Origin of the sequence: Ornithinimicrobium sediminis (genome assembly GCF_021272345.1) — a bacterium.
GTDB classification, from domain to species: domain Bacteria; phylum Actinomycetota; class Actinomycetes; order Actinomycetales; family Dermatophilaceae; genus Ornithinicoccus; species Ornithinicoccus sediminis_B.
In genome coordinates, this window is record NZ_JAJSDQ010000003.1 from 285,033 (window position 1) to 395,764 (window position 110,732).

At 72.2% G+C, this 110,732-nt stretch carries 112 protein-coding genes and 1 riboswitch (2 of these 113 cut by a window edge); of the genes, 58 read left to right on the top strand and 54 right to left on the bottom strand.

Going from position 1 to position 110,732, the window contains the following annotated elements:
* A protein-coding gene (locus tag LVO85_RS17030; RefSeq protein ID WP_232747113.1) for an acyltransferase family protein crosses the window boundary here: on the top strand, positions 1-1,410 show its 3' portion. The gene continues 780 nt to the left of window position 1, outside the view; the window shows 1,410 of its 2,190 coding nt (coding positions 781-2,190); the start codon falls outside the window, past its left edge; its stop codon occupies positions 1,408-1,410.
* On the opposite strand, the gene LVO85_RS09130 is transcribed toward LVO85_RS17030, so the two are convergent.
* Both LVO85_RS09130 and LVO85_RS09135 read right to left on the bottom strand, forming a co-directional pair.
* Entirely contained in the window at positions 1,407-3,401 is a 1,995-nt protein-coding gene (locus tag LVO85_RS09130; RefSeq protein ID WP_232747114.1) for a glycosyltransferase family 2 protein, read from the bottom strand. The two genes, LVO85_RS17030 and LVO85_RS09130, sit on opposite strands and share 4 nt — an antisense overlap.
* Positions 3,398-5,326 (bottom strand): glycosyltransferase family 2 protein, encoded by a 1,929-nt coding sequence (locus LVO85_RS09135; RefSeq protein ID WP_232747115.1) that lies wholly within the window; start codon positions 5,324-5,326, stop codon positions 3,398-3,400. Before LVO85_RS09135 ends, LVO85_RS09130 begins: the two co-directional genes overlap by 4 nt.
* Before the next feature lie 191 nt (positions 5,327-5,517).
* Between LVO85_RS09135 and LVO85_RS09140 the strand changes: the two genes are divergently transcribed.
* The 3 genes from LVO85_RS09140 to LVO85_RS09150 are packed head-to-tail and all read left to right on the top strand — an operon-like array spanning position 5,518 to position 10,018.
* Positions 5,518-5,895 (top strand): hypothetical protein, encoded by a 378-nt coding sequence (locus tag LVO85_RS09140; protein WP_232747116.1) that lies wholly within the window; start codon positions 5,518-5,520, stop codon positions 5,893-5,895.
* Complete coding sequence (locus LVO85_RS09145) at positions 5,892-8,858, top strand: glycosyltransferase (protein ID WP_232747117.1); 2,967 nt, start codon at positions 5,892-5,894, stop codon at positions 8,856-8,858. Before LVO85_RS09140 ends, LVO85_RS09145 begins: the two co-directional genes overlap by 4 nt.
* Positions 8,855-10,018: an ATP-grasp fold amidoligase family protein gene (locus LVO85_RS09150; protein ID WP_232747118.1), complete on the top strand. Its 1,164-nt coding sequence runs from the start codon at positions 8,855-8,857 to the stop codon at positions 10,016-10,018. The genes LVO85_RS09145 and LVO85_RS09150 overlap by 4 nt, the downstream gene beginning before the upstream one ends.
* Before the next feature lie 4 nt (positions 10,019-10,022).
* Here LVO85_RS09150 and LVO85_RS09155 read toward each other — a convergent pair whose 3' ends face one another.
* From LVO85_RS09155 to wecB, 3 genes are read right to left on the bottom strand one after another with little or no spacing between them, the layout of a single operon-like run.
* Entirely contained in the window at positions 10,023-11,594 is a 1,572-nt protein-coding gene (locus LVO85_RS09155) for a hypothetical protein (protein WP_232747119.1), read from the bottom strand.
* A gap of 30 nt (positions 11,595-11,624) precedes the next feature.
* The gene (locus tag LVO85_RS09160; RefSeq protein WP_232747120.1) at positions 11,625-13,481 is read right to left on the bottom strand and encodes a glycosyltransferase family protein; all 1,857 of its coding nucleotides are present in this window, start codon (positions 13,479-13,481) and stop codon (positions 11,625-11,627) included.
* Complete coding sequence (gene wecB / locus LVO85_RS09165) at positions 13,478-14,566, bottom strand: non-hydrolyzing UDP-N-acetylglucosamine 2-epimerase (protein WP_232747121.1); 1,089 nt, start codon at positions 14,564-14,566, stop codon at positions 13,478-13,480. Before wecB ends, LVO85_RS09160 begins: the two co-directional genes overlap by 4 nt.
* A gap of 176 nt (positions 14,567-14,742) precedes the next feature.
* Here wecB and LVO85_RS09170 point away from each other — a divergent pair, with 176 nt between their 5' ends.
* The 4 genes from LVO85_RS09170 (at position 14,743) to LVO85_RS09185 (ending at position 19,640) form a co-directional block, all read left to right on the top strand.
* Positions 14,743-16,485, top strand: a complete 1,743-nt coding sequence (locus LVO85_RS09170) for a glycosyltransferase family 4 protein (protein ID WP_232747122.1) — start codon at positions 14,743-14,745, stop codon at positions 16,483-16,485.
* A gap of 65 nt (positions 16,486-16,550) precedes the next feature.
* Positions 16,551-17,813, top strand: coding sequence for a nucleotide sugar dehydrogenase (locus tag LVO85_RS09175; protein WP_232747123.1), 1,263 nt, complete (start codon positions 16,551-16,553; stop codon positions 17,811-17,813).
* Complete coding sequence (locus LVO85_RS09180; protein WP_232747124.1) at positions 17,810-18,706, top strand: ABC transporter permease; 897 nt, start codon at positions 17,810-17,812, stop codon at positions 18,704-18,706. The genes LVO85_RS09175 and LVO85_RS09180 overlap by 4 nt, the downstream gene beginning before the upstream one ends.
* Positions 18,693-19,640: an ABC transporter ATP-binding protein gene (locus LVO85_RS09185; RefSeq protein WP_232747125.1), complete on the top strand. Its 948-nt coding sequence runs from the start codon at positions 18,693-18,695 to the stop codon at positions 19,638-19,640. Before LVO85_RS09180 ends, LVO85_RS09185 begins: the two co-directional genes overlap by 14 nt.
* A gap of 1 nt (position 19,641) precedes the next feature.
* Here LVO85_RS09185 and LVO85_RS09190 read toward each other — a convergent pair whose 3' ends face one another.
* On the bottom strand, positions 19,642-20,949 hold the full coding sequence (locus LVO85_RS09190) for a UDP-glucose dehydrogenase family protein (protein ID WP_232747126.1): 1,308 nt from the start codon (positions 20,947-20,949) through the stop codon (positions 19,642-19,644).
* Positions 20,950-21,067: 118 nt separating this feature from the next.
* Positions 21,068-23,083 carry an acyltransferase family protein gene (locus LVO85_RS17035; RefSeq protein ID WP_232747127.1) on the bottom strand — a complete coding sequence of 672 codons (2,016 nt, stop codon included), beginning with the start codon at positions 23,081-23,083 and terminating at the stop codon, positions 21,068-21,070.
* A 131-nt stretch (positions 23,084-23,214) separates the two neighbouring features.
* Between LVO85_RS17035 and LVO85_RS09200 the strand changes: the two genes are divergently transcribed.
* Positions 23,215-23,430, top strand: coding sequence for a biotin/lipoyl-binding carrier protein (locus LVO85_RS09200; protein WP_232747128.1), 216 nt, complete (start codon positions 23,215-23,217; stop codon positions 23,428-23,430).
* Positions 23,431-23,725: 295 nt separating this feature from the next.
* On the opposite strand, the gene LVO85_RS09205 is transcribed toward LVO85_RS09200, so the two are convergent.
* Positions 23,726-24,622 (bottom strand): alpha/beta fold hydrolase, encoded by an 897-nt coding sequence (locus LVO85_RS09205; RefSeq protein ID WP_232747129.1) that lies wholly within the window; start codon positions 24,620-24,622, stop codon positions 23,726-23,728.
* 227 nt (positions 24,623-24,849) lie between these two features.
* Between LVO85_RS09205 and rpsF the strand changes: the two genes are divergently transcribed.
* The 4 genes from rpsF (at position 24,850) to rplI (ending at position 26,617) form a co-directional block, all read left to right on the top strand.
* Positions 24,850-25,137 carry a 30S ribosomal protein S6 gene (gene rpsF, locus LVO85_RS09210; RefSeq protein ID WP_232747130.1) on the top strand — a complete coding sequence of 96 codons (288 nt, stop codon included), beginning with the start codon at positions 24,850-24,852 and terminating at the stop codon, positions 25,135-25,137.
* A 46-nt stretch (positions 25,138-25,183) separates the two neighbouring features.
* Complete coding sequence (locus tag LVO85_RS09215; protein ID WP_232747131.1) at positions 25,184-25,804, top strand: single-stranded DNA-binding protein; 621 nt, start codon at positions 25,184-25,186, stop codon at positions 25,802-25,804.
* A 98-nt stretch (positions 25,805-25,902) separates the two neighbouring features.
* Positions 25,903-26,139 carry a 30S ribosomal protein S18 gene (gene rpsR / locus LVO85_RS09220; protein WP_232747132.1) on the top strand — a complete coding sequence of 79 codons (237 nt, stop codon included), beginning with the start codon at positions 25,903-25,905 and terminating at the stop codon, positions 26,137-26,139.
* A gap of 31 nt (positions 26,140-26,170) precedes the next feature.
* Positions 26,171-26,617 carry a 50S ribosomal protein L9 gene (rplI, locus tag LVO85_RS09225; RefSeq protein WP_232747133.1) on the top strand — a complete coding sequence of 149 codons (447 nt, stop codon included), beginning with the start codon at positions 26,171-26,173 and terminating at the stop codon, positions 26,615-26,617.
* Positions 26,618-26,864: 247 nt separating this feature from the next.
* Here the strand turns inward: rplI and heR are convergent, their stop codons facing one another.
* The 3 genes from heR to LVO85_RS09240 all read right to left on the bottom strand — a co-directional run bounded on the left by heR (position 26,865) and on the right by LVO85_RS09240 (position 29,456).
* Positions 26,865-27,710, bottom strand: a complete 846-nt coding sequence (gene heR, locus LVO85_RS09230; RefSeq protein ID WP_232747134.1) for a heliorhodopsin HeR — start codon at positions 27,708-27,710, stop codon at positions 26,865-26,867.
* A 91-nt stretch (positions 27,711-27,801) separates the two neighbouring features.
* A complete protein-coding gene (gene sfnG, locus LVO85_RS09235; RefSeq protein ID WP_232747135.1) occupies positions 27,802-28,929 on the bottom strand; it encodes a dimethylsulfone monooxygenase SfnG in 1,128 nt (375 codons plus the stop codon).
* A gap of 2 nt (positions 28,930-28,931) precedes the next feature.
* Positions 28,932-29,456: a flavin reductase family protein gene (locus LVO85_RS09240; protein WP_232747136.1), complete on the bottom strand. Its 525-nt coding sequence runs from the start codon at positions 29,454-29,456 to the stop codon at positions 28,932-28,934.
* Between the two features lie 184 nt (positions 29,457-29,640).
* Positions 29,641-29,729, bottom strand: a riboswitch (SAM riboswitch).
* Positions 29,730-29,942: 213 nt separating this feature from the next.
* Here LVO85_RS09240 and LVO85_RS09245 point away from each other — a divergent pair.
* The 6 genes from LVO85_RS09245 to mnhG are packed head-to-tail and all read left to right on the top strand — an operon-like array spanning position 29,943 to position 36,033.
* Positions 29,943-32,807: a Na+/H+ antiporter subunit A gene (locus tag LVO85_RS09245; RefSeq protein ID WP_232747137.1), complete on the top strand. Its 2,865-nt coding sequence runs from the start codon at positions 29,943-29,945 to the stop codon at positions 32,805-32,807.
* The gene (locus LVO85_RS09250) at positions 32,804-33,256 is read left to right on the top strand and encodes a Na(+)/H(+) antiporter subunit C (protein WP_232747138.1); all 453 of its coding nucleotides are present in this window, start codon (positions 32,804-32,806) and stop codon (positions 33,254-33,256) included. The genes LVO85_RS09245 and LVO85_RS09250 overlap by 4 nt, the downstream gene beginning before the upstream one ends.
* A complete protein-coding gene (locus LVO85_RS09255; protein WP_232747139.1) occupies positions 33,253-34,809 on the top strand; it encodes a Na+/H+ antiporter subunit D in 1,557 nt (518 codons plus the stop codon). Before LVO85_RS09250 ends, LVO85_RS09255 begins: the two co-directional genes overlap by 4 nt.
* On the top strand, positions 34,806-35,378 hold the full coding sequence (locus LVO85_RS09260) for a Na+/H+ antiporter subunit E (RefSeq protein WP_232747140.1): 573 nt from the start codon (positions 34,806-34,808) through the stop codon (positions 35,376-35,378). Before LVO85_RS09255 ends, LVO85_RS09260 begins: the two co-directional genes overlap by 4 nt.
* Positions 35,375-35,671, top strand: coding sequence for a monovalent cation/H+ antiporter complex subunit F (locus tag LVO85_RS09265; protein ID WP_232747141.1), 297 nt, complete (start codon positions 35,375-35,377; stop codon positions 35,669-35,671). Before LVO85_RS09260 ends, LVO85_RS09265 begins: the two co-directional genes overlap by 4 nt.
* A complete protein-coding gene (mnhG, locus tag LVO85_RS09270) occupies positions 35,668-36,033 on the top strand; it encodes a monovalent cation/H(+) antiporter subunit G (RefSeq protein WP_232747142.1) in 366 nt (121 codons plus the stop codon). The genes LVO85_RS09265 and mnhG overlap by 4 nt, the downstream gene beginning before the upstream one ends.
* A gap of 10 nt (positions 36,034-36,043) precedes the next feature.
* Here mnhG and LVO85_RS09275 read toward each other — a convergent pair whose 3' ends face one another.
* The gene (locus LVO85_RS09275; RefSeq protein ID WP_232747143.1) at positions 36,044-37,402 is read right to left on the bottom strand and encodes an MATE family efflux transporter; all 1,359 of its coding nucleotides are present in this window, start codon (positions 37,400-37,402) and stop codon (positions 36,044-36,046) included.
* A gap of 7 nt (positions 37,403-37,409) precedes the next feature.
* Positions 37,410-37,856, bottom strand: a complete 447-nt coding sequence (locus tag LVO85_RS09280; protein ID WP_232747144.1) for an Hsp20/alpha crystallin family protein — start codon at positions 37,854-37,856, stop codon at positions 37,410-37,412.
* Between the two features lie 389 nt (positions 37,857-38,245).
* Here LVO85_RS09280 and dnaB point away from each other — a divergent pair, with 389 nt between their 5' ends.
* Positions 38,246-39,622 carry a replicative DNA helicase gene (gene dnaB, locus LVO85_RS09285; RefSeq protein WP_232747145.1) on the top strand — a complete coding sequence of 459 codons (1,377 nt, stop codon included), beginning with the start codon at positions 38,246-38,248 and terminating at the stop codon, positions 39,620-39,622.
* A gap of 81 nt (positions 39,623-39,703) precedes the next feature.
* On the opposite strand, the gene LVO85_RS09290 is transcribed toward dnaB, so the two are convergent.
* Positions 39,704-40,285, bottom strand: coding sequence for a TetR/AcrR family transcriptional regulator (locus tag LVO85_RS09290; RefSeq protein WP_332875423.1), 582 nt, complete (start codon positions 40,283-40,285; stop codon positions 39,704-39,706).
* 33 nt (positions 40,286-40,318) lie between these two features.
* Between LVO85_RS09290 and LVO85_RS09295 the strand changes: the two genes are divergently transcribed.
* Positions 40,319-40,693: a nitroreductase family deazaflavin-dependent oxidoreductase gene (locus LVO85_RS09295; protein WP_232747147.1), complete on the top strand. Its 375-nt coding sequence runs from the start codon at positions 40,319-40,321 to the stop codon at positions 40,691-40,693.
* A gap of 72 nt (positions 40,694-40,765) precedes the next feature.
* Here the strand turns inward: LVO85_RS09295 and LVO85_RS09300 are convergent, their stop codons facing one another.
* The 3 genes from LVO85_RS09300 to LVO85_RS09310 form a co-directional block, all read right to left on the bottom strand.
* The gene (locus LVO85_RS09300; protein WP_232747148.1) at positions 40,766-41,263 is read right to left on the bottom strand and encodes an LURP-one-related/scramblase family protein; all 498 of its coding nucleotides are present in this window, start codon (positions 41,261-41,263) and stop codon (positions 40,766-40,768) included.
* Between the two features lie 100 nt (positions 41,264-41,363).
* Positions 41,364-42,002, bottom strand: coding sequence for a maleylpyruvate isomerase family mycothiol-dependent enzyme (locus tag LVO85_RS09305; RefSeq protein ID WP_232747149.1), 639 nt, complete (start codon positions 42,000-42,002; stop codon positions 41,364-41,366).
* Complete coding sequence (locus LVO85_RS09310; RefSeq protein WP_232747150.1) at positions 41,999-42,538, bottom strand: flavodoxin domain-containing protein; 540 nt, start codon at positions 42,536-42,538, stop codon at positions 41,999-42,001. Before LVO85_RS09310 ends, LVO85_RS09305 begins: the two co-directional genes overlap by 4 nt.
* Before the next feature lie 755 nt (positions 42,539-43,293).
* Here LVO85_RS09310 and LVO85_RS09315 point away from each other — a divergent pair.
* The 3 genes from LVO85_RS09315 (at position 43,294) to LVO85_RS09325 (ending at position 48,577) form a co-directional block, all read left to right on the top strand.
* Positions 43,294-43,656 carry a hypothetical protein gene (locus tag LVO85_RS09315; protein WP_232747151.1) on the top strand — a complete coding sequence of 121 codons (363 nt, stop codon included), beginning with the start codon at positions 43,294-43,296 and terminating at the stop codon, positions 43,654-43,656.
* Positions 43,653-44,090 (top strand): VOC family protein, encoded by a 438-nt coding sequence (locus LVO85_RS09320; RefSeq protein ID WP_232747152.1) that lies wholly within the window; start codon positions 43,653-43,655, stop codon positions 44,088-44,090. Before LVO85_RS09315 ends, LVO85_RS09320 begins: the two co-directional genes overlap by 4 nt.
* A 1,403-nt stretch (positions 44,091-45,493) precedes the next feature.
* The gene (locus LVO85_RS09325) at positions 45,494-48,577 is read left to right on the top strand and encodes an ExeM/NucH family extracellular endonuclease (protein WP_232747153.1); all 3,084 of its coding nucleotides are present in this window, start codon (positions 45,494-45,496) and stop codon (positions 48,575-48,577) included.
* Here the strand turns inward: LVO85_RS09325 and LVO85_RS09330 are convergent.
* The 3 genes from LVO85_RS09330 to LVO85_RS09340 all read right to left on the bottom strand — a co-directional run bounded on the left by LVO85_RS09330 (position 48,477) and on the right by LVO85_RS09340 (position 50,014).
* Positions 48,477-49,094, bottom strand: coding sequence for a VOC family protein (locus LVO85_RS09330; RefSeq protein ID WP_232747154.1), 618 nt, complete (start codon positions 49,092-49,094; stop codon positions 48,477-48,479). The two genes, LVO85_RS09325 and LVO85_RS09330, sit on opposite strands and share 101 nt — an antisense overlap.
* Before the next feature lie 69 nt (positions 49,095-49,163).
* Positions 49,164-49,667, bottom strand: a complete 504-nt coding sequence (locus LVO85_RS09335) for an SRPBCC family protein (RefSeq protein WP_232747155.1) — start codon at positions 49,665-49,667, stop codon at positions 49,164-49,166.
* Positions 49,664-50,014, bottom strand: a complete 351-nt coding sequence (locus LVO85_RS09340; protein ID WP_232747156.1) for an ArsR/SmtB family transcription factor — start codon at positions 50,012-50,014, stop codon at positions 49,664-49,666. Before LVO85_RS09340 ends, LVO85_RS09335 begins: the two co-directional genes overlap by 4 nt.
* A 173-nt stretch (positions 50,015-50,187) precedes the next feature.
* Here LVO85_RS09340 and LVO85_RS09345 point away from each other — a divergent pair, with 173 nt between their 5' ends.
* On the top strand, positions 50,188-50,529 hold the full coding sequence (locus LVO85_RS09345) for a cupin domain-containing protein (RefSeq protein ID WP_232747157.1): 342 nt from the start codon (positions 50,188-50,190) through the stop codon (positions 50,527-50,529).
* Here LVO85_RS09345 and LVO85_RS09350 read toward each other — a convergent pair.
* Positions 50,516-50,836: a putative quinol monooxygenase gene (locus LVO85_RS09350; protein ID WP_232747158.1), complete on the bottom strand. Its 321-nt coding sequence runs from the start codon at positions 50,834-50,836 to the stop codon at positions 50,516-50,518. The genes LVO85_RS09345 and LVO85_RS09350 overlap by 14 nt on opposite strands.
* A 111-nt stretch (positions 50,837-50,947) precedes the next feature.
* Between LVO85_RS09350 and LVO85_RS09355 the strand changes: the two genes are divergently transcribed.
* The 3 genes from LVO85_RS09355 (at position 50,948) to LVO85_RS09365 (ending at position 53,991) form a co-directional block, all read left to right on the top strand.
* Complete coding sequence (locus tag LVO85_RS09355; protein ID WP_232747159.1) at positions 50,948-51,721, top strand: IclR family transcriptional regulator; 774 nt, start codon at positions 50,948-50,950, stop codon at positions 51,719-51,721.
* A gap of 117 nt (positions 51,722-51,838) precedes the next feature.
* Complete coding sequence (locus LVO85_RS09360) at positions 51,839-52,399, top strand: hypothetical protein (RefSeq protein ID WP_232747160.1); 561 nt, start codon at positions 51,839-51,841, stop codon at positions 52,397-52,399.
* Positions 52,396-53,991, top strand: coding sequence for a GMC family oxidoreductase (locus LVO85_RS09365; RefSeq protein WP_232747161.1), 1,596 nt, complete (start codon positions 52,396-52,398; stop codon positions 53,989-53,991). Before LVO85_RS09360 ends, LVO85_RS09365 begins: the two co-directional genes overlap by 4 nt.
* 15 nt (positions 53,992-54,006) lie before the next feature.
* On the opposite strand, the gene LVO85_RS09370 is transcribed toward LVO85_RS09365, so the two are convergent.
* Positions 54,007-54,570: an NADPH-dependent FMN reductase gene (locus LVO85_RS09370; RefSeq protein WP_232747162.1), complete on the bottom strand. Its 564-nt coding sequence runs from the start codon at positions 54,568-54,570 to the stop codon at positions 54,007-54,009.
* 196 nt (positions 54,571-54,766) lie between these two features.
* Between LVO85_RS09370 and LVO85_RS09375 the strand changes: the two genes are divergently transcribed.
* Entirely contained in the window at positions 54,767-57,139 is a 2,373-nt protein-coding gene (locus tag LVO85_RS09375) for an HNH endonuclease signature motif containing protein (RefSeq protein WP_232747163.1), read from the top strand.
* On the opposite strand, the gene LVO85_RS09380 is transcribed toward LVO85_RS09375, so the two are convergent.
* Positions 57,088-57,429 (bottom strand): spore germination protein GerW family protein, encoded by a 342-nt coding sequence (locus LVO85_RS09380; RefSeq protein ID WP_232747164.1) that lies wholly within the window; start codon positions 57,427-57,429, stop codon positions 57,088-57,090. The genes LVO85_RS09375 and LVO85_RS09380 overlap by 52 nt on opposite strands.
* Before the next feature lie 214 nt (positions 57,430-57,643).
* Between LVO85_RS09380 and LVO85_RS09385 the strand changes: the two genes are divergently transcribed.
* Complete coding sequence (locus LVO85_RS09385) at positions 57,644-58,108, top strand: Hcp family type VI secretion system effector (protein ID WP_232747165.1); 465 nt, start codon at positions 57,644-57,646, stop codon at positions 58,106-58,108.
* Positions 58,109-58,175: 67 nt separating this feature from the next.
* Here the strand turns inward: LVO85_RS09385 and LVO85_RS09390 are convergent, their stop codons facing one another.
* Positions 58,176-59,033 (bottom strand): phosphotransferase, encoded by an 858-nt coding sequence (locus tag LVO85_RS09390; RefSeq protein WP_232747166.1) that lies wholly within the window; start codon positions 59,031-59,033, stop codon positions 58,176-58,178.
* A 1-nt stretch (position 59,034) separates the two neighbouring features.
* Entirely contained in the window at positions 59,035-59,430 is a 396-nt protein-coding gene (locus LVO85_RS09395; RefSeq protein ID WP_232747167.1) for a nuclear transport factor 2 family protein, read from the bottom strand.
* Positions 59,431-59,580: 150 nt separating this feature from the next.
* Between LVO85_RS09395 and LVO85_RS09400 the strand changes: the two genes are divergently transcribed.
* Positions 59,581-60,102 carry a pyridoxamine 5'-phosphate oxidase family protein gene (locus LVO85_RS09400; protein ID WP_232747168.1) on the top strand — a complete coding sequence of 174 codons (522 nt, stop codon included), beginning with the start codon at positions 59,581-59,583 and terminating at the stop codon, positions 60,100-60,102.
* Between the two features lie 9 nt (positions 60,103-60,111).
* Here LVO85_RS09400 and LVO85_RS09405 read toward each other — a convergent pair whose 3' ends face one another.
* Positions 60,112-61,140: a Rossmann-fold NAD(P)-binding domain-containing protein gene (locus tag LVO85_RS09405; protein ID WP_232747169.1), complete on the bottom strand. Its 1,029-nt coding sequence runs from the start codon at positions 61,138-61,140 to the stop codon at positions 60,112-60,114.
* A 157-nt stretch (positions 61,141-61,297) separates the two neighbouring features.
* On the opposite strand from LVO85_RS09405, the gene LVO85_RS09410 reads away from it, so the two are divergent.
* The 3 genes from LVO85_RS09410 (at position 61,298) to LVO85_RS09420 (ending at position 62,721) form a co-directional block, all read left to right on the top strand.
* A complete protein-coding gene (locus tag LVO85_RS09410) occupies positions 61,298-61,657 on the top strand; it encodes an ArsR/SmtB family transcription factor (RefSeq protein ID WP_232747170.1) in 360 nt (119 codons plus the stop codon).
* Positions 61,654-62,148: an SRPBCC family protein gene (locus LVO85_RS09415; protein WP_232747171.1), complete on the top strand. Its 495-nt coding sequence runs from the start codon at positions 61,654-61,656 to the stop codon at positions 62,146-62,148. The genes LVO85_RS09410 and LVO85_RS09415 overlap by 4 nt, the downstream gene beginning before the upstream one ends.
* 198 nt (positions 62,149-62,346) lie before the next feature.
* Positions 62,347-62,721, top strand: a complete 375-nt coding sequence (locus tag LVO85_RS09420; RefSeq protein WP_232747172.1) for an SHOCT domain-containing protein — start codon at positions 62,347-62,349, stop codon at positions 62,719-62,721.
* Between the two features lie 9 nt (positions 62,722-62,730).
* Here the strand turns inward: LVO85_RS09420 and LVO85_RS09425 are convergent, their stop codons facing one another.
* Entirely contained in the window at positions 62,731-63,915 is a 1,185-nt protein-coding gene (locus LVO85_RS09425; RefSeq protein WP_232747173.1) for a zinc-dependent alcohol dehydrogenase, read from the bottom strand.
* Between the two features lie 102 nt (positions 63,916-64,017).
* Here LVO85_RS09425 and LVO85_RS09430 point away from each other — a divergent pair, with 102 nt between their 5' ends.
* Both LVO85_RS09430 and LVO85_RS09435 read left to right on the top strand, forming a co-directional pair.
* Complete coding sequence (locus tag LVO85_RS09430; protein WP_232747174.1) at positions 64,018-64,962, top strand: SDR family NAD(P)-dependent oxidoreductase; 945 nt, start codon at positions 64,018-64,020, stop codon at positions 64,960-64,962.
* Positions 64,963-64,972: 10 nt separating this feature from the next.
* A complete protein-coding gene (locus LVO85_RS09435; RefSeq protein WP_232747175.1) occupies positions 64,973-65,989 on the top strand; it encodes an App1 family protein in 1,017 nt (338 codons plus the stop codon).
* 5 nt (positions 65,990-65,994) lie between these two features.
* Here the strand turns inward: LVO85_RS09435 and LVO85_RS09440 are convergent, their stop codons facing one another.
* From LVO85_RS09440 to LVO85_RS09450, 3 genes are all read right to left on the bottom strand, one after another.
* Positions 65,995-66,330: a YnfA family protein gene (locus LVO85_RS09440; RefSeq protein WP_232747176.1), complete on the bottom strand. Its 336-nt coding sequence runs from the start codon at positions 66,328-66,330 to the stop codon at positions 65,995-65,997.
* 39 nt (positions 66,331-66,369) lie between these two features.
* Positions 66,370-66,942: a DinB family protein gene (locus LVO85_RS09445; RefSeq protein ID WP_232747177.1), complete on the bottom strand. Its 573-nt coding sequence runs from the start codon at positions 66,940-66,942 to the stop codon at positions 66,370-66,372.
* Positions 66,943-67,023: 81 nt separating this feature from the next.
* The gene (locus tag LVO85_RS09450) at positions 67,024-67,968 is read right to left on the bottom strand and encodes a LysR family transcriptional regulator (protein ID WP_232747178.1); all 945 of its coding nucleotides are present in this window, start codon (positions 67,966-67,968) and stop codon (positions 67,024-67,026) included.
* Positions 67,969-68,041: 73 nt separating this feature from the next.
* On the opposite strand from LVO85_RS09450, the gene LVO85_RS09455 reads away from it, so the two are divergent.
* The 5 genes from LVO85_RS09455 to LVO85_RS09475 all read left to right on the top strand — a co-directional run bounded on the left by LVO85_RS09455 (position 68,042) and on the right by LVO85_RS09475 (position 74,757).
* A complete protein-coding gene (locus tag LVO85_RS09455) occupies positions 68,042-68,212 on the top strand; it encodes a hypothetical protein (protein ID WP_232747179.1) in 171 nt (56 codons plus the stop codon).
* Between the two features lie 67 nt (positions 68,213-68,279).
* Complete coding sequence (locus LVO85_RS09460; RefSeq protein ID WP_232747180.1) at positions 68,280-69,977, top strand: ABC-F family ATP-binding cassette domain-containing protein; 1,698 nt, start codon at positions 68,280-68,282, stop codon at positions 69,975-69,977.
* A gap of 60 nt (positions 69,978-70,037) precedes the next feature.
* The gene (locus LVO85_RS09465) at positions 70,038-70,229 is read left to right on the top strand and encodes a PspC domain-containing protein (protein WP_232747181.1); all 192 of its coding nucleotides are present in this window, start codon (positions 70,038-70,040) and stop codon (positions 70,227-70,229) included.
* Between the two features lie 115 nt (positions 70,230-70,344).
* Entirely contained in the window at positions 70,345-72,177 is a 1,833-nt protein-coding gene (locus LVO85_RS09470; RefSeq protein WP_232747182.1) for a cell wall-binding repeat-containing protein, read from the top strand.
* Positions 72,178-72,258: 81 nt separating this feature from the next.
* Positions 72,259-74,757, top strand: coding sequence for a phosphoketolase family protein (locus LVO85_RS09475; RefSeq protein WP_232747183.1), 2,499 nt, complete (start codon positions 72,259-72,261; stop codon positions 74,755-74,757).
* Positions 74,758-74,782: 25 nt separating this feature from the next.
* On the opposite strand, the gene LVO85_RS09480 is transcribed toward LVO85_RS09475, so the two are convergent.
* From LVO85_RS09480 to LVO85_RS09490, 3 genes are all read right to left on the bottom strand, one after another.
* Entirely contained in the window at positions 74,783-75,478 is a 696-nt protein-coding gene (locus LVO85_RS09480) for an MBL fold metallo-hydrolase (RefSeq protein ID WP_232747184.1), read from the bottom strand.
* Between the two features lie 79 nt (positions 75,479-75,557).
* Complete coding sequence (locus tag LVO85_RS09485; RefSeq protein WP_232747185.1) at positions 75,558-76,184, bottom strand: flavodoxin family protein; 627 nt, start codon at positions 76,182-76,184, stop codon at positions 75,558-75,560.
* A 52-nt stretch (positions 76,185-76,236) separates the two neighbouring features.
* Positions 76,237-76,908 (bottom strand): AIM24 family protein, encoded by a 672-nt coding sequence (locus LVO85_RS09490; RefSeq protein ID WP_232747186.1) that lies wholly within the window; start codon positions 76,906-76,908, stop codon positions 76,237-76,239.
* Positions 76,909-76,981: 73 nt separating this feature from the next.
* Between LVO85_RS09490 and LVO85_RS09495 the strand changes: the two genes are divergently transcribed.
* A complete protein-coding gene (locus LVO85_RS09495) occupies positions 76,982-77,329 on the top strand; it encodes a VOC family protein (protein ID WP_232747187.1) in 348 nt (115 codons plus the stop codon).
* 48 nt (positions 77,330-77,377) lie between these two features.
* Here LVO85_RS09495 and LVO85_RS09500 read toward each other — a convergent pair whose 3' ends face one another.
* The 3 genes from LVO85_RS09500 to LVO85_RS09510 form a co-directional block, all read right to left on the bottom strand.
* The gene (locus tag LVO85_RS09500; protein ID WP_232747188.1) at positions 77,378-77,791 is read right to left on the bottom strand and encodes a hypothetical protein; all 414 of its coding nucleotides are present in this window, start codon (positions 77,789-77,791) and stop codon (positions 77,378-77,380) included.
* A gap of 22 nt (positions 77,792-77,813) precedes the next feature.
* The gene (locus tag LVO85_RS09505) at positions 77,814-79,265 is read right to left on the bottom strand and encodes a sodium/glutamate symporter (protein WP_232747189.1); all 1,452 of its coding nucleotides are present in this window, start codon (positions 79,263-79,265) and stop codon (positions 77,814-77,816) included.
* 151 nt (positions 79,266-79,416) lie between these two features.
* Complete coding sequence (locus tag LVO85_RS09510; RefSeq protein WP_269813220.1) at positions 79,417-79,698, bottom strand: GlsB/YeaQ/YmgE family stress response membrane protein; 282 nt, start codon at positions 79,696-79,698, stop codon at positions 79,417-79,419.
* A gap of 133 nt (positions 79,699-79,831) precedes the next feature.
* Between LVO85_RS09510 and LVO85_RS09515 the strand changes: the two genes are divergently transcribed.
* The 5 genes from LVO85_RS09515 to LVO85_RS09535 all read left to right on the top strand — a co-directional run bounded on the left by LVO85_RS09515 (position 79,832) and on the right by LVO85_RS09535 (position 84,471).
* Entirely contained in the window at positions 79,832-81,028 is a 1,197-nt protein-coding gene (locus tag LVO85_RS09515; RefSeq protein ID WP_232747190.1) for a sensor histidine kinase, read from the top strand.
* A gap of 9 nt (positions 81,029-81,037) precedes the next feature.
* Entirely contained in the window at positions 81,038-81,787 is a 750-nt protein-coding gene (locus LVO85_RS09520; RefSeq protein WP_232747191.1) for a LytR/AlgR family response regulator transcription factor, read from the top strand.
* A gap of 3 nt (positions 81,788-81,790) precedes the next feature.
* On the top strand, positions 81,791-82,195 hold the full coding sequence (locus LVO85_RS09525) for a hypothetical protein (protein ID WP_232747193.1): 405 nt from the start codon (positions 81,791-81,793) through the stop codon (positions 82,193-82,195).
* Positions 82,192-83,706, top strand: a complete 1,515-nt coding sequence (locus LVO85_RS09530; protein WP_232747195.1) for a sodium/solute symporter — start codon at positions 82,192-82,194, stop codon at positions 83,704-83,706. The genes LVO85_RS09525 and LVO85_RS09530 overlap by 4 nt, the downstream gene beginning before the upstream one ends.
* A 183-nt stretch (positions 83,707-83,889) precedes the next feature.
* Entirely contained in the window at positions 83,890-84,471 is a 582-nt protein-coding gene (locus tag LVO85_RS09535) for a DUF305 domain-containing protein (protein WP_232747197.1), read from the top strand.
* Between the two features lie 15 nt (positions 84,472-84,486).
* Here the strand turns inward: LVO85_RS09535 and LVO85_RS09540 are convergent, their stop codons facing one another.
* Positions 84,487-84,954, bottom strand: coding sequence for an SgcJ/EcaC family oxidoreductase (locus LVO85_RS09540; protein ID WP_232747198.1), 468 nt, complete (start codon positions 84,952-84,954; stop codon positions 84,487-84,489).
* Between the two features lie 61 nt (positions 84,955-85,015).
* On the opposite strand from LVO85_RS09540, the gene LVO85_RS09545 reads away from it, so the two are divergent.
* On the top strand, positions 85,016-85,207 hold the full coding sequence (locus LVO85_RS09545; protein WP_232747200.1) for a DUF6767 domain-containing protein: 192 nt from the start codon (positions 85,016-85,018) through the stop codon (positions 85,205-85,207).
* Positions 85,208-85,299: 92 nt separating this feature from the next.
* Here LVO85_RS09545 and LVO85_RS09550 read toward each other — a convergent pair whose 3' ends face one another.
* The 3 genes from LVO85_RS09550 to LVO85_RS09560 all read right to left on the bottom strand — a co-directional run bounded on the left by LVO85_RS09550 (position 85,300) and on the right by LVO85_RS09560 (position 88,445).
* A complete protein-coding gene (locus LVO85_RS09550; RefSeq protein WP_232747202.1) occupies positions 85,300-86,607 on the bottom strand; it encodes a choice-of-anchor B family protein in 1,308 nt (435 codons plus the stop codon).
* Between the two features lie 154 nt (positions 86,608-86,761).
* Positions 86,762-87,361: a DUF1294 domain-containing protein gene (locus LVO85_RS09555; RefSeq protein WP_232747204.1), complete on the bottom strand. Its 600-nt coding sequence runs from the start codon at positions 87,359-87,361 to the stop codon at positions 86,762-86,764.
* 298 nt (positions 87,362-87,659) lie between these two features.
* Positions 87,660-88,445, bottom strand: a complete 786-nt coding sequence (locus LVO85_RS09560; RefSeq protein WP_232747206.1) for a nucleotidyltransferase domain-containing protein — start codon at positions 88,443-88,445, stop codon at positions 87,660-87,662.
* A 283-nt stretch (positions 88,446-88,728) separates the two neighbouring features.
* Here LVO85_RS09560 and LVO85_RS09565 point away from each other — a divergent pair, with 283 nt between their 5' ends.
* The 3 genes from LVO85_RS09565 to acs all read left to right on the top strand — a co-directional run bounded on the left by LVO85_RS09565 (position 88,729) and on the right by acs (position 92,759).
* Positions 88,729-89,070, top strand: a complete 342-nt coding sequence (locus LVO85_RS09565) for a DUF485 domain-containing protein (protein WP_232747207.1) — start codon at positions 88,729-88,731, stop codon at positions 89,068-89,070.
* A complete protein-coding gene (locus LVO85_RS09570; RefSeq protein WP_232747209.1) occupies positions 89,067-90,707 on the top strand; it encodes a solute symporter family protein in 1,641 nt (546 codons plus the stop codon). Before LVO85_RS09565 ends, LVO85_RS09570 begins: the two co-directional genes overlap by 4 nt.
* A gap of 72 nt (positions 90,708-90,779) precedes the next feature.
* Positions 90,780-92,759 carry an acetate--CoA ligase gene (gene acs / locus LVO85_RS09575; protein WP_232747211.1) on the top strand — a complete coding sequence of 660 codons (1,980 nt, stop codon included), beginning with the start codon at positions 90,780-90,782 and terminating at the stop codon, positions 92,757-92,759.
* 51 nt (positions 92,760-92,810) lie between these two features.
* Here the strand turns inward: acs and LVO85_RS09580 are convergent, their stop codons facing one another.
* From LVO85_RS09580 to LVO85_RS09600, 5 genes are all read right to left on the bottom strand, one after another.
* Entirely contained in the window at positions 92,811-93,017 is a 207-nt protein-coding gene (locus LVO85_RS09580; protein ID WP_232747212.1) for a hypervirulence associated TUDOR domain-containing protein, read from the bottom strand.
* A gap of 37 nt (positions 93,018-93,054) precedes the next feature.
* Positions 93,055-93,747, bottom strand: coding sequence for an SDR family NAD(P)-dependent oxidoreductase (locus tag LVO85_RS09585; RefSeq protein ID WP_232747214.1), 693 nt, complete (start codon positions 93,745-93,747; stop codon positions 93,055-93,057).
* A 69-nt stretch (positions 93,748-93,816) separates the two neighbouring features.
* Positions 93,817-94,308 carry a rhodanese-like domain-containing protein gene (locus LVO85_RS09590; protein ID WP_232747216.1) on the bottom strand — a complete coding sequence of 164 codons (492 nt, stop codon included), beginning with the start codon at positions 94,306-94,308 and terminating at the stop codon, positions 93,817-93,819.
* Between the two features lie 35 nt (positions 94,309-94,343).
* On the bottom strand, positions 94,344-95,156 hold the full coding sequence (locus LVO85_RS09595; protein WP_232747218.1) for an alpha/beta fold hydrolase: 813 nt from the start codon (positions 95,154-95,156) through the stop codon (positions 94,344-94,346).
* A gap of 53 nt (positions 95,157-95,209) precedes the next feature.
* Positions 95,210-95,620 carry a pyridoxamine 5'-phosphate oxidase family protein gene (locus tag LVO85_RS09600; RefSeq protein WP_232747219.1) on the bottom strand — a complete coding sequence of 137 codons (411 nt, stop codon included), beginning with the start codon at positions 95,618-95,620 and terminating at the stop codon, positions 95,210-95,212.
* Between the two features lie 104 nt (positions 95,621-95,724).
* Here LVO85_RS09600 and LVO85_RS09605 point away from each other — a divergent pair, with 104 nt between their 5' ends.
* Entirely contained in the window at positions 95,725-97,353 is a 1,629-nt protein-coding gene (locus LVO85_RS09605) for an FAD-dependent oxidoreductase (RefSeq protein ID WP_232747221.1), read from the top strand.
* Between the two features lie 31 nt (positions 97,354-97,384).
* Here LVO85_RS09605 and trxA read toward each other — a convergent pair whose 3' ends face one another.
* Both trxA and LVO85_RS09615 read right to left on the bottom strand, forming a co-directional pair.
* A complete protein-coding gene (gene trxA, locus LVO85_RS09610; RefSeq protein WP_232747223.1) occupies positions 97,385-97,753 on the bottom strand; it encodes a thioredoxin in 369 nt (122 codons plus the stop codon).
* Positions 97,754-97,787: 34 nt separating this feature from the next.
* Positions 97,788-98,423, bottom strand: coding sequence for a class I SAM-dependent methyltransferase (locus LVO85_RS09615; RefSeq protein ID WP_232747225.1), 636 nt, complete (start codon positions 98,421-98,423; stop codon positions 97,788-97,790).
* Positions 98,424-98,493: 70 nt separating this feature from the next.
* On the opposite strand from LVO85_RS09615, the gene LVO85_RS09620 reads away from it, so the two are divergent.
* Positions 98,494-99,450, top strand: a complete 957-nt coding sequence (locus LVO85_RS09620) for an SLAC1 anion channel family protein (protein ID WP_232747226.1) — start codon at positions 98,494-98,496, stop codon at positions 99,448-99,450.
* A gap of 35 nt (positions 99,451-99,485) precedes the next feature.
* Here LVO85_RS09620 and LVO85_RS09625 read toward each other — a convergent pair whose 3' ends face one another.
* The 5 genes from LVO85_RS09625 to LVO85_RS09645 are packed head-to-tail and all read right to left on the bottom strand — an operon-like array spanning position 99,486 to position 103,136.
* The gene (locus tag LVO85_RS09625) at positions 99,486-100,055 is read right to left on the bottom strand and encodes a GNAT family N-acetyltransferase (RefSeq protein WP_232747228.1); all 570 of its coding nucleotides are present in this window, start codon (positions 100,053-100,055) and stop codon (positions 99,486-99,488) included.
* Positions 100,052-100,747, bottom strand: a complete 696-nt coding sequence (yczE, locus tag LVO85_RS09630) for a membrane protein YczE (RefSeq protein WP_232747230.1) — start codon at positions 100,745-100,747, stop codon at positions 100,052-100,054. The genes LVO85_RS09625 and yczE overlap by 4 nt, the downstream gene beginning before the upstream one ends.
* 55 nt (positions 100,748-100,802) lie before the next feature.
* On the bottom strand, positions 100,803-101,162 hold the full coding sequence (locus LVO85_RS09635; RefSeq protein ID WP_232747231.1) for a DUF202 domain-containing protein: 360 nt from the start codon (positions 101,160-101,162) through the stop codon (positions 100,803-100,805).
* The gene (locus LVO85_RS09640) at positions 101,162-101,614 is read right to left on the bottom strand and encodes a YidH family protein (protein ID WP_232747233.1); all 453 of its coding nucleotides are present in this window, start codon (positions 101,612-101,614) and stop codon (positions 101,162-101,164) included. Before LVO85_RS09640 ends, LVO85_RS09635 begins: the two co-directional genes overlap by 1 nt.
* A 10-nt stretch (positions 101,615-101,624) precedes the next feature.
* On the bottom strand, positions 101,625-103,136 hold the full coding sequence (locus LVO85_RS09645) for a mannitol dehydrogenase family protein (RefSeq protein WP_232747234.1): 1,512 nt from the start codon (positions 103,134-103,136) through the stop codon (positions 101,625-101,627).
* A 281-nt stretch (positions 103,137-103,417) separates the two neighbouring features.
* On the opposite strand from LVO85_RS09645, the gene LVO85_RS09650 reads away from it, so the two are divergent.
* On the top strand, positions 103,418-104,821 hold the full coding sequence (locus LVO85_RS09650; RefSeq protein WP_232747235.1) for a DEAD/DEAH box helicase: 1,404 nt from the start codon (positions 103,418-103,420) through the stop codon (positions 104,819-104,821).
* Positions 104,822-104,891: 70 nt separating this feature from the next.
* Here LVO85_RS09650 and LVO85_RS09655 read toward each other — a convergent pair whose 3' ends face one another.
* The gene (locus LVO85_RS09655) at positions 104,892-105,902 is read right to left on the bottom strand and encodes an aldo/keto reductase family protein (RefSeq protein WP_232747238.1); all 1,011 of its coding nucleotides are present in this window, start codon (positions 105,900-105,902) and stop codon (positions 104,892-104,894) included.
* A 279-nt stretch (positions 105,903-106,181) separates the two neighbouring features.
* On the opposite strand from LVO85_RS09655, the gene LVO85_RS09660 reads away from it, so the two are divergent.
* From LVO85_RS09660 to LVO85_RS09670, 3 genes are read left to right on the top strand one after another with little or no spacing between them, the layout of a single operon-like run.
* Complete coding sequence (locus LVO85_RS09660; RefSeq protein ID WP_232747239.1) at positions 106,182-107,273, top strand: acyl-CoA dehydrogenase; 1,092 nt, start codon at positions 106,182-106,184, stop codon at positions 107,271-107,273.
* Positions 107,270-108,616: a bifunctional PIG-L family deacetylase/class I SAM-dependent methyltransferase gene (locus tag LVO85_RS09665; protein WP_232747241.1), complete on the top strand. Its 1,347-nt coding sequence runs from the start codon at positions 107,270-107,272 to the stop codon at positions 108,614-108,616. Before LVO85_RS09660 ends, LVO85_RS09665 begins: the two co-directional genes overlap by 4 nt.
* The gene (locus LVO85_RS09670; protein WP_232747243.1) at positions 108,613-109,332 is read left to right on the top strand and encodes a glycosyltransferase; all 720 of its coding nucleotides are present in this window, start codon (positions 108,613-108,615) and stop codon (positions 109,330-109,332) included. Before LVO85_RS09665 ends, LVO85_RS09670 begins: the two co-directional genes overlap by 4 nt.
* A 21-nt stretch (positions 109,333-109,353) precedes the next feature.
* Here LVO85_RS09670 and LVO85_RS09675 read toward each other — a convergent pair whose 3' ends face one another.
* Entirely contained in the window at positions 109,354-110,076 is a 723-nt protein-coding gene (locus tag LVO85_RS09675; protein WP_232747245.1) for a response regulator transcription factor, read from the bottom strand.
* A 258-nt stretch (positions 110,077-110,334) separates the two neighbouring features.
* Here LVO85_RS09675 and LVO85_RS09680 point away from each other — a divergent pair, with 258 nt between their 5' ends.
* On the top strand, positions 110,335-110,732 hold the beginning of the coding sequence (locus tag LVO85_RS09680; RefSeq protein WP_232747247.1) for a glycosyltransferase family 4 protein. The gene runs 664 nt beyond the window's last position; the window shows 398 of its 1,062 coding nt (coding positions 1-398); the start codon lies at positions 110,335-110,337; its stop codon lies off the right edge, out of view.

Here is a 110,732-nt window from a genome sequence, read left to right on the forward strand (position 1 = left end):
GGTCTGGTCCAGTCGGGCCAGACGCCGTGGCCGGGCAGTGCCGCCCTGCTGCCGACGCTCGGGGCTGCAGCCGTCATCGCCGGTGGCTTCGCTGCCGGCCCGCGCGGCCCGGAGACCCTGCTGGGGCTGCGTGGTGCGGTGTGGGTCGGTGGGCTCTCCTACTCGCTCTACCTGTGGCACTGGCCCCTGTTGCGGATGGTCGAGTGGCAGTTCGGGCAGATCTCGACCATGGTCGGCCTGCTGGTCGTCACCGCGTCGGTGGTCCCGGCCTGGCTGTCCTACCGGTTCGTCGAGCACCCCATCCGCTACTCCCCGGCGCTCAACCGCTCGCCGAAGGTGGCACTGTCCGTGGGCGCCAACCTGACGCTGGTCTCCCTCGTCGCCGCCCTCGTGCTCTCGCAGGTCGCCTACCGGGCTGCCGCTCCGGGCGAGGCCGGGGGGACCGTGACCGGCAACCTCGTCGTCGAGGAGCCGGAGGCCACGGACGGCGGGCCGGGGGAGGACCCGTCACCACCGGAGGACGAGGCCGGGGGCGCGGACGAGCCGGGGACCGCGGACGAGCCGGAGCCGCGCGGGCCCGAGCCTCCGGAGCGGACGAGCACGGACGACCCGCCCATCTACGAGACCATCACTCCCGACCCCCTGGCCGCCACCGAGGACGTGCCCCGGTTCTACGACGAGGGGTGCCAGGTCACCGTCGACGAGGGCCAGGTCACGTCGTGCCCGGCGGGCGACCCGGACGGCGACGTGCTGGTCTACGTGATCGGCGACTCCAAGATCGGGCAGTGGGTGCCGGCGATCGAGGAGATCGCGCTGGCCAACAGCTGGCGGGTCGTCATCCACACGAAGTCGGCCTGCGCGTTCACCGACGTCATGACGACCGTGGGAGGCGAGCCCTACGAGCAGTGCCGTGACTGGGGCGAGGAGGTGATGGCCGAGCTGCGTGCGGAGGAGCCCGACGTCGTCATCACCGGCGGGCTGCGCGGCGAGGCCCTGGCGGAGGACGGCACCACGAGCCGGGAGGCGCTCGTCGAGGGCTATGCCCGCTACTGGAGCGAGCTCGAGGAGCAGGGCACCCGGGTCATCGCGATCGCCGACAACCCGCAGCCCGCGGACCCGCCGGTGTACGAGTGTGTCGACGAGCACCGGGACGACCACCTGGAGCAGTGCAGCTGGGACTACCGTGACGGCTCCGGGTCGGAGGCGCTGCGGCTCGCCGCCGACCAGGTCGACGGCGTCCGCTTCGTGGACATGAACCCCTGGGTGTGTCCGGGCGAGCTGTGCGTCGGTGTCTGGCGCAACGTGCTGACCTACCGGCAGGGCTCCCACATCACCGCGACCTTCGCGCTGGCCCTCGCCGAGCCGCTCGCCGAGCACATCGTCCCGCTCGTGGGCCCGCCCGCGCGCTAGGGTGCGGAGGTCTCCTGGACCGGCAGGCCCGGCACGGCCTCGCGCACCTGCGCACGCTCGTCCTCGGTGAGCCCCGGAGCGAAGGCCCAGTGTGGCCGGACCCCCCACCAGTCCGCGCAGACGTCGGCGGTCCCCAGCAGGTCCAGCGGCAGCAGCGACCGGTCGGGAGCCACGTGCTCGGGCGCCAGGCGCACCTCGACGCGGTCGGCGCTCACCCGGCACGGCTGCCCGGCGACGGTGGAGAGGACGGCCGGGTCGACGACGACCATGCGCTCCACGTGCACCGGCTCGACCCGGGACAGGGGGCGTAGGTGCGGGTGCCGCTGGATGATGTCGAACCACGGCTTGGCCATCCGCGGCCGACGGGTGGGGTGCACCCAGGGGGGCTCGAGGTGCCACACCCCGACCACTGCGGCGCCGGGCGGGCGCTGCTCGAAGAGCTCACGCAGGGCGCGGGCGTGCCGCGAGGGACGGGCCGTGGAGAAGTTGCCCACATACGCGACGTCCAGGTGGGTGGGGGTATGGCGCTCGGCGGCCAGCCCGCGCACGAAGGTCGCGGGCACCGGGAAGGGCAGCGCGTGCAGCTCCTCGCGCGACACACCCAGCGGGCGACCGGCGTCGGCTCGCTCCTGCAGCTCGCGGTGCCAGGCCAGGAACGCCCCCCGGAAGGTCAGGCGGTCGGGGGCGAACCAGGAGAACGTGAAGTCGCCCCGCGACAGGGACCCGGCCCGCAGCCGGGTCACCGCGAGCGGGGTCCCCGTGTCGGCGATCGCGCCGGCCAGGGTCTCCACCCGCTCGGCGAACTCCGAGTCGGCCCCCTTGCGCACCGGGACGAAGCCACCGTAGTGCTCCAGCACCTGCCGGCGGACCAGGAGGGACGAGGCGTTGTCACGGACGGGCTGGTAGCCCAGCCACTGGTGGGTCAGGTCGTCCTTGGCCCGCACGGCCTGGCTGCGGCTCATGGGTGCCGTGGTGCCGGTCAGCGCCTCCACCTGGTGCTCGATGCGGCTGGGGTGCGACCAGTCGTCGGCGTCCTGGAACGTGACCAGACTTCCGGTGGACTGCGCGATGGCGGCCTCCCGGGCCAGGTAGCTGCCGCCGTTGCGCTCCATCGTGAGCACCCGCGCCCGGGGGTCGAGCGACGCGGCCTCCGCGAACAGCTCGCGGTAGTCCGGGCCGGACGCGTCGTCGACGATGACGATCTCCAGGTCCGCCCAGCTCTGCCGGCTGATCGAGCGGACCGACGTGAGCAGGCCGCGGTCGGGCCGGAAGCACGGCATGACCACGGTGACCAGGGCCCCCCCGGTCGAGGCCGGCCTCGTGCCCTGCGCGTCCAGCCGGTCGAACAGCGGCTGCCCCCGGTGCTCCTGGTCCCGCAGGGCCAGCGGCGAGAGCCCCTCGTCGACGAAGGGCAGCGACAGCAGCCGGGGCCACCGGTCGGCGTCCTGCGCGGTGGCCGGGCGGTCGGCAGGTCGCTCGGCGAACGGGTTGGCCAGGTCGGTCTCCAGGTAGTGCCGGACGGACGGCGGGAGGTCCAGGCTCGGCAGGAGGTGCTCGAGGGCGGCGTGCCGCCCGGAGAGGAAGAGAGCCTGGCCGGCCACCACGTGGTGCTCAGGAACGAGCTGCCGACCGGCGCCGGCGGCCCAGAGGTGCTCGTAGGCCAGGGCGGCGCCCAGCAGCTCGTCGGTGGTGCGACCGGTGCCGGCCCACACCATCGCGGTGGCCGCCAGGGCACCGCATCGGCGAGGTCCCAGGGACACCGGGGACGGGCCGTGCTGCAGCACCTCGCGCAGCAGCGTGCCGGCGTCGTCGCGCCCGTTCGTGGCGGCGCGGGCCAGGGCCTCCAGCACCGCCGGCGACCGCGTGCGCAGCGCCTGGTGGGCCAGGCCCTCGGGGTCGAACCCGACACGGGCGTGCAGCAGCCGCCAGGTGTGCCAGGCCTCGGGGGCCGCCGCGCCTCCGGCACCGACCGCGGTGCTCGGGGTGGTCATGCGTGCCTTGCGGCCAGCAGACCCGGCTCGACCGGCAGGTCGGGCAGCGCGTCCCGCAGACGGGACTCCCCTGCGGGGGTGTCCGGCCCGGTCACCCAGGTCGGGCGCAGCCCCCACCAGTCGTGGCACGCGTCGGAGACACCGAGCAGGTCCAGCGGCAGCCCGCTCGGCGAGGGGGCCAGGGCGGCCTCGTCGAGCACGACCTCGACCCGGTCGGCGTGCACCGTCGTCGTCTGCGCGGTCGAGAGCAGCAGGGCGGACGGGTCGAGCACGACCACCGTGCCCACCCGGCAGTGCTGTGTGCGGGTGACCAGGTGCAGGTCCGGGCTCGCCACCACCAGGTCGAACCAGCCGGCGTGCATCTCGGGCCGGGCACGGGTCAGCGCGCGCGGTCGCTCGACGTGCCACAGCCCCACGCGGCGTCCGGAGAGCCGGTCCAGCAGGCGGCGCCGCGAGTGTCGACCACCGCTGGCGGGCGGGTCGCTGAAGTCACCCAGCAGACACACGTCGACCTCGGTGGGCAGGGTCACCGCCTGGGGGATCCCCCGCCCGAAGGCCTGCGGCACCTCGGGCGTCGCGTCGGGCGGGACGTCCGTCGCACCCGACGCGCGCAGCGAGCGGTGCCACGCGCGGTAGGTGCCACGGAAGGCGATGCGGTCGGGATGGGACCACTGGTAGCTGAAGTCGCCCCGCGACAGGCTGCCGGTGCGCAGCCGGGTGACGGCCAGGGGCGTTCGCGTGTCCGCGACCTTCGCGAGCAGGTGCTGCACCCGCTCGGCATACTCCGAGTCCGCGCTCTTGCGGATCGGCAGGAAGCTCCCGCAGGTCTCCAGCACCTCACGGCGGACCATGAGCGAGGAGGCGTTGGCGCGCAGCGCGCGGTAGCCGAACCACTGGTGGGTGAGGTCGTCCTTGGCGCGCACCGCCTCCGACCGGCTGGCCGGAGCCTCCGGGTGCTCGTGCAGCAGCGCCACCTGCTGCTCCATGCGCTCCGGGTGGCTCCAGTCGTCGGCGTCCTGCGTGGTCACCAGCGCGCCGGTGCTGGCCGCGACGGCGGCCCGCCGGGCCAGGTAGCTGCCGCCGTTCTGCTCGAGGGTGAGCACCCGTGCCCGCGGGTCCAGGTCCGCCGCCGCCGCGATGAGCTCGCGGTGCTCCGGCCCGGACGCGTCGTCGACCAGCACGATCTCGAGGTCGGCATAGGTCTGGCCGGCGATGGAGGCCACCGAGGTGAACAGGCCCTCGTCGGGGCGGAAGCACGGGATGACCACGGTGACCAGCGGGCCGTGCACCCGCCCGGGTGCCACCGTGCCACGGAGGTGGTCGAAGAGGTGCGGCGAGTGCCCCTGCGGGCCCACCGCCAGGGGCGACAGCCCGTGCTCGACGAAGCGGGCCGAGAGCAGCGCCTCCCACCGTCGGTGCGCCTGCTGGTCCTGGGCACCGGGCCCGGGGTGCGCGAGGTCGGCCTCGAGGTAGTGGCGCACGTCGTCGGGCATCTTGCCCAGCATCGGCAGGAGCTGCCGGAGGGCGTCCTGCTCCCCTGCGAGGTAGAGACCCTGTCCGGCCGCGTGGTGGTGCACCGGGTGCAGCGCGGCCAGCTCGCCGGTGGCTGCGAGCCAGCGGTAGAGGGCCGCGCCGGCACGCAGCGGCGCCTCGTCACCGCGACCGGACCAGAGCAGGGCCAGGCCGGCAGCGACCGGCGGGGCGGTCACCGCCTCGCCCAGGGCGGCGGCCAGGCCGGCGGAGCCGGTGCCGTCGGCCGCGAAGCCACCGAGCCGCTCGAGCAGCTCGCTCGCGGTGAGCAGGCCACCGGTGGCTGCCAGGCCCAGGGCCTCGGCAACCACCGCAGAGGTGGTGCGCAGGCCCAGGTGGGCGACCGCCTCCGGCCGGGCGGCAGCGGCCACCGCGAGGTCGGCTGAGGTCCACATGCCGGGCTCTCCCGCTCTCGGATGCACCGGGAGCAGGTGCAGGGATGCGTCGATCGTCCTCTCCTCGTGGCCGTGACGTGCGGGTGTGGTCGCGCGGACGCAGCGAGCCTACGCGCTACAGTGAGCACCGTCATCGTGCGCGGGCCAGGGGCCCCGGCGCGTCGTCCTCCCCGCCTGAAAGGTCCACCGCGTTGCGATCTCGTCTCGTTCTCGTCCTGGGTGCCCTCGCCGCCCTCGTCCTGAGTGCGGTGATCGTCGTCGGTGTCGCCTTCGAGCAGTGGGTGCTCGCCGCGGCGGGCGCTGCGGCCCTGCTGAGTGCCTGTCTGCTGGTCCAGCTCGACTCGTGGCGCCGGGCCCGGTCCCTGCGCCGCTTCCTGCGCGACGAGCTGCGCCGCGGCCCCGCCGTGGGCAGCACGGACCGCTCCACGGTCAGCGAGAGCGACGTCGTCGGGGCGGTGCGCCTGATGCAGGCGCAGTACACCGGTCGTCTCGACCGTATGCAGGCCGCTCTCGACCGTGCGCTCGCCGAGTCCGCCGCGACCCGGCACGCCGGCCACGACGAGCGGTGAGCCCTCCCGCTCCTCTCCGGGCGACGACCCAGGGCGTCGCCGCCGACCACGCCCGCATCGCCGAGCGACGTGCCCGGGCCCTGGTCTCGACCGCCCTGCGCACCAAGTCGGTCCACGCCCGCGAGGTCCTTGCCGAGGTCGCCTGGCCGGGGCACTCGCCGGTGGAGCTCGAGCAGTGGGCGTGCGCGCATGACCTGTCCACCCCCCTGCCGAGCGGTGTCGACCCGGTCGGAGCCGGTGCCTACGGCCGGGTCGCAGCCGTCCAGGTCGGTGGCCGGCAGGACGGCCACATCGCGCGGGTGCTGCTCGAGGGTGCGGCCCGCACCCGGGAGTGGCCCGAGGCACCCCGGGACCAGGTCGAGGTGCTGGCCCAGCTGCGGGTGCTGGACGGTGACGCCGAGGGCGCCCTCGAGCTCGCCGCGGACCCGCGGGTGCGCGCCGCCGTGGCCGCCTCCGTCCGCACCGACGTCCTCAACCCCGCCCTGGTGGCGCCCGGAGACGGGGTCGCGTGGGCTGCCGCCTTCGGCTCCACGCTGCACGGACCGCGGCTCGCGCCCTTCCTGGCCCCCGAGGCAGGCGAGCTGCCGAGCATCGACCGGCTGAGGGTCGAGGCGCGTCCGTCGGTGGACCGCCCTGAGCGGGTGACCGTCCTCATGAGCGCCTACCGGCCCGGACCCGCCCTGCTGACCGCGGTGCGCTCGGTGCTCGCCCAGACCTGGACCAACCTCGAGCTCCTGGTCGTGGACGACGCGTCCGGCCCGGACGGCGCCGAGGTCCTGGAGCTGGCCGAGGCGCTGGACCCACGGGTGCGGGTCATCCGCAAGGCCGTCAACGGCGGCACCTACCGCGCCCGCAACACGGCCCTGCGCCAGGCCACGGGCGACGTCGCCGTGGTCCTCGACTCGGACGACTGGTGGCACCCGCAGACCCTGGAGCTGTGCATCCGCCCCCTCCTCGACCGTCCGTCCCTGCTGGCCACCCGGGCCCAGGGTGTGCGCACGAGCCCCGAGCTCGTGCTGACCCGACCGGGCTACGTGCCCAGGTTCACCTCCGCCGCCACCGTGCTCTTCCGGATCAGGCCGGTCATGGCACGGATCGGCTTCTTCGACCCGACCCGCAAGGGTGCCGACACCGAGTTCGCACGGCGCATGGAGGCGGCCTTCGGCCCGGTCATCCAGGACATCAAGCAGACCACGACGATCCTGCGCGGCGGCGGCGAGACCCTCTCCTCCGCGGAGTTCTCGAACGGGTGGCGGCACCCGGCGCGGCACCAGTACAAGTCGGCATACGGTGTGTGGCACGCCAGGGTCGAGCAGGGGCTGAGCGATCCCTACCTGGACCCCGAGCAGCCCCGCCGGTTCCCCGAGCCACGGCGGTGGGAGCGCCCCGTGCACCCCCTGCTGGCACGTGCCGCCGGTGTCGACCTGTGCCTGGCGGGTGACTGGCGCGGCTTCGGCGGACCGCAGCTGTCGATGCTGGAGGAGGTCAGGGCGGCGCGCAGCGCCGGGCTGCGGGTGGCGGTCATGCACCTGGAGGCGCTGCGGTTCATGGGCAACCGTGACCTGCCCCTGTGTGACCCGGTGCTCGACCTGGTCGACGCCGGCGAGGTGGAGTGGGTGCAGCCGGACGACGACGTGGACATCGCCGTGCTCATGGTGCGCTACCCGCCGATCCTGCAGTACCCGCCGCTGCTGACGCGGCGGGTGCGTGTCGGACAGGTCCTCGTCATGGCGAACCAGGCACCGCTGGAGCTCGACGGGGGTGACCAGCGGTATGTGGTCGCCGATGTGACGGCACGCACCCGTGAGCTGTTCGACGCGCCGGTGGCCTGGCTGCCGCAGAGCCCGACGATCCGGCGGGTGCTCCTGGAGCAGGACCCCACCGTCCCGCTGGCGGACTGGGACAACCCGGGGCTCATCGACGTGGAGCAGTGGTCGGTCCGCGACCCCGGTGCGCCCGTGGGCTCCTCCGGGCGGGTGGTCGTCGGGCGGCACTCCAGGGACAACCCGATCAAGTTCCCACCCACGTACGACGAGCTGCTGCGGGGCTACACCTTCCCGGACGGCTACGAGGTGCGCATGCTCGGTGCGCAGACCACGGTCGAGGAGCTGCGGGAGGCCGAGGAGCGCCCCGCCCCGGTGCCTGACAGCTGGACCGTCCTGCCGCACCGCGCGGTCGACGTGCGTGACTTCCTCGCGGGTCTGGACTTCTTCCTCTACCTCGACAACCCGCACGCGCACGAGGCCTTCGGCCGCACGCTCCTGGAGGCCGCGGCGAGCGGGGTGCTGACCATCGCCCACCCCAAGCACCGGCCGACCTTCGGGGACGTGGTCGACTACGCCGAGCCGGGGCAGGCCCAGCAGCTCGTCGCCCACTATGTCGCCGACCCGGCCGCCTACGAGGCCCGGGTCCGGAGCACCCGGAAGGCCGTGGTCGAGCGTTTCGGGCATGCCGGCTTCGTCCGCCGGCTGCGCGAGCTGGTCCCGCCGCAGGACGCCCCCGCCGTGGCACCGGCCCCGTCGCGGACCACCGTGCGCCTCACGCTGGGCGTGGGGGTGCCGGCCGAGGTCCACGCGGCCGAGGCGGACGTCGAGGTGGTCGTCCTGCGCTCGGCCGCCGACGCCGAGCGGACCGACCGGCTGACCGTGCTGCACCACGGAGCCTCGGCACCGGCACTGCGGGCCTGGCTGCGACCGCTGCTGGCGTCGGGGGGCCCCCTCCGCTCGCACGACGAGCTCGTCGCCACCGCCCCGCCGGCGGTGGTCGCCGTCCTGGCGTCCCGCGACGGTCTGACGTATGCCGCCGGCCGAGGGCGCTGGTCCGGTGCCGCACGGGACGAGGCGCTGTGCCGTCTCGCCGAGCCGGCACGCCAGGAGGGCTGGGACGACCTGGCCTGGTGGGACCCGGCCGGGCCTGCACACCTCACCCTTCACCCGCCCGTCCGAGACGAGGACGACCAGTGAGCAGTCTGCGCAGCAGCATCAGCCGCCGTATGCCGGGCGTGGCCTGGCGCGACGAGGAGCTGGCCCGCCGCCAGTCGCGGGTCGAGCGGCTGCGCACCCGGGTGGACGAGCTGGAGCAGCAGGCTCAGGAGCTGGAGCACCGCGCCGAGGAGCTGCGCGCCGAGGTGGCGCGTCGGGTCGAGGTGGACGACTACCTCTCCCGGGCCTCCTTCTACCGGCACATCGCGGGCCTGCGCCGCACGACGGTGGAGCTGCGCAGGATCGACCCCGGCTACCGCCACCCCCTCCGGCACCTGCCGTTCAAGCTGCGCAACTACCGGCTCGCCGCGAGCCACGGCATCCCGGTGCCCAGCGTGCTGCGGACCTGGTCCACCGTCACCGAGATGGACCTCGACCCTCTGCCGGACGCCTTCGTGGTCAAGTCCGACGGTGGCGCGGGCAGCCATGGGGTGCTCCCCCTGCGGAGGGTGGCACCGGACCGCTACGAGACGGTGGAGGGCGCGCGGTCGTTCACCGGTGACCAGGTGCGCGACCACTTCGCCGAGCGCGTCTCGAGGAGGAGCATCAGCGGCCCCTTCTTCGTCGAGGAGCTGCTGACCCAGCCAGGTGGGGGACCCATCCCGGACGACGTCAAGGTCTACGCCTTCCACGGGGACGTCCAGCAGATCCTGCTGCGCCGCATGGGCCGGCACGGCGACCTGCGGACCCTGACCCGGCGCTACGTCACGGGCGACGGCTCCGACCTGGGGGAGATCCTCACCGGGGTGCCGGTGGACCCGCAGATCCCGGTGCCCTCCGGCCTCGAGCAGATGGTGGAGACCGCACGACACATCTCGCGCGCGGCGGGTGTGCCCTTCGTCCGGGTCGACCTCTTCGACACGGACCAGGGGCCGGTGCTGGGCGAGGTCACCCGGGCGCCCGGGGGCAACCAGCAGTTCGTGCCCCGGCAGGACGAACGGCTCGGACGGGCCTGGGAGCACGCCGCCTACCGGCTCGACCTGGACGTGCTCGCCGGGCGGCCACCCGGCGTGCTGCACGGCGACCGGCCCGTCCCCAACCCCTACCCGCCCGACCACGTCTCACACTCCGACAGCCCCGGCCCGTGGGCCCCGGTGGTCGTGTCGTGCGACGCCTGGTGCCACCTTCGACAGGAGGGGTAGCCACTCAGGGCGTGGGGTCGTCGACCTGCAGCGCCGGGGCGGCGTCGAGCACCGCGGTGTAGAGCGCCTTCGCGACCCGCTGGGCCTCCGGCAGCCGGTGCATGGTCTCCAGGACCCGTCGGTCGTTGAAGGGCACCATGATCCGGTGGGAGAGGTCTCCGTCGAGGAACTTGCGATGGCCCCACCGGCCCATCCGGTGCTCCCAGTACATGAGGTCGTGGTGGTCGTAGCCGAGCAGCCGCTCGTCGGTGAACTGCGCGTACTCCAGGTACGACGCGAAGATCTCCAGGTAGGTCGGGTGCTCGGAGAAGGCCGGACCCAGCCAGAGCGAGGCCGCCTTGGCGGGGGTGATCGGCCGGGTGTTCCGCACCCGCATGTGCACGGTGCCGATCTCGCCGCCGTTGGACTGGACCTGCACGATGTCGTGCGGCAGGTCGGCCCACATCGCGTGGGCTGCTCCCTGCGAGGCGTAGGAGACGGGGTAGGTCATCCGGTGCAGGTCGGCGAAGACGCTGCCCTCGGGCGCCTTGCGCCAGCGCAGCACCCGGTGGGGCAGGCCCAGGCGGGAGGACAGCAGGTTGGCGACGAAGACGTCCTCCGCGGCCCCGGGTGACCTCACGCCATCGCGCGGGTTGAAGTAGGTGAACGTGAACGTGCCCGGTGGGGCAGGGTCGGCCAGGTGGGCCAGGGTCACCCGGCTGTCGAGCCCGCCGGTGAGACTCCAGGCGAGCGGACCCAGGTGGGCCATCAGGGCGATCTGGGCCCGCAGACGCTCCGAGAAGTCGCTGGTCACGCGCGGGAGGTCGCTGTCCTCCACCCGTGGCTCGAAGGGCCAGAACCTCTCGTGCCGGGCCTGTCCGGGGCGGTCGACGTCGAGGCGCAGCAGGCAGTTGGGCACCACCTGGCGCACCCCGTCGTAGAGCGTGGTCTCACCGGGGAGGTAGACGACCCCCTGCGGGCGCAGCTCCTTGATCTCGGCCATGAGCTCGGGCGCACGCGTGCTCGGTGAGATGTCCCGGGCGGCGGCGACCAGGGTGTCCGAGGAGGCCAGGGTCGCGTCGCGCCGCCCGACGGCGTAGTAGACCGGCTGGCTGGCCAGGGTGTCGGGCACGACGGTGAGGCCGCCCAGCCGCGGCTGCCGACCGCGCCCCGGCGCGGTGGTCCGCGAGGCCGGGTGCAGCAGGAGCACCGTCCAGCGGCCACTGAGGTATGCCGCGCGCCGCACCGCGGCGTCCACGCCGGCGTCCACCAGGCTGCGCAGCAGCCCGTCGACGACGGACGCGGCGTCGGTGGTGCCGCTGTCGGTGTCGATCGGATGGCCCAGGGCCACGACACGGCCACGGTCGTGCGCCCGGGAGACGGTGACGACGGTCCGCGGGGCCGTGTGCAGCCAAACCGGGCCCACCTGGGTCACCTGCCAGTGGGCGAGGATCCCCGGCAGCGCAGCAGGGCCCCCGGTGTGCACCAGGTAGCCGTGCCCGAAGGCGCCGTCGAGCACACCGGCGTCGTGCTCCGACAGGGGTTCGGGGGCGGCGGGGGTCGGCTCGGGCCTGCGGCGTCCCGGCCGCAGCCTCACCACCGCAGGCTCCGGCCGGCCCGCGCGAGCTCAGACCGTGACATGGGCGGTCGGGTCGCCGTAGAACACGATCCGCGAGCTGCGGTTGACCAGGTCCTGGTCGGCGATGCCCCAGGTGTGCCCGGCCGTGCTGACGGCCCGGCGGGAGACGTAGTTGAAGCGGTCCGCGGAGTAGACCTGTCCTCCCCGTGCCCGGACCTTGTCGAGGAAGGTGGTGTCCACCCGGCGCGGGAGGTCCTCGAAGCCCACCTCGGTGGCCACCGACCGGGGTGCGAGGATCGTGCCTCCCTGCACCAGGTTGACGTAGCGGTGCTCGGCGTGGGCGAACCGCAGCACCGTCGCGTCGGACGCGGCCAGGTGCACGTAGTGCGCCCACTTGCCCACCACCTCGGCCTCGCTGTAGTCGAAGGCGCGCACCAGGTCCGACAGGTAGTGCGGGCTGTAGGTGTTGTCGTCGTCCATCTTGGCCACGTAGCGCCCGGAGGCGGCGTCGACGCCGAGGTTCATGCAGGCCCCGAGCGTCAGGTCCGCCTGCGCCGGCCGCACCACGACCCGGGCCAGGCCGAGGTCACGGGCACGGGCCTGCAGGTCGTCCTCGTCCACGGTGAAGCCGTGCGGCACGAGCACCAGCTCCAGGTCCCGGTGGACCTGTCCGGCCAGGGTGGTCAGCACGTGGTCCACCTGCCCGGGTCGCATCGTCGGCACGACGGCCGAGACCGAGTGGTCGAGCGGCACGACCGGCAGCCCCACGGTGCGCAGCACCTCGTCCACCCGGTGGGTGTAGAGGTGCTCGTCGAACACGCGGCGGTGGGCCCGCAGCGCCAGCCGCTCCCGGTGCTCGGGCTGGTCCAGCAGCAGCGACAGCGCGCCGCGCGCCTGGTCGACGTCCTCCACGACGGTCACCGTGTCGCCGAAGAACGGCCCGACCGCCGCAGAGGGGGTCGACAGCACGGCGGTCTGGGCGGCACTGAGCTCGAACAGACGCCGTGCGCACATGGTGGGCGACCCCGTCACCGAGTTGACGTTGAGGAAGACCGGGTATGCCGTGGCGGCGGTGAGCATCTGCTCGTAGGGGACGGAGCCCACGACCGAGCGGCGGTAGCGAGCGGGGAACTGGTAGCGCTCGTCCTCGGCCTGCATCCGCGAGAAGATGTGCAGCCCGCGCTCCTGCGCAGCGGGGAGCAGCACGTCCATCTGGGCCCGGCGCTCGGCGTGCTTGTGGGTGAAGTAGGTGCCCGCGAAGGCCACCTCGCCCAACGGTGCGGCCAGCCGGCGCACCGGGCTGTGCACCCGCGGCTGGGCGGCGAAGGGCAGCAGACCGACCCGTTCGTGGCCCAGGTCGCGCACGTAGTCCGGGATGCGCTCGGCGTCCACGGTGAACACGTGGTCGAACAGGGCGGCGGTCTGCACGAAGACGTCGTAGTTGGGCGGGTCCTCCTTGTTCCAGAACACCGTCGGGACCTGCTGCTCCCGACACCAGGCCACCAGGTCGACGAGGTCCTGGGCGGGGCCCTCCGGCTGGGTCATGGCCAGCCGCCAGGCCTTGTCGTTGCCGGCCCACGCCGACTCCACGAAGAGCAGGTCGGGGCGGGCGGACCCGAGCAGCTCGCGCCACCCCTGGCGGGGCACCGGCACCTGGTGCCACTCGAACCGGAAGGCCAGGGTGGAGAAGGGGTCGAGGACGACCGCGGCGGTGAGCCCGGGACGGTTCACGGGGCCCTCCGGCACGGGGAACGCGGGCACGTCGACGCTCGCGGCCTGACGCCGGCGGGCGATCTCCTTGCGCGCCCGCTTGCGCACCTTGCGGGAGAGAGCGGCCCTGGCCTGCGGGTCGGTCACGGCTGCGCCGAGCTCCTGCCGCAGCCGTGCGGCGCGCCCGGTGCTCACCGTGCACCCGCCAGCCGGCGGACGATGACCTCCGCGATGCGCGGGCCCGCCTGCCCGTCCCACAGCGGGGGGACGGGCCAGTCCTGCAGCGGGCCTGCGGCGAGCACCTCGCGCACGGCCTCGGCGAGGGTCTCGCGGCGCACGAGCCGGTTGGTCCCGTGCGTGATGGTGACGGGACGCTCGGTGTTGGGTCGCAGCGTCAGGCACGGGACGCCGAGGATGGTCGTCTCCTCCTGGACGCCGCCGGAGTCGGTGACCACGGCGGCAGACCCCCGCACCAGTCCCATGAACTCGAGGTAGCCGTAGGGGTCGACGACCTGCATCTGCGGGTGGTCGAAGAACCCGGCGGCCCGCAGCCGGTCGCGCCCGCGCGGGTGCAGCGGGACGACGACCCGGGCCTGGTCGGCGACGGCGTGCATGGCCTGCACGAGCTCCTGCACGTCCTGCGGGCGGTCGACGTTGCCGGGCCGGTGCAGGGTGGCCACCAGGTAGGTCTGCGGCAGGTCCAGCTCGGCACGCAGCGGGGCGGGGTCGAACCTGTCGCGGTGGGCCAGGAGCGTGTCGATCATCGGGTTGCCGACGAAGTGGATGCGCTCGGCGTGCACGCCCTCGTTGCCCAGGTGGGCCACGGCGTCGACGCTCGTGGTGAGCAGCACGTCGGCGAGCCGGTCGGTCACCATCCGGTTGACCTCCTCGGGCATGGTGAGGTCGAAGGACCGCAGGCCGGCTTCCACGTGCGCGGTGAGGATGCCCAGCTTGGCGGCCACGAGCGAGGCGGCCACCGTGGAGTTGACGTCGCCGTAGACCACGACCATGGCCGGGCGACGCTCCACGAACAGCGCCTCCAGACCCGTCATGATGGCCGCCGTCTGGGCACCGTGTGCCCCGGAGCCGACCTCGAGGTTGATGTCGGGCATCGGGATGCCGAGCTGGCGGAAGAAGACGTCGCTCATCCGCTCGTCGTAGTGCTGTCCGGTGTGGACGAGGAGCTGGGGCACCCCCCGTGCCTCGAGGGCGGCGATGACCGGGGCCGCCTTCGGGAAGTTGGGGCGGGCCCCGGTCACGTGCAGGACGAGCTCAGACATCACAGGTGGGTCCTCGAAGGGTCGACGGCGCGCGCGGGTCAGGCTCAGAATGCCACGTCCGCGCCCTGCCGCGGCGAGCCCCTGCCGCCCCACCACGGTGGTCGGGGCTGCTGCGGCGTGGCACGATCACGGGGTCGTGAGGATCCCTCGAGGGAAGGGGCGAGCTGTTGAGCCAGGTGAGACGCACCCTGCGCAACCTCCCCCTGAGCACGTCGGTGCTGCTGGGGCACGTGCAGCGCGGCCGCGCGAAGGGACAGTCGGTCGTCCTGCGCCGGCTGCCGACCCGCGCCCGCGACCGGCTCACCTCCACCACCGTGCGCTCGCGGCGGCCCGACCTCGCCGCCCTGGCCCTGGCGGCGGGGGGACGCGCCGCGGAGGCGCGCGTGCTGCTGGAGGACGCCCTGGCACGGGCCGGCGACGGCGAGGAGGGGGCGCGCCGCCGTCACGGGGTCGCCGAGGCCGCGGTCACCCTGCACCAGCTGGACCTCGCCGAGCGAGCCCTGGGCGCCGTCCCGGCGGAGCTCGGTGACGCCCGGCTGGCCGCGCTCGTGGCGGCGGGGCAGGGGCGCCTCAGCGCCGCCCTGGCGCTGCTCGCCGGTGCCGGCGACGCCCGCTCCCGCCGGTTGGCCGGCCGGCTTCTCGGCGAGGTCGAGGTGGTGCGGGCCGAGGCGCTCAGGGAGGACCTGAGCGCACCCCGGCCCCCCCGCCGGGCCTTCGCGGCGCCGGTGCGGGTGCTCCATGTCGTGACCAACGCGCTCCCCGACCGTCAGGCCGGCTACACCATCCGCACCCACGGCATCGTCACCGCACAGCGTGCCCGCGGCATCGACGCGCGGGTGGTCAGCCGCCTCGGCTTCCCCGTGGACACCGGGGTGGTCGGCGCCCCACCCCTGGTCACGGTCGACGGCGTCCCCTACCACCGGCTGCTGCCCGGCTCGCGGGTCCCCCCTCCGGGCCGGGCCCGTCAGGACGTAGCGGTCCGTGAGCTGGGCGCTCTCGTCGAGCGGACCGGCGCCGAGCTGCTGCACGCCCACAGCAAGCACGACAACGCCCAGGTGGCCCTGCGCGTGGCCCGGCCGCTCGGGCTCCCGGTGGTCTACGAGGCCCGCGGGTTCCTCGAGGAGACCTGGCGCACGGAGGGCGGCTCCGCCGACAGCGACTTCTACCGATGGTCCCGTGAGAGCGAGACCCTGTGCATGGCCTCCGCCGACGTGGTCGTCACGCTCGCCGAGGCGATGCGCCAGGACATCGTCGGACGCGGCATCGACCCCGACCGGGTCGTCGTGGTGCCCAACGCGGTGCCCGAGTCGTTCACGGCCCCGCTGCCACCGGCCGGCGCCGCGCGCGAGCGGCTCGGCCTGCCGGCCGAGGCCTTCGTCCTCGGCACGGTCACCACGCTCAACGACTACGAGGGCCTCGACACGGTGGTCGAGGCCCTGCGGCTGCTCGACGACCCCCAGTTCCGGCTCCTGGTCGTCGGGGACGGCCCCGCCCGGCCACGGCTCGAGGCGCTGGCCGCACCGCTGGGTGACCGCGTCCGCTTCACCGGCCGGGTGCCGCACTCCGCCGTCCGCGAGCACCTGGCGGCCCTCGACGTCTTCGTGGTGCCCCGTCACGAGACACCGGTCACAGCTCTCGTGCCGCCGATCAAGCCCCTGGAGGCGTTGGCGGTCGGCGTGCCCGTGCTGGCCAGCGACCTGCCCCCGCTGGTCGAGATCGTGCGTCCGGGCAGCTACGGCGAGATCGCCGCGGCCGGTGACGCCGCCTCGTGGGCCGACCAGATCGCCTCGCTGGGATATGCTCCCGAGCACGTCCGTGCCCTGGGTGGACGCGCCGCCGCGTTCGTCGCCCGGGAGCGGACCTGGACCGCAGCCGTGGACCGCTACGACGCGGCATACGCCATCACGGCTCACCGCTGACAGACTGTGCAAGGCGGGCGCGACAAGGGTCGCCGCCCCGACACCGACGCAAGGAGCCGAACATCGTGGCTGTGGACGCCGTCATCATCGGGCTGGGCTATGTCGGCCTGCCGTTGGCCGAGGAGGCCACCCGCGCAGGCATGACCGTGCTGGGCTACGACATCAACCAGGGCGTCGTGGACTCGCTGAACGCGGGTGTCTCGCATGTGGACGACCTGTCGGACGACGACATCGCGCAGATGGTGGCGGGGGGCTTCCGGGCGACCACGGACGAGTCCGAGATCGACGGGGCGGCGGTGGCGGTGATCTGTGTGCCGACGCCGTTGTCGGTGGACGGTGGGCCGGACCTGCGGGCGGTGGAGAGCGCGGTCGACACGGTCGCCCGACATCTGCACCCGGGGATGCTGGTGGTGCTGGAGTCCACGACCTACCCGGGGACGACCGACGAGGTCGTGCGGCCCCGGCTGGAGGCCGGTGGTCTGGTGGCCGGTCAGGACTTCCACCTGGCGTTCTCCCCGGAGCGGATCGACCCGGGCAACGAGAGGTTCGGTGCCAAGAACACCCCGAAGGTGGTCGGTGGGCACACCCCGGCCTGTGGTGAGGCGGCGGCCGGGTTCTACGGGCGGTTCGTGGACAGTGTCGTGCGGGCCAAGGGCACCCGGGAGGCCGAGACGGCCAAGCTGCTGGAGAACACCTACCGGCACATCAACATCGCGCTGGTCAACGAGATGACCCGGTTCTGCCACGAGCTGGGCATCGACCTGTGGGACGTGATCGCCGCGGCCAAGACCAAGCCGTTCGGCTTCCAGGCGTTCTACCCAGGGCCGGGTGTCGGGGGGCACTGCATCCCGATCGACCCCAACTACCTCTCGCACAACGTGCGTGCCCGTCTGGGCTACCCGTTCCGGTTCGTGGAGCTGGCGCAGGAGATCAACTCCGGCATGCCTGCGTATGTGGTGAACCGGGCCCAGGACATCCTGAACGAGATCGGCAAGCCGCTGAAGGGCTCGACCGTGCTGCTGCTGGGGGTCACCTACAAGCCGAACATCGCCGACCAGCGTGAGAGCCCGGCGGTGCCGCTGGCCAAGCAGCTGCTGGCCAAGGGTGCCGTGGTGCGCTACCACGACCCCTACGTCACGCAGTGGGGCGCGCTGGGCGAGGCCGTCGCACGGGTCGAGGACCCCCTGGCCGGTGTGGCCGGGGCCGACCTGACGATCCTGGTGCAGAACCACCGTGACTACGACGTGGACGCCCTCGCCGGTGCCGGCCAGGCCTTCTTCGACACCCGTGGTGTGGCCACGGAGAGTGAGAAGGTCTCCCGCCTGTGACCAGCGGTGGCCCCGACCAGCAGGGCTCCCTGCCGGGACTGAGCTCCGCCGAGGCGGCTGCGCTCGCGCAGCGCCACGGCATGGAGCAGGTCGGGGTCCGTCCACCCCTGGGGACCTACCTGCGTCAGCTGTGGCGCCACCGCAGCTTCCTGCTCACCATGTCCTCGGCCGACTTCGTGGCGCGGCACCAGCAGAACTACCTCGGCCAGGTCTGGGCCGTGCTCAACCCGCTGCTCCTCGGCGCCGCCTACTTCCTCATCTTCGGCCTGCTGCTGAACGTCACCCGCGGCGTCGACAACTACGTCGCGTTCCTGCTGATCGGCCTGTTCAGCTTCATCTTCATCTCCGCCGGCATGAACTACGGGGCCAAGTCGCTCATCGGCAACCTCGGGCTCGTGCGTGCGCTGCGCTTCCCGCGCGTCGTGCTGCCCATCTCGGTCACCGCGACCGAGCTCTTCGCCGCGCTCCCGGCATACGCGGTGGCGCTGGTGGTGGTGCTGCTCACGGGGGAGCGGCCCACCTGGGCCTGGCTGCTCTACCCGGTCGCCATCGGCATCACCTTCCTGGTGACCTGTGGGCTCGGCATGCTCGCCGCCCGCATCGTGTATGTCGTGCGCGACGCGAGCAACCTGGTGCCGCTCATCACCCGCATGCTGCGCTATGTCTCGGGGGTCTTCTTCGTGATCCCGGCCTACGCCGGCAACGAGGTCGTGAACATCGTCCTGTCCTACCAGCCCGTCGCGGTCTGTCTGACGATGCTGCGGCAGTGCCTGATGGAGGAGTTCCCCCCCACGCCGGAGGTCTGGCTCGTCGCCGCCGGGTGGGGTGTGCTGCTCTCGGTCACCGGGCTGCTGCTGTTCTGGCGGGGAGAGGCCACCTATGGTCGACAGTGACGTCCCCTCCGTCATCGCCTCGCACGTCGACATCCGCTACACCGTCTTCGGTGCCGGGTCCGGCCGTTCGCTCGACCAGGGCAACAAGCTGGTCCGGATGCTCAACCGCTCCACGCAGCGGGTGGGCACCCGTGAGGTGCACGCGGTCAAGGACGTGTCGTTCGTGGCCTACAAGGGCGAGTCCATCGGGCTGATCGGGCGCAACGGGTCGGGCAAGTCGACCCTTCTGCGCTCGGTCGCCGGGCTCATCCCGCCCTCCAGCGGCGAGATCTACCTCAACGGCAAGGCGGCCCTGCTCGGCGTCAACGCGGTGCTGATGCGCAAGCTCAGCGGAGCCCGCAACGTCATGATCGGGGGGCAGGCCCTGGGCCTGTCCCGGCGGGAGGTGCGGGAGAAGTACGACGAGATCGTCGAGTTCGCCGACATCGGCGACTTCATCGACCTGCCGATGAGCGCCTACTCCTCCGGGATGGCGGCCCGCCTGCGCTTCGCCATCTCCACCGCCGCCGTCCCCGACATCCTCGTCGTGGACGAGGCCCTGGCCACCGGCGACCAGGAGTTCAAGGCGCGGGCCACCGAGCGGATCCAGCAGATCCGCCAGTCGGCCGGCACGGTCTTCGTGGTGAGCCACTCGGCCAAGCAGATCGAGACGCTGTGCACGCGCGCCCTGTGGATGGAGGGCGGTCACCTCATCATGGACGGTCCGCCCGCGGAGGTCGGTGCGGCCTACGTGGAGAAGTACCCGCCCCGCAGGACCGCGGCCAAGAAGACGGCTGCCAAGAAGACGACTGCCAAGAAGACGGCGGCGAAGGAGACCACGTCCGAGGAGACGGCGTCCGACAAGGCGGCGCCCGACACGACGCCCGAGGAGCCGACGGCCGGCGAGCCGGCCACGAAGGAGAAGCCTCAGGCCGGGGCGCAGGACCCCGCCTGACTCAGCTGCGGCCGAGCCCCAGGTAGGTCCAGCCGGCAGCCTTGTAGGCCTCCCGGTCCAGGCAGTTGCGACCGTCGATGACGACCCGTTGCGCCACCTTGCCGCCCAGGGTCTCCGGGTCGAGCTCCCGGAACTCCGGCCACTCCGTCAGGTGCAGGACCGCGTCGGCCCCGTGCACGCACTCCTCGACCGAGTCGCTGTAGTCGAGCGTCGGGAAGATCTTGGCGGCGTTGCCCATCGCCTTGGGGTCGTAGACGCTGACCGAGGCGCCGGCCAGGTGCAGCTGGCCGGCGATGGACAGCGCAGGGGAGTCGCGCACGTCGTCGCTGTTGGGTTTGAACGCCGCACCGAGCACGGCGATGCGACGACCGACCAGGCCGCCGACCTGCCCGCGCACCAGCTCCACGACATGCTCGCGGCGGCGCAGGTTGATGGCGTCGACCTCGGCCAGGAAGGCCACGGAGGCCGCCGCGCCGAGCTCACCGGCGCGGGCGGAGAAGGCGCGGATGTCCTTGGGCAGGCAGCCGCCCCCGAAGCCGACGCCGGCGTTGAGGAACTTGCGGCCGATGCGGTCGTCGTAGCCGATCGCGTCGGCCAGCAGCGTCACGTCGGCTCCGGTGATCTCGCAGATCTCCGACATGGCGTTGATGAACGAGATCTTGGTGGCCAGGAAGGAGTTGGCCGCCACCTTGACCAGCTCGGCGGTCGGCAGGTCCGTGACGACGACCGGTGTCCGGTCCTCCTCGATCGTGCGGGCGTAGACCTCGCGCAGGATCTGCTCGGCGCCCGCGCTCGGCACCCCGAGCACAAGGCGGTCGGGGTGCAGCGTGTCCTGCACGGCGAAGCCCTCGCGCAGGAACTCGGGGTTCCACGCCAGCTCCACGTTCACGCTGTCGGGGGTGAGGGTCTCGATGCGCTCGGCGAGCCGCTCCGCGGTGCCCACCGGCACGGTGGACTTGCCGACGACGAGCGAGCCGTCCTTGAGGTGCGGGATGATCGCGTCGACCGCCGCGTCGACATACGTCATGTCGGCGGCGAGGGAGCTGCCCTGCTGCGGTGTGCCCACACACACGAAGTGGACGTCCGCGTCGGCGACCTCGGCGAAGTCGGTGGTGAAGCGCAGCCGGCCCCCGACGTGCTTCTCCAGCAGCGGCTCGAACTCCGGTTCGTAGAAGGGCATCGTCGCCGCCTGCAGCGAGGCGATCTTGGCCTTGTCGACGTCGACGCCGACCACCTCGAAGCCGAGCTCGGCCATGCCGGCCGCGTGCACGGCGCCCAGATAGCCCGTGCCGATGACGGAGATCCGCATTCTCTCAACCCTTCGACGTCCACGTGTCCGGGACGACGGTACCCCGCGCCGGTGCGTCACCGGCAGTCCGTCAGCGCCCGAGGCGGCGGAGTGTGAGCGGTCTGACAGGGCCCGGTGCTCAGTCCAGTGCCGGGACGCGCCCGACGAGCACCGGTGCCAGGAGGGTGCTGTAGGTGCGCGAGATGTGGCTGTGGTCGTGGTACACGATGACGTCGCCGACCACCGCAGGGCAGGTGCCCTCGGCGCAGAAGGAGGACGTGAGGTCCGCGAGGGTGACGTTGTCGGGCAGGTCGGGCAGCTCGGACGCGGGGTCCACGGCGGCCAGGGTCTGCTCCAGCGGCGTGTCGCAGGCCCGGCTCGTGGCTCCGCGGACGGCGAGGCACTCCACGACGTCGCGGCCCGGGAAAGGGGTGTCCCGCAGCGCCAGCACGGCGATGTCGTGCCCGCCCAGCTCATCCCAGGTGCGCACGAAGGAGGGTGGCACGTGCTCGGGCTCGCCCATGGCCACGGTCGAGGTGGTGACCACCAGGTCGGGCCGCTCGGCGATGATCCGGGCGGTGACGTCCTGGCTCCAGGCGATGCAGGAGCCGACCTCCGCGGAGGCTCCGGTGCGGTCAGGGTCGTGGTGGGCGCCGGTGCGGCAGGAGCTCTTGGTGGCGACGACCAGGCGCCAGCCGTGCTGCTCGGCGACGGCCGCCAGCGCCGGCTGCCAGTGCACCGCGTGACTGCTCCCGACCAGGAACATCGTGCGGTCGGCCGCCTCGTCGCCGAACGTGCAGGTCTCGACGGCCGGCTCGCGCAGGGTCTGGTGGCACCCCAGGTCGTAGGCCGGTGACCGGTCCTGCGCGGCGAAGACGATGCCCGGCGCCGGGTCGTCGGTGTTGTCGGCCCGCAGGTCCTCCAGCCGGGCGCCCTCCCCCGCGGAGCCCGGCCCGGCGCTCGGACCGGTGGGCACCGGACGTGGTGCCGTGGCGTCGGATCGGCTCACCTCGCCGGCAGCCGCCGCCCCGGTGGCGACGAGCACCGCGGCGGCGGTGCCGGCCAGGGTCACCGCCCACGGCCGGCGGCGGTCCAGCGACGTGCTGCGCAGGGGTGTCTCCACCCAGGCCGTCGAGAGGAACGACAGCGCGACCGACGCGGCGATGATGAGCACGCCGGGGAGGAACCCCGCCCGGTCCTGCTGGGTCAGCAGCAGGTAGAACACCAGCAGCGGCCAGTGCCACAGGTAGAGGGCGTAGGACACGGCGCCCAGCCGCACCAGCGGCCTGCTCGAGAGCAGCGAGCTCGCCGACCAGCGTGCCGGGGTGTGGCCGGCCACCAGGATGAGCACGGCTCCGAGCACCGGCCACAGGGCGACCCAGCCGGGGAAGGATGTGCCCACCGACAGCACCATCCCGCAGGAGACGATGAGCAGGAGACCCACCCACCCCAGCACGAACGACAGACGACGGGACAGCTCCGGCAGGGACGCTGCGAAGAGGGCCACCAGGCCGCCGGCACCGAACTCCCACAGACGGGCACCGGTGTGGAAGTAGGCGACCGGCTGGTCCGCGGCGGTGAACCACACCGAGAAGGCGAAGGAGGCGCCGACCGAGAGCACGAGCAGCTGCGCCAGCCGTCGACGGAAGCCTGCCGCCGAGGACACGGTGAGGACGAGCAGGAAGAGCGCGAGCCAGGCCAGGTAGAACTGTCCCTGGATCGACATCGCCCAGTAGTGCTGGACCGGGCTGTTGGTGGCGTCGCGCTGCAGGTAGTCGACCGACTGTGCCGCCAGCAGCCAGTTCTCGGCGTAGAGGGCGGAGCCGGCGATCTCGAGCAGCACGTCCTGACGCCGGGTCACCGGCACCCAGACCATCGTGGCCGCCGCGACCGCGACCAGCACGAGGAGCGCGTTGGGCAGCAGCCGCTTGAGCAGCTGGCCGAGGTAGCGGCCGACCTGCACGCGGCCGGTCCGCTCCACGTGCCCCAGGAGGGAGGTGGTGACCATGAACCCTGCGATGACGAAGAAGACGTCGACGCCGCCGGAGACCCGCCCGAACCAGACGTGGTAGACGGCGACGAGCAGCGCCGCCACAGCGCGGAGCCCCTCGATCTCCCAGCGGAACCGGCGCGGGGTCCCTCCCTGCTCAGCCACGTCTGCGCTCCACGTCCTCACGCTGGTCGCCGTCTGTCCCGGGCACCTGGCGACCCCTGCGGCCGACGCCTCACGATACGCGGTCGGGCGCCGGCGACCCTGTGCGGGCGGACTCTGACAGGATCAGCCGTATGACGCAGCACATCGCCTCGGAACTGGTGGCCAACGTCGCCCAGGTGCACGTGGAGCCCGGGCAGCGGGTCGGGGCCGGGGAGGAGGTCGTCCTCCTGGAGTCCATGAAGATGGAGATCCCCATGCTCGTGGAGGAGGCCGGCACCGTCACCGAGGTGCGGGTGACACCGGGCGACGTCGTGCAGGAGGGTGACGTCCTGGTGGTCATCGACTGACCAGGAGAAGTTCAAGAAGAGGTCAAGAGCGGGCCAGCCGACCGTCAAGGGCAGGAGTGTGACCTGCTACTTCGTGATGTCGCAGGACGCGTTTCCGGAGTTGCCTTGTGGGGCAGGTCACACGGGTCTAGTGTGCGAACTGCGACACCGAGGGGTCCGATGCCGCGACCTGTCCCGTGACCGTGACTGACGACAGGAGATCGAGACGAGAGGTCATCCGAGCCTGCCTGCGCAGTCTCGTCGCGGTGCACCGTTGCGCTGCTGACCTCTGACCCACAAGCGGATGTGGTCGGGCCTACCCGTGGGGCCCGGCCACATCCATGTGTGCGTCCAGGTCACGGACCTGCAGCCAGCGCGCGATCATCGGCACCACCTGCTCGGGCACCTCGAGGTGGTGGAAGTGCCCGGCACCGACCGTCTGGCCCTCGGTGAGGGCGACCCCGGCGTCGCGGGCCACCTCGCCGATCTGCCGCTCGGCGGTGTCGGCGTGGATCACCAGCAGCGGGGTCTCGACCCGGCGCAGCGCCGTCTCGCCGTCGAAGTCGGCGACCGCGCGGGCGGCCCCGGCGGCGACGGCGGGCCGGAAGCGCGCCATGGTCTCGATGACGGCGTGCCGGGCGACCCGGTCGGTGGACAGGAAGAGCCCTTCGGCGAAGCGGGTGCGCCAGGTGCCGGAGTGGTCGCCGGCGACCTCGACCGCAGCCTCCTGCCAGAAGGCCTTGCCGCTGGGGTCGACCACGGGCGCAGGGTCGAGGAGCACGCCGCCGATCGGCGCCTGCGGCCCCGTGTGGTGCGCCGCCAGGGCGGCCAGCACCACCAGGGCACCCATGCTGTGCCCGACCAGGACGGGCGTCTGGGCCAGGGCCTTGCGGCAGACCTGCCAGACGTCGTCGGCGTAGTCCTCGATGCGCACGTCGCGCAGGGCACGGGGCACCGGCTCGCCCATGTCGGCCATCCGGATGCCCCCCACCCCCATCGACCCGTCGTCCTCGACGCGCGAGCTCTCGCCGTGACCGCGCAGGTCGATCTCGAGGATCCGGTGATCGCCGGCGAAGGCCTGCTTGAGCGTGGCCATCGACGAGCTCTCGCAGCACCACCCGTGGACGAGCACCAGGTCGGGGCGCCCGGAGGCGGGCGGTCCCGACACGGCATACCTGACCGCGCCGGCGGGGGTGTGGACAGCGGGCGCCATGAGGCCGATCGTGCCACGTCACCCGGCGCGCACGCGATTGGACCCGTATGCCGTCACGCCGGTATCGTGGCGGGGTTCACCGTTCCGGTCCATGCCCCTGTGGATACACGCTGCAGCCCGTCGTCGGGCGTGGCACCGTGGGGGAGACCGAAGCGGTGGGACGTATCGCAACCCTCCTGTCACGGAGAGACCGTGGCCGCTTGAGACCGAAGGAGGTGGGTTCACGCATGCGTCAGTACGAACTGATGATGATCCTCGACCCCGAGATGGACGAGCGCAACCTTCAGCCCGCGCTGGAGAAGATGCTCGCCGTCGTCGGCAAGGACGGCGGGTCCGTCGACTCCATGGACATCTGGGGTCGTCGCCGGCTGGCCTACGAGATCAAGAAGCAGGCCGAGGGCATCTACGCCGTCGTCACCATGACCGCCGAGTCGGCCACCGCCAAGGAGCTCGACCGACAGCTCGGGCTCAACGAGCAGGTGCTCCGCACCAAGCTTCTGCGCCTCGACGTCTGACGTCCCGGCGCCCGGATCAGACCCCGACCCAAGCGAAGGACTGAGCATGGCAGGCGAAACCCCGATCACGATCGTCGGCAACCTCACTGCAGACCCCGAGCTGCGGTTCACCCCCTCCGGGGCGGCCGTGGCCAACTTCACCGTGGCCTCGACGCCGCGCACCTTCGACCGCCAGGCCAACGAGTGGAAGGACGGCGACACGCTGTTCCTGCGCTGCTCGATCTGGCGTGAGGCTGCGGAGAACGTCGCCGAGTCCCTGCACCGTGGCACCCGCGTGGTCGTCACCGGTCGGCTGGTGCAGCGCTCCTGGGAGTCCCCCGAGGGCGAGAAGCGCACCGTCGTGGAGATGCAGGCCGACGAGGTCGGTCCGTCGCTGAAGTACGCGACCGCCCAGGTCACCAAGGCCCAGCGGGGCGGTGGTGGCGGCGGCTTCGGTGGCGGCGGCCAGCAGTCCGGTGGGTTCGGCGGCCAATCGGCACCCCAGGGTGGCGGCCAAGGCTTCGGCGGCGGTGCCGGCGGTGCCGGCAAGGCGCAGCCCGAGGCCGACCCGTGGGCCACCGGAGGCGGCTCCGGCGGCCAGCAGTCCGGTGGCCAGCAGTCCGGCGGCCAGCAGGGCGGCGGCGGCAACTGGGGCGGTGGCCCGTCCTACGACGAGCCTCCGTTCTGATCCTGGAGACCTGAGCCGGCACCCGCCGGTTCCACCTTTTCGAGAACCACCCCATCCCGAGTGTGATGCTCGGGCTCTCACAGAAGGAGAGCACCACGATGGCCAAGCCCGTTGTGCGCAAGCCCAAGAAGAAGGCGAACCCTCTCAAGGCCGCCAAGATCGAGTCCATCGACTACAAGGACACCGCGCTGCTGCGCAAGTTCATCTCCGACCGCGGCAAGATCCGCGCCCGCCGGGTGACCGGGGTGTCGGTGCAGGAGCAGCGTCGCATCGCCAACGCGGTCAAGAACGCCCGCGAGATGGCGCTGCTGCCCTACTCCAGCTCGGCCCGCTGAGCGACTCGACAGCAGACACCGAGAGGACACCATGAAGATCATCCTGACCCAGCCCGTGAGCGGGCTCGGCGTGGCCGGTGACGTCGTCGACGTCAAGGACGGCTACGCCCGCAACTACCTGCTGCCCCGCAAGTTGGCCACCCCGTGGACCAAGGGCGGCCAGAAGCAGGTCGACGCGATCACCTCGGCCCGCACCAAGCGTGCGAAGCACAACGAGGAGGAGGCCAAGGCCGCCAAGGCGCGCCTGGAGTCCGAGCCCGTCGTCGTCTCCGCGCGCGCCGGGACCGGTGGTCGGCTCTTCGGCGCCGTCACGTCCACCGAGATCGCCCACGCGATCCACGAGACCGGTGGCCCTGAGGTCGACCGTCGCCGGATCGAGGTCCCGACCCCGATCCGCTCCGTCGGCTCGCACACCGCCCACGTGCGGCTGCACGACGACGTCGCCGCCACGGTGACCGTCGAGGTCGTCAGCGCCTGAGCGGCTGACGCAGCACCGCACACAGCAGGGCCCGCCGGGATCTCCCGGCGGGCCCTGCTGCATTCGCGTTGCTCGGGGTTGTGCACCCTGACCGTCGCGTTGCAAGGGTTTTCGCACCCTTCTCGTCACGTTGCTCGGGGTTCTGCCCCCTCTGCGCTGCTACGGGTGTGCAGAAGGGGCTGCCGGTGACCTTTTCTGCACACCTCAAGGTCCAGACGCCCTGCACCTCAGCGCCCAGACGCCGCCGTCACGTCGGGATCAGCACGTTGGCGAAGATCTGCCAGGCGAGCACGCTCTTGGCCACCAGGCTCAGCACGATGTAGGTGCGCTCGCCCACAAGGTAGTTGCGCCACTTGCCGACCTGGGCGAACTGCAGCCACTGGTTGACCGCGAAGCTGTTGAAGAAGACGAACAGGCTCACGATGATGCCGTAGACGAAGGCCGGGGGCCCGGCGTCCAGCTGGCTGACGTTGACGGCCAGGTAGATGCCGAGGGCCAGCCACGGGCCGGCGCCGGCGACGCACCCGAACCAGAAGGGCGACCACCAGGCCTTGCTTCCCCGGTCGGGGCGGCCGTCCGGGCCGTGCATGAGGCCGTTGTTGCCGACCTCCATGAGCCAGCCGAAGAGGATCATCGAGATGTTGGCGAACGCGATGCCGATGAGGGCCGCGAGGTCGGTGATGCCGGTGACCAGGCAGATCATCAGGATCATCAGGGTCGAGGAGATGGAGTACTCCACCCACCTGAACCGGTTGCGCCCTTTGCTCAGCTCGTCGACGTAGCGGGGGAAGCCCCACGGCGAGGCGATGAGGAAGTGGAAGAACGCCGACAGGAAGAGGAACGACGCGGTGCCGATCGCCAGCGGCACGTCGAACACCGAGTTGACCACGCCCTCCGACAGCGGGGTGCCGGGCGGGCCGCCCAGGGCGATCGTGGAGACCTCCAGGCTGAAGTCGTTGCTGAGGGCCACCATGGCGCCACCGGACACCAGGTGGAGCACGCCCATCGCGAGGTTGAACCGGCGAAGGGAGGTGGCCGTGCGGTCGGTGACGGCCACGGACGGGGTATGCAGCTCAAGGGGCAAGGTGCTCATGACCAGCAGTCTCGCAACAGTGAGGAGGATCCGGGGGCCCGCCACGCTGAGGACGGGCCACCCGGACCAACGGTGTTGACCGCCGGTGCGCTCAGGCGACGTCCGCGCGGTCGCCCGACACCACGCCCTCGCGGGCCTCGATCTCGCGCACCAGCGGGATGACCTCACGGCCGAACCGCTCGAGGTCCTCGCGCACGTGCAGGAAGCCCAGGAGCAGCAGGTCTACACCCCGGCGCCGGTAGTCGACGACCCGTCGGGCCACCTGCTCGGGGGTGCCGACGAGCCCGGTGCGGAACCCGTCGTTGTACTGCACCAGGTCGGCGAACTGCGAGTCCGCCCACATGCCCTTCCGGTCGGCGGTGGCCTGGCCCGCCTGTCTCACCGCTGTGCCGAAGTCGTTGACCTTCGCCACGTCGGCCTTGGCGATGATCTCCTCCACGACCTCACGGGCCTGTGCCTCGGTGTCGCGCACGACGGCGAAGCCGTTGAGCCCGAAGCGCACCCGCCTCCCGTGCTGGGCGGCCCGCTCGCTGACGTCGACGACCTGCTCCCGGGCGCCGTCGAGGGAGGTGCCGTTCATGAGGTACCAGTCGGACAGACGACCGGCCATCGCCCGGGCCGCGGTGGAGTTGCCGCCCTGGAAGAGCTCCGGGCTCTGCGCGGGCTGCGGCCGGAAGGTCACGTCGCGGGTGCGGTAGAAGTCGCCCCGGTAGGTGAGATCGTCGGTGCCCCACAGGCCACGCAGCACCTCGATGAACTCCTCCGCGCGGCGGTAGCGCTCCTCGTGGTCCAGCCACGGCAGGCCGAGGTCGGTGTACTCCTTCTTGAACCATCCGGAGACGACGTTGAGGCAGAACCGGTCGTCGTGCAGCGCCTGCGCGGTGGCCCCCAGCTTGGCCAGCACGGCCGGGGGCCACTGCCCGGGGTGGACTGCGGCGATGACCTTCAGCCGTGCTGTCGCCGACAGCAGGCCGAGGGAGAAGGAGACCGACTCGTGCTGGGCGTCGGCACCGTAGGACGCGAGGTAGCGCACCTGGGTGAGCGCGTAGTCGAAGCCCACCGACTCGGCCGTCCGGGCCACGTCGACGTTGTAGGCGGGGGAGTGGTCCGTGCGCTGCTCGACGGTCGAGACGACGAGGCCGCCGGAGACGTTGGGGACCCAGTAGGCGAAGCGGACGGGCTCCGGGGTGAGCGAGGGCGTGGCGGTGGCTGTGGTCATGGTCAGGCTCCGACCACCGAGGTCAGCGGGGTGAACCGGCCGGCGTGGTGCACCAGCGGGTGGGGCAGGTCGGCACGGGTGGCGGTGTGCTCGACGCGGGCGAGCGCGATGAAGCTGTCGCCGGCGTCGAGGAGGTCCTCGACGCGGGTCACCAGCCGGGTCGCGGCGTCGCGGACCACGGGGAGCCCGTGGTCGTCCCACCCCCAGGCCCCGTCGTCGACGAAGCGCCGGTTGCGGTCCCCGGCGAAGCGCGCGGCGAGCCCGTCCTGGCCGGCGGACAGCAGGTGCAGCGCCGCCCGACGCGTGCGGGCCAGGGTGACCAGCGAGGACGAGTCCTTGGAGATGTTGAAGGACACCAGTGGCGGGCTGACCGACACCGAGATGACGGAGATGGCGGTGAAGCCCACCGGACCCCTCGGGCCCGAGCCGGTCACCACCCAGGTGCTGGCGGCAGCACGCCGGAAGGCGGCACGCAGGTCGACGTGGGGTGGCGGCAGGGTGGACGTGGGCAGGGTGGGTGGGGACATGGGTGGCTCCTGAAGCTCGAGCAGGCACGGAGGTCGAGGCGCACGGCTGCGCAGCGACCGGATGGTCGGGTACGCCGTGCAGAGGGTGTGAGCGAAGGTGGCCGTCAGGCGTCAGCAGGGACAGGCCGTGACGGCCCGGCGCATCAGGTCGACCGTGCGGCGGTGGTGTGGCGTGTGCACTGCTCCTCCATCGGTCCTGGCGTGAGCACCTGCCCGGCGGGGTGGTTGCTGCGGCGTCGCGGAGCCAGGTCTCTCAGCCGCTCTGGATGGGTGGCAGCAGTTGACCACAGGATCTTCGGACATGTCAACAGAGAGGAGCCCGCAGATGCAGATTCCGCACGCTAGTCGCCCCTGTCTGTGGGTCCCGACGGGTGACCTAGACTTGCCGACACCGCCCACCTGGCTTCCGCCCCCGCGGATCGTGGGTCGAGGGCACCCGCGTGCGGGTCCTCCTCGGCTCCCGGCCCCCGACCCGAGGAGACGGCCGTGCTCGCCTTCGTGACCGCACACGCAGTGGCCGCCCTGGTGGCGCCCTGGCTGGTGCGAGCCGTGGGGCCGCGGGCGTTCCTGGGGCTGGCGGCCGTGCCGGCGGTCACCGCGGTGTGGGCCCTCACGCGCACCGGCGCCGCCGGGGGTGCGGAGCCCCCGACGCAGGTCGTCGGCTGGGTCGACCAGCTGGGCATCGACCTGGCCTTCCGGCTGGACACTCTCGCGTGGCTGATGACGCTCATCGTCTGCGGCATCGGCGCCATGGTCCTGCTCTACTGCTCCCGCTACTTCGCCGACGGCGACCGTGCCGAGCGTGGGGACATCGGGCGCTTCGCGGCATACCTGACCGCGTTCGCAGGAGCGATGCTGGGGCTGGTCACCACCGACGACCTGCTCACGCTCTACGTCTTCTGGGAGCTCACCACCGTCCTGTCCTACCTGCTCATCGGCTACCACTCCGAGAGCAAGGCGAGCAGGGGAGCCGCCAAGCAGTCGCTGATCGTGACGATCTTCGGCGGACTGGCGATGCTGGTGGGCATCGTGCTCATCGGGCAGCAGCACGGGACCTACCGGACCAGCGAGGTCCTGGCGCAGCCCGAGACCGGCACCCCCGTCGTGGTGGGCGTCGTGCTGCTCCTGGTCGGGGCGGTCACGAAGTCGGCCCTCGTGCCCTTCCACTTCTGGCTGCCCGCGGCGATGGCGGCGCCCACCCCGGTCAGCGCCTACCTGCACGCCGCGGCGATGGTGAAGGCCGGCATCTACCTCGTGGCGCGCTTCGCGCCGGCGTATGCCGACCTGCCGGTCTGGCAGGTCACCGTCCTGGTCCTCGGGGCGGCGACGATGCTGCTCGGTGCCTGGCGTGCCCTGCGGCAGTGCGACCTGAAGCTGCTGCTGGCCTACGGCACCGTGAGCCAGCTGGGCTTCCTCGTCGTGCTCGTCGGCACCGGCACGCGGGAGGCGGCCCTGGCCGGCACCGCCCTGCTGGTGGCGCATGCCCTGTTCAAGTCGACCCTCTTCCTGACCGTCGGCACCATCGACCACGCCGCAGGCACCCGTGACCTGCGCGACCTGGACGGCCTCGGCCGTCGGCTGCCGTGGCTGGCCGGTGGGGCGGGCGCCGCCGCGGTCTCGATGGCCGGGCTGCCGCCGCTGCTGGGGTTCGCCGGCAAGGAGGCGGCCTACGAGGCATTCCTGCACCCGGAGGTCTGGCTCTCGCTCGAGGGCGCGACCCTGGGGGTGCTCGTGCTCGGCTCCGTCTTCACGCTGGCATACAGCGCCCGCTTCCTGTGGGGTGCCTTCGGCCCGGCCCAGCGCACCCCTCGGGGGGCCGGCGGTGACTGGCACGAGCCTGCTCCGGTGCTGGTGGCGGTGCCGGTGGCGCTCGGTGTGTCCGGCCTGGTGCTCGGTCCGCTCGCCCCCTTGCTGGAGGAGGTCCTGCTGCCGTATGCCGCGCAGTGGCCCGAGGGTGCCTACCCGGTCAGCCTGGCCGTCTGGCACGGGGTCAACCCGGCCCTGCTCCTGTCCGTGCTCACCTGGCTCGCCGGGGCAGCGCTCTTCCTCGCCCGTGAGCCGGTCGCGACCTTCCAGGCGCGGGTGCCCCGGGTGGTCGACGCGGGGCGGGGCTACCAGCGCATCGTGCACGGGGTCGACCGGGGAGCACTCGAGGTCACCGGCGCCTTCCAGCGGGGCTCGCTGCCCAAGCTGCTCGGCATCATCCTGAGCGTCCTCGTGGCGCTGCTGGGCGCCCAGCTGCTGCGCGGGGTGACCTGGCCGAGCGAGGTCCGCTGGGCCGACACGACCGGCCAGGTCGGCGTCGCGGTGCTCGTCGTCATCGCCGCGGTCGCCGCGGTGCGTGCGCGTCGCCGCTTCCGGGCGGTCTTCCTGCTCGGGGTGACCGGCTACGGCACCGCCATGCTCTTCCTCCTGCACGGCGCGCCGGACCTGGCGCTGACCCAGGTGCTCGTGGAGACGGTGAGCCTGGTGGTCTTCGTGCTGGTGCTGCGCCGGCTCTCCGGCAAGTTCCCCGACGACCCGAGCGTCCTCAACCGCCGGATGCGGGCCGTCCTGGGCGTCGCCGTCGGCCTGGTGGTCGCCGGTGCCGCCCTCACCGCGTCCGCGGTGCGCTTCCGGCCCCCGGCGGCCGAGGGGCTGCTGGAGACGGCCAAGAGCTACGGGGGTGGTGACAACATCGTCAACGTCATCCTCGTCGACGTCCGCGCCTGGGACACGATGGGTGAGCTGTCGGTCGTCCTGGCGGCCGCGACCGGCGTGGCGAGCCTGGTCTTCCTGCGTCAGGACGCCGTCGTGCGCGTGCGCCGCCAGCTCCAGGACTCCTGGCGCACCCGCACCCACCTCGGGCCGTCCGGCGACGGGAGCCGCATGTGGCTGGCCGCCGGCCCCCAGCTCGAGCCCCGGCGTCGCTCGACCATCTTCGAGGTGGTCACCCGCCTGGTCTTCCACACCGTCGTGCTCTGGTCGCTCTACCTGCTCTTCAGCGGGCACAACAACCCCGGTGGCGGTTTCGCCGCCGGCCTGGTCTGCGGCCTGGCTCTCGCGCTGCGCTACCTCGCCGGCCGGGGCTACGAGCTGCGGCTGGCCGCCCCGGTGATGCCGGGTCTGCTGCTCGGGGCGGGGCTCTTCATCGCAGCCGGAGCGGCGCTGCTGCCCATGCTCTTCGGCTACCAGCCGCTACGCACCTTCATCGTCGACGTGGAGGTCCCCGTGCTCGGCAACGTCCACCTGGTCACCTCGCTGCTCTTCGACGTCGGGGTCTACCTCGTCGTCATCGGCCTGGTCCTCGACATCCTGCGCAGCCTCGGCTCGGCGCTGGACGACCAGATCGCGGCGGAGGAGGTGCGGTGAGCCCCAACATCACGTATGTCGTCGTCGCCGCCGTGCTCGTCGGGTGCGGGGTCTACCTGCTGCTGTCCCGCTCGGTCATCAGGGCGCTCGTCGGCTTCCTGCTGATGAGCAACGGCGTCAACGTGCTGTTCCTCGTCGCCTCGGGCCCCGCGGGGGAGGTGCCCATCCTCGGCGAGGGTGACGGCGGCCCGATCGCCGACCCGGTGCCACAGGCCCTCGTGCTCACCGCGATCGTCATCACGCTGGCGATGACCGCCTTCGTGCTGGCGCTGGCACACCGTGCCTGGCAGCTGGGGGGCACCGACCTGCTCGACGACGACCCCGAGTCGGCCCGCATCCACCGCAAGGCCGAGGCCAACGACACCAGTGACGACGAGACCGTGCAGGAGGCGGTCGACTCTATCGCCGCCGGCTTCGCCGACGAGGAGACGGGGGAGGAGCGTCGATGACGGCCTTCACCTGGCTCGTGCCCATGGTCGTCGTGCTGCCCCTCGTCGGCGCCGGGGTCACCCTGGCCGCTGCCGGACGCACCCAGGTGCAGCGCGCCGTGAGCCTCACCGTGCTCACGCTCGTGCTGGTCACCGCCGGCGTCCTGCTCTACGCCGCGGACCGCGAGGGACCCCAGGTGGTGGCCGTCGGGGGCTGGGCACCGACCGAGGGCATCGTGCTGGTCGTCGACCGCCTGGCCGCGCTGATGGTCATCGTCTCGGTCGTCGTGACGATGGGCGTGCTGCTCTACTCCATCGGCCAGGGTCGCTCGTCGTTCGACCGGGAGGACGACGGCCAGTCGCCGCTGCCGGTCTTCCACCCGACCCTGCTGGTCCTCATCGCCGGGGTGGCAACGACCTTCGTCTCCGGCGACCTGTTCCACATCTACGTCGGCTTCGAGATGCTGCTGGCGGCGAGCTTCGTGCTGCTCACCCTCGGGGGCACGGCGTCCCGGGTGCAGGCCGGCATCACCTACGTCTTCGTCAGCCTGCTGTCCTCCCTGGTCTTCCTCGCCGCCATCGCGCTGGTCTACGCCGCGACCGGCACCGTCAACCTGGCCCTGCTGGCGACCCGCATCCAGGAGATCCCGCACAGCACCACGGTGGTGCTGCACCTGCTCCTGCTGGTGGGCTTCTGCACCAAGGCCGCGGTCTTCCCGATGTCGGGGTGGCTGCCCGACTCCTACCCCACGGCACCCGCACCGGTGACCGCCGTGTTCGCCGGCCTGCTCACGAAGGTCGGCATCTACGCGCTCATCCGCACCGAGACGCTGCTCTTCCCCGGCAACAGCCTCAACACCCTTCTCCTGTGGGCCGCGCTGGCCACCATGGTCGTGGGCATCCTGGGAGCCGTGGTGCAGGACGACATCAAGCGGATGCTGTCGTTCACCCTGGTGAGCCACATCGGCTTCCTCGTGTTCGGCATCGCGCTGGGCTCGCAGGCGGGGCTGTCGGCGGCGATCTTCTACACGATGCACCACATCACCATCCAGACGACCCTCTTCCTCGTCACCGGCCTGGTCGAGCGGGTCGGGGGCACGACGGCGGCCAGCCGGCTCGGCGGGCTCGCCCGGGTGTCGCCGCTGCTGGCGCTGCTCTTCTTCGTGCCGGCTCTCAACCTCGCCGGCATCCCGCCGTTCTCCGGGTTCCTGGGCAAGGTGGGCCTGATCCAGGCCGGGGTGGACGAGGGCACCTGGCTCGCCTACCTGCTGGTCGCGGGCAGCGTCGTGACGAGCCTGCTCACCCTGTATGCCATCGCCCGGGTCTGGGGCCGCGCGTTCTGGGGGCAGAGCGAGGAGGGGCTGACCGGGGCCGGTCCGCTGCGCGGTGGCCACCACGTGGCCCTGTCGACGGGCCTGGTGGTGCCCACGGTCGCGCTGGTGGCGGTGGGCCTGGGACTCACCGTCGTCGCGGGGCCGCTGTTCGAGGTCACCTCCCGCGCCGCTCTCGACCTGCTGGTGCGCACCCCGTACCTCTTCGCCGTGCTCGGCCCGGAGCTGGGGGTGGGACTGTGAGACGGGTGCTGGCTCGCATCCAGTGGACCGCCGCGCTGTGGCTGACGGCCGTCTGGGTGCTGCTGTGGGGCAACGTCAGCTGGGCCAACGTGCTCGCCGGCGCGGCCCTGGCCGTCTTCGTCCTCGTCGTCTTCCCGCTGCCCTCGCTGGCGGTGGGGGTGGCGGTGCGCCCGGTGGCCCTGGTGGTGCTGTTCAGCCGCTTCTTCGCCGACATGGCGACGGCCTCGGTGCAGGTGGCGTGGCGGGCCCTCGGCCCCGGCCCGCCGGTGCGCGGGCTGGTGGTCGACATGCACCTGCGCAGCCGCAACGAGCTGTTCCAGACCATTACTGCAGAGATGGTGGCGCTCGTGCCCGGCAGCATCGTCATCGACCTCGAGCCCTCGAGCGGCACGCTCACCCTGCACGTCTTCGACGTCGGCACCCGCAAGGAGGCCGAACGCACCCGACGCCGGGTGCTCGCTCAGGAGGCTCGGGTGCTGCGGGCGCTCGACCCCGACCCCGACGCCTGGCTCGACCCGCGACGGCGGCGACAGGCCCAGGCCCCCCAGGACCCCCGAGGTGCCCCATGACGACCGTGCTGACCTGGCTGACCGGTGCTCTGCTCACCGCGTCGGCGCTGCTGACCCTCATCCGCATCATCATCGGTCCGAGCGTCCTCGACCGCGTGGTGGCGACCGACGTGCTGGTCTCCATCGTGGTCTGCAGCCTCGGGGCCCAGGTGGCGCTCAACCCCGGCTCGGCGACTTTGCCGATCCTGATCTCGCTGTCGCTGGTGGGCTTCATGGGGTCGGTGGCCGTGGCCCGCTTCGTCGCCCGTGACCGAGACTTCCCCGTCGAGCACGCGCCGGAGGAGCAGCGATGAGCTGGACCGAGGTCGCCGACGCCCTAGGGCTGGTCCTCATCGTGGCCAGCGCAGTGCTCTGCCTGGCCGCGTCGGTCGGGCTGCTGCGCTTCCCCGACCTGCTCACCCGGATGCACGCCGCCACCAAGCCCCAGGTGCTTGGCGTCATCCTGGTGCTCATCGGCATCGGGCTGCGCAGCCGCGACTGGCTCGACATCGGCATGCTCGTGCTCATCGGGGTCTTCCAGATGATGACGATCCCGGTCGGCGGGCACATGGTCGGCCGCGCCGGCTTCCGCACCGGTCAGGTGGCCCCGACCGACATCCACCTGGGGCCGTCCGCCGAGTACGACACCCACCGCGAGACCCCCGGCACGTCCTGACGACCGTGCGTCACCGGGTGGCGCCGGTGACCAGCCAGGCGTCCCCGTGCGCTCGCCAGGACAGGCCGGCCGCCCGCAGCGCCATGAAGCCGGTGAAGGCCACCCACAGCCAGACCAGCCCTGTCGTGCCGCCCACACCGGAGAGGTGGACGGCGGCCAGCATCGGGAGGTAGCCGACCAGGCAGACGACCTGTGCGGCGGCCAGCCAGGTCGCGTCGCCGGCCCCGATGAGCACCCCGTCGAGCACGAAGGCGACGCCGGCCACCGGCTGGCCGAGGGCGACCACGAGCAGGGCGGCCGCGAGGGCGGTGCGCACCTCCGGGTCACTGGAGAAGCCGAGCGGGACGAGGCGGTGCAGCGCGACGAGGAGCAGGGTCAGCACCAGGCCGAACCACCCCCCCCAGCGCACCATCGTCGCAGTGGCCGCACGCGCCCCGGCGACGTCGGAGGCCCCGAGGGCCTTGCCCGTGATCGCCTGCCCTGCGATGGCGAGGGCGTCGAGGGCGAAGGCGAGCGAGCTCCATACGGTCATCGACACCTGGAAGGCAGCGAGCTGCGGGTCGCCGAGGTCGGCGGCCACCCAGGTCGTCGCCACCAGCGCTGCGCGCAGAGCCAGGGTGCGCACGAGCAGCGGGATGCCGCCCAGGGCGGCGGTGAGCACACCGCCGGGGTGGAAGCTGAGGGGGGCCTGGTGCAGGCGTGCCCCGCGCAGCACGACCAGACCCAGGGCGAGCGCCATCCCGGTCTGGGCCAGCACGGTGCCCCAGGCGGCGCCCGCGATGCCCAGGCCCACGCCGTGCACGAGGGCCAGGGAGAGGACGGCGTTGGCGGTGAACCCGACCACGGCCACGACCAGCGGGGTGCGGGTGTCCTGCAGCCCGCGCAGCACGCCGGTCGCCGCCAGCACCACGAGCATGGGGGGTATGCCGTAGGCGGAGATACGCAGGTAGGTCTCGGCCTCGGCGGTCGCGGCGCCCGAGGCACCGAAGAGGCCGACGATCGGGCCGGCCAGCAGCGCGGTGAGGACGGTCGTGACGACGCCCAGCAGGAGGGCGAGCCAGATGCCGTCGATGCCGGAGGCCAGGGCCGAGCGCAGGTCCCCGGCGCCCAGTCGCCGGGCCACCACGGACGTCGTGCCGTAGGCCAGGAAGACGAAGATGTTGACGGCGGTGAGCAGCACCGCGCTGGCGACACCCAGCCCGGCCAGGGACGTGGTGCCGAGGTGTCCGATGATCGCGCTGTCGGCGAGCAGGAAGAGCGGCTCGGCCACCAGCGCGAGGAACGCGGGCACCGCGAGCCGCAGGATCTCGCGCCGGTGCCCGGGGTCGGGCACCGGCGGCGAGTCCGTGGCGTCGGCGGGGCCGGTCACCCGGCGCTCATCCGGCGTCCTGCTGATGCTCCCCGGACTCGATGCGCTGCTGTCCCTGTCGGTGGCTGACGCTGATCTTGCGCGGCTTGGCCTCCTCGGCGACCGGGATCACCAGCGTGAGCACACCGTCGGTGTACTCCGCCTCGATGCGGTCGGTCGCCACGCCGTGCCCGAGCGTGAGCTGCCGCGCGAAGGTGCCCGAGGGGCGCTCGCGGGAGAGCCACTGCAGGTCCTCGCCCTGCCGGGCGGCGCGCTCGGCGCGGATGGTCAGCGTGTGGTCCTCGACGTCCACGTCGATGGACGAGGGGTCGACGCCGGGCAGGTCGATGTGCGCGACGAACTGCTCGTTGTGGCGGTAGAGGTCCATCGGCATGGGGGCTGCCGCAGGGGTGCGCATCGCGTCGCTCAGCAGCCTGTCCATCTCGCCGAAGGGGTTGAATCGGGTGGTGGCCATCAGGTTCCTCCTCACCTGGTCCGTCTGTCGTGTCGGCGAGGGTGCCTAGCACTCTCATACATAGAGTGCTAAGCCGGGACAGGTTTCGTCAAGTCGGGTGGGACGGGTGGGGACAACTTCTTTCCACACACAGGCAGTGGACGGCATCGGCGCAGGTCAGACGGGTTGTGTGACGCAAGTTCCTCGACTGTCCACAGGTCTGTGCACAGGGTGTGCATAGTCGTGCACAGCCGCGTGCACACGCGGTGCACAGGCCCGTCCACAGGACCGTTTGGGGCATCACGGCCGCAGCCGTACGGTGAGGCACCCGGGTCTGTCGGACGTCGGTGCTGGACTGTGGACATCCCGCAGACGCTGGTGGGTCCCGTGGCCTGGAGAGGAGTCGGTGCGTGTCGCTGAGCGAGCTGGAGCAGGCCTACGGACCCGTCCCGGAGGCCCCCGGGGAGGACCGCCTCCCGCCGCAGGACGTCGCCGCCGAGCAGAGCGCGATCGGCAGCATGCTGCTGTCGAAGGACGCGATCGGTGAGTGCTCCGAGATCCTGCAGTCGGTCGACTTCTACCGGCCGGCGCACGAGACGATCCACGAGGCCGTCGTCGACCTCTACTCCCGAGGTGAGCCGGTCGACGCGATCACCGTGGGTGACGAGCTCTCGAAGCGGGGCGACCTGCAGCGGATCGGCGGCACGGCATACCTGCACCAGCTCATCGCCTCGGTGCCCACCGCCGCCAACGCCTCCTACTACGCCCAGATCATCGCGGAGCGCGCGATGCTGCGGCGCCTGGTGGAGGCGGGCACCCGCATCGTGCAGATGGGCTATGCCCAGGGCGGCGGCGACGTCGAGGAGATCGTCAACTCCGCGCAGGCCGAGATCTACAGCGTGGCCGACCGACGCAAGGGCGAGGACTACCACGCCCTGTCGTCGCTGCTCGAGCCCACGATGGACGAGATCGAGCTCAACCATGCCTCGACCGGTGAGATGGTCGGCGTGCCCACCGGCTTCACCAGCCTCGACGAGCTCACCAACGGCCTGCACCCGGGGCAGATGATCATCGTCGCCGCGAGGCCGGCGGTGGGCAAGTCCACCTTCGCGCTGGACATCGCCCGTGCGGCCGCCATCAGGCACCAGATGCCGACCGTGGTCTTCTCGCTCGAGATGAGCCGCACGGAGATCACGATGCGTCTGCTGTCGGCCGAGTCCGAGATCCCACTGCAGGCGATGCGCAAGGGCAAGCTCGAGGACCGTCACTGGACCAAGCTGGCCGAGACCCAGGGTCGCCTGCACGAGATGCCGTTGTTCATCGACGACAGCCCCAACATGGCGCTGATGGAGATCCGGGCCAAGTGCCGGCGGCTCAAGCAGCGCAACAACCTCAAGCTGGTCATCGTCGACTACCTGCAGCTGATGAGCTCGGGCAAGCGCGTCGAGTCGCGCCAGCAGGAGGTCGCCGAGTTCTCGCGTGCCCTCAAGCTGCTCGCCAAGGAGCTCGAGGTCCCGGTCATCGCCCTGTCCCAGCTCAACCGTGGGCCGGAGCAGCGCACGGACAAGAAGCCGCAGATGTCCGACCTACGCGAAAGTGGCTCGATCGAGCAGGATGCCGACGTTGTGATCCTGCTGCACCGGGAGTCGATGTACGAGCGAGAGTCTCCCCGTGAGGGTGAGGCCGACGTGATCGTGGCCAAGCACAGGAACGGCCCCACGGACACGCTGGTCGTGGCGTTCCAGGGGCACTACAGCCGGTTCACGAACATGGCGACGAACTTCTGAGCACGGTCGAGTGGCAGGCGACGGTGGCGGGCCTCCCGGCACGACCCGGTGGCCAGAGTCGCGGGATGTGGGGGCGGCGCGCTAGGTCGGTCGAGCTTCGAGCGCGTCGAGGACCAGGTCGAGGCCGTAGTCGAACTCACTGCTGCAGTCGTAGCCCGGCTGCAGAGCGTGGTCGACGACCAGCTCCCTCAGGTGCGGGAGCTCGTGCGCAGGCAGGTGCTCAAGGATGCCACCGGCCACCTCCTGGAGGTCGTCCAGCGGGGACCCGGCCTTCCGCAGGACGCCGAGCAGGGCATCGTGGTGGAGCGTCGCCGGTCCCGGACTGCGGCGGGAGTCCATGAGCTCCAGCGCCCACCTGTGCTTGGCCAGGACAGCCCGGGTGGACCGCGCGCGCACCCGCGTCGCCTCGCGACACTCGAGACCGTCGGCCGGCAGCGGGATCGCGGTGAAGACCGGGTCGACCACGCCGTCGACCATCGCCTCCTTGTTGGGGACGTGGTGGTAGAGCGACATCGCCTCGACGTCCAGCTCCTGCGCCACCCGTCGTATCGTGATCGCCTTCACGCCGCCTCGGTCCGCCACCTGGGTCGCAGCCCTCAGGACGCGGTCCCTGCTGAGGCGCTTGTAAGGTTCTCGGCGTAGCGCCGTCGGCAGGCCGTTCACCGCGCGACGCCTTTCGGTGCGAAGGAGACGACCATGCCGATGCCCAGGTGGTGGGGGCAGATCAACAAGCGGGTGTTCAACCCGCGCGCCATCGCCGGGGGGAGGTGGCCGGTGCTCATGCACGTCGGTCGCACCTCCGGCACCGTCTACCAGACTCCGCTCGACGCGCACCCGGTCGAGGGCGGCTACGTCTTCGTCCTGGTCTACGGGTCGGGCTCCGACTGGGTGCAGAACGTCATGGCGGCCGGCGGCGCACGGCTTCGCGTCGAGGGCGAGGAGGTGGAGCTCACCGCACCACGCCTCATCGGGGAGGACGAGGCGTTTCACGACCTGGCGGACGAGGTGCCACGCCTACCGCGGGTGCTGCGGATCACCGAGTTCCTCCGGATGGACCTGGTCGCGGCCTGAGCGACGGCGCCGACCACCGAGCGCAGCGGGGTAGGGGACCTACAGACTCGGTGGGCCGCCGCCGGCAGGTCCTCAGCGCTGTTCGCGGAAGGCGTCGACCGCCCAGAGCGTGGCGAGCGCGAGTCCGGGGTGCACGCCGTCGGCGACGTCGAGGGTGTAGGCGTCGCGCACGGTGAGGAACTTCTGGGAGATGGTCGCGACCACGGCGCCGTCGGAGGTGATCGTGTAGTCCTTCTCGATGAGGTTGCCCTCCAGGAGCCACTCCCTGCCGTCGGCGAGCGTGATCACCATCTTGCTCTTCAGGGGGGAGATCTTCGCCTTGATGGTGGCGACCTCGTTGCCGTCGGCGTCGGCGACCGTGATCCTCTTCGGGATGCCCAGCAGACGGCCTTTGAGCCGGTGCGTCACCGTACCGGAGGCGTCCTGGACCTCGGCGGCGGGCCGGGGCCCGAACTTGCCGTCGACGAACCAGGCGCGCTGCCCGTCGGGGCCGAGAGCCTCGAAGTCCCGGTCCACGCCGAACTTGCTCTTCACCATGAAGCGGGTCATACCGCCGGGGGCAGTGCTCATGGGCTCATGCTCCCACGTCGGGCCCGCACACGGGAGGCCTCCGCCCCTACAGATGTCCAGGTGGGAGAGTGTGAGGCGACGGGTCGGCGCGGACGAGCCCTCAGCTGCGTGCCGCAAGGACCTCGGCGCCGGGTCCCGTGAGTTCGCCGACGCCGCACGGCCGCCCGGAGGTCGCCAGCAGCAACGCGATGGCGCTGCCGCGCACCGCCGGGCCCTCGCCGATGTGCTGGTCGACGTCCGAGGGGCACAGCCGCAGACCGTGGACCCGTTCCCTGCCACCCCCGATGCCGGCACCTGTGCGCGCCAGGTAGGACAGGGCGGTCATGACGTGCTCGGAGGGGTAGGTCGCGGCGATCCCCAGGGGGCGGCGGATGTCCTCACCGTGGACGTAGGCCTCAACCAGCCGGGTGGCCGGTGAGGCCGGTGGTGTGTCCGTGCGTCGTGTCACGGCCCGGAACGCTGCCAGGGTCTGCTGCGGGTCGCTGGCCCGGTGTCGTCTCACTCCCTGGTCGTTGGCCCTGTCGAAGTCGAAACGCGCGGAGACCATCTGACGCACGAAGCCCACTCGGGTCGTCGTCGCCGAGTCCACCAGGTGCGCGAGGGCATCGTGGACCGACCAGCCTGGGCACAGCGACCCGGTGGACCACTGCTCACCCGTGAGGCCCTCCAGGTCACCCACCAGCAGGCGTCGCTCGTCGTGCACGGCCTCCCACACGGCAGTGCGGTCGCGTCCGGTCACGGCGACGAGGTGTCGAGCTCGGCAGCGATCTGCTCGGCCCACAGCCTGATGGCCTCCCAGTCCCGGAAGTCGCCGCTCGGGAAGCTCTCGCGTGCTGCGGGCATATGGCGGGTCAGCCGTTCGCCGATGCCGATCGGTGGTGCCTCGGGGTCGTAGGCGCCGAAGAAGACCTGCTCACCGCGTGGCTTCAGCAGCTCGGTGAGCTCCTCGAGCTCCTTGGGCCGAGTCGCCACGAGGACGTCGTTGCCCTCGGGGTCGACGCGGTCGGTGCCGAGCGGTCCGCTGCTGAACAGCCAGACCGGCCGGGAGGACAGCTCGGCCCGGTGCTTCTTGGCGAAGCGCACGGCGGGTGTGAGCCAGTGGAACATGTATGCCGCTCCGCCGAGGACGACCGCGTCGTACTCCTCGAGGCGCCCGACCTCCTCGACGGACCTGGCCTCTGCCGTCAGGCCGCGGTCGGCCAGGGTGGCGGCGATGTGTTCGGCGATCCCGGCAGTCGCACCGTGCCGGGTGGCGTAGGCCACGAGGACTCTCATGGGTTCTCCCTCTTCCGTGTGTGGGGTGACGGGTGTGATGTCGTCCGCGTTCTCCCACGGCGACGAACAGGACTCCCCAGGTCCTGGTGGCGGTCCCGCCGAGGAGGCCGAGGGACCCAGGGGCGCCGGGGAGGAGCGAGGACGAGGCCCCGACGGTGACTGCGCCGAGCCCGGCGCCAGGAAGCAGGACGGGCCGCCGGCCCGGGCGGCGCTGAGCAGCACGGCTGCGGAGCCGAACCCCACCGCCGTGACGAGCAGGGTCAGTCCCGCCTCCGCGAGGCTCCACGTGCTGCGCGGGGGCAGGAGCCCTGGCGGCTGCGGATGCAGGGCCCAGAGCACGGACGCCGCTGCGGCCAGCACCGCACCCCCGGCCAACGGCTCCACCCGGCCGCCCAGCAACCCGCACACGGTGAGGGGCAACGAAGCCCGCACCGGTCATCGCGCCGAGCGCGAAGAAGCTGAGATCGCCCACCGACGTGGTCTCGGTGTCGTCCGGATCCACCCCCCACAACGACAGCGTCAGGACCGTGACACCGACGAAGAGGGGCCAGGTGAGGGCCGACCAGAGCACCCAGGCCACGCGGGCCGGTCGTCGACGGTCGAGCTGTGCCTCCACCTGCCACCCCCGCTCCGCAATCCGGCGTGAGCCGTGGCCTCCCCCGCCGTTTCTCACGCTAGCAGGAAGGCCGGCTGCGCAGGGGCGGTCGTGCTGTGGTCTCTGGACACGGGGATGTGGGAGGGCCCATGCTCGAGGGGTGAGCACCGCACAGGGGTCGGGGCCGGAGGCCACACTGAGGGTCGAGCTCGAGGACGCCGGGACCCGCCGAGGGGGGGTCAGCACCCTGGGTCTGCTGTCCGGGGCGATGCAGCAGTGGCACTGCGTCGGCATGCTCGGTGACGAGGTGCGGTACGAGAGCCACCCCTTCTCCGCGCCGTACAGCTGGGGGCACCTGCCGCTGGGGCGCACCATGCTGCCGCGCAACGAGTGGGCTCCCGGGATGGACGACGCGCTCGACGCGCCACGCCGTGAGATCACGGGCGACGGCTGGGTGCTGGTCGGCCACGGTGAGCAGGAGTGGGAAGACAGCTACCGGCCGGTCACCGGCGCCGAGGCATGACGGTCCATCGCCTGGAGAACGTCGGCATCGTCGTTGACGACATCGACGCTGTGACGTCCTTCTTCGTCGAGCTCGGGCTCGTGGTCCAGGGAGAAGGGGTGGTGGAGGGCGACTGGGTGGACGGTGTGGTGGGGCTCGAGGGCGTCCGGACGCAGGTCGTCATGCTGGAGACCTCGGACGGCCACGGACGGCTCGAGCTGATGAAGTTCCACGCGCCGCAGGCCCACGCCGGCGACCGGCACGCGCCGCCGAACACACTGGGGATCCGCCGTCTCGCCTTTGCGGTGGACGACATCGATGGCGCCGTCTCCCGGCTGGAAGCACGGGGCACCAAGCTTCTCGGGAGGGTGGAGACCTATCAGGACAGTTACCGGCTCTGCTATGTGCGGGGCCCGGAGGGCATCATCGTCATGCTGGCCCAGCAGTTGGGATGACGCAAGAGCCTCACAGGTTTGATGCGAGCCTGATCTGCTGTGGCACAGATGTTTTGGATGGAGTCTCCAGTCGTCGAAATGTCGCTTCCTATTCACCGGAGACCTTTCGAAGAATCGCTCGGAACCTTTCGCATACGGCATGTGCGGAGTAGTGTCGAGACACGGGGAAGCACAGAGAAGAGGAGAACGCCATGCGTATCCGACGTGTCGCCGCCATCGCCGCGCTGCTGGTCCCGCTGTCTTTGGCCGGTCCCGCCGCCACCGCAGTCCCGGACGCGAAGCACGGGTCCTGTGAGCGCTTCGGTCAGTCCTGGGGCGCCTGGGCCCGGGGTGAGCTACCCCCTGAGTTCGGGAGTCCGGGCACGGTGATGCCCACACTGTCGGGCAGCACCGCCGCACTCCTGCATGCCGAGATGACAACGGTGGTCGATGAAATTCCAGGGACGCCGTTCTGCGATCCGCACCCGCGGCACTAGTCCCGTAGGGGCTGGTGAGTCCCCAGAATTTGCAGGTGCGGGGCTCCCGGGCGTCGTGGTGCCCGTCCCGCGTCGTAGGTCGGTTGGGTGCCGTCCCGGCGGCCTTCCCGGAGCCGGCCGGTGAGCTCGCGGTGCACTGCAGCCAGCAACGGTCACAGGCCGGCGACGTCGCTCGCGAGCTGGCGGGGTCATCAAGACCTGCGCCTTCCGTGGCGCCATGCACCTGCTGACCCCCGAGCGCGGTGGTGACTACCTCGTCATGCGCGCCGCCAGCCGGATGTGGGAGCTGCCCAGCTGGCAGCAGCACGACGAGCTCACCACGTCGGACTGGCCCCGTCTGCGGCTTCAGCAGCGTGAGAGGGCCATCGGTGAAAGTGAACTTGCGCCGGTCGGGCCTGCCGGACCTCGACGAGGCAGGGATGAGGCGTGTGCAGGCCTCCTTGCACACCTACGGCCCGACGACACCCGAGCAGGTGCACTACTGGCTGGGCGAGCCTAGGCGCTGGCCGCCGACGGCATACCTTCTCTGCTCCTGCATCACGACCTCGAGGTGCTCGAGGCCGCGCCCGCGTCGAGCACAACGGCAGGCCACCCCTGGTGGTCCTGGGAGGTCTCGTCTCTGGCACGTGGTCGCTCAGCGGTGACGCGATCGCGGTCACCTGGCGCGCCGAAGCGGGTCCTCTGCCTCAGGAGGCCTTGGGGCGAAAGGTCTGCGGCTGGCTGCGGTCGTCGGCCGTCCTCTCGAGCTGAGTGTGCAGAGTTCGTGAGGCGCAAGGGGCGGACGGTCCCAGAGTGTTCACCGGGACGCTGTGGGGGTGCCGTTGTGGGAGTGTCTCGGCGGGCCTATTCTCGGCGTCCAGGCCACCGTCACGTCCGACGCGGCTGTTCACCCCCAGGCCGTCACCGGCCCGGAACGCGGAGGTAGTGATGAGTCTCAGGTCCAGACTGCGCCGGATGGGGGTGGCCGTGGCGGCCGCGGCCCTGATGGCCTCGGGGTTGCCGGCGATCGGCGGGCTGACGGCGACGCCGTCGGCCGCGGTCTCGCCGGATGTCGTGATCAGCCAGGTCTACGGCGGCGGCGGCAACTCCGGCGCTGTCTACACCCACGACTTCGTAGAGCTCTTCAACCGCGGGACGACCACGGTGAGCCTGGACGGCAGGTCCGTGCAGTATGCGAGTGCCACCGGCTCGGGCAACTTCGCCCCATCCGCCCTGCTCTCCGGCTCGCTGGCACCGGGTCAGCGGTACCTCGTGCAGATGGCTGCGGGCGCGGGCTCGGGTGAGCCGCTCCCGACCCCGGACGCGACGGGCACCGCCGCGATGGCAGCCACGTCGGGCAAGGTCGCCCTGGTCGACAGCACCGCCGGGCTGGCCTGCAACGGCAGCTCCGGCGCGGCGTGCAGCCCCGACCAGCTGGCCCTCATCCGCGACCTCGTCGGCTACGGCAACGCCAACTTCTTCGAGGGCTCCGGCGCCGCACCGACCCTCACCAACAGCACCGCGGTCATCCGGGCCGACGGCGGGTGCACCGACACCGACAACAACAGCGCCGACTTCACGGCAGGCGCACCGGCCCCGGGCAGCTCCAGCTCGCCGCTGACACCCTGTGACGGGGAGCCGGTCGACCTGCCCCCGGTGGTGTCCTGCCCCGGCACCCTGGTCGCTCCCTTCGACGCCGGGGCCACGGCCACGGTCAGCGCCACGGACGACAACGACGCCATCGGCTCCATCGCCATCACCTCCGAGCCGGTCGCCGGTGTGACCTTGGAGGACGTCGACCTCGCCGCCGGCACCGCCGAGCTGACCGTCGACCCGGCGGCTGCGCCGGGCACCTACGACGTGGCCATCGCCTTCGCCACCGACGCGGCCGAGCCGCAGACCTCCACCTGCACGGTGACGGTCACGGTGCAGGACGAGCCCACCATCACCCTGATCTCCGAGGTCCAGGGCTCGGGCGAGGAGAGCCCGCTCGTCGGCACCACGGTGACCGTCGACGGCATCGTCACCAGCCTCTTCACCTCCAGGGACGTGCTCGACGGCTTCTTCGTGCAGGAGGAGGACGCCGACGCCGACACCGACCCGGCCACCTCCGAGGGCGTCTTCGTGTTCTGCCGTGGCACCTGCACCGACCTGGAGGTCGGTGACCAGGCCCGGGTGACCGGCAGGGTCAACGAGTTCTTCGGTATGACGCAGGTCTCCGCCAACACGGCCGGCGGAGACATCCAGGTCGTCTCCAGCGGCAACGCGCTGCCGAGTGCGACCGAGGTCGCGCTGCCGGCTGACGGCTCCACCCGCGCCGAGCCCACCTTCGAGCCCACCGAGGGCATGGTCGTGACCTTCCCGGACAGGCTCGTGGTCAGCGAGTACTTCGAGCTGGCCCGCTACGGCCAGCTGGTGCTCACCGCTGACGAGCGGCCCTACCAGTTCACCCACCTGAACGAGCCCAGCGTCTCCGGATACCAGGAGTTCCTCACCGACCTCAGCACCCGGCGCATCATCCTGGACGACGACAACAACGACCAGAACGACGCCACCTCCGGCCCGGACTCCGACGAGCCCTACCCCTGGCCCCTGGGCGGCCTCTCGGTCGACAACCGCATCCGGGGCGGCGACTACGTCGAGGACCTCACCGGCGTGCTGCACTACTCGTTCGCCGGGCAGAGCGGCACCGATGCGTGGCGGATCCGGCCGATCGACGGAGTGGACTACACCTTCGAGGAGGCCAACGCCGCACCGGAGTCGCCGGAGGACGTGGGTGGCCGGCTGACCGTCGCGAGCTACAACGTGCTCAACTACTTCGCCACCATCGACACCACGGCGTCCGGCAGCTCGGGTCCGTGTGGGCCCTCCGGGACGTTGGACTGCCGTGGCGCCGACTCCGAGAAGGAGCGAGTGCGCCAGCTCACCAAGATCGTGGCCGGCCTGGAGGAGATCGACGCCGACGTCGCCGGTCTGATCGAGATCGAGAACGACGAGGGCATGGCCACGGAGCAGATCGTCGAGGCGCTCAACGAGACCACTGCGCCGGGCACCTACGACGCCGTCGACACCGGCTACATCGGGACCGACGCGATCAAGGTCGCGCTGGTCTACCAGCCGGGCTCCGTCAGGCCGGTCGGGGACTACGAGATCTTCGACAGCAGCGACGACCCGCGCTTCGACGACACCAGGAACCGGCCGGTGCTCATCCAGACGTTCGAGGAGAACGCCACGGGCGCCCGGTTCACCGTCGCGGTCAACCACCTCAAGTCCAAGGGGTCGCCCTGTGACGCCGTCGGTGACCCCGACCTCGGTGACGGTCAGGCCAACTGCAACCTGACGCGCACCATGGCTGCCGAGGCACTGGCGGACTACCTGGCCACCGACCCCACCGGCAGCGGTGACCCGGACCTCCTCGTCATGGGCGACCTCAACGCCTACGCCAAGGAGGACCCCATCCGTGCGCTCGAGGCTGCGGGCTACACCGACCTGCTCGCCGCGTTCGACGGTGACGACGTCTACACCTACGTGTTCGACGGGCAGCTCGGCTACCTGGACATCGCGCTGGCCAACGCCGACCTCGTCGGCCAGGTGACCGGAGCGACGGCGTGGAACATCAACGCCGACGAGGTGCCGCTGTTCGACTACAACGACGACGTGCGTGACGTCGGTGAGGCCCCGTTCGAGCGTGAGTCGTCGGCCCTGCCGCTCTACGCGCCCGACGAGCTCCGCTCGAGCGACCACGACCCCGTGGTCGTCGGGCTGGATCTCGTCAGCCCCTGGACGGCGGTCAGCGACCTGCGCGAGACCCTGGCGGGGATGGACGTCCAGCGAGGTGTGAAGAACGCGCTAGACGCGAAGCTGCGGTCCGCCCTGGCGGACCTCAAGGCCGACGAGGACGCCGCGGCGTGCGAGAGCCTCGGGTCGTTCCTCAACCTGCTGAGCGCGCAGACAGGCAAGAAGGTCTCCGAGGCCGACGCCGTCGTCCTGCGGGAGGAGGCAGAGCGGGCCCGCGAGATGCTCGGCTGCTGAACGAAGGCACGGCGCGCGCCGCCGGGTGGCTCCAGTCCGAGGGTTGGAGCCACCCGGCGACCTCGTCGGTGCCGGCAGCACGTGGCCGGGTGGCCCCCGGCGCAGGAGCACCACGGCGAGAACATCGGTGACACCCCGACGACGTCCTGACCGGGCTCAGTCCGGTGAGGCCTCCACCACGCAGAACTCGTTGCCCTTCCGGGTCGGTGAGGGTGCGCCAGTGCGCTCCCCACTCCCGCTTCTCGTGCACCACGGCAGCACCGAGCTCGACGAGCCGGGCCGTCTCGGCGTCCAGGTCGTCGGTGCGGAAGTCCAGGTGCAGCCGGTTCTTGGCCGTCTTGCCCTTGGGCACCCGGAAGAAGAGCCACCCGGCGGCACCCTCGCCGCGCCCGGCGAGCGTCGCGAGCTCCGCGCTGGCTCGGGGGTCGACCTCGAGGTCGAGCGATTTGCCCCAGAACGTGGCCAGGCGCGCGGCGTCACCGCAGTCGACCGTGATGTGGACCAGCTCCAGACTCATGACGCCCATCCTGCCGCGCCACCCCGCCCCGGCGCGGGTCGGACCCTCGCCGGCACGGACAGCGACGTGTCAGGCGTCGGCCCGCTGCTCCTCCAGGATCGCGTCGATCTGCCCGACGGCCAGCCGCAGACCCTCGTCCATCCCCATCTGCACCAGGCGTTCCATGTCCTCGACGGTGGCGAAGGTGCTGCTGATGACCATGCGCGTGCCACCCTCGGGGCGCTCCTGCACGCTCACCGAGCTGCGGGATGCCGGCATCCCGGCGTCGGGGGTGCCGCTGGCGTCGGCGAAGTAGTCCTCGAACGCCAGGTGGTGCGGCGGCTCGACGGACTCCACGGTCCAGCCGCCGTGGTATCGCTCACCCTCCGGGCTGGTCATGTAGTAGGTGACCCCTCCGCCCGGCCGAAGGTCGTGGTCGACCACGGTCGCGGGGTAGGTCGGCGGCCCCCACCACCGCTCCAGCAGCCGGGGGTCCTCCCACAGCCGCCACACCTCCTGCGCGGATGCCGCGAAGTCGGCGGTGAGGGTGAGGGTCCTGCTCTCGGTGTCCTTGCGGACGTCGGTGACGGTCATGTCGTGCCTTCTCTCGTGACGTCGGCGAGCACCTCGCCGAACCGGTCGAGGCGGCTGTGCCAGAGGTCCTCCAGCCGCCGGAGTACGAGGTCGGCCTCCCGCACGGCGTCGATGTCGCCGCGCACGAGCTGCTCGCGCCCTCGTCTCTGCTTCGTCACCAGCCCGGCCCGCTCCAGCACGGCCACGTGCTTCTGGACGGCGGCGAAGCTCATGGGGTAGTCGCGGGCCAGCGCCGACACCGAGTGCTCGCCGACGAGGCTGCGCACCACGATGTCGCGTCGCGTGGGGTCGGAGAGGGCGTGGAAGATGCGGTCCACCCGGTCCTGCCGCTCCTGAACTACAACCATAAGGTTGTACGTTAGACCCGCGGCCACGGCACAACCCCAGAGCCGCGGCGGCCCGCTGACCTGCGCAGCATCGCTTCGGCAGGCATGCACCGGAGGTCTCGCGCATCCTGGGGAAGGTCCCCACCCCTCCGGGTGAGCCGTGGACCGGACGACCACCATTCGAGGAGAGACCGATGCGCACGACAGCCGCCACGCCCGTCACGGTCTCGAGCGGGCATGGCGCCCGGAGCACGCAGGTGGGGCCTGAGCCGGCGCTGCGCCAGACCGTCGTAGCCCTCGCCGAGGGCCAAGGCACCGCGGGCCACGGTGAGGCGAGGCTCTATGTCATCCAGGGACGGGTGCGGCTCAGGACCGACGGTCAGGGCTGGTCTGGCTCGACGGGTGACCTGCTCGTCGTGCCGCCCTCCCTCGCTGCCCGGGACGACTCGGCGGTGCGGCTCACCGTCGCCACGATGGACACGCCGAGGCGGCGGGGTGTGCCGCGGTCGACACCGTCGAAGGTCACTCGACGGTGAGCTCACCCATCTCGCCCCAGCCGTCGCCCTCGACCTTGTGGCTGACGATCTTGGGCGTGCGCACCAGCGCCTGCGGCATGTCCTTCATCGCCTGCTGGAAGTGCTCGCTCTGCACGTGAGGTCCTGCGCCCTCGTCGGTGAAGGCCTCGATGAGCACGAACTCGCGAGGGTTGTCGACGCTGCGGGACCACTCGAACCACAGGTTGCCCGGCTCGGCGCGGGTCTTCTCCGTGAAGTCGGACACGAGGTCCAGCCAGCGGTCGGTCCACTCGGGCTTGGTCTCGAACTTGACGTTGATGAGGATCATCGCGGGCCTTTCGGTGGGTCGTCGTGCGGCACCGTCATGCTGTGCCGCCCGCTCGGTGCCCGTCAACCGCGAGCGGGTGCCGTCCGACCCGCGCCCCGGCATGATGGGGGTATGCCGAACGACGACCGTCGCGGACCGGTGCAGCGGACCCTGGCGATCCTCGAGGTCGTCGCCGAGCGGGGTGGCGCGTCGGCCAAGGACATCGCGGAGGCCCTGGACCTGCCGCTGGCGACGGTCTACCGGCTGGCCGCCGACCTGGTCGGTGAGGACTACCTCGTGCACATCCGGGACAAGCGACGCTACGAGCTGGGCTACAAGCTGCACCGGCTCGGCTTGTCCCTGCATCACCAGATCGGCCTGTCCCGCGGGGTCCGCGACCAGGTGGTGAGGCTGCACGAGGACACCGGGCTCGCGGCATACCTGGCCATCCACCGTGGCGCCGAGCTCGTCGTGGTGCTCGTCGTCGACTCGCCGCGGTGCCCCCGTCTGCGGCCCATCAGGTTCGGCTTCCACGAGGCCCCGCACGCCACCGCCTTCGGCAAGCTGCTGCTCAGCGAGCTGCACGACGAGCAGCGCCGCGTGCATGTAGGCCGGCACGGCATGAGGGCGATGACCCCGCACACCATCACCGACTACGACCAGCTGTGCGCACACCTGCGCGCCGTGGCGCTGGAGGGCGTCGCCTGGGAGTTCGAGGAGTTCCTCGAGGGGTCGGCGTGCGCGTCGGCACCCGTGCGCGGCGACGGCTCGCTGCTGCTCGGGTCGGTCGCCGTGTCCGCACCTGCACACCGTCTGCGTGCGCCCGACGAGCGGCTGGCCGACCAGTTGCGGCAGGCGGCCTCGCGGCTGAGCCAGCACTTCCGCACCGGCGCCACGGTGGCGTGAGGCGCGCCGCAGAAAAAGCTTCGGGACTTCTCACTGCCTGAGAACGACCGTTGGCCTCGGAGGGGCGATCTCCTACCGTGGCGGCACACCGGCAACGTCGCCGACGCAGGAGGAGCCATGGCCCAGACCCGTGAACCGCAGCCCACCAAGGAACCCACCGACCTCCAGGTCGACACCAGCGGGCCGGACCAGGGGCCGGTGCCCACCGAGGAGGCGAAGCGCACCGACCGCGGTCACCGGATCCTCACCCGGCTCCTGCAGGTGGCCTACCCGCACGACTCCCTGCCCGACGGCCCCTACGAGCGCACGGCCACGGCGGTCCAGGAGGCGGCGCTCGCGGAGGCGGGTGACGAGCGGGCGCTCCAGTTGGGCCTCGACGGTCTCGACCTGGCCGCAGGCGGCGACTTCCTGTCGGCCGACGACGCCACCGCCGAGCAGCTGCTGCGCGACCGTGCGGACGACTACTTCTTCCGCTTCGTGCGCAGCGTCGCGGTCGTCGCGCTCTACGACGACCACGAGGTATGGGGTGTGCTCGGCTACGAGGGAGCGTCCTTCGACCAGGGGGGCTACCTCCACAGAGGCTTCGACGACCTGGACTGGCTGCCGGACCCACGCATCGAGGAGTACGACGGCGAGCCGCGGGTCGAGCTCGTCACGGACGAGGGAGAGAGCGCATGACCGCGACGGACAGCACGCAGACCCACGGCGCACCGATCGAGCACAGCGACCCCGTGGTCGTGGTCGTCGGCTCCGGAGCCGGCGGGGGGACGGTCGCCCACGAGCTGACCACCAAGGGCGTCAAGTGCGTGGTGCTGGAGGCCGGTCCCTACCTGACCCAGGACGACTGGGTCAACGACGAGTGGGAGGCCTTCGGCCAGATGGCCTGGCTCGACATGCGCACGACCTCGGGTGGTTGGCGCATCACCCGTGACTTCCCGAACCTGCCGGCCTGGATCGTCAAGGCCGTCGGTGGCACGACCACGCACTGGTCCGGTGCGACCCCGCGGTTCATGGCCCACGAGTTCAAGGCCCGCTCGACCTACGGCGACATCCCCGGTGCCAACCTGCTCGACTGGCCGATCGGCCTGGAGGACCTCGCGCCCTACTACGACCGCGCCGAGAAGGCGATGGGCTCGACCCACCGGCACGGCCGCCCGCCGATGCCGGCCAACAACAACTACAAGGTGTTCGCCAACGGCGCCGAGCGCATCGGCTACAAGCACTATGCGACGGGGCCGTACGGCACCAACGCCGAGCCCTACGACGGCCGCCCCGCCAGCGTCCAGGACGGCTTCAACTTCCAGGGCGACAAGTCGGGCGCGAAGTGGTCGACCCTGGTGCGCGAGATCCCGCGGGCCCTCGAGACCGGCAACCTCGACCTGCGGCCCAACTGCCACGCGGTCAGGATCACCCACGGCTCCGACGGCAAGGTCGACGCGGTGGAGTACCTCGACGGGCAGGGCAACCTGCACAAGCAGGCGGCCCGCGTGGTGTGCGTCGCCGGCAACTCGATCGAGACGCCGCGGCTGCTCCTGATGAGCGCCTCGGCGGAGCACCCCGACGGACTGGCCAACTCCTCGGGCCAGGTGGGCCGCAACTACATGCGCCACCTGACCGGCACCGCATACGCCAGGTTCGACAAGCCCGTCCGCATGTACCGCGGTGAGACGATGGCAGGCATCATCGCCGACGAGGCCAGGCACGACACCCGGCGCGGCTTCGCCGGGGGCTTCTACCTGGAGACCCTGTCGCTGGGCCCGGCCTTCCTGGCAAGCTTCCTCGAGCCCGGAGCCTGGGGCCGGGAGTTCACCTCGTGGCTGGACGCCTACGAGAACCTCGCCGGCATGTGGATCGTCGGTGAGGACATGCCGCAGGCGAGCAACCGCATCACGCTCAACCACGACGTCAAGGACCAGCACGGGCTGCCGGTGCCCAACGTCCACTTCAGCGACCACGCCAACGACGTGGCGATGCGCACCTACGCCTACGGCCAGGCCGACCAGCTCTACGGCGCCGTCGACGCGCTCGCGGTGCACCACACCCCGCCCTACCCGGCGACCCACAACCTCGGCACCTGCAGGATGAGCGCCGACCCGACCGACGGTGTGCTGGACCGCTGGGGCCGGGCGCACGACGTGCCCAACCTCTACGTGAGCGACGGCTCGGTCATGACCACGGGCGCAGCGGCCAACCCCACGCTCACGATCGTGGCGCTGGCGATGCGGCAGGCAGAGCACCTGCTCGAGGAGATGGGCAGGGGCACCCTCTGAGCGGGCGCCGGCGTCTCAGCGCAGGGTCCGCAGGGCTCCCGCCCAGCGCTCGGTCTGATCCAGCATGGTCTGCAGGTTGCGTGCCTGGAAGTCGCGCGGGGTCATCCGGCTGAAGTCCGCCATGTCGTCGTAGATCGAGACGGACACCTGGGCCCGCACCGTGGCGACCTGCAGCTCGCCCAGGACGAGCTTGAGCTGCTCCGCGGCGCGGAGGCCGCCCGAGCTGCCGTAGCAGACGATGCCGGCTGCCTTGTCGTTCCACTCGGCGTACAGGAAGTCCAGGGCGTTCTTGAGCTGGCCGGGGATGCCGCGGTTGTACTCCGGCGTCACGAAGACGAAGCCGTCGTATCCCGTGACCTTCTCCGACCACGCACGGGTGTGCTCCTGGGTGTAGTTGCCCGAGGACGCCGGCTCGGGCTCGTCGAGGTTGGGCAGGTCCTCCTCGGCGAGGTCGACCAGGTCGTAGGTGACGCCGGCGCGTTGCTGCGTGCCGGCATACACCCACTCCGCGACGGCGGGGCCGACCCGTTCGGGACGACTGGAGGCGATGACGACGGCGATCCGCAGTGGTGGGTTCATGGCGGGGGCTCCTAGGGTCCGGGGGTCCTCATTGTGACCCGGGCCTCTCTCCTGCCCGTGGTCCGGGGCTCAGGGAGGGAACGGCGACGGGTATGTCGTACGTGTGTTCTACGTTTGTCCCATGGTCTCGCCGGGCGAGATGGGCGGCGGGACCGTGTGACGGCGAGACCGTGACACGGCGGGACCGTGGGACGACGTGGAGAGGCAGGACAGGGGAGACATGGCGACGGCGGTGGTGACGGGCACACGGGAGAACGACGTCGGCCGTGAGGTCCGGGAGGGCGTCCCGGGTGACGGCAGGCATCGTGATGAGGACTGGGAGCCGAGCTGGCTGGGTCTGGGCGACCGGGATGTCGTCGAGGATGTCGACGATGCCCTGTGGCACGACTCCGAGACCTCGGGGCTGTCCGAGGTGCCGGGGGCACTGGGGCGGGTCGCTCACGGCCTGGGCACCCTGGGGCTGGCACCCGAGGTGGTCGAGGACCTGCTGTCGCTGCTCACGGGCGCGGCAGCGCACCGTGCTGCCCGGCGAGAGCAAGGTGCCCAGGGCGTGGTCCTGCCGTCCCAGGAGGTGGTCACCGATGACGAGCTCGTCCGGGCCGCGTCTGCGGTCCGCCGGGTGCAGGGGTTCGCCGAGGCTGTCGCCGTCTCGGTGTGCAGGTCCCTGACGGAGCGAGCAGGGCAGGACCTGCTGGCGCGCAAGGGCGCGACGGTGCCCGACGAGCTGTCGGCCGGCGCACGGGAGCGCTGGCGTGCCAAGACCAAGTCTGCGGTCGCGCACGAGCTGAGCGTCGCCACCGGACACACCCTCTGGCGGACCCGCTCGCTCGTCTGCTTCGCTGCTGCACCTCGGGTCGCCGCCGCCCCGGTGGAGGCGGCGCTGCGCCGCGGTGTGACCCACTGGCGGGCGGTCGACCTGTGGTGGTCCCGCTGCCGGAGGATGGACGTGGCCGATGCGACCGCTGTGGCCGAGGAGGTGTTCGGTCCCCTCCTGGACCATCCGGTCCCCGACGACCCTCAGGGCACAGCCCTTCAGGAGAGCCTGCGGCGTGAGTCCTGGGCCGAGTTCAGGCGAAGGCTGGACCGTGAGGTGGTCCGTGTCGATGGCGCGGACTCCACAGCGGCCAGGAAGCGGCGCCGGGCTGCGGTGGAGACCCGTGGCGTCTCGACGGAGCTCTACGACGACGGTCTGAGCTGCCTCAAGATCACCGGCTCCACGGAGGCTGTCGTCGGTGCCGCCGACCGCATCGAGACCATCGCACGACGGGCGCGGGCTGCGGGGGACCCCCGGCCACAGCACCACATCAGAGCCGACACCGCCATGGCTCTGCTCGTGCACGGGACCCTGCCGCTGCCCGATGCGCAGGTCCCGTCTCACCGAGGCGCTGACACCTCCTGTGACGAGGACCAGAGGCCGCGGCCAGGTGCCTCGTGCCCGGGCGACGAGCCGCTCGTGGGTGTCCCCCAAGAGGTGTCGCGCATCATCAGCGGGCTGCCCGCGACGCGCGTCGAGCTCGTGATGCCCCTCTCCGCGCTTCACCTCATGCCGTCTGCACCCCGACCGAGGCGGGGCGGTGCCGCCGGTGCCGCGGGTGCTGCCGGTGTGGACGACGAGGGTGAGGGTGAGGGCAGCGACAGAGGGTCCGTGGCGGAGCTGTCGGGGCACGGCTTCATCAGCGCCGAGCACGCAAGGGAGCTCCTGCTGGCTCCCGGCACCACCGTCCACCGGATCCTGACCGATCCCGCGGATGGCCGGGTGGTCGAGCGCTCCACCACCGCCTACCGTCCTGACAGACAGATGACAGAGCAGGTCAGAGCCGTGGACCGGGTCTGCCGGGCGCCAGGGTGCCTGGTGCCGGCCCGACGGTGCGACCTCGACCACGAGCACCCCTTCAATGCAGGCGGGACGACGTCCGAGAGCAACTTCAGCCTCAAGCATCGCGCACACCACGCGCTGAAGACCGAGGGCTTCTGGGCCACCGTCATCGACGCCACGCGCACCGTCACCTGGCGGACCCTGTTCGGCCGGGTCTACTCGACCAGGCCTCATGACTACCGGCAGTACGACACCGTCCTGCGCCCGGCCGGCGTCGCCGCACACGCGACCCGTGGAGCAGTCGCACCCGAACCGGTCGCATCTGGCGACGACGCCTGGGGAGGTATCGACCCCGGCGGTGTCACGGACGGGGACCTGCGCAGCCGGCTGGTCTACGCGGCGCTGTCCTCCCGCGCAGGCCAGGACCGCTGGCTCGAAGCCCTGGACGACCACGACGAGCACGCAGACTGCCTGGACGGCAGGCGTCGACCGGCCGCTCAGGGTGTTCCACACCATGGGTGCGCACCGACGCAGCGGGCCGCCGCCGGGTCAGCCGACCCCGGAGCAGATCCTGAACCCGACGCCGATGCCGATGCCGATGCCGATGAAGTCGCCGACGCCGACAGGTCGGACCGTCGCGGCCACGCCTCGATGGGCAGCGGACGACGCCGGCCCGCCGCCGTTCTGAGGAGCGAGCCCCCTCAGCTGAGCGTGGCTCGCGCCCGGATGGTGCGGGGCCTGCTGAGCAGGTAGGCGACGGCAACGATGCCGACGACGGCCAGGATCCGGTTCAGGTCGATCGCCGGTTCCCAGCGCACCTGTCCGTTGCGGATGACATAGGCACCGGCGGGGCGTGCGTGCAGGCCGAACCCGGCGCCCTCACCCTCCTGGTCCGAGCTGTCGTGCCCGCCCCCGCCCCCGCCCCCACCGGCGACTCGCGCCGCGGTGATGATGGTGGTTCCGTCCTTCTCGTAGGGCTCGCCGAACACCCTCCGCACCGTGATCGAGTCCTGGGCAGCGCCCAGCATGTCGGTGACCTTCATGGTTCCTCCTCGTGGCAGCCCGGGGTGGGCGGCCCTCCCTCTCGACGCTAGCGACGGGTCGCCCGGGTCGACAGGGCCGGAAGTCCCCCTGGCGCCGGAATGGGCGTCGGAGGTCTCTTGCGGGGGTGGGTCCGGGTGCGGTCTGATGGGTGGATCAGTGGCAGCTGCTTCCTGCAGGCGGCCGGCCACACCGCCCAGCGGAGAGGCATGCCTGATGGCCGTCCAGGGTTTCCTCAAGGTTCCCGACATCCCGGGTGAGAGCACCAGCAAGGACCACGAGGACGAGATCGACGTGGTGGCTCTGTCCTTCGGCATGGGAGTCCCGGCCTCCTCCGCGACCGAGCCCCGCAGCGGCCGGGTCCAGCTCCAACCGTTGATGGTGACCAAGCACTACGACCGCTCCTCGCCCTACCTCAAGAGGGCGTTGTTCGACAACGTGGTGTTCCCCGAGGTCGTCCTCACCGTCTCGCAGGCGCTGTCCTGGGGCCGTGGGCGTCCGGGAGACCGCGGCGACTACCTGGTGGTGACGTTGACCGGTGCCTCGGTCATGAGCTACGACCTGGTGCCCGCCGAGGGCCTGGACCAGCTCGAGGAGCGTCTCGCCTTCGGCTACCGCAGCATCACCTTCACCTACCACGGGGAGCACGAGACGGTGCTGGATCCGTCGCAGAACACCTGAGGGCCGGTGGCATTCAAAGGTCCGGGTGGACGCTGCCCGCACCGGGCACGGGCGCGACGACCGACACTCAGCCGTCCGCCAGCACGTCACGGATCATCCGGTGCCCCTGAGCCTCGAACGGCTCGTCGCCGACCTGGTAGGCCCAGACCGCGGTGCCGACCGCCTCGCGCAGACGCACGCGGAGCCATCCCTCGCCGGCGCGAGGGTCCGAGCCGTACCCCTCGACGAAGGCTGCCTCGAGGTCCGGCCGTCCCACGAACTGCTGCGCGGAGAGTCGGGCGAGGTCCGTGTCCGGGGTCTGCCAGGCGGCGCGACCGAAGTCGATGGCGGCGACCTCACCCTGGTGGACCAGCCAGTTGCGTGGCTGCCAGTCGCCGTGCGTCGGCACCAGGCGTGCGGGCCCGGGCCGGTGGCCGTCGATCCTCCGTCGAAGCTCTCTCTCGGTGGTGCCGTCGATGCGGTGCGGTGCGTCCAGCCACGCCATTGCCCTGGCGTCCATGGCCGCCTCGAACCCGTCGTCGGTGCGGCTGGCCTGGTCGTGCAGCAGCCTCAGCAGCTGCCCGGCCTGCCGGTACGTGTCCGGCGACCCCTCGGACTCGTCACCCTCGACCAGCCTCCCCGGCAGGTATGCCGTGACCAGCACCTTCGCAAGCCGGTCGACGTGCAGCAGGGTCGGCGCCCGACCCCGGGAGGTCCAGGGCCGGAGCCAGCTCTCGTGCGCGGTGACCTCGCGGTCGAGGTGATGGTTCCCCGGTCCTGCTGCCTTGACGACGACGTCCTCGCCCTCGGACCTGCGCAGCTGCAGCACCGTGGTGTCGGTGAGCCCCCAGCTGTGGTCCCGCACGAGCGTGGCGTGCGGCAGCCACGCGGTGACCAGCGACGCCTGCTCGGGCGACAGTCCGGGCAGGCGCGATGCGGCGGGCACGCTACGCCGGAGCGGTGCCGGCGTCCGGCACCGGGGTCTGCGTGTAGAGCGCCAGCCGCCACCGGCCTGCCGGGCGCACGTAGACGCTGGTCATCACGGCAGTGAAGGCAGGCTGGTCCCCCTCCCGGTAGGCGCGGCCCAGGTAGACGAGACAGGTGCTGTCCGGGGAGATGTCGACCAGCCGCGGGTCGCCGATCTCGTAGGTGCGCCACGGGGGTGCGTGCCCGAGGGAGGCCACCACGGTCGGGCGGTCCATGACGCTGCCGTCGGCCAGCACCATCACGGCGTCGTCGGTCATCACGTGGCCGTAGAAGTCGTCGCCGGTGCCGTCGCAGAGCGCGTCCCACCCATGCCGTTCGAGCTCGAGCAGGGTCCTGAGCCGGTCGGGGTCGTCCATGTGCCCACGCTAGCGGCGACCCCTGACCGGACCGGCGCTGGCGTACGCCCCGTCAGCGGGCCCCGCGCGGGCCACCTCAGCGGTGGCGTTCCGCGCCGCTGCCCCTCAGGCTAGGGACAGGACCCGACCCCGACGAGAAGAGGCGCAACCATGACGCACCACGACAGCACCGCCGGCCGCGACCCCGAGGCTGTGGCCACCGTGCGCGAGATCATCGGCGACCAGCGCATCTGCATGCTCACCTCCGTCCACCAGGGAGCACTGGTGAGCCGTCCGATGGCTGTCCAGGACGTGGAGTTCGACGGCGACCTGTGGTTCTTCTCGCAGGCCGACGCGGCCAAGATCGACGACATCGCCTCGGAGCCGCACGTCAACGTGGCCTTCTCCGGTGACGACGCCTGGCTGTCGATCAACGGCACCGCACAGCTCGTGCGCGACGTCGAGAAGAAGAAGGAGCTCTGGAACACGGCCGCCTCCGCCTGGCTCGAGGGCGGACCGGAGGACGACGAGGTCGTGCTGCTGCGTGTGCAGGGCCTCACGGCGGAGTACTGGCAGGGCCCGGGCCGGGTCGCCACTGTGCTGGCCCTGGTCAAGAGCGCGGTGCAGCGCGACGGCCGCCCGGACGTCGGCGACAACGAGACGGTGCGTCTCGAGGGCGGCACCCACCTCTGAGGGCCGACGTCAGATGCCCGCCATGGCCTGGCGGAACCTGGCTCGCGCGGCGGCCCAGGGGCCACGACGCACGGCGAGGTCGTGCCACAGCGGGGTGAGCTCGGCAGAGAAGCTCGCGCTGGCCTCGCGGGGCACGAGTGAGGGCAGGTTGTCGATGGCGATGACGTCGAGCAGGGGGTCCTCGTGCAGCCGGCGCACCGGATCTTCCCAGGTCGTCACGGCGGTGTTCACCGGCACCAGGTTGTGCTCGGACGTGACGTCGCACGTCACGTCGACGACCAGCCGCAGCTGCCGGTCGGGGACGGTCAGGTCGCCGTGCTCGACGAAGGGTGCCTGAGGGGCCGAGGTGACGACACAGTTGACCAGCAGGTCGTGGTCGAGGAGCGCGCGCCTGTCGAGCGACCGTGTCTCGGCGATGCCCCACCGGGTGACCTGGCAGCCGGCTGTCGTCAGCGCGTCGACCGCGCCACCGCCGCTGCGACCGAACCCGCCGATGACCAGCGCCGACGGGGTCGCGGCTCCGGGTGAGACGAGCGCGGCGTGCAGCGTGGCGTGGTCGGTCGGGGTCAGCGGGGTGACCAGCTGCCCGCGCAGCGCCAGCACCCCGAGGGCTGCGCCGGCATACCCCGCCCACCGGCCGAAGGCGACGACCCGGCGGTGGTCCACGGTGAGGTACTCCAGGTCGAGCAGCTCCCCGCCGCCACGCCCGAAGCGCCCCAGCAGCTCGGCGGCCCCGTGCTGTCCCTTGAACGCGTGCGCGAACAGGATGTGGGTGTGCCGCAGCTCCCGAGGCTGCTCGGGCAGCTCCTTGATGCCCACCACGTATGCCGTGGACGGCGCCCTCTCCCACGACCCGGCCGGCGCGGTCTCGCACCCGGCCCGGACGTAGTCCTCGAGCGGGTAGATACGCTGCGGCGACTCCTCCACCGTCAGCCGCGCACCTGCCGCCACCAGCCGTGCGGCGTCGTCGGGGACCACGGGCACGCGCTGCTCGGTCGACCGGGTCTCGCTGCGGATCCACAGGTGCAGGTCGTTCACCGCGCCAGTGTGTCGTCCCGGTGGCTCGACGGTCCAGTGACCACGTATTCAACCGGATGGTTGACGAACGTGCGTCATCGTTCTAGGGTCGTATTCAAGGCAGAGGTTGTATACGACCGGGACAGCCCCAGGCGGCCGTCCCACCGAGGGAGGACATATGGACGACGAGCTCTCCCGCGTCTTCGCCGCGCTGGCGGACCCCACCCGACGCGACATGGTGGCCCGTCTGGCCACCGGGGACGCCACGGTCAGTGAGCTCGCCGAACCCTACGACGTCAGCGTCCAGGCGGTCTCCAAGCACCTCAAGGTGCTGGAGGAGGCCGGGCTGGTGAGCCGCAGCCGCGACGCGCAGCGCCGTCCGGTCCACCTCGAGGCGCAGGTCTTCGACCTGATGACGAGGTGGGTCGAGCGCTACCGGCGCGAGGCCGAGGCGCGCTACCGCCGCCTCGACGCGGTCCTGGCAGAGATGACGCATCCGCAGGACACCCACCACGCCGATGAGGAGAACGTCTCATGACCACCACCGACCACAGCTCGCAGGCCACCACGATCGAGGCGGACCCGCAGCTGCCCCTGATCCGCATGACACGCGACTTCCGGGCCACACCGGCCCAGCTCGTGCGGGCACACACCGACCCGGAGATCTTCGCCCGTTGGGTCGGCCCGCACTCCGTCAGCACCCGCATCGACCACTGGGACGCCCGCACCGGTGGCAGCTACCGCTACGTCAACGTCCGTGGGGACGAGGAGCACGCCTTCCACGGCTGCTTCCACGAGGTCAGCGACCACCGGCTGGTCCAGACCTTCACCTGCGAGGGCTACCCCGAGGGCGTCTCCCTCGACACCATGACCTTCGAGGAGCTCGGTGGCGGCGTCACCCGGATGCACGCGCAGTCGCTGGTCGACAGCATCGAGGGCCGCGACGCCATGCTCGCCAGCGGGATGGAGGTCGGGGTGGACGAGGGCTACGCCACGCTCGACGCGCTGCTGGCCGACGGTGCCGTCTGACGGCCCCAGCCGTGGCTGCTCGGCTTCATCGGGCGTGACCCCGCGCCGTTCACCCTGGATGGGTGATGCCTGCGACGGCAGGACGGACGCACGATGGTGCACGCAGGCGACGTGCCCGTGCGATGCGACAGGCGGGGGCACGTCACCTGCGAGACCACCCACGTGCGGGCCACGTCCCGCTTTCTCGAAAGGCCCCTGATGGACTTCTGGGACTTCTTCTGGCTGATGATCTACAGCTTCCTCTTCATCGCCTACCTCATGGTGATGTTCCAGATCGTCATCGACCTCTTCCGCGACCCTGACACCTCGGGGTGGATGAAGGCGGTGTGGATCGTCGCCCTCATCTTCCTGCCCGTGCTCACCGCGCTGGTCTACCTGGTCGTGCGTGGCAAGGGCATGGCGCAGCGCCAGGTGGCAGAGGTGCAGCGTTCGCAGGAGCAGGCGGACGACTACATCCGCCGGGTGGCCGGCACCTCCTTCGCGGAGCAGATCGCGCAGGCCAAGACCCTGCTCGACTCCGGGGCCATCACCCCGCAGGAGTTCGACACCCTCAAGGCGAAGGCGCTGGCCTGACCGTGCCGCTCAGGGCTGCAGCACGACCTTGACGCAGCCGTCCCGCTTCTGCTGGAACATGGCGTAGGCCTCGGGGGCCTCGGCCAGCGGCATCCGGTGCGTCGCCAGCGTCTCCAGCCCCAGGACGTCGTCCGCCCCCGAGACCAGGGTGTGCAGCTCAGGGGTCCACCGCTTCACGTGGCACTGCCCCATGCGCAGCTGCACGCCCTTGTCGAAGAGCTCCATCATCGGCATCGGGTCGGCCATCCCGCCGTACACCCCGGAGACCGACACCGTCCCGCCACGGCGCACCGCCTTGACGGACGTGTGCAGGGCAGCCAGGCGGTCGATGCCCGCGGTCTCGATGGCGGTGCGTGCCAAGGGCCCGGGCAGACGGCTGGCGCCGGAGATCGCCAGGCCCGCGACGGGGTTGCCGTGCGCCTCCATGCCCACGGCCTCGACGACGCCGTCGGGGCCGCGGCCCTCGGTCATCTCGACCAGGGTGGCGGCGACGTCGTCGACCTCGCGCAGGTCGACCACCTCGGCCCCCGAGGCGCGGGCCAGCTCCAGCCGCTCCGGGACGAGGTCGACCCCGATGACGCGGGAGATGCCCTGGTGCCGGGCGGCACGCACGGCGAGCAGACCGACCGGGCCCAGGCCGACGACGGCGAGTGTGCCTTCCGGCGCCACGTCGGCGTACGCCACCCCCTGCCAGGCGGTGGGCAGGATGTCGGAGAGGTAGAGGTAGCGCTCGTCGGGGTGGTCGTCGGCGAGCTTGACCGGGCCGAAGTCCGCGTGCGGCACGCGCACCCGCTCGGCCTGCCCGCCCGGGACGGAGCCGTAGAGGGACGTGTAGCCGAACAGCCGAGCACCCTTGCCCTGCTCGCGCACCTGGGTGGTCTCGCACTGGGCGAAGAGGCCGCGGTCGCACATCCAGCAGTGCCCGCAGGAGATGTTGAACGGCACCACGACCCGGTCGCCGGGCTGCACGTGGCTCACCGCCGAGCCGACCTCCTCGACGACGCCCATGAACTCATGACCGAGCACGTCGCCCTTGCGCAGGTAGGGCGCCAGGACGCTGTAGAGGTGCAGGTCCGAGCCGCAGACGGCGGTCGAGGTGACCCGCACGACCGCGTCGGTCGGCTCCTCGATGACAGGGTCCGGGACCTCCGTGACCTCGACCTTCTCGATGCCTTGCCAGGTGAGTGCCTTCATGCCCGTCACGCTAGGTGGGCGGTCGCGGTCCCGCGACCGGGAGGTCGACCCGGCCTCCGGTCTCAGCCTGCGACGCCGGTCCGACGGACGTACCGTCGGGCCATGGACACCTCAGTCGCGCTCGTCGCCGGATCTTCCCGCGGACTCGGGCTCCTGGTCGCCCGGGAGCTGCTCGACCGCGGGCACGCGGTGGCGCTGTGTGCCCGCGACCGTGCCGAGGTCGACCGGGCAGCCCAGCTGCTCGCCCGGCACGGCACCGTGCGTCCCTACGTCTGCGACGTGGGCTCGCGGCACGAGGTCGACGCCCTGGTGGCCCGCGTGGAGCAGGACCTCGGACCCGTGGACGTGCTGGTCAGCGTGGCCGGGGTCATCCAGGTCGGGCCGGCCGAGTCGATGACGCACGAGCACTTCGAGGAGGCGGTCGCCACGATGCTCTGGGGACCGGTGCACCTGGCGTGGGCTGTCCTGCCCGGTATGCGGTCGCGCGGGCGGGGCCGCATCGGCACGGTCACCTCCATCGGTGGCAAGGTCGCGGCCCCCCACCTGCTCCCCTACGCCACCGCGAAGTTCGGCGCCGTGGGCTTCACCGAGGGGCTGGCGGCCGAGCTGGCGGGCACGGGGGTCAGCGCGACCACCGTCGTGCCCGGGCTCATGCGCACCGGCTCGCACGAGCGCGCCATGTTCACCGGCGACCAGGCGGCGGAGTACGCATGGTTCGCCCCGGCCGCCACGCTGCCCCTGCTGTCGATGGACGCCGAGCGGGCGGCGCGCAGGATCGTTGACGGCGTCCTGCGCGGCCGCGCGCACGTGGTGCTGACACCCCTGGCCAAGGTCGGCATGCGGGTGCACGGTCTGATGCCCAGCACGACGGTGCACGTCATGGGGCTGGTCAACCGGGTGCTCCCCGGGGCACCGGTGCCCGCGGAGTCCGCGACCGTCCCGGGTCACCGGGCGGACCGGCTGCTCGGGTCGGAGGCGATCCGCGCGGTGGCGACCCTGGGCTCCCGCGCGGCCGAGCGCTTCAACCAGCGGTGGGCCCGTCGCTAGCATGCGCCGCATGTCCAGCTCACCCCTCGACGTCGTCAACGCCACCGCCGTCCGCGTGGCGCACACGGCCTCCGTCGGAGCGCGCAGTGCCGCCTCCCGCGTGGCCGTGCGTCTCGGCTGGAGCCCCGCGGCCAAGCCGTACTGGGGGTACGCCGCACGCGGCCGGGCGCGTGTGCTCGGCCGGGTGGTGATGGCCCCGCCGGGGCGTGACTCCGCCGCGATGGTCGGGGTGCCCGCCTGGCGCCGGCTGCTCACTCTCGAGGTCCCCGACCAGCCGGTGCACGTGACGCTGGACGGCCGTCGGCAGCAGACCACGACGGACCGGAACGGCTTCGTGGACACCGTCGTGCCGGCCGACGTCCACCCCGGTCGCCACACGGTGACGCTGGACGTGCCCGGCCGGGGTCCCGTCTCCGGCGAGGTCTTCGTGGCCTCTCCCACGGCGACGGTGGCGGTGGTCTGCGACATCGACGACACCGCCTGGATCACGGGCCTCACCCAGCCGCTGCGCGCGGCGTGGCGCACCTTCATGAACACCAGCGTCGGCCGCGAGCCGGTGCCCGGCATGGCCGACCTGCTGCAGCGCGTGCTCGCCGGCACCGAGCACGCACCCGTGGTGTACCTCAGCAACGGTCCGTGGAACCTCGCCCGCGCGGTCGCCCGCTTCCTGGCGGCGCACGGCTTCCCGCCGGGGGCGCTGCTCATGACCGACTGGGGGCTCAGCCCGGACCGCTGGTTCCGGGACGGCAAGGCGCACAAGTCGTCGTCCCTGCTGCGTCTCGCCGAGGACCTGCCGGGCGTCCGCTTCGTGCTCGTCGGGGACGACGGGGAGCACGACCCCGACCTCTACGAGGCCTTCGCCCGCTCCCGTCCCGACCGGGTGGTGTGCATCGCGCTGCGCCAGGTGCGGCCCGACCCTGAGCTGCCGCCGCGTGGCCGGGTGGGCGACGTGCCGGTGCTGCGTGGCCCGGACGGGCACGCCATCCTGCCGATGCTCGACGAGGTGCTCCGCGCCGCGTCGCGCTGAGTGCCTCAGGCACCTCGCGGGGCATACATGATGACCGCCACCCCGGCCAGGCACAGGAGTGCTCCTGCGACGTCGTAGCGGTCGGGGCGGAAGCCGTCCAGAGCCATGCCCCAGGCCAGGGAGCCGACCACGAAGATCCCGCCGTAGGCCGCCAGCACCCGCCCGAACGCCGCCTCCGACTGCAGCGTGACGACGACGCCGTAGAGGCCCAGCGCCGCGACGCCGGCGCCCACCCAGACCCACCCCCGGTGCTCCCGGAGGCCCTGCCAGACGAGCCAGGCGCCGCCGATCTCGGCGAGGGCGGCGAGAGCGAAGAGCAGCAGCGAGCGCAGGACGGTCATGCGGCCCAGGGTCGCAGCCCGCCGGACGGCGGGGCCAGGTCAGGGCTGGTGCACGTGGAGGTCGCGGATCAGGGCGACCTCGGCCAGGTGGTGGATGAGCTCGCGGTGGATGTGCAGCACCAGGGCTGCCAGCGGCTCCTCGCCGAACGGCCCCTCCCCGGGGCCGCACGGCCGCGCCAGGCCCTCCTCACCCAGGGCGGTCACGCCCTCGGTCCAGCGCGCCACCTTCTCGTCGAGCTGCACGAGCGCCTCGGCGGCCGTGCCGGCATACGCGAACCCCTGGTAGGTCACCTCGGGGCCACCGAAGTGGGAGGCGTTGCGCTCGCCGAGCACGCCGACGACGACGTGGGCCAGGCGCCATGCGACCGTGGTGAACGGGGCAGGGCTCGGCTCGGGGACATCGAAGTCGACGAGGAAGCCGCCGGAGCCGGCACGGATCGGCGCAGGGCTCGGGCCCGGGTCATCGGCCGGACGCACGCTCCATGCCCCGGCGACGGGCTCCCAGAAGTACTCCTCGTCGGTCAGCCCCTCCAGCCGCGGGCGGGCCTGGTGCACCCAGTGCCAGGTGAGCTGGTCGGTCAGCAGACGGTTCCACCCCAGTCGTGTGCTCATGGGACCAGGGTGCACCCGGCGCGGACGACCCGCTCTGCCTGCGCGGCCGAGGTCGTGCCCACGCCACCAGGAGGCCAGGGGTCAGGTCGGGTCCGCAGCCGCCGGCTGACGGCGGCGCGGGGCCTCCAGGACCACGGCTGCCCGCTCGAGCAGCACGGCGATGAGCGCGTTGATCGTGGGCCTGCGTGAGGAGTCCCCCCGGTGGGCCACGAAGACGCGCCGGGTCGGTGCGCCCACGACGGGCACCGCCACCACACCTTCGGGCAGCACCCCCCTGCCCAGCCGGGGGACCAGGGTGATGCCCAGTCCCGCGCGGATCAGGGCGATCTGGGTGTGGTGCTCGTCGGCCAGCGCGCTGATGTCGAGGCGCACCTCGTTGACCTGCTGGAAGCGGTGCAGCCAGCGCTGGCAGGTGCCCTCGGAGGCGTCGCTGATCCACGGGTCGTCGGCCAGCTGGCGCGGGCGGATGAGGGACGCACCGGCCAGGGGGTGGTCCAGGGGCAGCACGACGTCCAGGGGGTCCGTGCCCAGGTGGGTCAGCACGACACCGGCCGGCGGCGTGGCGGTGTCGTCGACCCAGTCGTGACCGACCGCGACGTCGACCTCGCTGCGCTCCACGGCCCGTAGCGCGTCGTCGGGGCCGTGCTCCCGCACCGAGACCGTGACCTGTCCGTGGCGCCGCTTCATCGTCGCCAGGGAGTCGGCGACCAGGCCCCGCACCGCTGACGGGAACGCGGCGACGGCCAGACGCCCGGTGACCGTCTCGGTCAGCCGTTCCAGCTCGGCCCGGGCCCGCTCCTCGGCGCCGATCATGATGCGCGCCGCCTCCACCAGCGCCAGGCCGCTGTCGGTGGGCACGACATACCGTCCCTGCCGCGACATGAGCGGGGTCCCGGCGTCGCGCTCGAGGCGGGTGAGCTGCTGGCTGATGGCGGAGGGCGTGTAGCCGAGACGGTCCGCTGCGGCACTGATGGTGCCCTCCTCGACGACGGCCGTGAGGGAGGCGAGCTGGTCGAGACTGAACATGAAGCAAATGTAACGCATGTAGGCAAGCAGATGTGGCTTGTGCTTAAGGAAAGAACGGCGGAGGATAGGACCCATGACAACCTTCCTCTTCCTTGCCGCCCTGCTCGTCTCCCTCGCCGCCCTCGGCCTCTGGAGCACCCCTCGGTCCGCCGGCCGCGGTCCCCTCACCCTCGTGCGTCACGGCGTGCACGCGCTGTCGTTCCTCGGTGCCACGAGCTGGAGCGCCCGCCAGACCATCGCCTGAGCGCTACCCAGGGGCCCCTGCCATACCCGTTGCCGACAGTCGCGCGGCTTGGCAGGCTGGCCCCACCATGGGCCATCTCGAGATCAACGGTGTCGGCTACGTCCTGCCCGACGGCAGGCCGCTGCTGTCGGGTGTCTCCCTGCGGGTCGGGGAGGGGGCCCGGGTGGCGCTCGTGGGCCCCAACGGCACCGGCAAGACCACCTTGCTGCGCCTGCTCGCCGGTGACGTCGACCCGCACACCGGGTCGGTCTCCCACACCGGCGGTGTCGGCGTCATGCGCCAGTTCATCGGCACGATGGGCCGCGTGGACGACGGTGACGCGCCGACGGTCCGTGACCTGCTCGTCGCGGTGTCACCGCCGCCCGTGCGGTCGGCCGCGGAGGCGCTGGCACGAGCCGAGCTGGCGGTGACGGAGGTCGACGACGAGCCCTCCCAGATGGCCTACGCCCAGGCCCTGGTCGACTGGGCCGACGTCGGGGGCTACGACTACGAGACGCTGTGGGACGTCTGCACCGTCTCGGCCCTCGGCGTCCCCTTCGAACGGGCGCAGTGGCGCACGACCGACACCCTCTCCGGGGGTGAGCAGAAGCGGCTCGCGCTGGAGGCGCTGCTGCGCGGCCCCGACGAGGTGCTGCTGCTGGACGAGCCGGACAACTTCCTCGACGTGCCCGCCAAGCGATGGCTGGAGCGCCGGCTGGTGGCCTCGTCCAAGACCGTGCTCCTCGTCAGCCACGACCGCGAGCTCCTCGCCACGGTAGCCACCCGCGTGGCCACCCTCGAGCCCTCGTCGGCCGGGGCCACGCTGTGGGTGCACCCCGGCTCGTTCGCCGGGTGGCACGAGGCCCGCGAGGCCCGCAACGCCCGGCTCGAGGAGGCCCGCCGGCGCTGGGACGAGGAGCACGCCAAGCTCAAGGCCCTGGTGCTGATGTACCGGCAGAAGGCGGCGTACAACGCCGACATGGCCGCTCGCTACCAGGCGGCCCGCACCCGCCTGCGGCGCTTCGAGGACGAGGGCCCGCCGGAGGTGGTGGCGCGGGAGCAGCACGTGACCATGCGCCTGCGCGGTGGCCGGACGGCCAAGCGGGCGGTGGTCTGCGAGGGCCTGGGCCTGACCGGTCTGATGGAGCCGTTCGACCTCGAGGTCTGGCACGGCGAGCGGGTCGCCGTGCTCGGCAGCAACGGCTCGGGCAAGTCCCACTTCCTGCGCCTGCTGGCCTGCGGTGGCACCGACCCCGAGCCCGAGCAGCAGCCGGTCGGTGACATGCTGCCGGCGCCGGTCGAGCACACCGGCCGCGCCCGGCTCGGCTCGCGGGTGCGGCCGGGCTGGTTCGCGCAGACCCACCACCACCCGGCCCTGCAGGGCAGGACCCTGCTGGAGATCCTGCACCGGGGCGACGAGCACCGGGCCGGTATGCCGCAGGAGCAGGCGGCCCGGGCGCTGGACCGCTACGAGCTGGCCCGGTCGGGGGAGCAGGTCTTCGAGACCCTCTCCGGCGGCCAGCAGGCACGCCTGCAGATCCTGCTGCTGGAGCTGTCCGGCGCCACCCTGCTGGTGCTCGACGAGCCCACCGACAACCTCGACCTGCACTCGGCCGAGGCGCTGGAGGAGGGCCTGGCCGGCTACGAGGGCACGGTCCTGGCCGTCACCCACGACCGCTGGTTCGCCCGAGGCTTCGACCGCTTCCTGGTCTTCGGGGCCGACGGCCGGGTCCGCGAGACCGACGAGCCGGTGTGGGACGAGGCGCGGGTGGCCCGGGCACGGTGAGGGTGCGGTCAGGGTCGACCCTGATGGCGGTGGACGCCGCCCGGGCCTAGCGTCGGGGACATGACATCTCCTCCTCTGTCCCGGCCCCGGCACGACAAGGTCGTCGCGGGGGTGTGCGCGGGCCTGGCGCGCCGCTTCGGCCTGAGCCCGACGACCGTCCGGGTCCTCACCGTGCTGTCCTTGCTGCTCCCCGGCCCGCAGGTGCTCGCCTACGTGGTGCTCTGGGTGCTCATGCCCCAGGACCCGGCCTGACCCACCCGGCGCGTCGCCCCGAGCGCCGCCCTCGCACCGCCCCGGTGTCGTAGCCTGCACCTGCCGGGAGTCGTCGTCCTCCGGTCGGTCTCGTCTCGCACCCGGAGAAGGTCGCATGCGACAGCTCGTCACCGCCCTGCTCGTCGTGTGCTCGCTGGTGATGCTGGGCCTGGCTCCCACAGCGGGGGCGGACGGCCCGCAGGGCGCGGCCGCCATGAAGGGGGAGACGTGGCGGAGCCCCTCGGCCTCCCCCGAGGCAGCCTTCACCCGCGCCGGGGCCGTCACCCCGGCCACCGAGCAGCAGGCGGTCGGCGACCGACCGTCCTACTACGCCGACGGCTGCCACGTGGGCGCTGCCGGTGTCACCCTCCTGGGCTGTGTCTACGGCGACCCCGGCGGCGACGTGGAGGTGGCCATGGTGGGCGACTCCAAGGTCGGCCAGTGGTTCGCGCCCCTCGACACCATCGCGCGTCGCGAGGGGTGGCGCCTGCGCATCTGGACCAAGAGCGCCTGCAGCTTCGTCCCCGGGGTCCCACGGCCCGACTACCCGGCGTGCGACACCTACAATGACAACCTGCTCCAGGTGCTGCGTGCCTCGCCGCCGGACCGGATCGTGACCTCGGGCCAGCGCCGCGGCGTCGCCGACGCCTACACCACGATCTGGACCGACCTGCGCTCCCGCGGTGTCGACAGGATCGTGGCGCTCTGGGACTCCCCGTCACCGTCGACCCAGGTGCCTGCCTGCCTGGAGCCGCTGGTGCCGACCGGGGACTACGTCGCGTCCTGCAGCTACACGATGAGCGGCCTCTCCGGCAGCGAGACCCTGGAGGAGGCGGCGTCCCGGGTCGCCGGCGCCGAGTACGTCGACATGCGCGACTGGTACTGCCCTGAGTCCGACCTGTCACCGGCGTGCCCGCCGGTGGTCGGGGGCGCCGCCGTCCTCGCCGACGGCACCCACCTCACCGAGACGTACACAGCGACCCTCGCCGAGGCCCTTCACGTCCGGCTGGCGCAGGCGGGCTTCGCGTCCGCGCCGCCGGAGGTGCCTCTCGTGGAGCGGGTCGGTGGGTCCGACCGCTACGCGACCGCCGCGCTGCTCGCCGAAGCACACGCCCCGGGCGGTCCCGTCTACGTCGCCACGGGCCAGCAGTTCCCCGACGCCCTGGCGGCGGCCTCGTCAGCGGGTGCGGCCGGGGCTCCTGTGCTCCTGACGAGGACGGACGCACTGCCCTCGGCCACCGACGAGGCACTGCGTCGCCTGGAGCCCAGCAGCATCACGGTCGTCGGCGGCCCGGCGGCGGTCGGTGACGCCGTCGTGACCGGTCTCGAGGACTACACCCTGGGCGCTGTCGAGCGGGTGAGCGGCAAGGACCGGTACGCCACCGCGGCCGAGGTCGCCCGACGGGCGGGGACGGACGCCGCGACCGTCTACGTCGCCACGGGGGCAGACTACCCCGACGCGCTGACGTCGGCAGCCCTCGCGGGGGACCAGCAGGCGCCGCTCGTGCTCTCCCGTCGCGCTGGACTGCCGGCCGGGGTCGGAGACGCACTGGACGCCCTGCGTCCCGCCCGCGGTCTCGTGGTCGGTGGTGAGGCAGCGCTGTCTGCCGGGGTCGTCACGGAGGTCGCCGCCAGGACCACGACGGGCGAGGCGGTCCGGGTCTCCGGTGCCGACCGCTACGGCACGGCTGCCACGCTCGCCGACCGCTACCCGCCGGACGTCCCGGTCGTGTACGTGGCTACGGGCGCCGGGTACGCCGACGCGCTCGCCGCGGCAGCCCTCGCAGGTGACCAGGGTGCCCCCGTCCTCCTGGTGCGACGGGAGGCCGTGCCCCCGGCGACCGTCGCGGCGCTGGAGCGGCTGCGCCCGCAGCGCATCGTGGTCGTAGGAGGGCCGGCAGCGGTCTCGGAGACGGTGCGCTGGCAGCTGGAGCGGCACCTGCCCTGAGGCACCGGGCCCTGGGCACGCCCGGGGTGGCCGTGCCAGACTCCTGGGAAGCCCCACCCGACCCTGCTGAGGAGTCACAGGATGAGCACCTCGCACGCCCCCCGGGCCGTCTGGCGCTCGCGCGCCGACGCCGGCCACGCCGAGCTCTCCGACGAGACGCTGGTCCGCATCGACCAGTGGTGGCGGGCGGCGAACTACCTGTCGGTGGGCCAGATCTACCTGCTGGACAACCCGATGCTGCGTGAGCCGCTGACCGTCGACCACGTCAAGCCCCGGCTGCTCGGGCACTGGGGCACCACGCCCGGGCTGACCTTCCTCTACGCCCACCTGAACCGGGCGGTCAAGGAGCGCGAGCTCTCGGCGATGTATGTCACGGGTCCGGGCCACGGTGGCCCCGGACTGGTGGCCGCCACCTACCTCGAGGGCACCTACACCGAGACCTACCACGACATCACCCAGGACGACGAGGGCCTGCGCCGGCTGTTCCGACAGTTCTCCTTCCCCGGCGGCATCCCCTCGCACGTCGCCCCGGAGACCCCGGGCTCCATCCACGAGGGGGGCGAGCTGGGCTACGCCCTCTCGCACGCCTACGGAGCGGTCTTCGACAACCCCGACCTGCTCGCGTTCACCGTGGTCGGCGACGGCGAGGCCGAGACCGGTCCGCTGGCCACCTCCTGGCACTCCAACAAGTTCACCAACCCGTTCACCGACGGGGTCGTCCTGCCGGTGCTGCACCTCAACGGCTACAAGATCGCCAACCCCACGGTGCTGGCACGCATCCCGGAGGAGGAGCTCGCCGACCTGATGCGGGGCTACGGCCATACGCCGCACTTCTTCACCGGCGGCTTCGACGGCGAGGACCCCGCGGCCTTCCACCGTCGCTTCGCCGAGCTGCTGGACACCGTGCTGGACGAGATCGCGCAGATCAAGGCGTCAGCCGCCGCGGCCGTGGAGGACGGGGAGGAGCTGCAGCGCCCGTCCTGGCCGATGATCGTCTTCCGCACGCCCAAGGGGTGGACCGGCCCGGCCGAGATCGACGGCAGGCGCACGGAGGACTCGTGGCGCTCGCACCAGGTGCCGCTGGCCAGCGCGCGGGACACCGACGCGCACCTGCACGACCTGGAGAGGTGGCTGCAGGGCTACCGGGCGCACGAGCTGTTCGACGACAGCGGTCGCCTGCTGCCGGAGATCGCTGCTGTGGCGCCGACCGGCGCCCTGCGCATGGGCGCCAACCCGCACACCAACGGGGGTCTCCTGCTGCAGGACCTGCGCCTGCCGGACTGGCGCTCCTTCGGCGTCGACCCCGGAGAGGCGCCGACGACGGAGGCGACGCGGGTGCTCGGCGAGTTCCTGCGTGAGGTGGTGCGGCTCAACCCGCAGACCTTCCGCATCTTCGGCCCCGACGAGACGGCTTCCAACCGGCTTCAGGCGGTCTACGACGTCACCGACAAGCAGTGGAACGCGGAGCTGCTCGACACCGACAAGGGCGACCCGCTGGCCCGGGTGGGACGGGTCGTGGAGATGCTCTCCGAGCACCAGTGCCAGGGGTGGCTGGAGGGATACCTGCTGACCGGGCGGCACGGCCTGATGAACTCCTACGAGGCCTTCATCCATCTGGTCGACTCCATGTTCAACCAGCACGCCAAGTGGCTGAAGGTCACCAACGACATCGCGTGGCGGCGGCCGATCGCCTCGCTGAACTACCTGCTGTCCTCCCACGTCTGGCGCCAGGACCACAACGGATTCTCGCACCAGGACCCGGGGTTCATCGACCACGTGGTCAACAAGAAGGCCGACATCATCCGCGTCTACCTCCCGCCGGACGCCAACACCCTCCTGTCGACCTACGACCACGTGCTCCGCACCCGCCAGTACGTCAACGTCGTCGTGGCCGGCAAGCAGCCGGCGCCGTCGTTCCTGTCGGTGGAGGAGGCCGCGCTGCACTGCACCCGCGGCCTGGGCATCTGGGACTGGGCCGGCACCGAGGTGGCGGGCAGCGACCCGGACGTCGTGCTGGCGTGCGCCGGCGACGTGCCCACCCTCGAGGTGGTCTCCGCCGCGGCGCTGCTGCGGGAGGAGATCCCCGAGCTCAAGGTGCGGGTCGTCAACGTGGTCGACCTCATGCGCCTGCAGGACGACACCGAGCACCCGCACGGCCTGTCGCACCAGGAGTTCGACACCATCTTCACCACCGACAGGCCGATCGTGTTCGCCTACCACGGCTACCCGTGGCTCATCCACCGGCTCACCTACCGGCGCACCGGGCACGCCCACCTGCACGTGCGCGGCTACAAGGAGGAGGGCACCACCACCACTCCCTTCGACATGCTCATGCTCAACGACCTCGACCGCTTCCACCTGGTCATCGACGTCATCGACCGCGTGCCGGGGCTGGGCCAGCGCTACGCCGGCCTGCGCCAGCGAATGGTCGACGCCCGGCTGGAGGCACGGGCCTACACCCGTGAGCACGGCCAGGACAGCCCTATCGTGCGGGCGTGGACGCGGCCCGACGTCGGGGAGACCGCCATGGCCGACGGCGGGCCGGCCTACGCCGACGACACCGGCGGAGACAACGACTGAGGCAGCACCGGCGGGTCCGGCGGCCTCAGCCCAGGCCGGCGGCGTAGCGCCGGAAGGCGGCCGCGGCGTCGTTGCTCAGGAAGCCTCCGTGCCCGAAGTAGGCGGCGCGGAAGTGGAGCTGGGCCAGCTTGTGGATGCTCGCGTCGACGGCGGCGCTGCCGGCGTTGACCCACCCCCGGCCGACCCTGCCGTGCCTGTCCACCATGGCGGCGTCCCCGGCGAAGAGCAGCCCCCCCATGCGGTCGAGCAGGTAGGACACGTGCCCGCTCGTGTGGCCCGGTGTCGCGACCACGAACCACTCCTCGGGCAGGCCGGTGCGCTCACCCTCGCTCACCTCGTGGTCGACGACGACGGGGTCGGCCTCGGGCAGCATTCGCGACGCGACGCTCGAGAGCGGCCCGAGCCGCTGCAGCAGGGGCGGGTCCTCCGTCCCGGCCTCCCCGCGGGCGACGACCGCGTCGCGGGCCGACATGGACACCGGTGCCCCGGTGGCCGACCGCACGGCGGCGGCGCTGCCGGTGTGGTCGGAGTGGGCGTGGGTGATGAGCACGGCGGTGACGTCCTGCGGGGTCCGGCCGATGTGGGCCAGCGTGTCGATGACGACGTCCACGTGGCCGGGCAGACCGGTGTCCACCAGGGTCACGCCCTCGTCACCGTCGACCAGGTAGGCGTGGGAGCCCACCGGCAGCTGGTGCACGCCACGGGCGACGACTCGCTTCATCTGTCCGCTCCTCGGGTCGGTCTCGGGGCACCACCGTAGAGCCTGGGGGCGACGACGGGGGCCCGCACCCCGGGGGAGGTCACCCGGCGGGGTAGGGCGAGGCCGTGAGCAGGCGGGCCAGGTGGGCGGCGTTGCGGGCAACCATGCCGTTGGTGCCGGCCACGGGCTCCGGGGTCTCCTCGAGGTCGCGGTAGTCGGTGCCCTGCATGGCCTCCCCGACCCAGTAGGTCGCTCCCTGGGCGGGGACGGTGAAGCCGATGTCGCTCAGTGCCTGGAAGGCTGCGGCACTCACCGCGTGGGCGCCGTCCTCGTTGCCCACGACGGCGACGACCGCCACCTTGCCGAACATCGAGGGCCGGCCCTCGTCGTCGGTCTCCGAGAGCTCGGCGTCCAGGCGCTCCAGCACGCGCTGCGCGACGCTCGACAGGTGCCCCAGCCAGATGGGCGTGGCAAGGACGACGATGTCGGCCTCGCGCACCAGGCGCCGCAGGGTCGGCCACTCGTCGCCGTCTCCCATGTCGGTCTCGACACCCGGGCGGATGTCCAGGTCGACGGCGCGCACCGTCGACCCGGCGACGCCGTGCTCGCCGAGCTGGTCCAGCACCTGCTGGGCCATCAGGTCGGTGCTCGAGGCCTGCGGTGACGGCTTGAGCGTGCAGCTGATGGCCAGGGCGGTCAGGTCGTGGGTCTGTGTGGCAGTGGTCATCCCTCGATGATGGTCGTCCTGGCACGCGCTCGCATCCGCACGAACCGTGAGGTCAGGAACGCGCGGGTGTCGGGTGGCCCTCCGAGGCCTGCACGACGACGATGCCCGAGCCGCTGAGGCACAGCTGGTAGGCCTCACCGGAGCCGCGACCGACCAGCGCCCCTGCGGTGGCGGTCCTGCGGACGCTCGACTGCAGCCCGGCCGACCAGAGCACGGCGGCCTGCATGTCGACATATGTGGGCTCGTCGACCTGGAGCACCACCGGGCGGCCGTGGGCCGTCACGGCAAGCACACCGTGGCCGGTGAAGGTCGTGTTGAACAGGCCGCCGCTGAGCATGGAGGCTCCCTCGACCCGCTGGATGTCCCACTCCAGCGAGCTCTCGAAGGCCAGGACCGCACCGCCGTTCACGGTGACCGACTCGCCCTCCAGCTCCAGGAGGAAGATCTCGTCGGCGTCGTGGGCCAGGAAGACGTCGCCCGAGCCGCTGACCTTCATCAGCGGCATGCCCTCCCCGGTCAGCACCTTCTTGAACATCCGGCCGACACCGCCGCTGCCCTGGTAGGCGAAGTCGACGTCTCCCTGGTAGGCGACCATCGACCCCTGCTTGGCGAAGAAGTGGCCGCTGGTGCCGGCCAGGTCGACCTTCAGCATCCGTGGGTTCTGCAGCACGAACGTGCCCGGCTCGGTGGACCGCTCGAGGTGCTCCGTCAGGTCGCTCTTCATGGTGAGACGGTATCCGCGCAGCGCCCTTCTGTGGGAGGCTCTGTCTGGTTTCCGCCACGTCAAGGAGGTTCCCATGAGCACGACCGGTCTGCAGACCGTCATCTACCCGGTCCACGACGCCGAGGCGTCCAAGGTGCTGTTCACCCGGCTGCTCGGGGTGGAGCCGACCACCGACACCGCCGACTACGTGGGCTACGACCTGGCGGGGCAGCACATCGGGCTCGACCCGCACGGGCATGCCCGGGGGCTGACGGAGCCGACGAGCTACTGGCACGTCGACGACATCCGGGGCACCATGGCCGCGCTGGTCGAGCGGGGCGCGATGGAGCAGCAGGCCGTCGTCGACGTGGGCGGGGGCAGGCTCCTGGGGTCGGTCAGCGACGCGGACGGCAACGTCATCGGGCTGATCCAGTCGCCCTGAGGCTCGGCTCGACCCCCTCCTCGCCCGTCCACACGAGGGACGGGACGCTCAGACGAGCAGGGCTGCCAGGGCTCCGGCCAGGGCCACGACGGCCCCCAGGCTGCGGACCCGGTCGGCGACGAGCAGGCGACCCAGCAGCGCGTCGTCCCGTCCCCGTCCGAGCGCACCGTGGGTCGGCGCTGCGACGGCCGCGGTGGTGACCCCCGCCACCAGGGCGCCCGCGACGGAGAGCCACACCCACGGGTTGCCCGGGGCGACGATCAGGGCCCACAGCCCGGTGCCGGCGAGCCCGAGGTAGGTGATCCCGACGACCGGCACGATGGAGCGGCCGTGCGCCTCGTGGGCCGTGGACCACCGCTCGGCCGGCACCCGCGCCAGCGCGGGGTAGACGACCGACGTCACCGTGAGCTGGAAGCCCGCGTGCAGGGCCGCGGCCACGGCCAGCGCGGTGAGGGCGTCCATGGGGGTGATCGTAGGTGGCGCCTCAGCCGACGCCGGACCTGGCCTCGGCCGGCCGGTCCTTCCTGCCCTGCCGGACCTCTCGTCCGTAGTAGGCGTAGCCCCCGACGACCGCGACGACGAAGAGCGCGGCCATCGCCACCAGCAGCGGCCAGGGGCCGAACTGGTAGATGAGCGGGATGGACGCCGCCGTGATGAGGCCGCCGCCGAAGAAGGGCTCGAAGACCAGCTGCTTGTAGCCGAACGCCTCGAAGGCCGGGCTGTCCGACTCCGGGTCGACGATGCGCATGAGGATGAGCCCGGTCGCGGTCACGCCCATCGACTGGCCGAAGTCCCCGATGCCGCGCTCGAACCAGTAGCGCGGGATGATCCGGGGCGCCAGCCAGAGGAACATCCCGACGTTGAGGGCGATGCCTGCGGCGCACAGCAGCAGGAACGGCACGAGGTTCTCGCCGATCGCCTGGATGGACAGGGTCGCCAGGGCGCTGACGATGAGGAAGTCCAGCGCCAGGCCCTGGATGCGCAGCATCATCTGGTGGTCGATGAGATGGCCCGCCCCGGCCTTCTCGGCCACGAGCTGGACGACGACGCCCCCGAGCATGGCCAGCGGGAAGAGCGGGACGAACTCGAAGAGCTCGAAGCTGTCGGCCCACCAGAGCTGCTCGACCCACTGCAGACCGCTCAGCAGCAGCCAGCCGACGAGGATGGCCAGCGCCACGATGGCCATGTGCAGCGTGAGAGGCTCGACCGAGGCGGGCCTGCTGGTCATCATCGCGGCCGGGTAGTTCTCGTCCTTGGCGAACAGGCCCTTCTGCTCCTCGATCGAGGTCCTCACGTCGTCGCGGACGATCTCGGTGCGCCCGGTGCGGACGGCCCAGTTGATCATCACGATGCCGAGCAGGATGCCGCCGACGATGCCGACGGTGGCGATGCCCAGCGCCAGGTCCGCCCCGTCCTCGAAGCCCAGCTCCTCCAGGACGGGGCGCATGCCGGCGGCCGTGCCGTGGCCGCCCTCGAAGCCGATCTCGATGAGGGCGCCCACCATGGGCGTCGTGCTGAAGACCGGCACCAGCACCGCGACGGCGAGCAGCAGCCCGACGACGTACTGCCCGGACCCCAGCGCCACCCCCAGGGAGAGCTGCGGGCCCACCAGGCGGGCGGCCCGGCGAGGGGTCGGCAGGGTCTGACCGAGGAAGAGGGTGGCGAAGACGATGCTGATGAGCAGCCCCGGCAGGGTCGACCACACCGAGAGCATCTCCTCGCTGAAGAGCCCGGCATCGGTGAACGTGTCGTTGCCCAGCGCGCTCATGACCTGGCCGAGCACCTGCGGGCCCAGGAACAGCAGGATGAACCCCGCGATGATGGAGCTGGGGAGGAAGAGCCGCTGCACCAGCCCGCTCTTGACCCGGATGACCTTGCCGATGAGGAGGAAGACCCCCAAGACCATCAGCGCGAAACCGATCTGCTGTGCCGACATCCCCGATCCTTCCCCCGGTGGGCAGGTTGCTCGGCACACGGTCCCACTGACTCGGCGTTCCAGCGAGTCATGCACCGAAGGCCATGCCGCGTGCGGAGCGCACGACGACATGGCCTTGACGGCAGGTGGCGGGCGTCAGACGCCCGACCGCTCAGGTCAGGTTCTTCTTCTTCGCGTTGCTGGAGTACATGCCCTCGGCGACACCGAGGAGCAGCACGGCCGCGATGACCGCGAGGATGAAGCCGAGGACGTTGAGCTCGAAGATGTCACCGGTGCCGATGAGGCTGGCGAGGAAGCCGCCGATGAGGGTGCCGGCGACGCCGAGCAGCAGCGTCATGACGAGGCTGAGACCCTGCTTGCCGGGCTTGAGCAGGCGCGCGAGCGCACCGATGATCAGGCCGGCGACGAGGAAGCCGAGGATGTCGAGAAACATGGGGAACTCCTTGTGTGGTGGATGCGCCCCTGAAAGGCCGCTGACAGGCAACAAGGTATGACGTGAGGGCTCCTTCGCCACCACGCCACACCGGCTGCCAACCCTCCACCCTACAGGGGCCTACGCTCAGATCGTGCCAGGCGCCTTCCACCTCCCGACCGCCATCGTGGTGGCCGGCGCCTTCGTGCTGGTGGGTGCGCTGGTGCTGCTCTGGAGGAGGCAGCGCGCCCGAGGCTTCCTCTCGGACGTCGACCGGGCGACCTACGAGACGCTGAGCACGGTGTCCCAGGCCTCCCGCCACCTGCGCGCAGGGCTGACGGCCGAGGGTGCTGCCCGTTCGGCGAAGGACCTGCGCTCGATGCTGGGCGCGTCGGCGCTCGCGGTGTGCGACACCGGCGGGGTGCTGGCGTGGGACGGCGCGGCCGACCACCACGCCGGGACAGCTGTGGCGCTGGCCGCCTCGGCGCGGCACACCGGCCGTGTCGTGGTGCTGGGCCGGGAGGAGGTGGCGTGCGCGCGGCCCGACTGCCCGGTCCGCGGTGCGGTGGTGGCTCTGCTCGTGAGCGAGGACGTCGTGGTCGGCACGCTCACCGCCTACGCCGCCCGTCCGTCGGCCGGGCTGGCGCGCGCCACCGAGCAGGTCGCGGCCTGGGTGTCGGCGCAGGTCGAGCTGTCCGAGCTCGACCGCGAACGCACCCGGGCGATGGAGGCCGAGCTGCGCTCGCTGCGGGCGCAGATCAGCCCGCACTTCACCTACAACTCCCTGGCGGCCATCGCCTCGTTCGTGCGCACCGACCCCGACCGGGCGCGCGAGCTGCTGCTCGAGTTCGCCGACTTCACCCGGTACGCCCTGCGGCGCGGTGGTGCCTTCACGACGCTGGCCGAGGAGCTGCGCAACGTCGAGCGCTACCTGGTGCTGGAGCAGGCGAGGTTCGGTGACCGGCTGCAGGTCAGCCTGCTGGTCGCGCCCGAGGTGCTCCCCCTGGCCGTGCCCTACCTGGTGGTGCAGCCCCTGGTGGAGAACGCCGTGCGGCACGGGCTGGCCGGCAAGGAGGGGGTGGGCCACGTGTCGATCACCGCCACCGACCGGGGGTCCGAGGCCGAGATCGTCGTGGAGGACGACGGTGTCGGGGCGGACCCCGAGGTGGTCCGACAGGTGCTCGACGGGGTGCGTGAGTCGGACAGCCTGGGGCTCGGCAACGTCGACGCGCGGCTGCGCCAGGTCTACGACGACGACCACGGCCTGGTGGTCGAGACCGCGCCCGGGCTGGGCACGAAGGTGAGCTTCCGCATCCCGAAGTACGCTCCCGGCGTCCACCCTGCGGCGTAGCCTGCAGCCATGTCCGGTGCCGCGCGCAGGCCGCTGACCGCTCTCGTCGTCGACGACGAGCTGCCGGCGCTGTCCGAGGTGGCCTACCTGCTCGAGCGCGACCCACGCATCGGCGAGGTGGTCACCGCGTCCTCCGGCACCGAGGCGCTGCGGGCGCTGGAGGGACGGGCGGTCGACGTCGTCTTCAGCGACATCTCCATGCCGGGTCTCGACGGGATGGCGCTCGCCCGTGTGGTCGCCCGGTTCGCCGAGCGCCCTCAGGTCGTCTTCGTCACCGCGCACGACCACCACGCCGTCGACGCCTTCGCGGTGCGGGCCGTCGACTACGTGATGAAGCCGGTGCGCGAGGACCGGCTGGCCGAGGCGGTGCGCCGGGCGGTCGACGCGGTGTTCCCGGCCGGCGCCGCCACCGAGCCCGACGAGACGGTCGCGGTGGAGCTCGGCGGGGTCACCCGCTTCGTGGCCCGGGGCTCGATCCGCTACGTCGAGGCGCAGGGCGACTACGCCCGGCTCTACACGGACACCGGCTCGCACCTGGTGCGCACACCGCTGGGGACGCTGGAGGAGCGCTGGTCCGGCGCCGGCTTCCTGCGCATCCATCGCTCGACGCTGGTCAACCTCGCCCACGTCACCGAGGTGCGGATGAGCCACGGACGGTATGCGGTGGCCCTCGGCGACACCGAGCTGCCGGTCAGCCGCCGGCACGCCAAGGACCTGCGGGACACCCTGCTCGGACCCCGTCGGGACGAGCGCGGCTGAGCGATGGACGAGCCGAGCGAGCCCCGTCCGCAGCAGACCCGGCATACCCGGCGGGTGCGCGTGACCAGCAGCCGCCGGGGTGCCGCCCGACCGGCGGGCGGCGCAGCGCTGTCGCGCGACCTGGCCGAGCAGACCGGGCTGGGCGAGATCTACCTGCAGGGCCTGCTGCGGGCCCAGCTGCGCCTGTCGCTGACCGTGCTCGGGGTCGGCGTGCTGGCGCTGGGCGGGCTGCCGGTGCTCTTCCTGGCCGTTCCCGCGACCCGCGAGCTGGGGGTGCTGGGCATCCCGTTCCCCTGGCTGGTCCTGGGCGGGCTGGTCTACCCGGTGGCCGCCCTGGCGGCCCGGTGGTACGCCCGCGCCGCCGAGCGCCTGGAGCGTGACTTCGCCGAGATCGTCGGTCGCGGGTGAACGTGCCGCTGAGCGCCGGCGCGGTGGCCTTCGTCTGCCTGCTGACCCTGGCCGTGGGCGCCTTCGGGCTGCGGGTCTCCCGGGCGACCAGCGACTTCTACGTCGCCGGGCGCACCGTCACGCCGTTCCGCAACGCGAGCGCCATCGGGGGGGAGTACCTCTCCGCCGCGTCCTTCCTCGGCATCGCCGGCCTGGTCTACGACCGGGGCGTCGACATGCTGTGGTTCCCGGTCGGCTACACCGTGGGGTACGTCGTGCTCCTCGTGCTGGTGGCGGCACCGCTGCGCCGATCCGGTGCCTACACGCTGCCGGACTTCGCCGAGGCGAGGCTGGAGTCCCGACGGGTCAGGCTGGTCTGCTCGGTGCTGGTGGTGGGGATCGGGTGGCTCTACCTGCTGCCCCAGCTCGCCGGGGCGGGCATCACGCTGGCGCTGGTCACCGGGGCGCCGCTGTGGCTGGGCGGGGCGGTGGTCACCGTGGTCGTCGTGCTGAGCGTCGCGGCCGGCGGCATGCGCTCGATCACGCTGGTGCAGGCCATGCAGTACTGGCTGAAGCTCACCGCCATCGCCGTGCCCGCCTTCGTGCTGCTCGCGGTGTGGGCCCAGGACGGGGGGCCGGGGCCCGTGGCCGACCTGGCGTGGCGGCTCCCCCTGGCCGGCCCGGGCGACGAGCACGGCCTCTACCGCACCTACTCGCTCCTGCTGGCGCTCGCGCTCGGCACGATGGGCCTGCCGCACGTGCTCGTGCGCTTCTACACCAACCCCGACGGCGGTGGGGCCCGCCGGACCACGGTGACCGTCATCGCGCTGCTGGGGGCCTTCTACGTCTTCACGCCCCTCTACGGGGTGCTGGGCCGGACCTACCTCCCGTCGCTGCCGGAGGGGGCCCGGGTCGACTCGGTCACCCTGCGGCTGCCCTCCGAGATGCTGCCGGGCCTCGGCGGTGAGCTGCTCACCGCAGTGCTGGCCGGAGGAGCGTTCGCGGCCTTCCTCTCCACCGCCTCCGGGCTCACCGTCTCGGTGACCGGCGTCATCAGCCAGGACCTGCTGCGACCGGTCCTGGCGCGGCTGTCCGGGGGTGACCACTCCGAGGTGCGGGCGTTCCGCCTCGCGGCGGTCCTGGCCGCCGCGGTGCCGTATGCCGTGAGCCCGGTCATCGGGGACATCTCGCTGGCGACCATGGTCGGGCTCGCGTTCGCCGTGGCCGCCTCGACCTTCGCCCCGCTGCTGGTGCTCGGGGTGTGGTGGCCACGCCTGACCACCGCCGGTGCTGCCGCGGGGCTGGTGGTCGGCGGGGTCCTGGCCACCGGCGCGGTCACCGCCACCCTGGCTCTGGGCGAGCTCGGCGGCTGGCCGGGTGCCCTGCTGGCCCAGCCCGGGGCCTGGACGGTGCCGGTCGCGGCAGCCGTGGCCGTGGGGGTCTCGCTGGCGACCCCGCACCGCATACCGCGAGGCACGGGGCGCACCCTGGCCCGCCTGCACACGCCCGAGGGCGCGCGCGCCCGCACCTGAGCTGGCCCCCGGACCTTGACCCCCCGTGCCCGTTGTGCGCGCGCGTGGCGGTCTCGAACGGCGCACCCGAGCGCACATCGGGCACCGGGTGAGCCTGCGGGCGAGAGCCCCCACGTGCCTGTGGTGTCCGTCGGCGATAGCGTCACAGGAGGGAGAGACCATGGACGAGAGGAAGGCGGCACGATGAGCGACACGTCGCAGGACCGGAAGTCCACCGAGGGTTCCCGGGACGAGCACAAGGCCCACGAGCGCCGTATGTACCTGCGGTTCGGCGCGATGATCGCCACGTCGACCACGGTGATGTTCCTGCTCACCTACACCAACGCCTACGTCGTCGACCACATGATGTTCAGCGAGGAGCGCGTCTACATGGCGCTGCTGATGGGGTCGGCGATGGCCATCATCATGCTCGCCTTCATGTGGGGGATGATGTACAAGAACACCGCAGTCAACATCGGCATCGTCGTCGCCGCCCTGGTGCTCGGCGGTGCGGCGCTCTTCCTGTCCCGCTCCCAGGTCTTCGTGCAGGACAGTGCCTACATGAGCGGCATGATCCCGCACCACTCCATCGCCATCCTCACCAGCGAGCGCGCCGACATCGAGGACGTGCGGGTGCGCGAGCTGGCCGACGAGATCATCGAGGCCCAGCGCCGTGAGATCGCCGAGATGACGTGGCTGATCGACGACATCGGCGACAACGGACCGGCGACCACCGACAGCGAGGCGCAGGAGCGGCCGGTGCCGGACTTCGAGGCCCAGCCCTGACCGGTCCGGCCTGCGTCAGGACGGCACGGGTCCGGCGCCGTAGTGGTCGGCCCGCATCCGACCCTCCTCGACCACGTGCGTCTGGGCGCCGGGCACCAGGTCGGTGTTCTGCGCTGCCACGGCCAGCCAGGTGCCGTCGTCCTGGCGGGCGGTGACGAGCACGAGCACCCCGTGCCGCTGCCCGGCAGAGCCGCCGCCGGGGTCGACCTGACCCTCGACGCTCCACCGGACGTGCACGACGGCGATGTCCTCCCCCAGCGCCCGCACCCGCATACGGTCCACGCTCATCGTGCTGCCGGGGAAGATGTGGGTGAACCCGTAGGCGTGGTTGCGGCGAATCTGCTCCCGCCGCGTCCACCACAGCCCGACGACGTTGACGAAGTCGGCGTCCGCGGCGAACAGTGCGGCCAGGGCGTCGGCGTCGCCACGGTTCCAGGCCTCGGCGAAGCCGTGCGCGACCTCCTGCGGGGTCTGGGCCGGCATCGGAATCCTCCCGGGAGGGCGGGCGTTGACCGTCTCAGCGTATGCAGTGGAGGCGAGGCCCGTGCCGAAGGCACCCCCACCGAAGTGCCCGGTCAGGATCGGTGAGCCCTGCACGCTCTGCGTGCCCGGCGCCACGGGGCCGCACGACTGCGGGCTGGTCTACCTGGTGCAGGACGACCCGGAGATGCGCGAGGAGCTGGCCCGGAGACGGCGTGCTGCGCGGTCGGCCACCACCCCCGGCGGCCGCTCCTGAGCACCTGACCCGGGCTTCGGACGTGCAGCCGCCCCGGTCGCCGGGACGGGACCGGGGCGGCTGGGTGTGCCGACGGTGGGTGCGACGCCGGGTCAGTTCTGCGGCAGCGTGGGCCGCAGCAGGAACAGGCCGTCGTAGCCGTGGACCGCGACCACCCCGTTGTCGAAGAACGGGTAGTTGCTCCAGGTGCCGTGGCTGAAGGCCGTGTCGTCGTCGGCCGGCCAGGTGTCGAAGTAGCCGACCTCGGTCAGGCTGCCCTCGGCGACGTCGTCCAGGGCCAGGATGCGCAGGCCTGCACGGTAGTTGGACTGGAAGACATGGTTGCCCTTGACGTAGAGGTTGTGGTCGATCGACCGGGTCTGTGCCTCGTGGGCGTCGACGAGCACCGGTGCGTCGAGGTTGTTCACGTCCCAGATGTAGGTCTTCGTGCCGTGGCCGAACCGGAGCTCGTCGGCCTCGTCACCCATCAGGAAGTGGGTCTTGTCCTCCGTCAGCCACCCCTGGTGGGTGTAGGCCCGCCCCGGGTAGGGCGTGCGGGACACCATGACGGGTGCCGACTTGTCGGTGACGTCGGTGACGGTGAGCGTGTCCTCGTTGCTGCTCAGGCAGATCTCACGACCGGCGTAGTCCGCGTCCGGTCCGTCGTAGACGACGCACTGGGTGTCGTGGGTGTACCCGTCCTCGGAGAAGCAGCCGGCGAAGGTGGGCGAGGCGGGCTCACGGATGTCGACCATGTGCAGGCCGCCGTTGCAGGACTGCAGGTCCTCGCGGTTGCCGAGAGCATACGCGAAGCCCGTGTCCTCGTTGATGGCGATGTTGTGGGTGCGTCCGAACTCGGTGTAGAGGGCGGTCTCGTCGAACTCCACCGGTGCGGCCTTGCGGTCGAGCCCGCGCAGCTGGCGCAGGTCGAACACCTGCATCCCGTGGCCCATGGCCTCGGCGACGATGAAGGCGTGGTCGTCGTAGACCTTGATGTCACGCCAGATGACGTTCTGTGTCCCCGACGTCGGCAGGTTGCCGAGGTAGACCGGCTTCTGGGCGTTGGTCACGTCGACGAACGACGTGCCGTTGTCGCGCCCGGCGATGACGTAGCGCCGGTCGGTCTCGGGGTCCGTCCAGCCCCACACGTCCGAACCGCGACCGCCGCCGATGGCGTCCATCGGCAGGAAGGCGGCGAGGTTGATCTTGTCGCAGGGGAAGTAGCCCGCCATGCCGCGCACGCAGGGTGCGGAGTACACCCCCTTCCCGATGGACTCGAGCGTGGGGAAGTCCTCGTCCTGCTCGACTGCAGGTGCGTCCTTGCCCTCCCCCGCCTCGTCGTTGGGGTGGGTGGAGGCGGGCACGGCGCTGGCGAGCAACAGGGCGATGAGTGTGATGAGAAGGAGCAGTGGGCGTTTCATGACGAACCTCTCCGTGGTGGTGGACCCTTCGATCCGACCACCCCTAGGGCAGGCCGACAACGCCCTTTAGGCAAAGACATCTGCAAGAGGGTATGCCGCGGGCAAAGCGACATCCCGGCGCCCGCCCCGGGTCATCGTCGCAGGGACACGTTGGTCAGCCCAGGACAGCGCGCATGTGCTGCGCGAGCCACGCCAGGGCGGCGCAGTTGACGACGACGGTGCCCCAGAAGACGGTGCGGAAGGGCTGCTTCCTCGTCTTGTGGCGGAACGCCTGCTGCGCGACCAGAGCGCCGGGCCAGCCTCCCAGGAGGGCGACGAGGTGCAGGGTGGACTCAGGCACACGTCGGGTCCCTCGCCGGGCGGCTGTCTTGTCGGTCCGGTAGAGCCCGACCGCGACGGTGCTGGCCAGCACGTATACCGCGGGCAGGAGCAGGGGTGCGAGGTCCAGCAGGCGGAGGGTCACGAGCAGGCCGAGGAAGACCGCGGCGGCCACGAGGGCGCTGGGTAGGCCTGGGGGAGCAGACCGGGTGACACCTGGCGACGCCGCGAAGGCCACGTCGGCCGCCCGTGGCCGGCCGCGGTCGTCGCTGCCCTCGCGGTAGCTGACGAGGTCGCCCACGGCGGGCCGTCTGTCGCCCGCGACCGCGCTCACGTGGACGAAGACCCGGGGGCCCCCGGTGCTCGACGCGATGAAGCCGAACCCCCGGTCGTCGTCCCAGTCCGTGACCGTCCCCTGCCTGCGCGTCGTGCTCATCTGCTCTCCTCTGGCCCAGGGCCCTGCACCGGAGAATAGGGCAGCCGCCGGTGTGCCCGCGTGCGTCCTGCCGGTCCGACGCGGGTGTGTCGGGCCGAACGTCGCCGTGGTGCACCAGGACCTCGCCCGCCCGTCGGCCTTGCGGTAGCTGTCGACGACAGGCGAGGGGGGTGGGCCGACACGATGAGCCCTGCCTTCCCCGGGATCTTCCTGGGCGCGGTCGCGACGTGGGTCCTGCTGGTCGAGGTCCTGCAGGCGCGGTGGCGCCGGCAGATGGGCATGCGCTGGGACGGCAGCATCAGGGCTCGGCCGGACCGGGGTCCGGCCACAGGCCGATCCGCTCGCTGAACTGCGCGACGACGGCAGGCACGACCCCCTCGAGTGCACCGGTCACCGCTGGCCCGTCCGGGTGCCGGTGCCCCTGGCTCCACGCCTGGAGGTCCTGCAGGCTCCCGGCCATCCCGGGGTGCAGGTGCGCCCATCGGCGAGCGGCGCCGACCCGGTCCGTGGTCCAGGTGCTGTCGTGCAGGCTCACCAGGCCGGCGACCGCGAACAGGCTCTTGCGGGCCACCCGGCGGCCCAGGGGCCCCGGCTCGACCTCGCCGACGAGGCGGCGCCAGCGCGCCAGGCTGAGCCCTATGTCGCCGTTGAACCCGCGCGCGGCCCGGCGGTCGGCGGGGCAGGGTGGCAGGTCGGCCCGAGGGTCCGGGCCGGCGAGCCAGACACAGTAGTGCCTGAGGAACACGCGGTTGCCGTATGCCGCGTCGCTGTCGCCGGTGAGCTCGTCCGGTCGGGACACGCCGACCGTGACGCCGCGGCAGAGGGTGCTGAAGCGTGCGCTCAGCTCGGCGCCGAGAGCGGCTGCCTGCTCGTCCGGGACGCCGACGGCCACGAGGTCGACGTCGGAGCGTCCGGGGACGGCCGTGCCGGTGGCCACCGAGCCGTAGAGGTACAGCGAGGCCCCGTCGTCCATGGCGCGGGTGGCCGCCGACAGCACCGGCTCGAACGCCGGCGGCACCCTGTCCCGCCGTGCGCCGGTGACGACCAGGCCCTCGGGGGACCTGCCCTCGCGCGGGTCACGCACGGGGCGTGTCCTGGCGTCCGCCGCCCAGGGGCTGCACCGTGCCGACGTGGACCACGGACCTGCTCATCGCTCATCTCCTCGTGCGGGACGCCTGCCTGACCACGCTAGCGCCGGGCGGCACCGGCCCGACGACCGCTCGTCGCGGCATACCGACCGCTCGTCGTGGTGGGCCCGGCCGTCCGCCGACGAACGCGACGACGAGTCTTCCGCGGCCTGCACCCGGTGTCGGACAGTGAGCGGGCCGGGCAACGAGGCCAGGCATCCGAGATCCCGGAGGTGCACCGTGGCCACGCCCACCCAGTCCACGAGCAGCGACCCCTACGTGGCGCTGCAGGAGACGCCGGAGTTCCAGGAGCTGCGCAGCCGCTTCCGTCGCTTCGTCTTCCCCGTCACGGCCTTCTTCCTCACGTGGTACTTCGCCTACGTGCTGGCCGCCGTCCTGCTGCCCGAGTTCATGTCGATCCGCGTGTGGGGCAACGTCAACATCGGCCTGCTCTTCGGGCTCGGCCAGTTCGTGACGACCTTCGCGATCACCTTCGTCTACGCCCGCTGGGCCAACCGTGTCTTCGACCCGCGCGCCGAGGCACTCGTGGCCCGTATGGACGAGATGGGGGACCGGGCATGAACCTTCTCCTGCAGGACGGTGTGACGGCCAACGTCGGCAACCCCTGGCTCAACATCGGCGTCTTCGCCGCCTTCGTGGTCTTCACGATCACCGTCGTCATCAAGGTCGCCTCCGGCAAGAAGACCGCGGCGGAGTACTACACGGGAGGCGCCGCCTTCTCCGGGCGGCAGAACGGCGTGGCCATCGCCGGCGACTACCTCTCCGCCGCCTCGTTCCTCGGCATCGCCGGGGCCATCGCCATCCAGGGCTACGACGGCTTCCTCTACTCCATCGGCTTCCTCGTGGCCTGGCTGGTCGCCCTGCTCCTGGTCGCGGAGCTGATGCGCAACACCGGCCGCTTCACGATGGCCGACGTCCTCTCCTTCCGCCTCCGGCAGAAGCCGGTGCGCATCGCCGCAGCCACCTCGGCCCTGGTGGTCTCGTTCTTCTACCTGCTCGCGCAGATGGCCGGGGCCGGTGGCCTGGTCTCCCTGCTGCTCGGCCTGGACTCGCAGGTGGCGCAGTACCTCGTCATCGCCGTCGTCGGCGCCGTCATGATCGGCTACGTCATGATCGGCGGGATGAAGGGCACCACGTGGGTGCAGATCATCAAGGCCGTCCTGCTCATCTCGGCCACCGCCATGATCACCGTCTGGGTGCTGGCCATGTTCGGGTTCAGCTTCTCCTCGCTCATGCAGGCCGCGGCCGACAGCTCCCCCAGCGGCGAGGCGCTCTTCGACCCCGGCCTGAAGTACGGCCTCTCCGGTCTCACCCAGCTCGACTTCATCTCGCTGGCGATGGCCCTGGTGCTCGGCACCGCCGGCCTGCCGCACGTGCTGATCCGCTTCTACACGGTCCCGACGTCGCAGGCCGCCCGCAAGTCGGTCGAGTGGGCGATCTGGCTGATCGGCGGCTTCTACCTGCTGACCCTCGTGGTCGGCTTCGGCGCAGCCGCCCTGGTGGGCGAGGAGGCCATCCTGGCCGCCCCCGGCAAGGCCAACGCGGCGGCACCGCTGCTGGCCTTCGAGCTCGGCGGCTCCGTGCTGCTGGGCGTGGTGTCCGGCATCGCGTTCGCCACGATCCTCGCCGTCGTGGCCGGGCTGACCATCACCACCAGTGCGACGTTCGCCCACGACCTCTACAACCAGGTCTTCCGGGACGGCAAGGCCACCCAGGACGAGGAGGTCCGGGTCGCCCGGTTCGCCGCCCTCGGCGGAGGCATGGTCGCGATCGTCGGCGGCATCCTGGCCTACGGGCAGAACATCGCCTTCCTGGTGGCGCTGGCCTTCGCGGTCGCCGCGAGCGCCAACCTGCCGACGATCCTCTACTCGTTGTTCTGGAAGCGGTTCAACACCCGCGGCGCCCTGTGGAGCATCTACGGCGGGCTCACCTCCGCGATCGGCCTGATCATCTTCAGCCCCGTCGTGTCGGGCAAGGTGGACCCCGCCACGGGTGAGAGCCTGTCGATGATCACCAACACCGCCGTCGACATCAGCTGGTTCCCGCTGGAGAACCCGGGCATCGTCTCGATCCCCCTGGGCTTCCTCCTCGGCTACATCGGCACGGTCACCAGCAAGGAGTACAACGCCCTGAAGTACGCCGAGATGGAGGTCCGCAGCCTCACCGGTCACGGTGTCGCCGAGACCCTGTCGCACTGACCCACCGCCGGGGTGCGGGCGCAGACCCGCCCGCGCCCCGGCATACCCGCCCCACCCCGCAAGGAGCCGACGATGACCAGCACCGTGCCCACCGACAGCGTCAACACCCAGCTGCACGAGGAGCGCACGTTCGCGCCCAGCGCCGAGTTCGCCGCCCAGGCCAACGGCACGCAGGAGCTGTACGACGCGGCAGCGGCCGACCGCCTGGGCTTCTGGGCAGAGCAGGCCAGGCGGTACGTCTCATGGAGCACCGACTTCACGCAGACGCTCGACTGGAGCGAGGCGCCGTTCGCCAGGTGGTTCGTCGGCGGTGAGCTCAACGCCTGTGTCAACGCGGTCGACCGGCACGTCGAGGCGGGCCTGGGCAGCAGGGTCGCCCTGCACTTCGTCGGCGAGCCCGGCGACACGCGTGACATCACGTATGCCGCGCTGCACGAGGAGGTGCAGCGCGCCGCCAACGTGCTCACCGAGCTCGGCGTGGGCGCCGGCGACACCGTGGCGATCTACCTGCCGATGATCCCCGAGGCCGTCGTGGCGATGCTCGCCTGCGCCCGCATCGGGGCGCCGCACTCGGTCGTCTTCGGCGGGTTCTCGGCCGAGGCGCTGCACAGCCGCATCGCCGACGCCCGGGCCAAGGTCGTCGTCACGGCCGACGGAGGCTACCGCCGCGGCAGACCGTCGGCACTCAAGCCGGCCGTCGACGCGGCGCTGGACCACGGGGAGAGCAGCGTGACCTCGGTGCTGGTCGTGCGCCGCACCGGCCAGGAGACCCCCTGGCACGAGCGCGACCTGTGGTGGCACGAGGCGCTCGAGGCCGCGGACGCCACGCACGAGGCCCAGCGGTTCGACGCGGAGCACCCGCTGTTCATCCTCTACACCTCCGGCACGACCGGGAAGCCCAAGGGGATCCTGCACACCACCGGCGGCTACCTCACCCAGGCGGCCTACACCAACCACGTCGTGCATGACGTGCACCCGGACACCGACGTCTACTGGTGCACGGCCGACGTCGGCTGGGTGACCGGGCACAGCTACATCGTCTACGGCCCGCTGACCAACGGCGCGACCCAGGTGATGTACGAGGGCACGCCGGACAGCCCGCACCAGGGGCGCTGGTGGGAGATCGTCCAGGACTACGGCGTGACGATCCTCTACACCGCGCCGACGGCGATCCGCACCTTCATGAAGTGGGGCCGCCAGATCCCCGACGGCTTCGACCTGAGCTCGCTGCGGCTGCTTGGCTCCGTGGGTGAGCCCATCAACCCCGAGGCGTGGATGTGGTACCGGGAGGTCATCGGGGGCGAGCGCTGCCCCATCGTGGACACCTGGTGGCAGACCGAGACCGGGGCCATCATGATCAGCCCGCTGCCGGGCGTCACGCCCACCCGGCCGGGGTCGGCCCAGGTCGCCGTCCCGGGCATCTGCGTCGAGGTCGTGGACGACGTGGGCGCGCCGGTGGAGCGGGGGGTGGCGGGCTACATGGTGCTGACCGAGCCGTGGCCGGCCATGCTGCGCGGCATCTGGGGCGACCCCCAGCGCTACCGCGACACCTACTGGTCGCGGTTCTACGGCCTCTACTTCGCCGGGGACGGCGCCAAGCGCGACGAGGACGGCAACATCTGGTTCCTGGGCCGGGTCGACGACGTGATGAACGTCTCGGGCCACCGGCTGTCGACGGCCGAGATCGAGTCGGCCCTGGTGTCGCACCCCAAGGTGGCGGAGGCTGCGGTGGTCGGGGCGGCCGACGACACGACCGGCCAGGCGATCTGCGCCTTCGTCATCCTGCGCTCGGAGGCGGTCGAGGAGGCGGACGAGCCGGGGGAGGGTGGTGACCTGGTGCAGGAGCTGCGGGCGCACGTGGGCCGGGAGATCGGTCCCATCGCCAAGCCGCGCCAGATCATGGTCGTCGCCGAGCTGCCCAAGACACGCTCGGGCAAGATCATGCGCCGGCTGCTCAAGGACGTCGCCGAGCACCGCGAGGTCGGTGACGTCACGACGCTGGCCGACTCCTCGGTGATGACGATGATCTCCGAGGGCCTCCGCAGCGACTGACCCGCGGCGGCCACCGCGCGGCTGCCCGGTCGCCGGCCGAGGGCACGGACGTCAGCCCTGCCTGCGCAGCGCGGACTCCTTGTGCGCGGCCCGGCCGCCGGTCCTGTCCGACTCCACGATCCAGTAGGGGTCGTCCTCCGTGGGCCGGAACGTCTGACCCTCGAGCTCGAAGTCGGACGTGCGCTTCTGCACCACGGTGCCGGAGGTGCGGCCCTGCGGGGTGTTCCAGCTGACGGTGTCGCCTGTGCTCAGTGCCATGCAGGTGACGGTATGCCGCGCGCCCCGGTCCCGCAGGTCAGCCCGCGAAGTCGGCGGCCGGGACGTCCGGCTGGCCGTCCTCGATCGCCTGCACGATGCGGCGGGCGACCGCCTGCGGCTCCAGGCCCTGGGGCAGCGTCGGTGCCTCGCCGGCGAGCGGCCGGGTGGCCAGGCCGGTCTCCGTGTGTGGCGGGCGGGCGTCGATGACCGACACCTTCATCCTGCGCAGCTCCCTGACCAGTGCCTTGTCCGCCGCGGTCAGTGCAGCCTTGCTCGCGGCATACGCGCTCATACCCGGCATGGGCTGCTCGGCCACGACCGCGGAGATGTTGCAGACGAAGCCCCCCGACTCGGCGATGACGGGGGCGACCCGCCGGATCATCCACAGCGGGCCGATGACGTTGGTCATGAAGAGGTCCTCGACCACCGCGTCGTCGGTGTCGACCAGAGGGCCGAAGGCCACCACCCCGGCGGCGTTGACGACCCCGTCGAGCCGGCCGTAGGCCTCGCGGGCGGCCTGCACGATGCGCTCGCCGGCGGTGGCGTCGGTGAGGTCGGCGACGACCCGGGGGGCGTCGTCGAGGCCCACGGCGCGCAGCCGGTCCTCGTCGCGGCCGACCAGCACCACCCGGGCACCACGGCCCGCGAGGTCCTTCGCGATGAGCGATCCGAGGGCACCACTGGCCCCGACCACGGCGACAACGGCTCCGTCAAGCGTGTGACCTGCCATGTCACCACTGTAGGCAGGCAGGGTCGGCGGCCGTGCGCCGGGGCGGACGGGCCGCGTCCGGGCGTCGGCTCAGCCGGTGACGACCTCGTTGCCGGCGTCCGCCCAGGCGATGATGCCGCCGTCGAGGTGGTAGAGGTCGGTGAAGCCCTCGGACAGCATCCGCTGCACGGCCTGGCCGGAGCGGTTGTCGCTGCGGCAGTAGACGGCGTAGGTCGCGTCCTTGTCGAGCTCGCCGACGATGTCGCCGAACCCGGGGGAGCCGTGGTCGATGTTGACGGCCCCCTCGATGTGCCCCTCGGCGAACTCCTCGGGGGTGCGCACGTCGAGGATCGTCGTGCCGTCGTCGTTCATGTGGGCCTGGAAGTCCTCGGCCGAGACCTCCGCGCCGTTGACGGGCGGGAACGCCTCGGGCCCGCTGTCCTCCGCGGGGTCCGCGCTGTCGACCGTGGCGCTGTCGGCGGCCGGGGCCTGCGCGGCGTCGTCGCCGTCCGAGGAGCAGCCGGCCAGCAGGACGGCCACGGCGAGGGGGAGCACGAGAGTTCGGGCCGTCGAGGAGCGCATACCCCCAAGGGTATCGCACCGGGTGTGCGTCACGCTCATCCGCCCTCTGCCCGGCGGCGGACCTCGGCGGCCACCAGGCCGGGGTGCGTCTCCGGCAGCCAGTGGCCGGCGTCGACGTCGATGAAGCGGTAGTCGGCCGAGACGTAGTGCGAGGTCCGCTGGGCCGCCGCGCGCCCGAGCGCGACGTCGCCCCGGCCCCACACGTAGGTCGTCGGCACCCGGCTGCGACCGGTCCGCACCCTGCTCAGCGGCAGCGCGCGGTACCAGTTCAGCGGGCCGGTGAGCTCCCCCGGCGGGCTGAAGCGGACGGCATACCGGTGTGCGGGCTCCGGCGGCATGCCGCTGCGGCGGTAGAGCTGCTCCAGCCGCGGGCGCAGCACCCGCTCGGGTGCCCACGGCAGCTGGAAGGCCGCCATGTAGGCGCTCTGCAGCGCCTGACGGCTGTGCCGCAGCGACCACGCCAACGCGGCCGGGTGGGGAGTCGACAGCACCGTGACCGTCGCGACGCGGTCGGTATGGCGTGAGGCCAGGTGCCAGGCCACGGCGCCACCCCAGTCGTGGCCCACGACGTGGGCCTGCTCGAGCCCCGCGGCGTCCAGGAGCGCGACCACGTCGAGGCTGAGCTCGTCCAGGCCGTAGGCGCGCCGACCCTGCGGCCGGGCGGTGGCGGCATACCCCCGCTGGTCCGGGGCGAGGGTGCGCAGCCCGGCCTCGTGCAGGTGAGGGGTGACGGCCTGCCACGCGGTGGCGTCCTGGGGGAAGCCGTGGAGCAGGACGACGGCCTCCCCGCCGGGAGGACCCTCGTCGACGACCGGGAAGGTCAGCGCGCCCCTGGAGTAGGAGTCCACCGGCTCATTGTGCCCGACGTCGCAGGTCAGGACCAGGTCAGTGAGCGGGTCGCTCAGGTCCTCGGCCGGAGGAGGTCGTAGCGGCGACCGGTGACCTCGGTGACCTTGATGGCCACGAGGACGTAGCGGTCGTCGGCGACCCACGGGTGGATCGGCAGGTCCATGGCCTGCCGCGCGTCGTCGCCGTCCAGCTGCACGGCACGACCGCGGGCGACCACGCTCCAGGCCTGGCGCTCGCCGACCTGGTCGATCTCGAAGGCGACGTCGCCGTGCATCACGATGCCGAGCAGCTTGCTGCCCTCGGTGGTCCGGAAGACCAGCCGCTCCTGGTCGGGCAGGGCGACGTAGTTGATCGGCACGACATGCACCTCGTCCAGCAGGTGGTAGCCGAGGCGACCGAGCTCCTGGCTCGCCAGGAGCTCCCAGCACTCGGTGTCGGGGAGCTCGTTCTGCATGTCGTTCATCGCGCCTCCTCAGGTCCTGCCCTCACTCTAGGCAACGCCCTCGCGGGCCAGACAGGGTCCAAGGTCCTGTCCGGCCCGGCCGCCGGCGCGGGTAGCGTGACGGCGTGCGGATCATCGTGATCGGAGGCGTGGCCGGAGGCATGTCCGCGGCTGCGAGGATGCGCAGGCTCGACGAGTCGGCGCAGATCGTCGTGGTGGAGCGCAGCGGCCATGTGTCGTTCGCCAACTGCGGCCTTCCCTACCACGTGGGGGGTGTCATCGAGGACCGCTCGTCCCTGCTGCTGCAGACACCGGCCTCGCTGGGTGCGCGCTTCGGGCTGGACGTGCGCGTGCGCACCGAGGCGGTGGAGGTCGACCGGGAGCGGCGGGTCGTGCGCACCCGGCACGTCGGCACCGGGGAGACCGAGCAGTTGTCCTACGACGCGCTCGTGCTCTCTCCCGGCGCCCGTCCCGTGCGCCCGGACATCCCCGGCATCGAGCGGGCCCTGTCGCTGCGGGACATCGAGGACACCGACGCCATGGTGGCCCGCACCCGAGGGGCCCGGACGGCGGTGGTGGTCGGCGGCGGCTTCATCGGGGTCGAGGTGGCCGAGAACCTCGTGCACCTCGGGCTCGACGTGGCGGTCGTCGAGGCCGCCCCGCAGGTCATGGCTCCGCTGGACGTGGAGATGGTGGGCCCGGTGCACGACCGGATCCGCAAGAGCGGGGTGCGTCTGCACCTGGGCACGTCGGTGACCGCGGTCGGCGCCGAGGACGTGACCCTCGACAGCGGCGAGCAGCTGCCGGCCGAGGTCGTGGTGGTGGCCATCGGTGTGCGCCCCGACAGCACGCTCGCCGCGGCAGCCGGCCTGGAGACCGGGCCCTGCGGCGGCATCGTCGTCGACGAGCACCTGCGCACGAGCGACCCGCACATCTACGCGGTGGGTGACGCGGTGCAGAAGCGCGACGCCCTCGACGGGGCCGACGTGATGGTGCCGCTGGCCAACACCGCCAACCTGCAGGGGCGCCGGGTGGCCGACGTCATCGCGGGCCACGACACGGTCGACCGGCCGGTGCTGGCCACGGCGATCGTCGGGGTGTTCGGGCTGCAGGTCGCCACGACGGGCTGGAACGAGAAGCGGCTGCGGGCGGCCGGACGCCCCTACCGGGCGGTGCACACGCACCCGTCCTCGCACGCCACCTACTACCCCGGTGCCGACCAGATGCACCTCAAGCTGCTCCTGGACCCCGCGACGGACCTCGTCCTCGGCGGTCAGGGGGTCGGGCGGTCAGGCATCGACAAGCGCATCGACGTCATCGCCACCGCGATCGCGGGGGGTCTGACGGCGAGCTCCCTGATGGACCTCGAGCTGTCCTACGCCCCGCAGTTCGGTGCTGCCAAGGACCCGGTCAACATGCTGGGCTACGTCGCCGACAACATGCGCCGGGGTGTCACCCGCACGCTGCAGTGGCACGAGCTCGAGGACGCGGTCGCCGACGGCGCGACGGTGGTCGACGTGCGCACGGGCAGCGAGCACGCCCGCGGAGCCATCCCCGGGGCGGTGCTGCTGCCCGTCGACGAGCTGCGCCGGAGGGTGGACGAGCTGCCGGCGGGGCCGCTGGTCGTGCACTGTGCCGTCGGGGTGCGCGGTCACACGGCGGCGCGGCTGCTGACCCAGCTGGGCCGGGACGTCCGCAACCTCGACGGCGGCTACCTCACCTGGTCGGCCGGCCACGCGCTCGGACGTCCCTGACCCCGCGCCGTGCTGGGGGCCAGGGTGCGGCTCAGACGGCGGCGGCCTGCTGCTCGGCGATCTTGGCGCGGACCTCGTCCATGTCGAGCCCCTTGACCTGCGTGATGAGCGACTCCAGGGCGGCTCCCGGCAGCGCTCCGGGCTGGGCGAAGACGAGGATGCCCTCGCGGAACGCCATCAGCGTCGGGATCGAGGTGATCTGCGCGGCGGCGGCCAGCGAGCGCTCGGCCTCCGTGTCCACCTTGCCGAACACGATGTCGGGGTGCTGCTCGGAGGCCTTCTCGTAGACCGGGGCGAACATCCGGCACGGGCCGCACCACGCGGCCCAGAAGTCGACGAGCACGATGTCGTTCTTCAGGGTGCTCTCGAAGGTGTCCTGGGTGAGGTCGACTGTGGCCATGCTGGTGATCTCCTTCTGTGGGGGTGTCGCTCGCTCAACGATACCCCAGGGGGTATGTATTCCCCACCACGAACCAGCCGAACGGCCGGGCCGGCCACAGCCGGGACACGTAGCCGCGCTCGTCGTCGTCGAGCCGGAAGCCCGCGCTCTCCAGGCGGTGCGGCAGGTCGCGGTCGACGTGGCACCCACCGGCGAGCGGACCCCATACCGGCTGTATGCCGTGCTGCACCCGGGCGACCGCCGCCTCCGGGGCGAGGGAGTGCTCGACATAGAGCAGCCGGCCCCCGGGGCGCAGCACCCGGCGCATCTCGGCCAGTGCGCCGTCCAGGTCGGGGATCGTGCACATCGTCCAGGTCGAGACCACCGTGTCGACGGTGTCGTCCGGCAGCGGCAGCTCCGCGGCGTCGCGGGAGACCCGCTCCACCGGCCGCGCGAACGCCGCGACGCGGGGGGCGGCGCGGTCCCAGGCGACGTCCGAAGGCTCGGCCGCGAGCACCCGCTCCACCTGCGGGCCGTAGTGGGGGAGGTTGTGCCCCGAGCCGAAGCCGACCTCGAGCACGGTGCCCGTCGCGGCCGCGCAGACCCGCTCGCGCCAGGGGGCCGAGACGCGCTCGCTGAGGAACACGTCGACGAGCCGGGGCAGGGCCTGCTCTGTCCACCATCCACGCATGGGGAGAGCATCGCACCCCGGGGTGTGAGCACCTGCCGGCGCATACCCCATGGGGTACTAGCCTGAGGCCATGGCACGACTGGAGCACCTGCCCGTCACGCTCTTCTCCGCGGTCATGGGCCTCGGCGGCCTGTCGCTGGCCTGGCGCCGTGCCGCCGGGCTCTGGGACCTGCCGCAGTGGCCCTCGCAGCTGGCGTTCTGGCTTGCGCTGGGGGTCTTCGTGCTGGTTGCCGGGCTGTATGCCGTGAAGTGGGTGCGCTTCCCGGCGGCAGCCCGCGCCGAGGTCCGGCACCCGGTCCGGATGACCTTCGTCCCCACCATCTCGATCTCCGTGCTGCTGCTGGCCACCGCAGGGCAGGACCTCCTCGCCGGGCCGGCCGCGGTCGCCTGGTGGGTCGGAGCAGTCCTGCACCTGGTGCTCACGCTGCTGGTGGTCAGTGCCTGGTTCGCCCGGCCGGACATCTCGGTCGCCGTGGTGACGCCGGCCTGGTTCATCCCGGTCGTCGGCAACGTCGTGACCCCGCTGGCGGCCCGGGAGGTCGGTGACGTGGAGCTGGGGTGGTTCGCCTTCGGCATCGGCGTGGTCTTCTGGCTGGCACTGCTGCCGGTGCTCCTGCACCGCGTGCTGCTGCACGACCAGGCCCTGCCGGAGCGGCTGCTGCCGACACTGGCGATCTTCCTCGCGCCGCCGGCGGTCACCCTGCTGTCCTGGCAGGCGCTCACCGGGCAGACCGACGACGCCGTCTCGCGGGTGCTGCTGGCGGCGACCCTCGCCTTCACCGCGCTGCTCCTCGCGCAGGCCACCCGGCTGCGCCGCATCCCCTTCGCGCTGCCCTACTGGGCCTACTCGTTCCCGCTGGCGGCCGCGACCACCGCCACGCTGGCCATGGCGGACGCGCTGGGCTCCGCCGTCTACGCCGTCGTCGGCGCGCTCCTGCTGGCCGTCACGACGGTGCTGGTCGCCGTGGTGTCGGTGCTGACCGTGCGGGCCGCTGTCGCCGGGAGGATCTGCGTCCCCGAGCAGTGACGTTCGCGTGGCCCCCGCCCCGCGGCCGCGCCCCCTCAGCCGGCCCACTCGGACGACAGGACCGCCATGACCTCGGTGTCGACCCACGTGTCGTCGAAGCGCAGCGCCTCCCGCCGTGTCCCCTCGTGGACGAAGCCGACCTTCTCGTAGACCCGGCGCGCCCGGGGGTTGAAGGCATGCACCCCGAGCTCGATGCGGTGCAGCCCCAGCGTGTCGAAGCCGAAGCCCACGACGAGCCGCGCAGCCTCCGTGCCCAGCCCCCGGCCGCGGCCCGCGGGCCCGATGAGGGTGCGGAAGTTGCACGAGGCGCTGCCCTCGTCCCACTCGTTGAGGACCACCTCCCCGACGAGCTCGCCGGTGGCGCGGTCGACGACGGCCAGGTCGAGCCGGTCGGTCAGCCCGGCGCGGGTGCCGTACCACGCGCGCAGCTCCTCGACCGGGGGCGCGCCGGCGAGGGAGTCCGCCGTGGTGTGGGCGCTGCCGGTGAGCCGCACCACCTCGGGGTCCGCCAGGACCTGTGCCATCGCCTCCGCGTCGGTCACGGCGAAGGGCCGCAGCACCACGAGCTCGCCGGTCAGCACCGGTTGCAGGCCGTCGGGGTTCACAGCGCAGAGGGGATGTCGTCGCTCTCCGGCGCCGGGAGGCGCAGGTCGACCGTGAACCACGGGAGCATGAGCTGGGCCAGGGGGCCGATCGCCACCGCATACAGCACCGTGCCGAGGCCGACGGCACCGCCGAGCGCCCACCCGAGGGCGACCACCGTCACCTCCATGGCGGTGCGCACCAGGCGGATCGAGCGCCCCGAGACCCGGGACAGCCCGGTCATGAGCCCGTCGCGCGGACCCGGGCCGAGCTGGGAGCCGATGTACATCGCTGTGGCCATGCCGTTGAGGGTGATCCCGCCGACCAGCAGCACCCCCCGCACGGCGAGGTCCTCCACCGGCGGCACGAGGGCCAGCGTGATGTCGGCGGCGATGCCGACGAGGAAGGCGTTGGCGACCGTGCCCAGGCCCGGCATCTGCCGCAGCGGGACCCACATGAGCAGCACGGTGAGCGAGACCAGGATCGTCATCTGCCCGAAGCTGACCGGGATGTGCTGGATGAGGCCGGTGTGCAGCACGTCCCAGGGGATGACCCCGAGGGCGCCGCGGATGACCAGGGCCATCGACATGCCGTAGATCGCCAGGCCGACCACCAGCTGCACGAGGCGACGGGTCATCCGCCCGGCGCGCAGCTGCTGCAGGGGGCCGAGGTTGGCGAGCTGCCGGCGCTCGGGGGTCGGTCGGGACGACGTCATGCCTGCCAGTCTGGGCCAGGACCGGCCCACGCACCAAAGGCCCGGCCGTCTGTCCTCAGGCGAGCACGACGAAGACCAGGCCGGCGGCCCCGAGCACCATCGCGAGGGCGAGCAGCAGCACCATGGGCAGCGGGTCGACGTCGAACTCCGCGTGCCTGATCGCGTGCACGCCGACCCGGGTGCGGCGGTGCTGGGTGCCGGCGATCGTGAGCGCTGCCACCAGGGTGAGCAGGGGCATCAGCAGCAGCCACAGCCCGTAGAACTCCAGCCACCGCAGGAAGACCGCGCTCACCACGACACAGGCCAGGGCAGTCCGTGACCAGGCCAGTGTCGTGCGCTCGGGCTGCAGGCCGCGGTCGAGCTCGGCCGCGGTGCCGACCGGCGCAGGGCGGGGGATGCGGCGCCGGCGGTCCATCAGCGCAGGATCAGGTAGATCACGACGACCGAGCCGACCGCACCGCCGATGCCCAGCACCGGGGCGATCAGCGGCAGCGGGAGGGGCTGGCCGAGGCGCACGGCCCGCTCGATCCCGATCCAGCGCACGAAGGCGCCGCCGCTCACCAGCATGCCGAGCAGCAGGAGCAGCACGGCGACGGCCTTGCGGCCCGGCTCGGGGATCACCGCGAACGCCTCGATGGCGACCCCGGCGGCCTGGAGCGCCAGGCCGGTGCGGATCCAGGACAGGAAGGTGCGCTCGTTGGCCAGGCTCACCCGGGGGTCCGGGGTCTCGCCGTCCGGGAAGAGCCGGCGGGCCAGGCTGCCGCGGTGGTCCGCCGGACCGCCCGCGCCCTGGCCCGGCGGGTCCTGCGGAGTCGCGTCGCGTCTCCCCGCGTCGTGCGCAGCCTGCGGCTCGGGTGGGTGCGCCATGGTGCCCACGCTACTGCTGCCGCTGGGGACCCGGCCCGTGGTCGGTGGCGAACGACTCCAGCGTCGCGCGGGCCCCGTGCTCCTGCAGCTGTGCCAGCGCGGAGGTGTAGGCACTCGCGAAGTGCTTGTCGTGGGCGAGGCGGCCGAAGATGTCGGCATGCCTGAGGAAGGCCAGCGGGTCCTGCGCCTGCCGCGACGCCGAGGCCGTCAGGCGCGGGGCGTTGCGGTCCACCACCTCCAGCGGACGGCCCAGGTCGTCGCGGCCCTCCGCATACCGCGCCCACGCGGCGACCACCAGGGCCGCCCGGTCGACCGGCCCACCGCCGGCGAGGTTGGCGTGCACCACCGGCAGGACGAACTTCGGGATGCGGTCGCTGCTCTCGGCGCACAGCCGGGCCAGGGTGTCGCGCACCTCCGGGTTCGCGAACCGCTGCACGAGGGTCTGCCGGTAGGCGGTGAGGTCGGTGTCCGGGACCGGTGGCAGCGTGGGGGCGGCCTCGTGCTCCAGGTAGTCCAGCAGGAAGCCGGCGAAGAGCGGGTCCTGGCAGACCTCGTGGGTGTAGGTGTAGCCCGCGAGGGCGCCCAGGTAGCCCAGTGCCTGGTGGCCGCCGTTGAGCAGACGCAGCTTCATGAGCTCGAACGGGGCGACGTCGTCGACGACCTGCACGCCGGCCTCCTCCCACGGCGGCCGGCCCGCGGCGAAACGGTCCTCGAGCACCCACTGGGTGAACGGCTCGCAGACCACCGGCCAGCCGTCCTCGACCCCGGTGGACTCCCGGAGCAGGTCGACGTCCTCAGGGGTGGTGACCGGGGTGATCCGGTCGACCATCGAGTCCGGGAAGGTGACGTGCTCGTCGACCCAGTCGGCCAGCCCGGGGTCCTTGAGCCGCGCGAACGCGGTGAACACGCGCCGGGCGATGTCGCCGTTGCCCGGCAGGTTGTCGCAGGACATGACGGTGAACGGCCCGGTGCCGGCCGCACGGCGGGCGGCCAGCGCGGCGACGACGAGCCCGAAGGCCGTCGTCGGCGGCCCGTCACCGCGCAGGTCGGCCTGGATCGAGGGGTCGGCGGCGTCGAACTCCCCGGTGACCTGGTGCACCAGGTAGCCGCCCTCGGTGATCGTGAGCGAGACGATGCGCGTCGCCGGGTCGGCCATGGCGTCGACGACGGCCTGCGGGTCGTCCGGCGCCAGCAGCAGCTGCACGACCGCCCCGACGACGCGCGCCTCGCGGCGACCGTCGGCGTGCTTGGTGACCAGCGTGTAGAGGCCGTCCTGGGCGGTGAGCGTCTCCACGATGCGGCGGTCGTGCGGCAGCACGCCCACCCCGCAGATGCCCCAGTCGAGGGCTCCGGGGACCCCCTGCTCCATGAGCCGGTCGACGTACATCGCCTCGTGCGCGCGGTGGAAGCCGCCGACGCCCAGGTGGACGATCCCGCGGCGGACCTGTCGCCGGTCGTAGGACGGCACCGACAGCGCACCGGCAAGCTCAGGGAGGGTGCGCTCCTCCAGGCGAGGGCTCACGTGAGGTCTCCCATGGGGCACCCTTCTACCAGTTCCTCCCGCGCGGCGACACCCTCGACGAGCGGAGGGCCCCGGTCGGACGTCGCCCCACGCCCGGCTGCGGAGGCGATGGTGGCCCGCAGCCGCGTGTGCCGTAGGCTGGCGTCAGCAGCCCGCTGAGTCTTGCCGCGGGTTGCCGTTTTCTGCGGCGTGACAACGCATGAGCCGCGCGGCTCCCCCTCACGACGAGGCATGCCGGCGCGACGGGCGAGACCCCGCACCACCCTTCTTGGAGACCTTCTGTGTCCACCCGTTCCTTCGCCGACCTCGGCGTCCCCACCCGGCTGACCGATGCCCTGCACTCCCGCGGCATCCTCACCCCGACCCCCATCCAGGCGGCCACGCTGCCCGACTCCCTCGCCGGCCGCGACGTGCTCGGCCGCGGGCGCACCGGCTCGGGCAAGACCTACGCCTTCCTGCTGCCCCTCGTGGCCAGGCTCACCGACTCCCCGAGCCGGCGCGGCGCCAAGCGTCCCCGCTCCCTGATCCTGGCCCCGACCCGTGAGCTGGCCGGCCAGATCGCCGAGAGCCTGCAGCCGCTGGCGCAGGTGGCCGGCCTGCGCAGCACCACCGTCTTCGGCGGTGTCGGCAAGGGCCCGCAGATCCGCGCCCTGAGTGCCGGCGTCGACGTGCTCATCGCCTGCCCCGGCCGGCTCGAGGACCTCATGAGCACCGGCGACGTGATGCTGGACGCCGTCGAGGTCACCATCCTCGACGAGGCCGACCACATGGCCGACCTGGGCTTCCTGCCCGGTGTCAAGCGCATCATGGACCGCACCCCCCGCACGGGTCAGCGCATGCTCTTCTCCGCGACGCTCGACGGCGGCATCGACGTGCTGGTCAGGAAGTACCTCACCAACCCGGTCTCGCACAGTGCCGACAGCGCACAGTCGCCCGTGTCCACGATGGAGCACCACGTGCTGCACATCGCCGGCACCGACCGCCTCGACGTGCTCGCCGACCTGGCGAGCGCGCCGGGCCGCAGCCTGGTCTTCACGCGCACCAAGCACGGTGCCAAGAAGCTCGCCAAGCAGCTCAACGGCCGCGGTGTGCCCGCGGTCGAGCTGCACGGCAACCTCGCGCAGAACGCCCGCACCCGCAACCTGGAGGCATTCCACTCCGGTCGGGCCGCCACCCTGGTCGCCACCGACATCGCCGCGCGCGGCATCCACGTCGACGACGTCGGCCTGGTCATCCACGCCGACCCGCCGGTCGAGCACAAGGCCTACCTGCACCGTTCCGGGCGCACCGCCCGCGCCGGTGCCTCCGGCCGCGTGGTCACCCTGATGACCGACGAGCAGCAGCGCGACGTGCGTGCGCTCACCAAGGCGGCCGGAGTCACGGCCACCACGACCCGGGTGGCGGTCGGTCACCCGCTGCTCACCGAGCTGGCTCCCCGCCCCGCCGGCGGCGTCGCGCCGCAGGCGCCGATCGTGTTCGACACCCCGGCTCAGCCGCAGCGTCGCTCCGGCGGCAACGGCGGCGGTCGTCGCCAGGGCAGCGGCTCTGGACGCAGCAGCGGGTCCCCCCGCAGCGGCGCGGGCCGTGGCCAGGCCTCCTCGGGTCGCGGACAGGCCGGCTCACCGGGACGCGGTCAGCGCTCCGGTGGCGGCTCCCGCCGGGGCAGCGCCACGGCTGCTCGCTGACCGGCTGCACCGACGACGAAGGGCCCGGGTCACCCCGGGCCCTTCGTCGTCTGTTCTCAGGCGTCGGGTCTCAGGCGACGCGCGTCTGCGGTGCCGTCTCCCGCGTCCGGTTCGGGTCGCGCTCCACGATGTCACCGAGCACCTCGTCGATCCGGGCCATGACGGCGGGGTCGAGCCGCACCCCGGAGGCCTTGACGTTCTCGGCGACCTGCTCGGGCCGGGAGGCGCCGACCAGCGCGGCGGCCACGTTGTCGTTCTGCAGCACCCAGGCGACCGCCAGCTGGGCCATGCTCAAGCCGGCCTCGTCGGCGACCGGCTTGAGCTCCTGCACCCGCGACAGCACGTCGTCGCGCATGAACCGCTTGATCATGTCCGCGCCGCCCTTCTCGTCGGCTGCACGTGAGCCCTGTGGCGGCTGCTGGCCCGGCAGGTACTTGCCGGACAGCACGCCCTGCGCCATCGGGCTCCACACGATCTGCGAGACGCCGAGCTCGGCGGAGGTCGGCACGACCTCGCCCTCGATGACCCTCCAGAGCATGGAGTACTGCGGCTGGCTCGAGATGAGCTGGAAGCCGAGCTCCGTGGACAGCGCCACACCCTCGCGGATCTGGTCGGCCGTCCACTCGCTCACCCCGATGTAGAGCGCCTTGCCCTGCCGCACGATGTCGGCGAAGGCCTGCATGGTCTCCTCCAGCGGCGTCTCCGTGTCGTAGCGGTGGGCCTGGTAGAGGTCGACGTAGTCGGTCTGCAGCCGCTGCAGCGAGCCGTCGATCGACTCCATGACGTGCTTGCGGGACAGGCCGGTGTCGTTCTTGCCCTTGGGACCGGTGGGCCAGTAGACCTTCGTGAAGATCTCCAGGCTCTCGCGCCGCTCGCCCTTGAGGGCCTCACCCAGCACCGACTCCGCCACGGTGTTGGCGTAGACGTCGGCGGTGTCGAAGGTCGAGATGCCCTCGTCGAGCGCGGCGCGCACACACTGTGTCGCGACGTCGTTCTCCACCTGCGAGCCGTGGGTGAGCCAGTTGCCGTAGGTGATCTCGGAGATCTTGAGACCGCTGTTGCCGAGGTATCTGAATTCCATGCCCTCACCGTATGTCGCCGCGCGGCACCGTGCGCGGCCCCACCCCTGCGGAGGTGGCGGAACCGCGGTGCCCACCGTAGTGTCGAAGGTCGGTCCATCCCCGCCGGCGACCGTGGCGTCACCGGCACCTACCCAAGGAGACGTCCCATGTTCCGCAGTCTCGTCCGCGCCGCCCCGCTGCTCTTCGCCGGCTACAAGTTCCTGCAGCGTCGCCGTGCCAGGAACACCGAGGCCGGCGGCGCCCCCGCCGCCGGGCAGTCGCGCTGACCCACCCGACGCATGCGGTTCGACCCGTATGCCGTGTCGCCCGGCGAGCACGACGGGGACGGCCCGCGGCTGCGTGCCGACGTCCGTGCCGTCCTGGCCTCGCGGGCGTCGCGGGAGGACGTCGTGCCGCAGGCCCTGGACCTGGCGCGCCGGTGGGGCACCCGGCTGCCGGGCCCGGGGTGCGGAGCCACCCGTGAGCTCTGGGAGCACCTCGCCGCAGTGGCGGCCGCCGACCTGACGGTGGCCAGGGTGCTCGAGCCGCACCTCGACGCGCTGGCCGTCCTGGGCCAGGCGCGTGCCGACGGGCACCCGGTGCCGGCCGGCGCCGGGTCGCTCACCTGGGGGATCTTCGCCGCCGAGGGCCCCGGCACACGTGTCGAGGCACACCGGGACGACGACGGCACCTGGCGGCTCACGGGACGCAAGCCGTGGTGCTCCCTGGCCGGGCACCTCGACGCCGCCCTGGTCACCGCCTGGAGCAGTCCCGACGAGCGCAGGCTCTACGCCGTCGACCTGCGCCGTCCCGAGGTCACCGTCGTCGACGAGGCCGGCTGGGTCGCCCGCGGGCTGTCCGACGTCGCCAGCGGCCCGGTCGACCTCCACGGGGCGGTCGCCACCCCCGTGGGACCGGCTGGGTGGTACCTCGACCGGCCCGGGTTCGCCTGGGGCGGGATCGGCGTGGCCGCCTGCTGGTGGGGTGCCGCTGCGGGGCTGGCACAGGCGCTGGCCGACCAGGCGTCCCGCCGGGAGCTCGACCAGGTCGGCCGGATGCACCGGGGTGCCGTGGACGCGCTGCTGCACAGTGCCGGGGCCACCCTGGCGCTCGCCGCGCAGGCCGTCGACGACGGTGCAGCGGAGGGCCCCGCCGGTGCGGCGCTGGCCCTGCGGGTGCGCCGCACCGTGCGGGTCACCGCCGAGGAGACCCTCGAGCGGGCCGCTCGCGCGCTGGGTCCGGGCCCGCTGGCCACCGACGACACCCACGCACGCCGGGTCGCCGACCTGCAGCTCTACGTGCGTCAGGAGCACGCGGAGCGTGACGAGGCCGCGCTCGGCCGGCTCCTGGAGGACGCCCCGGCCCTCCCGACCGCCTGGGCCCCTTCGTGAACGTCGAGCCACGGCGGCCGCCGGCCTTCGACCACCGCGACGTGGGCACCTCCGCGCAGGTCTGGCGGGAGGCCGCGCAGTGGCAGGCCCTGCCGCTTGCCGGCATACCCGGGCACGCCGGCCGGCTCGTGGTGGTCGCAGCGCACCCCGACGACGAGACCCTCGCCGCCGGTGGCCTGGTCGCGCTCGCGGGACGCGCCGGCCTCGCGGTCGACGTGGTCGTGGCGACCGACGGGGCGGCCTCGCACCCGGACTCCCCGACCCACACGCGTGAGCAGCTCGCGGTGCTGCGTGCACGGGAGGTGACCGCCGCCGTGCACACCCTCGCCCCCGCGGCGCGGCTGCACCTGCTGGGGCTGCCGGACGGCGACCTGGCCGACCACGTGGCGCTGCTCGCCGAGCGGGTGGTCGACCTCGTCGGCACCCGCGGTGGTGAGACCTTGCTGGTCGCCACCTGGCAGGGTGACGGCCACCCCGACCACGAGGCCGCCGGCGCCGCAGCCCGCACGGCGGCGTGGCGCACCGACGCCACCCTGTGGCAGTCACCCCTCTGGCTGTGGTCCTGGGGCGGTCCGGAGGACCTGCCCTGGGAGACCGCACACCTCGTGCCGCTGCCCGCCGACGTGGTCCGGCTCAAGACCGAGGCGGTCGGCCAGCACCTCTCGCAGGTGGCCCCCCTCTCGGAGCGCCCCGGGGACGAGACGCTGCTGGCACCGACCTTCCTGGAGCACTTCCGGGGTGACGCCGAGCTCTACCTCGAGGTCGCCCCCGACCGCTCGTCGCCCTTCGACGCGCTGCACCTCGCCCTGTCCGACCCCTGGGAGGTGCGCTCGTCCTGGTACGAGCGCCGCAAGCGCGCCGTCACCCTGGCCAGCCTGCCGCACGAGCGCTACGACCGGGCCATCGACGTCGGCTGCTCCGTGGGAGAGCTGAGTGCCGAGCTCGCCGCGCGCTGCGGATGGCTGCTCGCCGTCGACGAGAGCGCCGTCGCGGTGCGGCAGGCGCACCACCACCTGATCGTGCACCGTGGCGTGGAGGTGTGCCGCCTCGACCTTCCCGAGGAGTGGCCGGAGCGGTCTCTCGACCTGGTGGTCGTGTCCGAGACGGGCTACTTCCTGAGCCCCGCCCGGCTCGACGCCCTCATCGGCTGCATCCGGCGGTCGCTGGCCCCCGGCGGGGTGGTGCTGGCGTGCCACTGGCGGCACGAGATCCGCGGCTGGCCCCTGGACGGGCCGCAGGTCCACGAGCGGCTGCACGCCGGGCTCGCGCTCCGGCGGGTGGTGCAGCACGATGACGAGGACTTCGAGCTGGCGGTGTGGCAGGACGACCGGGAGGACGGATGAGCGGGGCGGTGCGACAGGTGCTCGTGGTGGTGCCGGCGCGGGACGAGGAGGCGCTCGTGGGCGGGTGTCTGGACTCCCTGGAGGCGGCGGTGGGGCACCTGCAGGCGTCGCGGCACGCCTGTCGGGTGCGGGTGGTGGTCGCGCTCGACACCTGCACCGACGCGACCGCCGCCGTGGTGGCACAGCGGCCCTGGGTGCACGCGGTGCGCGTCGACCTCGGCGTGGTGGGAGCGGTGCGGGCCGCGGGGGTGGCCGCCGGCCTGCGGCTGCTGGCCGTGACGGGCAGTGTCCCTCCGGGTGAGCGGGTCTGGCTGGCGCACACAGACGCCGACACCCGGGTGCCGCTCGGGTGGCTGACCAGCCAGGTGGCACTGGCCGCGCGGGGGGTCGACCTCGTCGTGGGCTCGGTCGAGCCGGACCCGCTGGACCTGGAGCCCACGGTGCTGGCGGTCTGGCACGCCAGGCACGTGCTGAGGGAGGGCCACGGGTTCGTGCACGGTGCCAGCATCGGGGTGCGGCTGAGCAGCTATGCGGAGGTCGGTGGCTTCCGGCCGCTCGTGGTGCACGAGGACGTCGACCTGGTGCGGCGGGTCCGGGCCACCGGTGCGGTCTGGCGCAGCACCGACCGGGCCAGGGTGCGCACGTCGGGCCGTCGTCAGGGCCGGCTCAGCGGTGGCTTCGCCGACGTCCTGGCGGCGACCGACCCCGCCGTCTGAGGGCCCGACGGCCTCCGCGGGTCAGCGGACGATGCGCCGCCCCCGGTCGGGGGTCAGACCGTGCTCCACGCCCCACAGCACGGCCTTGGTGCGGCTGTCGACGCCCATCTTGCGGTAGGCCGCCTTGATGTAGGACTTCACGGAGTTGATGCTCAGGTAGCTGCGCTCGGCGATCTCCTGGTTGGACAGCCCCTGGGTGATCAGCGCGACGACCTCGGCCTCACGCGCGGTCAGCCCCTGCTCGCGGCCCGGCCAGTCGCCGGCCGTGGGGCCCTCGCTCGGCTCGTGGTCATCGTCCTCACCCGGCTCGTCGTCCGGGTCTCCGGTGAGCACCACGACCTCCCCACGGTGGACCCGCTCCAGGGCGTCGACGAGCTCCTCGGCGCTGAGCGTCTTGGACAGGTAGCCCGCGACCCCCTTCTCCAGGGCCGTGGAGACCAGGGCCGCCTGGACGTTCCAGGTGTAGACCACGACCTTGCCGGCCCACGGGCTCGCGAGGATGCGGTCGATGGCGTCCCGGTCGACCTGCGGCTGGGAGAAGGTGTCGTAGAGGGTGACGTCGACCGGCTGCCCGACCGGCATGTTCATGTCGAGCTCGGCCACCTCCACCCGTACGCCGTACGGCGCGAGCATCCGCTCGAGCCCCTGCACGACGACCTCGTAGTCGTTGGCCAGCGCGACGGTGACCGCCGCGCGGCCCTCGTCCCGCGCGGTGCTCGTCGTCTCGGTCTGGGACTGGGTCATGGTCCCCAGGCTACCCGCGGGTCGTCTCGGCCCGGTTGTCCCTCCGTGCCCGATGTGCGCGCGGGTGGCGGTGTCGACCCGTGCACCGGAGCGCGGAGCGGGCACCGGCGGGCGACGGACCGGGCGTGCCGGCACCCCGGCGAGATCCCACCCCTACAGGTGTGGCGGGGGTCCGGCACGCGGACGTAACGTCAAATGTTCGCCTGTCCAACCCTTGCAGGCACCCGCACCCCGTTCCGAGAGGATGCGACCCGTCTCGTGCACATCGCCCTGATCGCGCACTCCCGTCATCCTATCGCCGAGCCCTTCGCCGGCGGTCTGGAGTCGATGACGTGGCACCTGGCCCGCGCCCTGCTGCGCCGGGGGCATGAGGTGACCCTTTTCGCCGCCGAGGGCAGCGAGCCCGTGGAGGGTCTGCACCGTCTGCAGGTCGAGCCGCTGCGGCTCAGCGAGCGTGCCCAGCGCGACCCGTCGATGCCGGCCCTGGAGATGGTCCAGTCCCACCACGCCTACCTGCAGGTCCTGCGCCAGCTCGCCCGCCACCCGGGCATCGACCTGGTGCACAACAACAGCCTGCACTACCTCCCGCTGGTCATGGCCGAGACGGTGCCGGCGCCCATGCTCACGACGCTGCACACCCCGCCGACCCCCTGGCT

Bases quoted from the DNA above. Each gene is read 5' to 3' on its own strand.
- LVO85_RS09495 (WP_232747187.1), top strand. From the start codon at position 76,982: ATGAGCACGACCGGTCTGCAGACCGTCATCTACCCGGTCCACGACGCC.
- LVO85_RS09490 (WP_232747186.1), bottom strand. From the start codon at position 76,908: ATGAAGAGCGACCTGACGGAGCACCTCGAGCGGTCCACCGAGCCGGGC.
- LVO85_RS09640 (WP_232747233.1), bottom strand. From the start codon at position 101,614: ATGGCGCACCCACCCGAGCCGCAGGCTGCGCACGACGCGGGGAGACGC.
- LVO85_RS09590 (WP_232747216.1), bottom strand. From the start codon at position 94,308: ATGCGCTCCTCGACGGCCCGAACTCTCGTGCTCCCCCTCGCCGTGGCC.
- LVO85_RS09320 (WP_232747152.1), top strand. From the start codon at position 43,653: ATGACGGTCCATCGCCTGGAGAACGTCGGCATCGTCGTTGACGACATC.
- LVO85_RS09525 (WP_232747193.1), top strand. From the start codon at position 81,791: ATGGACGAGCCGAGCGAGCCCCGTCCGCAGCAGACCCGGCATACCCGG.
- LVO85_RS09350 (WP_232747158.1), bottom strand. From the start codon at position 50,836: ATGATCCTCATCAACGTCAAGTTCGAGACCAAGCCCGAGTGGACCGAC.
- LVO85_RS09670 (WP_232747243.1), top strand. From the start codon at position 108,613: ATGAGCGGGGCGGTGCGACAGGTGCTCGTGGTGGTGCCGGCGCGGGAC.
- LVO85_RS09130 (WP_232747114.1), bottom strand. From the start codon at position 3,401: ATGACCACCCCGAGCACCGCGGTCGGTGCCGGAGGCGCGGCGGCCCCC.
- LVO85_RS09205 (WP_232747129.1), bottom strand. From the start codon at position 24,622: ATGGCGCCCGCTGTCCACACCCCCGCCGGCGCGGTCAGGTATGCCGTG.
- LVO85_RS09620 (WP_232747226.1), top strand. From the start codon at position 98,494: ATGGCACGACTGGAGCACCTGCCCGTCACGCTCTTCTCCGCGGTCATG.
- LVO85_RS09295 (WP_232747147.1), top strand. From the start codon at position 40,319: ATGCCGATGCCCAGGTGGTGGGGGCAGATCAACAAGCGGGTGTTCAAC.
- LVO85_RS09255 (WP_232747139.1), top strand. From the start codon at position 33,253: ATGACGGCCTTCACCTGGCTCGTGCCCATGGTCGTCGTGCTGCCCCTC.
- LVO85_RS09455 (WP_232747179.1), top strand. From the start codon at position 68,042: ATGACAACCTTCCTCTTCCTTGCCGCCCTGCTCGTCTCCCTCGCCGCC.
- LVO85_RS09400 (WP_232747168.1), top strand. From the start codon at position 59,581: ATGACGCACCACGACAGCACCGCCGGCCGCGACCCCGAGGCTGTGGCC.
- LVO85_RS09635 (WP_232747231.1), bottom strand. From the start codon at position 101,162: ATGGACCGCCGGCGCCGCATCCCCCGCCCTGCGCCGGTCGGCACCGCG.
- LVO85_RS09240 (WP_232747136.1), bottom strand. From the start codon at position 29,456: ATGTCCCCACCCACCCTGCCCACGTCCACCCTGCCGCCACCCCACGTC.
- LVO85_RS09410 (WP_232747170.1), top strand. From the start codon at position 61,298: ATGGACGACGAGCTCTCCCGCGTCTTCGCCGCGCTGGCGGACCCCACC.
- yczE (WP_232747230.1), bottom strand. From the start codon at position 100,747: ATGACGTCGTCCCGACCGACCCCCGAGCGCCGGCAGCTCGCCAACCTC.
- rpsR (WP_232747132.1), top strand. From the start codon at position 25,903: ATGGCCAAGCCCGTTGTGCGCAAGCCCAAGAAGAAGGCGAACCCTCTC.
- LVO85_RS09435 (WP_232747175.1), top strand. From the start codon at position 64,973: ATGTCCAGCTCACCCCTCGACGTCGTCAACGCCACCGCCGTCCGCGTG.
- LVO85_RS09555 (WP_232747204.1), bottom strand. From the start codon at position 87,361: ATGAGCACGACGCGCAGGCAGGGGACGGTCACGGACTGGGACGACGAC.
- LVO85_RS09540 (WP_232747198.1), bottom strand. From the start codon at position 84,954: ATGCCGGCCCAGACCCCGCAGGAGGTCGCGCACGGCTTCGCCGAGGCC.
- LVO85_RS09445 (WP_232747177.1), bottom strand. From the start codon at position 66,942: ATGAGCACACGACTGGGGTGGAACCGTCTGCTGACCGACCAGCTCACC.
- LVO85_RS09425 (WP_232747173.1), bottom strand. From the start codon at position 63,915: ATGAAGGCACTCACCTGGCAAGGCATCGAGAAGGTCGAGGTCACGGAG.
- LVO85_RS09505 (WP_232747189.1), bottom strand. From the start codon at position 79,265: ATGTCGGCACAGCAGATCGGTTTCGCGCTGATGGTCTTGGGGGTCTTC.
- LVO85_RS09365 (WP_232747161.1), top strand. From the start codon at position 52,396: ATGACCGCGACGGACAGCACGCAGACCCACGGCGCACCGATCGAGCAC.
- LVO85_RS09335 (WP_232747155.1), bottom strand. From the start codon at position 49,667: ATGACCGTCACCGACGTCCGCAAGGACACCGAGAGCAGGACCCTCACC.
- LVO85_RS09615 (WP_232747225.1), bottom strand. From the start codon at position 98,423: ATGCGTGGATGGTGGACAGAGCAGGCCCTGCCCCGGCTCGTCGACGTG.
- LVO85_RS09660 (WP_232747239.1), top strand. From the start codon at position 106,182: ATGCGGTTCGACCCGTATGCCGTGTCGCCCGGCGAGCACGACGGGGAC.
- trxA (WP_232747223.1), bottom strand. From the start codon at position 97,753: ATGGCCACAGTCGACCTCACCCAGGACACCTTCGAGAGCACCCTGAAG.
- LVO85_RS09325 (WP_232747153.1), top strand. From the start codon at position 45,494: ATGAGTCTCAGGTCCAGACTGCGCCGGATGGGGGTGGCCGTGGCGGCC.
- LVO85_RS09570 (WP_232747209.1), top strand. From the start codon at position 89,067: ATGAACCTTCTCCTGCAGGACGGTGTGACGGCCAACGTCGGCAACCCC.
- LVO85_RS09655 (WP_232747238.1), bottom strand. From the start codon at position 105,902: ATGGAATTCAGATACCTCGGCAACAGCGGTCTCAAGATCTCCGAGATC.
- LVO85_RS09415 (WP_232747171.1), top strand. From the start codon at position 61,654: ATGACCACCACCGACCACAGCTCGCAGGCCACCACGATCGAGGCGGAC.
- LVO85_RS09535 (WP_232747197.1), top strand. From the start codon at position 83,890: ATGAGCGACACGTCGCAGGACCGGAAGTCCACCGAGGGTTCCCGGGAC.
- LVO85_RS09360 (WP_232747160.1), top strand. From the start codon at position 51,839: ATGGCCCAGACCCGTGAACCGCAGCCCACCAAGGAACCCACCGACCTC.
- LVO85_RS09585 (WP_232747214.1), bottom strand. From the start codon at position 93,747: ATGGCAGGTCACACGCTTGACGGAGCCGTTGTCGCCGTGGTCGGGGCC.
- LVO85_RS09190 (WP_232747126.1), bottom strand. From the start codon at position 20,949: ATGCGGATCTCCGTCATCGGCACGGGCTATCTGGGCGCCGTGCACGCG.
- LVO85_RS09440 (WP_232747176.1), bottom strand. From the start codon at position 66,330: ATGACCGTCCTGCGCTCGCTGCTGCTCTTCGCTCTCGCCGCCCTCGCC.
- rplI (WP_232747133.1), top strand. From the start codon at position 26,171: ATGAAGATCATCCTGACCCAGCCCGTGAGCGGGCTCGGCGTGGCCGGT.
- LVO85_RS09420 (WP_232747172.1), top strand. From the start codon at position 62,347: ATGGACTTCTGGGACTTCTTCTGGCTGATGATCTACAGCTTCCTCTTC.
- LVO85_RS09345 (WP_232747157.1), top strand. From the start codon at position 50,188: ATGCGCACGACAGCCGCCACGCCCGTCACGGTCTCGAGCGGGCATGGC.
- wecB (WP_232747121.1), bottom strand. From the start codon at position 14,566: ATGTCTGAGCTCGTCCTGCACGTGACCGGGGCCCGCCCCAACTTCCCG.
- LVO85_RS09580 (WP_232747212.1), bottom strand. From the start codon at position 93,017: ATGGCACTGAGCACAGGCGACACCGTCAGCTGGAACACCCCGCAGGGC.
- sfnG (WP_232747135.1), bottom strand. From the start codon at position 28,929: ATGACCACAGCCACCGCCACGCCCTCGCTCACCCCGGAGCCCGTCCGC.
- LVO85_RS09465 (WP_232747181.1), top strand. From the start codon at position 70,038: ATGACATCTCCTCCTCTGTCCCGGCCCCGGCACGACAAGGTCGTCGCG.
- LVO85_RS09430 (WP_232747174.1), top strand. From the start codon at position 64,018: ATGGACACCTCAGTCGCGCTCGTCGCCGGATCTTCCCGCGGACTCGGG.
- heR (WP_232747134.1), bottom strand. From the start codon at position 27,710: ATGAGCACCTTGCCCCTTGAGCTGCATACCCCGTCCGTGGCCGTCACC.
- LVO85_RS09215 (WP_232747131.1), top strand. From the start codon at position 25,184: ATGGCAGGCGAAACCCCGATCACGATCGTCGGCAACCTCACTGCAGAC.
- LVO85_RS09485 (WP_232747185.1), bottom strand. From the start codon at position 76,184: ATGACCACTGCCACACAGACCCACGACCTGACCGCCCTGGCCATCAGC.
- acs (WP_232747211.1), top strand. From the start codon at position 90,780: ATGACCAGCACCGTGCCCACCGACAGCGTCAACACCCAGCTGCACGAG.
- LVO85_RS09300 (WP_232747148.1), bottom strand. From the start codon at position 41,263: ATGAGCACTGCCCCCGGCGGTATGACCCGCTTCATGGTGAAGAGCAAG.
- mnhG (WP_232747142.1), top strand. From the start codon at position 35,668: ATGAGCTGGACCGAGGTCGCCGACGCCCTAGGGCTGGTCCTCATCGTG.
- LVO85_RS09355 (WP_232747159.1), top strand. From the start codon at position 50,948: ATGCCGAACGACGACCGTCGCGGACCGGTGCAGCGGACCCTGGCGATC.
- LVO85_RS09265 (WP_232747141.1), top strand. From the start codon at position 35,375: ATGACGACCGTGCTGACCTGGCTGACCGGTGCTCTGCTCACCGCGTCG.
- LVO85_RS09385 (WP_232747165.1), top strand. From the start codon at position 57,644: ATGGCCGTCCAGGGTTTCCTCAAGGTTCCCGACATCCCGGGTGAGAGC.
- LVO85_RS09395 (WP_232747167.1), bottom strand. From the start codon at position 59,430: ATGGACGACCCCGACCGGCTCAGGACCCTGCTCGAGCTCGAACGGCAT.
- LVO85_RS09185 (WP_232747125.1), top strand. From the start codon at position 18,693: ATGGTCGACAGTGACGTCCCCTCCGTCATCGCCTCGCACGTCGACATC.
- LVO85_RS09370 (WP_232747162.1), bottom strand. From the start codon at position 54,570: ATGAACCCACCACTGCGGATCGCCGTCGTCATCGCCTCCAGTCGTCCC.
- LVO85_RS09450 (WP_232747178.1), bottom strand. From the start codon at position 67,968: ATGTTCAGTCTCGACCAGCTCGCCTCCCTCACGGCCGTCGTCGAGGAG.
- LVO85_RS09675 (WP_232747245.1), bottom strand. From the start codon at position 110,076: ATGACCCAGTCCCAGACCGAGACGACGAGCACCGCGCGGGACGAGGGC.
- LVO85_RS09380 (WP_232747164.1), bottom strand. From the start codon at position 57,429: ATGAAGGTCACCGACATGCTGGGCGCTGCCCAGGACTCGATCACGGTG.
- LVO85_RS09500 (WP_232747188.1), bottom strand. From the start codon at position 77,791: ATGGACGCCCTCACCGCGCTGGCCGTGGCCGCGGCCCTGCACGCGGGC.
- LVO85_RS09520 (WP_232747191.1), top strand. From the start codon at position 81,038: ATGTCCGGTGCCGCGCGCAGGCCGCTGACCGCTCTCGTCGTCGACGAC.
- LVO85_RS09310 (WP_232747150.1), bottom strand. From the start codon at position 42,538: ATGAGAGTCCTCGTGGCCTACGCCACCCGGCACGGTGCGACTGCCGGG.
- rpsF (WP_232747130.1), top strand. From the start codon at position 24,850: ATGCGTCAGTACGAACTGATGATGATCCTCGACCCCGAGATGGACGAG.
- LVO85_RS09550 (WP_232747202.1), bottom strand. From the start codon at position 86,607: ATGAAACGCCCACTGCTCCTTCTCATCACACTCATCGCCCTGTTGCTC.
- LVO85_RS09200 (WP_232747128.1), top strand. From the start codon at position 23,215: ATGACGCAGCACATCGCCTCGGAACTGGTGGCCAACGTCGCCCAGGTG.
- LVO85_RS09470 (WP_232747182.1), top strand. From the start codon at position 70,345: ATGCGACAGCTCGTCACCGCCCTGCTCGTCGTGTGCTCGCTGGTGATG.
- LVO85_RS09135 (WP_232747115.1), bottom strand. From the start codon at position 5,326: ATGTGGACCTCAGCCGACCTCGCGGTGGCCGCTGCCGCCCGGCCGGAG.
- LVO85_RS09330 (WP_232747154.1), bottom strand. From the start codon at position 49,094: ATGAGTCTGGAGCTGGTCCACATCACGGTCGACTGCGGTGACGCCGCG.
- LVO85_RS09510 (WP_269813220.1), bottom strand. From the start codon at position 79,698: ATGTTTCTCGACATCCTCGGCTTCCTCGTCGCCGGCCTGATCATCGGT.
- LVO85_RS09480 (WP_232747184.1), bottom strand. From the start codon at position 75,478: ATGAAGCGAGTCGTCGCCCGTGGCGTGCACCAGCTGCCGGTGGGCTCC.
- LVO85_RS09460 (WP_232747180.1), top strand. From the start codon at position 68,280: ATGGGCCATCTCGAGATCAACGGTGTCGGCTACGTCCTGCCCGACGGC.
- LVO85_RS09475 (WP_232747183.1), top strand. From the start codon at position 72,259: ATGAGCACCTCGCACGCCCCCCGGGCCGTCTGGCGCTCGCGCGCCGAC.
- LVO85_RS09600 (WP_232747219.1), bottom strand. From the start codon at position 95,620: ATGAACGACATGCAGAACGAGCTCCCCGACACCGAGTGCTGGGAGCTC.
- LVO85_RS09280 (WP_232747144.1), bottom strand. From the start codon at position 37,856: ATGGCCACCACCCGATTCAACCCCTTCGGCGAGATGGACAGGCTGCTG.
- LVO85_RS09340 (WP_232747156.1), bottom strand. From the start codon at position 50,014: ATGGTTGTAGTTCAGGAGCGGCAGGACCGGGTGGACCGCATCTTCCAC.